The organism is Bacteriovorax sp. Seq25_V (assembly GCF_000447795.1).
Taxonomy (GTDB): domain Bacteria; phylum Bdellovibrionota; class Bacteriovoracia; order Bacteriovoracales; family Bacteriovoracaceae; genus Halobacteriovorax_A.
In genome coordinates this window covers 1-115,343 of the sequence record NZ_AUNI01000014.1, presented here as the reverse complement: position 1 = coordinate 115,343, position 115,343 = coordinate 1, and the positions used below count along the sequence as shown (strand labels likewise).

The following is a 115,343-nucleotide window of genomic DNA, read 5'->3' as shown; positions in this document are numbered from 1 at the left end:
CATGACTGAAGAAGCATGGAGTGGTGTCGAAGTTCAGTTGAAAAGGCGTTATGATCTTATTCCAATGCTTATTGAGACAGTCAAATCATACGCCTCGCATGAGGATAAGCTCTTTTCGAAAGTTCTAAGTTCACGTGAAAATTGTTTGAATTCTCAAGGCTCTCCTAGTGAGTTACTTGAGAAGGAAAAAGATTTTACTACAAACTTAAGGTCTATCTTTGCATTAGCGGAGAACTATCCTGACCTAAAAGCTAATGAAAACTTTAAAGAATTTCAAAAGCAAATTTCTAAACTTGAGGATGAAATTCAAATCTCAAGACGTTATTTTAATGGAACAGTCAGAGAGCTAAATATTTCGGTACAAACATTCCCTGGTAATATTATAGCAAACCTCTTTCATTTCAAAAAACAAGACTTCTTTGATGTTGATGAAAGTGAAACAGTAATACCGGAGATTAAATTTTGATTTTAGCTAAGAAATTAGCACTCGTTCTTTTTATATTATTTTCTTTCAATAATCTAGCGGCAGAAAGAATCTCGGATTTTGATGTCAGTATTATTATCAATGCTGATTCAACTATTACAGTGACCGAAGAAATTGAAGTCGAAAGTGAAGGAAGAAATATTAAGCGTGGGATTTATCGCGATCTTCCTTTGATTCGTGGAAAGGGTAATGGGAATATTGTTTCAAATGCCTTTCGGATTTTAGATTTACGGCGAGATGGTCAAAAAGAAGACTTCCATGTGAAGTCGATGAAAAACTCTATTCGAATCTATTTTGGGCGTAAAGATACCTTCCTCAAAAACGGTATTCATCGTTATCGTTTTAGTTATTTGATGAATCGCCATATTAATTTTCTTGATGATGTTGGTTTAGGAGAGTTATTCTGGAATATTACTGGAGATGGCTGGAAGTTTCCAATTGAGAAAAGTCGCGTTGCTTTTCAACTGAACTCCTCTAATCCGAAATCTCTTAACTTTGAAGTTGCTTACACTGGTAAGTATGGAACTCGTGGGGCGGATTTTAAAATTGTCTCTGGGAACGATATTGTTGAAGTCGAAACAACTCGTACTTTAAACCCTGGTGAAGGTTGGTCAGTTGCGGTTCGATTTCCAATTGATCAAGTGGCCAAACTCTCAGGGCCTTCACTTGTTTGGCAAGATATAGAAGTCACGGGTATTGTTAGTAAGTTCTTTCTGATTATCGCTGTATTCTTTGCGCTTGTTTTTATTTGGTACCAAACTGGAAAAGACCCTACGGATAAAATTGTCATTCCTCGCTTTTATCCGCCTGAAGATATTTCTGCGGCAGGCGCCAACTTAATTTATCTCTACGGTGCTTCCAAAGAGGCGATTTCTGCTTCAATTCTTAGTCTGGCGGTCAAGGGCTTTGTTACAATCAGCGAAGAGGGAAGCTTTTATTTAGAAAAAAATGAGAGTCATCCTGAAGTAAACACTCTTCCTGCGGAAGAAAAGGTCTTATTTGAAACTTTATTTGAAAGCACTGATCGAGTTAAAATCTCTCGCTCAAGTCGTAGCACATTAGTTAAAGTTAAGATTAAGTATGACTTGGCGTTGAAAAGTTTAAAGAAAGATATTTATATTTCTAATTGGTCTTATGGTGTATTAGCCTGCTTTATTATATTTTTCGCTGGTTATGAGGCATTTAAGGGATTTGGAGAAGAAGCAATTGGCGTTTTCGTTGGTCTGATCGAGTATGCGGCAATTGGCTATCTTCTTACAAGTACATTTTTTAAAAAAGGTATAAAGAGTAAACGTCATAAGATATTTGTTATTTTTCCAGTACTCTTTATGGGATTTCATGGTGGTGTTTTTGCAAGTATCTGTATTGGAAATTCATACTTGCTAATTATTATTTTTTTAATGTTGTCATTGTCCCTCGGTATCTACTTGGCCCTTATGGGAAGACCGACAAAGAAAGGTTATCGACTTCATCGTGAAATCGAAGGATTTAAACTTTATCTCTCAATTGCAGAAAAAGATCGTCTTGATAAATTAAACCCACCAAAAATGACAGTGGAAATTTTTGAAAAGTATTTACCTTATGCCTTGGCCCTCGGTGAGGAAGTCCAGTGGAGTACACGTTTTGATAAAGAGGTGACTGAAGCTGTTCGCAATGTTCGTACCGGACATTATTCAAGTTCTTGGTATCGCGGAAGTGGAACAAGTTTTTCTTCTGCTACTTTGATAGCATCTTCACTTGGTTCATCTTTAACAAGTGCGATGGCATCATCTTCGAGTTCTTCTAGCGGTTCATCTTCTGGTGGCGGCGGCGGAGGTGGCGGCGGTGGAGGCTGGTAGTTAGTAGCCTCCTTTAGTCTCCTGTCCTTCCATGATTGCTACACCTGAGCTTGTTCCCAGACGTTTTACGCCCATATCGATATAAATTTTTGCATCTTCAAGAGATCTTACTCCGCCAGATGCTTTTACTAGAGCACGACTACCAACTGTATCAAGCATTAATTTAACGACTTCTAGGTTCGCCCCGGCAGTACTAAATCCCGTAGAAGTTTTTACAAAATGAGCACCTGCTTTAATAGAAAGTTCGCATGCACGCTGAATTTCTTCATTTGAAAGAAGACATGTTTCAAAGATAACTTTTACAGTCTTTCCATTTGCAGCATCGACAACGGCCCTGATATCAGATTGAACCAAAGTATTTGCCTGCTCCGCATTTTCTTTTAGTGCACCAATATTAATAACCATATCAAATTCGTCAGCACCATCTTTGAGTGCTACTTCAGTTTCAAGTGCTTTTGATTGAGTTGACGTCGCTCCTAGTGGAAAACCAATTACAGTACATACAAGAACTCCAGAGTCTTTTAAAAGTTCTTTTGCATAACTTACCCATGATGGATTAAGGCAAACACTTTTGAAGTTGTACTTCTTTGCTTCTTCACAAAGCTTCTCTATCTGCTCACGTGTTGCTTCTGGTTTGAGTAGGGTATGATCGATATACTGATTCATTGTGTCACATCTCCATATAATGCTGCGTTGTTTACTGCTAAAGGGTATCGCTTCTTGATAGTATTCGTCCATGAGAAAAATCAACCTCTTACACCCTGTGGCAATTTTTGTTTTTACACTTATTGCTCTTGGGACTTCGCTATATTTATACATTGATTCTTACTTAAGAGTTAATGATTCTCTACGCGAATTTATTCAGCGAAGTGGACTGCCTGCAGACCAGTTTAAATCTCCAGAAACCTGGATTATGATTGTAACGCTCTCTATCCTTGTTGCCGTGATTCTTCTTGGGATGATTTTAATTTTTGTTTATTATCAGAAGATGATTCAACTCTATCGCATGCAGCAAAACTTTATCAATGGTTTCACCCACGAACTTAAAACTCCTATTGCAAGCTTGAAGATCTTTATTGAGACATTTTTTAAACATGAACTTCCAAGAGAAAAGCAAATACAGTACCTCGATCTCATGAGAAGAGACACTGATCGTTTGCAAGAAAATGTGGAGCAAATTTTAAATCTAGGAAAAATTGAGGATAAGAGTTTTCGACCAGAATTATCAACCGTCAGCATCGCCGATGCTCTAAAAGAATTTATCAGTAAGCAAGACCATTTATTTGAAAGCGCACAGATCAATGTTGGTACATCAGAAGGGATGCCGAAAATTTCTTTTGATAAGAAACTTCTCGATATCGTCTTTATGAATTTATTTACGAATGCTCTTCGCTACAATGAGAGCGATCAAAAAACAATTGATATTTATTTTAAGCTGCAAGGACGAGAGCTTGAGTTGGTTTTTAAAGATAATGGAATAGGTATTAGAAGAGATAAGCAAAAAGATATATTTAAAAAGTTTTACCAGATTGGAAAGTCTGTTAAAGGAAGTGGACTTGGCCTTTATATGGTTTCTCAAGTTATGCGTGTTCATCGTGGGCGTGTTTTTGCCACGAGTGACGGAATCGGAAAGGGAAGCTCTTTCCATATCGTTTTTAGAGTGAGTAAGTAGGGAATGAATAGAGAAAAAAGAATCCTCGTGATTGAGGACGAATTTAATATTGCAAAAGGTATCGAGCTTAATCTTGAGCTTCAGGGACATATCGTCACAGTTATTGACCGAGGAGATAAAGGCCTAGAAGAATTTAAAGAAGGTTGTTATGATCTTCTCGTTCTTGATTTGATGTTACCTGGTCTTTCTGGGGAACAAGTTTTAAAAGAGGTTAGAGCAATTGATGAAAAATTTCCGGTTCTAATTCTCTCGGCCAAAGATGAAGCCCAAAGTAAGATCAATTGTTTCAACCTTGGTACTGATGATTATCTTGCTAAACCATTTCATATTGATGAATTTCTCCTTCGTGTTGAAAGGCTACTCAAGCGATCGAGTTGGGTTCCCAAGTCAATTGAACAAAAATATATTTTTGGAGATTCGTGGATTGACCTGCAAAATATGAAGGCCTACGGTAGTAAGAAAGAGATAAATCTTACAAGACAAGAGTGTGTACTACTTGAACTTTTTATTACAAATGAAGGAAAGGCACTAAAAAGATCAGAAATTTTATTAGAACTTGGATTAAATGAAGAAACATCCACAAGAACCATTGACAATTTCATCGTAAGATTTAGAAAATACTTCGAAAAAAACCCTAAGGACCCAAAGCATTTTATATCGCTTCGTTCTGTGGGATATTTATTTAGTAAGTAATTAAGGAGACTATATGAGTTTATTAGAAGGTAAAAGAGTACTAATTTTAGGACTTGCAAATGACAAGTCTATCGCATGGGGAATTGCGAATGTTATGAAAGAGCAAGGTGCAAGACTCGCATTTTCATTCTTAAATGAAGCGCTTGCGAAGAGAGTTAATCCTCTAAGTGACGAGATCGGTGGTGAGTTTACATTTGAACTAGATGTATGTAATGAAGAGCACCTCGAAAATATGAAAAATATTGTTAAAGAGAAATGGGGACAAGTTGATGTGATCGTACATTCTCTTGCTTTCTCTGATAAAGAAGATCTAAAAAAGAGATTCAGTGAAACAAGCCGTGATGGTTTTAAGCTTGCTCACGATATTTCTGCTTACTCACTTATTTCAACTTGTAATGTATTAAAAGAAGTTATGGCACCAGACTGTTCAGTTATGGCCCTTACATACCATGGTTCAGTTAAAGTTCTTTCTGGTTATAACGTAATGGGTGTCGCTAAAGCATCTCTAGAATCAAGTATGAGATATCTTGCTGACGATCTAGGACCTGAAGGAATCAGAGTAAACTGCATTTCTGCAGGACCAATTAGAACGCTTGCAGCTTCAGGTGTTCCTGGTCTTAAAGGCTTTTTAAAAGACGTAGAGGAAAAAGCACCACTAAGAAGAAATGTAACACAAGAAGACGTTGGTGGAGTCGCTTGCTTCCTAGCCTCGAAACTTGCTAATGGTGTAACAGGTCAAGTTATCTATGTTGATTCGGGAATTTCAATTCTTGGTGCATAATAACTAAAAGTAACCAGAAGTTAGATAGAATTGTTCTTTAAGGCTTGAAATTCGATGTACGGCCCTTTGAACATAAACTCTTTCAGCTTCTGGTGTTTCTTTTGATAGTTTGTTTTTCAGATCAACTACTTCAAAAGATATAGCATCAAGAGTTGCCTCTATTAATTTAACAGCTTCTGGACTTGGCGAAATATCACCAAAAACATACTTTGATGTTAAACAATCGATATTATCAAGTCGTGTATCAATATCCTCGTCTACATTCGCGCTCTCTTTTACTTCACTCCAATACTCATTCCAGCTTCGACATTGGTATACGTTTGCATACTTCGCACATTCTTTTGGAATTTCTGCTTGGACAGCAATTCTTTGACACTTTTCTGGAACTCCGTAGACATCAAACACATTCTCAGTTCCCTGGAGATCATATTTTGCTCTTTTATTATATCCATTTTTACTCCATGAGATTTTATCTGAAACATAGATAAACCCGTGATATTCACCTTCAAAATTTCTTATGGCAATTGCATCACCAGGCTCCATTTCTTCATCAAGTTTCTTTTCTCTGCATAGTGGAGATTTCATCCAGAATTCCATCTCTTCTGGAGTTGAGTAGCGTGGGTGAGGAAGAATTCCTGTTGTTACAAGTGTGCTATTCCAGCAATTTGGACCGTTAAACTTTGGGGTCCTGTCTTGGTATAACTTAACAATTTCCGGTGCAATTTTATCAATATTGATCTTACAAATATTTGTTTCTTCATCACATTTACAATCTGGCTTTGATTCAGAATTCTTACTTTTAAATTTCTTTGCAGACCATTTTTTTATATCGTTGAACTCTTTATTGAGATCCTTACAGTTGTTACCTTTTAGAGTCAGACTATGCTTTGCTTCTCTAATTGTTTTTATACTTGTTTCGTTAGAAATTTTCTCTGCATATGATATTGAGCAAAAAAATAAAAAAATAAAAGTAGCAGCGTTCTTCATTATATCTCTTCTCGATTATTTGATTTTGTAGATAAAACTTTTAAAGTCTGTATAAGGAGACTTGATTGTTACAAATAGTTTGCATGTCTCTTTCACTTTTACATATTTTACTTTACCGATGTGTGTACTAATTTTTTTTACATCACTGAATAACTTACTTTCAAATGATGTAATCTCTGGGCAGCTTGTAAGCTCATAATCAAAAGTAAGGTATTTTGGAGCGTATGACATCGTATGATCGAATGAAGAGTTAGCTAATTTTACTGCAATACCGTCGAATTCATCAGGAAGAACCTCGCTATCGCCAACAAACATTCCCTTCTTTTCGATTGTTGTGTCTTGCCAGCTAATCGCCTCAAGTTCGGAAGCTTGTGAATTGAAATTTGCTAATAGAAAAACTAAAAAAATGATCTTCATTTTATTCCTTGTGAAATTTTAATCTTGTGAGAGACAATCTTCTTTTCTAAGTGTGAAGTTTACCCTTCTATTGTATTTTCTTTGAATAGACTTGAATTCTGCACTTCCAACAAGCTCGTTACCGAACTCTTTCACTTCAAGGCGTACATAGTGGTCTACTTTTGAATACAGTCCTGAACGGCTCATGTAAACATCTGTATCTACTTCATAGAAAAGGTAACCATCTTCTTCAATGAGTTTGTCGGCCTTGTCTTTAAAAAGTACGAATGGGTTATATGAATAATATGGGTCACTGTAACCTTGAAATAGACTCAAAACATAAATATCAAGGTACTGATTTGTATCAGTTGTCTTATAAGTATATGAATCGAACTCTTCAAATAGTGATTGATTGCGCCATGATATTGGACCAGGTGCTGGTCTCGTTCCATTTACATCGATTGTCTTGAAGCAACCTTTTAGATCAGTTACGCTAAGAGCGAAGGACTTTGCTGTATAAACTAAGAATATGAATAAAATAATTTTTCTCATGGCTCCCCCTACAAAGTAAATTATAAAGGTGAACATGACTTTTTTATATTGGGTAAAATTTCCTAAATTACTCAAGTAGTTGAAACTATGAACTGCTCCTGTTAAATGGGGATATTATTTATTAGCCGCTTAATTTTCTCTGGTAATTTGAGTTAGTTTAAAGGGCTATTTTTTAATTACTGATTCCAATGCCACTTCTTATTTAACAAAATATATGGGACGCCCAAATTTAAATTAGTGGTAGAGGTTGATGATAAGTGCTTGTTTGGAAATTTTCCCCATTTAACTGGAGCAGTTTGGAAGAAGCCCCAAGTCGCATAAAGCTAGTTGGGGCTTATAACTTTGATTATCTGTCTAATTCAATAACGAAAGAAAGTGCTAGTTTTGCAAATTTAAGTGCATGGTTAGCATCTCCACCCATTTTTTCTAATGTGTCATTAGCTGTGTGGATATTGTGATTCATGTCGTTCTTCTTTGCTTCGAATGGGATTGAAGCAGGGAAGCCTTGCGATGTCCAAGAAGCGTGATCTGAACAAGCGTATCCACAAGTATCTCTTCCCCAAGTTAGTTCTGGGAGGTACTTGTCGATTAGGTTTCCTAAGAAGTTATTTTGAGCTTCATTTGTAAAGTCAGTTATAAGAGTGATGTCCGTGTTTGAACCATGGTGGTTTGTCATATCTGCTTGAAGAACACCAACTACGTTTACACCCTTTTGCTTGAATGATCTTGCAATGTCTTTTGATCCAAGGAGACCAACTTCTTCTGCTGCATAGGCCATAAACTTGATTGTTTTCTTAGGAGCATATCCTGATTCAGCAAGAACTTTAAGTGTCTCAGTGATTGTCGCAATACCTGAAGCATTATCGTCTGCGCCTGGAGCTCTTGCCTTGTCGCGTGACCACCAACCTGCGATCGAATCGGCGTGTCCACCAACTACGATAACCTCATCAGTTTCACCTTTGATTGTTGCTATAACTGATGGTTGAGACCAACTAGAGTGGTTGAAGAATTCCACAGTGATGTCACTTCTATGCTTTGTGAGATCAGTCCAGTATCCCTTCAACCACTCTTGTGATTCAGTACCTGTTTGGCTTTTATAATATCTATTATGGTAACTAGAAAGTTTTAACATTGTTGAACGGATATTAAACTCTTCCGCTCTTCCAATGTACTCAGTAACTAGATCTTCTTGATTAATTGTGTAGTCAGCAAGAGTTGCTTTTGTTGTGTCATTACTTTTTGTCTCGGCAATGAACTGCTCTGCTTGAGCTTGAGTTTCAAATGCAAAGTAACCCCCACATCTGTGATGATCTTCGTGAGCAATATGAGAGAGAGTTGATTTCTCTTCGTCGGCAACGCGAGCAAGGATCATTCCTTGATCATGCTTAAGTACTTCTAGTGATGAAAGAGACTTTTGTCCTTCCTGTATCATTGAGCTATCTGTAACAATAAATGGGTGAGTTGATGCAGTAACATTTAATCCTAAAAATGTAGCCGCAATAAGACTTAGTTGCTTTGAATTTAACATTTTGTACCATCCTGGACGTTTATTTATATATTTATGATAATCGAAATAAAAAAATAATGAAAACATAACATTCTGTAATTTTCTGTCATGTGGGCATTAGTTATTTTCGTTAACTATAGCTCCACAAATATATTGGCAGAAATAACGGCCATTCTCACTTAAAGATACAGTCGCGTCATTTGATTTGAGTAGGTCGAGTTCGAAGAGTGCACGTGGAATCTGGAAATTATCAGAAGAAACTTCTTTGTTAGCACTAAGGTTTAAAAGTAGCTCCTGTAATCGTGCTTCTTTATTTGATCGAATATGTCCGGTAATCTGACCTTGAATGTCTATCATGTAATGATCAAAGATTTTCGTATTTTGCTTGATGTTTTCTGGAGTTGAACTTATTGCAGAGACCCCGAGGGCGATAACAATATCTTCGCATTCTTTATTAAAGCCCATGATCGTTCTTTCTTGTTTCATGAGTTGATTTTTATCATTCGTAAAATGACCAAAAGATATTGGTGCAAAACCATATTCTGACAATTTTTCGATAAAATTAAATTGTAGCTCATTCTTTTGCGCTATGCTAAATTTTTCGTTGGACCAGGCAGGGTAAAAATCCTTGAACCAAGGGACTTCGGCAAAAGGGTAGAGGGAGATATTGCTAATGAGATCCAACTTTAGAAACTCTTCTAGTTTGGTTAGCGAACTTTCTCCTTGGCGTGGTAGTCCATAGATGAGATCAATGCTTATTTTTTCTAGATTTAACGACTTGAAGTATTTTAAATTTTCTTCAACAGTTAAAAAGTCAGTTCGTCTTCCAATTGATGCCAGGACTGTTTCATCGAAATCTTGAATTCCCATTGAGATAGACTTTAATCCCCTAGACATAAGAGTGTTAATGAAATCAAAGTTCTTGTATCTTGGATCGTACTCACTATGAATTGAGTAATTTCCTGGGAGTGTATCTAGAAGTCTTTCTAATTGAGTACTCGTCAATGAGTTTGGTGTCCCGCCGCCGAAGTAGAGGCTTTTAATTTTGAAGTTGTACCTTTCATAAAGCGCCCATTCATTAGCTAATTTTGAGAGATAATTTTCAATGATGTCATTTTTCGCCGCAACTTTGATGTTACAGCCACAGAAGTGACAAAACCTCTCGCAAAATGGGATATGAATATAGAGGTCAATTTCATTTCCCTGGTATTTTTCGAGAGACTCAAACCAAGTTTTAAGATCGAGGTTATTTTTCCAGCCAGTGATGCGAGGGAAGTAATTATACCTTCCCTCTGGACCGCTAAAAGTCTCGCTTAAATGTTGAAAGTCACTTTTTGAAATCATTAATATTATTAATACTTAAAGTTTCTGTGAATTAATTCAACACTTTTTCTAACATTTTCTTGTGGAATCCACTGAAGGCAACCATGTCCAAGTCCACAGATCCACTTATCAAAATTAACGTTAGCATCTTGCAGGCTCTTGAATAGCTCCATCCACTTGGCCTCTAGAGTTTCCCAAGGAAGACCTAGGTAAGCAGGTTCAAGATTTCCTTGAATGTAGTAGTCTCCGCTAAGTTCATTTAGAACTTCTGGTAAATTATGTCTCCAGTCAACTCCAAGAACATCAATATTTTCATCTTGAATTTCTTTTAAATAATTCATGTGAGTAAATTTTGAATAGTAGATAACTTTCTTATTCGGGAATTCTTTTTTAAATTCTTTGGTAACAGTTCTAAGAACTGGAAGAATAAATTCTTTGTAGTCAGAGAAACAAAGTTCTCCAGCTGCTGTGTCAAATAAGCACATGGCATCTGCTCCACCAAGTGCCTGTTCACGCATTTCTCCAAGAAGTTCAGGAATTAGCATTTCACAAAATGCAGAAAAACGTCCGTCATAAAGGCCAAGCTTAGAGCTGTAAAGTGCTCCAGAGTGTGCACCTTCAACGGCATAGCTATAAAGAGTAAAAGGAGCACCAACAAAACCTAGAAGAGTTTTGTTTTGCGGAAGTCCTGCTCTTAGAAGTGAACATGCATCCTTTTGGAAAGAATAGTAGTCTTTAGAGCTTGCTTTGATTTTTAAGTTTTTTACGTCATTTACAGTTTCTAGTCTTTTTTCAAGAATTGGTCCTGGAGCATATGTAAGGCCAAGACCAAGTTGCTCAAGAGGGAAGAGTAGGTCTGAAAATAGAATGGCGGCATCAAAATCAAACTCGTTGATTGGTCCCATTGTAACTTCGTATGCAAGTTTTGGGTCCTTACACATTGTCATAAAGTCACTATCTTTTTTTATGTTTTGGTAATGAGCATGGTATCTTCCTGCTTGTCTCATAAACCATACAGGTACCGTTGTTTTTCCTGCTTCATTTTTTCTGTCGTTAAATAATCCCATTTGTATCCCTTTTATTTATTCATTTATTACTAATTTATAACCAATTCCACGTATGCTTTGAATCTCCATGATTTTTGAATCATCGGATTCGGTCCACTTTCTTAAATGGACAATATAGTTATCGACAGTACGATGGCTTGGAAATTTATCCTCGCCCCAAACCTCATCGATAATCTGATCTCTCGTTAATGCTTCATTTTTCTTATTCCAAAGAAGACGTAGAATCGCGCATTCTTTTTGAGATAATGGAAGAACTTTCCCTGTGGCATCTGCTACTTCAAATCTCTTAAACCAAATCTTTAACTTTCCAACTGATACCTCGTCATCGGATGAGATATCACTTCTAAATTTTAAAATTCTCTCAAGGCGGATTGTCAGTTCTTTTAGAGCAAAAGGCTTTGTAATATAATCTTCTGCTCCAACTTCAAATCCTTCAACTTTTGTCTCAGGATCATTAAGGGCCGAAAGGAAGATTAAAACAAAGTCTTTACGAAAGTCTCTGAACTGAGCGGCAAGCTCAAGCCCATTTCCATCTGGAAGACCAATATCCATTAGAATAATCTCAGGAGCAAATTTGGAAAAAGTCTCTTTCGCTTCTTTGGCACTCTTGGCCAGGGCACAGTCGTACTCTAGGCCCTGAAGATACTCTTGCAGTGTATCTCCTAAATTATTATCATCTTCAACGATAAGGATCTTAGCGTTTTTCACAGTGATCTCCTGGAACAACTTGTAGTTTTATATTAAAAACTAAACCGCCATCGTGAATAATTTCAATATCACCTTTCATTCTCTTGAGAAATTTCTTCGTGAGATAGAGCCCAATGCCTGAACCTTTAGACGAGTTGAATTTATAAAATAGATTTCCTAATTTATTTACATTGCCTTCAAAGATTCCATTGTCTTTGTATCTAATGAAAGCGTAGTTACAATCTTCTTTTAAAGTTACCGTCACTTCTTTAGACGAGGTGTGGTTTCTTGTATTCTCTAAGAGATTTTTAATGATAATTTCAAGTGCAAACTCATCGGCCAAAACTTCAATTGATTCACTCATTTCTTCAAGTGAGATTGAAAGATCGCCACCATAGAGTTTAACGAGTTTAGAGAAAAGGCTTTTCACATTGACTGCACGAAGATTTAGATTTCCGCCGCGCTCAATTCTTGATAGTTGTAAAATCTTATCCATTTGGGTCTCAAGTCTCTTGGTATCATCAATGAGTCTTGTCGTTAGCTTATCTAGTCTTGTGCTTGATAGTTTTGTTGCCTCATCTTGAATTACTTCAGATTGAAGTCTGATACTTGCAAGAGGGGTTTTTAGTTCATGCGTTAGTCCTGCGAAGAAGGCATGGATCGATTTATTCTTTTTAACGTCTTTATAGAAAAGCACGATGAAGAAAATAAAGATAAGCATGAGGAGAAGGATAAAAGTTGATCCCTCCCACATGATAAGCCTCACCATGTTTGGCCCGTCTGAATTTCCTTCAAGTACTTGAAGGCGATTACTCATCCCAATTAAGAGATAAAGCCACCACGAGGCCATGAGAGTAATGATAAACATTACAAGGCCTGCGAGGACAAAAAGTGGTGAAGATTTTTGTTTTAGTTCAAGCATTAAGACCAAAGCCTCTTTTCAAGATCTGCTAGAACTTCTTCATTATGTGCAAGAGATACAAATCCTACTTCATATGCATTTGGTGCAAGGTAGATTCCCTTCTTTAAAAGAAGTTCAAATAGTGGAGTGAAGTCCACCCCGATATTTCCAGGAATATTATTTGCACACTTAATTTTATCACCAGGAACAATCCAAAATAATGACGAGTGTGTGATCACATTGTAATTTGAAAATCTTCCACCTTCGTACTCTTTCAAAAACTTCTTGAAAATATCTGCAACTTTTAAAGTCGTTGTTTCAAGAGTTTTATATGACTCTTCTGTTAACTTAGAAAGTGTCTCAAGTCCTGCAACCATTGCGAGAGGGTTGGCGCTTAGAGTCCCTGCTTGATAGACAGCACCAACAGGAGCAAGATTTTGCATAATTGCTTTCTTTGCAGCGATGGCACCAACAGGAAGACCTCCTCCGATAATTTTTCCGTAAGTTACGATATCTGGAGTAATTCCTGTTTTTTCGGCCATCCCACCAAAAGCAACTCTGAAACCAGAAATAACTTCATCAAAGATAAGTAGGGCGTCATTCTGGGTTGTAATTTCTCTTAGTCCTTCAAGGAAGCTTTGATCTTGAATTAAAAGACCGTTATTTGCAGGTAGTGGCTCAACGATAATTGCAGCAATTTCTCCTGCGTGATCTTTGAAGCAAGCTTTTACTCCTTCAAGATCACCGAGTTCAAGAATAAGTGTATCTTTAGCAACGCCTTCTGGAACACCACCTGAAGATGCCTCTGCTTCACCCGCTAGTCCTGAACCAGCTTTAATTAACATAGCGTCGACATGTCCATGGTAACAACCATTGAACTTGATAATTTTATTTTTTCCCGTTGCGCCTCTTGCAAGTCTTAGTGCAGTCATCACTGCTTCTGTACCAGAGTTTACAAATCTTAGTTGATCAACAAATGGAAGTTTCTTTAAAAGAAACTCTGCAAGATCAAGTGAATAAGGTTCGCAAGCTCCATAACTCCAACCACGGTTTAAACCTTCAATAAGCTTAGCCTGAACATCTTTGTTCTTGTGGCCAAGAATTAGTGGGCCAAAGCTCATACAGAAATCAATATAGTTTTTACCGTCAACATCTGTGAAGTAAGCACCATCCGCTTCTTTGACGAAACGTGGTGTCGATTCAAGACCTTTGAAACTTCTAACCGGAGAGTGTACTCCACCTGGAACGAGTTCTTTACTTCTTTCAAATAATGCTTCTTGGCTCATTTTTTATTCCTTTATATTCTTAATTATTTTTTTAACCAGTTATTAAATTCTTCCATGCTTCCAAACGGTCTTAAATTCTTTAGACCATAATCTTTGAGGCCTTCAAAAGTTTTTCCAAGCCCTGAGCAATGGAATGCACCTTCTATTTGGGGATACTTTTTTACGTAGCTTTGAAATTGCGTGAAACTCGTCCAGTAGAAGATATTACAACTTAAAAGCTCTTTTTCATCTTCTGCAGATAACTCCACTTCTTCTTTCGAATACACCGCAACAACCTCGCCATACTTTGAGTAGCTCCCGGCATGAGTTAGGGAAATAAGACCACGTGCTTGAGCGTCCTTTCCGCTGTAGAAAGTTTCAAGAAGTTTTGATTCGCGAATCTCTTGTAGGTAATCTTCGCCAAGCGAATCGCTGGATCCGTTTACCCAAAACCCTTCTTTTGCTAATTTCTTCCAAGTCTTATTTCCTGCACAAAATAGTGCGGACTTAGGTGTCGTCTCTTTCAAAGTTTCAAGAGCATAAGTTGAAGTTACAAATAAATCTTTTGTTGTATCAATTTCTGCTTTTACAGATGTCTTTTTTAGAAGTTTACATGGTACGCTTGTGCTATTTGAAAACTTTTGAATAGGAAGTCCAATGAATGCCTTCTTCTTCGTGTTAGCTTCGATACTTGCAAAACTTCCTTCAAGAAGTTTGTAAGATACTTCTTTGTCATCAACTGCTCCACGATGAGTGTGAAGATAGTAATCACCGTGCTTCGTAACATTTATACCAACTGCGAGGTGACAGCCTCCGCCATACGATGCAAATGCCTGTCGTTCGCGGCTAACTTCTTTTACTGTTTTACTATCTTCCATGAGTTTTAGTTTCTCTAAAAGCTCTCCATCATCGTCACGATTTTCAAGGGCTTCAATTGCAAGTGCACCTTGGCTTGCGGCCGCAGGAAAAGCGGAGTGTGGAAGAATCATATAATCAAGATCTTTTATAAGGCCTTCAAGTTCAAGTCTTGAACTCTCAGTCATCGCAAGTCTTTCAATTCCAGGCATTGCAAGAACGATCGCATCGTACTGATCGTCAACGAGCTTTCCAATTCTTGAGTTTACATTTCCACGTAAGACTTTGGTTGAGATTTTTAAGTTTTCACCATTTGGAATATATTCGCTAAGGTGAGCTTCAATATTAACAATTCTTCTTGGAGAGCTTGTTCCGACAACAAGTTCTTCCATATTATGAAGATTTTTAATTGTCGATTTCTTGATAAAGAGAATGTCATGAGCGAAAGACCTCTTTGTTATGGCAGCAAGTTTGATTCCTTCAGGACGGTCACTTCCTAGGTCTTTATATGAATGAACAACCAGATCAATTTGTCCTTCAAGTAATTGAGCATCAAGTTCTTTTGTAAAAAAATCTTTTCCTTCAAGTTGCCAAAGAGGCTTATCGGTAATTTGATCACCTTGGGTTTTAATAATTTTTAATTCAAAATTATCCCCAGTTAATCTTTCTAATTCGTCCTTAACTTGACCACATTGAGTTAGTGCTAGAAGGGAACCACGCGTTCCTATAATATAAGATTTTTTACTCAAAATTGACTCCTTCGATGAGCCTAACATACTAAAATTTTAACGATCTTTTGTCACGAAAATGTAGGACAGGACGTAATTTTGAAGTTAGCATTTACTCATGAAAAACTTACTACTATTACTTATTGCACTATTTTTAGTTTCTTGTTCTTCAACACTTGACTTTAAAGTCCCTGGAAATCGATTCCAGACGGCCGAAACCTCTGGGAAAACCCTTGGTGGTAAAGTTGGAATTGGTGTTGGTCGTGCTCTTCGCTACGAACTTGGGCACCTTTATGCTAGTAATATATTTGGAGAAACAGTTTCTATTGATACTGAACAAGGTGTCTATGACTCGAATGGTCTACATATTGACGCAGCACTTGGAATAATTCCTGAAGTGGACTTCTTTTATACTGACTTTCATGATGCTGCGAGTATCTTTGGTCTCAAATGGCAATTTCTTGGAGATCTCGGTAAAGATCAAGAAGGTCATAAGATGGCAGTCATGGGCGGAATTGGATCAGGAAGTGAAGATAAGAACTCTTTTAATGTAACGACAAGTAATGGCTCGACTGGAAACTTATATGATGCACATCTTGATCTAGATGCTCGAGAAGTTTCTCTTATTTATAGTTATCGCTCAACAAGAAACTTCCTAAGTTATCTTAACTATACTTACTCCGTTTACGATACCACTGCCGAGTTAAATGGGAAGGGTGTCGCTTCACAACATATTAAAGGAAAAGTTGAAACGCATTCTTTTCTTGTAGGTGTTGAACTTTCAACGGGACTTAATGGACTAGGGGTTATTGTTGAAAGTGGTTATGCAAGAGGGAAGTGGAAGGCCAATCACAAGCGCGATGATATCCCTCTTGGGGCTTCAGTATTTTTTACTTTCTAATTTGATATCTTGATGTGCAGAGATTTTTCTTGTGAAGATCTTCTGCTATCACAATTGCGTCTTCTTTTAGGTACCAGCGCTTATTAATTAAATCATCGTTAATTTTTACCTGGTACAGATCATCCTCATCATGTCGGATAAGATGACAAACATCTTTTGTTGGAATAATCTCCGCTGAGCCGCAGCTTGTAAGAGTCATGATAACTATCGCAAGCAGAGATAATTTTTTACAAGTCGAAGTAGTAGTCATCACAGGCCCTATCCCTTCTAAAACGTTCTATTTTTCCACTTCCTGGAATTGATTTATAAAACCAGTAGAAGCATTTATTTTCTTTCAACAACTCTTTGCGGTTCTTCTTTGCTGATTTTATGTCTGGTGGATCTTCTCTTTCTTGAAGCTCATCCTTTACGGCATCATGTACCATATTTTCTTTATTTTCCTGTTCTTCCTCTTCATCACTTGTACTAATGACTGATTCAGATGTTGCTAATCCTATGCCTACTCCTCCAATACCAATGGTTGGTACAACCGCTACACCTGGTCCTCCAAGTGGCATATCTGGAGTACTACTTTGCACTCTAGGTCTTAGTTCTTCTAATTCAGGAAGAAATTCTTCTTTGTTTTCAAGTAACTTTGAGAGTTGGTCTGGCGTCATTTTTCTTATTTCACCATCAACACTTGAAAAGTATTCACCAGGCTCAACCTCAAGAATTTTCTCTCCAATTTGTGCATCGATTTTTCCTTCAAGTAAGGCCACGTCAGTTTTCTCCGCGAGTGCATTAACTAGAAACTCAGTTCCTCTAACGCCTACTGAAACTTTCTTTGTAATGACTTGCACATTATTTTTATCAAGTTGTCCCTTAGTGATTTCGGCCCTAATCTTTCCTGTCAGTAGATTAAAAGCAGCATTCCTTTGTGTTTGATGAACTTGAAAAGTATTGACGACGAATGAAGTGTTTGGCCCTAGTGTGATAATACTCTTATCAGCGAAAAGTATTTTGATCACAGACTTTTCTCCTGTGATAATAGTTTCGTTAATATCGACTTTAGAATTTAATTCAAGGTCGACCTGAGTCGAACTTGAAATCTTGTAGGCTATCCCTTTTTTAAGGGTAACTTCTGCTACCTGCGCTAGAATGTAACTGCTCCATAATAATATGAATGCAATTCTACTAAGCAATTTCATTTGCAGCCTTTTTTAGATTTTATTTAATCGTTTTAAATAATTTGCGGTCTGATCTTCTACAAAAGTATTTCGGTAGTGGCCTTGCACTGGTTCATACTTCCATTGATTTGTTGAATATTTATTCACTGGTTTATCTAAGTTCTGGGCCAGGGTAAGAGAAGCCGTCCTCGTTGTAACTGAGTTTGTCACTGGACTTTTAAGACTGAGTTGTGTGAACGAGAGTGGGGCAGTTTTTATTTCCATTTTGAAGAACCTTTATCACATTGGCGAACTTTCGCTGTTTAAACTTAATTTTTTTACTCTGTTATTATGACTTAACTACTAAGTTTTATTAGGGAAATCCTTAGGATCGGAATAATTTTCAACACTTACATCAAATTCTATTTATTGAGACAATGTTATTTGTTTGGAATTCCGTCCATTTTCTGGGCCACCAGACATTGAGGTGTTGTTATGAAGTTGTTTCTATTTACTATTATTTTTCTCATCAGCGTTGTTGGTGTTAGTCCAGCCATTAAAGCCGATGAAATATACACTGTTATTATTAAGAAGCATGAAGAAAAACAACAGTCGCGCTGGACACTTGCAGACTGGCTTGCAACAAAACAAAGAATCTCTCTTATGGATCAATGGCTTGCCCTGAATACTGAAAGTAATTTATTTGAGTTTGTTTTAAGCTATGACAAATTCAATTTTAAACAAACTCGCGATCTAACATCTTCAAGCTCAACAGAGGGATACTTCTCGGGAAAGGCGTTCTTTACTTTTCTTGGTCTCGAAGGCGGCGTCGGTGATAGTCAAAAACTTTTTGACACTGATTCTTATAATCTCAACCTTCGACTACTAGGAGGTAGTCAACAGTCGACACATTTAAATCTTCAGTACGGTGTTCTTAACGCAAAAGACGAACTTGGAAATAGATTTTCACCAAACTTCTTTGGTGTCGATTTTGAACTTTATCTTTTAAGTTTTTTGGGAGGTAATTTTAAATATTCAAATTCATCCTCTGAGTCGAGTAATTCAATTACATATCATAATCGAAAGCGTGAGTACGGTGTCTTCATCGATATTTGGTTTCTAAGATTTTACTATCAAAAGTCAATTAATAATCATTTTTATAACGGAGAAAAAATAAACCAGAACGGTGAAAAAATCGGGATGGCGCTTTATTTTTAAGGGAGAGGTACAATGGATATGAAAACTAAGTTTTCAGATGATTTAACACTAGAGAGTGAGTTTGAGGATCTACCTCCTGAAGATTTTCTTTATGACCGCCAAGGCCCATGGCCTCAACCATCGCCCAATCATCCATTTGGAGAAGCTCCGGGCGTTCTTCATATCCCATTTGTTGAATTGTTCTACTGGTGGATGATGATTGGTAGTCGTTATGTTTTTACATGGATTTTCATGTGGCCGGTGGCACTCTTTAAAGCAATTATGTGGTGGAAGGTTTCTCCTGTTTCAGATGAGGAGTTTTGTGATTACTACTACAATACCTGTTATAGTAAATTTCTTACAGATACGCTCACACAGAGTGTGAGAGCAACTTTTAAAGATTACCTCGAAGAAGGAAAGAACTATTACGTTTGTGACTTTATCGGCATGAAGCTACTTGTTCCTGTTTCTGGAGTTAAGTGTGAACCAAGTATCGCACTTTTTGAGAAGCATGATAACGGTATTAAACTTATCGCAATCAACCTTCGTGATTATGTGGTTGATCATAGCGATGGTGACCTCTGGATGCTTGCAAAGTATATTTCACTTCAAGGTGCAGCAAATCACGTGATCGTGGCAACTCATCCTCGTTTACATTTTCCTATGGATGCAATTAATGCTATTACGAAAACAGCAGTACCAAAGGATCATATTCTTTTCCAATTAATCTATCCTCATACCGAATTAACTTTAAAGCTTGATTGGCAGGTTCTAAATAGCAAGCTATCTCTCCTGCAAAATAAATGGTGGATGATTTATGCCCCATTTCCAGCTACTGGAGAGTCAATGCGTGATCTTGTTGTACTAGGTTATCATGGAATAAAAGATAATCCCTCGTACCCGAAATACTTTTATCCATTAATGGGGCCTCAGAAAAATGAAACGGCGTATGGAAAGTTTCATGATATTTACTACAAAGTCTACTTTGATTTTGTGTCAAATATTTTGGCGGAAATTCCTCGAGGTGATAAATTTGTTACTCGTTGGGCGAACTATATCAATGCAGAGATGCCCACATTTCCAAATGGCGAAGAAATTTGGAAAGAGGGAATATTAAATCACGCTGTTGCTTCCTATATCTGGGATATCACAATCGGGCACGGTGCAGATCATAAAACCTATGCTGAAATCCCAATGAATAAAAATCCACTACGCGTGAGAGTGGCATCACCTTCATATAAGAATCCTGATTTCAAGTTGGACCTTGGAGATGTGGCAAGCATTATGGATCAAACGCGACTAATATTAGCAAATTGGTTATTCTTTAAGCCGACAAATGTTTCGTTAACAATTGATGCTTTTTATCAATTCAACTTACCGAAGCTTAAAGATGCCGTTATTAAATTTAGAGAAGAACTTTATAAGACTGAAAAGAATCTTCCAATGCCAAACTATATGCCAGTAAAAGATATACCAGCTTCCATACAGTACTAATTCAAATTATTCACTATACTCCAGGTCTTAAACATGCCTGGAGTATTATTAACGAAGGATCATCTTGTATGAGAGTGCAGAGAAAATTGGCAGGGTTAGGAAGATAATAACCTCAATAATAATTGCTAAAATAATTGCTATTTTCCAAGCGGGTTTTCGATATTCAATTACGCTAGTGCTGGCCAAATAATTTTTCAAGTAGAAATATAGAAAAATTCCTTGAATCGTTGCAAAAACACACCAGATGCTTGGAGCATCAAAAACAATTTCAAATGAACCACAGGCCGGAAGAAAGTCTAGCTTTTTGGAAAGTCCAAGAATATAGCAATAGACCGCAGAGAGGATGAAAGAAATATTAAGTGCTGCAAATGGAAAATTTCTAATTTCTTTTGCACCTAAGCGTCCATAGTTTTGAAGATAATATATAAAGTGAATAAGATTCCAATAAAGGAAGAATATCATCCAAAGGGCACCCCAATAAAAATGGTCTTTTCCTCTAACGTAGAAGTGTGCGTTTTCAAAACTCATCTCACGAGTGAAGATATGTATTGCGAGCAAGAAAAGTATCGCAAGCAGTTGCTTCGAGCCCAATTTCTTATCAAAGAAAAATTCACTGGCCCTTAGATTAAAAAACATAGCTGAGATAGAAGATAGTAGTCCGACTTTGTATATAATCGAGCTTCCGTTAAGAATAGCGAAGTATTCTAAAAACTGATGTATCCCTATGGCGAGGTAGCCTAGAAGCATGTTTATAACAACATTTTTCTTCTGCTGACTCTGCAAAGTTGACAATTTTAGTTTGATATAACTTAGAAACGTAGCACTAAAAATTGTTGATCCAGCAATTAGACTTACTTCTTTACTGTAGCAAATAGTATACCTCGATGGTAGAAAAACAATAATTATTAATGATCCATCAATTAAAGATATTTATCAATAAAATAATTAAAATTTTATAGGTTAAACCGATAGTACTATTGGAGACACCATGACAACTAATATAAAAATAAATCGTACTGAAAATAACATTTCATTTGATAGTAATGAAAATATAGAGCTCGTCGCTAAAAAGAGAGAGTTCGAATTAATTAAGAATTTGGAACATCCAAATATTATCTCATCACAAAAAATTAGCCTAGATGTTCAGCAGCACTACAATACATTGGAGGCCAGGGTATCAATTGAAAGTCTTTCTTTTTATGAACTTCTAAAGATGGCAACCGGTTTATTGAACGCTCTTGATTTCTTATGGGCAAAAAATATTGTCTTTAATAATCTTAATCCTCGTTCTGTTGTCGTTGATTTTGAACGTGATATTATTAAGCTGAGTGATTTTAGGCTTTATTCTGAGATTAGTAGTGAGTTAATTGTAAATACTAATCTCAATCGTGTTTTTGGAAACTATCATTTCATCTCTCCTGAACAGACTGGTCGAATGAATCGCAGTATTGATTATCGAAGCGATATTTATTCACTAGGTGCTTTATTTTATTATTCGCTTACAGGAAAATTTCTTTTTGCTGAAGAGAAAGATAATCACAAGATAATCCATGCACATTTAACGAAAAAGCCACAATCTCTGTGTGATTTGGATAATAGAATTAATCCATGTCTTTCAAAAGTAATAGATAAGATGTTGGAAAAAAATTCTGAAGATAGGTATCAATCTGCAAAGGGAATCTTGTCTGATCTTGAATTTTGTGCACTGGTAATTGAAGGGAAGAGAAGCAGCGATGAGTTCATTCTTGGGAAGTATGATAAGCTTGTAACATTTAAAATTGATGAAACTTTGCACGGTCGCGAAAGAGAGACTAGTCTGTTAATGAAGGCTTATGGGGATGTTGTTTTTGGACGCAATCGCCTCGCTTTAGTTAGTGGTTTTTCTGGAATTGGAAAGACTGCTCTCGTGTCTGAGTTAAAAAGACCAATGACAGAGCACAACGGATATTATATTTCAGGAAAATTTGATCAGCTAAAGAAAAATATCCCTTTTTCAGGACTTAATCAGGCAATTACTCAGTTAGTTAATGAGGTTTTAACAGAGTCACAAGATGTTGTTCAATCTTATGTCGACAAAATAAAGAAGACCGTTGGAGATAATATTTCATTGATTTCTGATGTTATACCAGCAGTTAAAAATTTATTTCCCCACACAAAAAAACTGAAGGATGAACTAAGTGCTACAGAGTCTCTCAATTTGTTTTGTAAGACTTTTTCTAGCTTTATTAGTGTCTTTAAAGAAAGTGGTAAGCCAATTGTATTATTTCTTGACGATCTCCAGTGGGCAGATAGTTCGACGATTAGCCTTATTAAGTTTCTTATTACAGATATAAAAGATCACAATATTCTTATTATAGCAGGTTATCGTAATAATGAAGTTGGTCCTAATCATCCTTGGCAGATTTGTATTAATGAATCAATTGCTCTGGGAGGAATTGTTGACAATATTGAGCTTCAAAATTTGGAAGTTTCACATTTAGAAAAGTTGATAAAGAACACGCTCCATCTAAAAGATAAGTCTGAACGACTTCTTGCTCAAGTTATTTTTGAAAAAACAAATGGTAATCCATTTTTTGCTCAGAGTATTTTGAAATCGCTCTATGAACGAGAAATAATATTTTTTGATGAAGTGTTAAATATTTGGAACTTTGATTCTAAGAAAATTGGTGAGATTGAGATATCGAATAACTTAATTGAGTTACTTGTTCAAGGCCTTAATCGAATTGAACCACGGTTTCTAGAAGTCTTACAATGCGCTTCCGCAGTGGGAGCACAATTTGACATTGATATTGTTTCCCATACCCTCGATATTTCTAAAGAAGTTTGTCTCGAAGCATTAATTGTTGGCCTGGAGAAAAAGTATATTAATGCATTGGATATCAATTACCGCTTTGTAAAAGTTCAGGATGCAGAGGAATTGAAAAATTCTGTATTCAAATTTGCTCATGATAAAATTCAACAAGCTTTGTATGAGACAATTGAGCAAAAAAAGTGTCTTGAATTTCACCGGCATATCTCAAACTACTATGAGAGTATTACAACTGATGATAATGATGATCTTGTTTTCGATCTCACTTTTCACGCAAATAAGCTACTTGAACATGGTGGTGAGGTGAATCGTCCTTATACTTCTAAGATTAATAAAGTTGCAGGGCTTAAGGCGTATGAGTCATCTGCGTTTCAAGCAGCAAGAGAATACTTTGAGATATCATATAACTTACTTCCTGATGATCGTTGGGAAAGTAATTATGAAGAAGCCCTCGATGTGGGGACACACTTGTCTGAGTGTTACTATCTTTGTAATGAAACGCATAAGGCTGAAAGTTTATATAATTATATTTTAGAACGTGCAAGGTCTAACAGAGATAAGGCCAAGGTATATGAGATTCTGATGAATTATTATACCTTACAAGGCAGAGCTGATGACGCTGTTACAGTAGGAGCGAAGGCCTTGAAGCTCTATGGTATTTCATTTCCTGCTAAGACTAAGATGTATCATGTCGCGCCGAAGTTATTACAAGTGAAGATAATGTTTTTGTTTAATAGCAATGAGAAAATATTGGAAAATCCTGTTGCGACTAATGAAGATGCCATTGCAGCACTTAAGATTCTATCAAATATGTCACCAAGTTGTTTCATACAAAGTCCAGAGTCAATGTTACTTAATTGTCTCAATTGCCTTGTTTTAACTCTTCGTTATGGTAATAGCGATGTTGGTAGTTATGCAATTTCCTTAATGGGTTTTGTAGAAGCAGTTGCCTTGAAAAACTATAAACGGGCCCATGAACTTGTTAAAGTTGCTGTTAAGCTTAACAAGAAGCTCAATGGGCACCGTTATTACTCAAAGGTCTTATTTGCTTGGAATAACTTTGTTCAGTTTTATCATGCTCCAATACGCGAGAGTATCCCTTGGCTTAGAAAGGGGCACTATGCAGGTGTCGATTGTGGAGACTTTAATTTTGCTAGTTATAGTCTATATTGTCTAACTTCCCGTGAGCTTTATATTGGAAAACCTCTTTCTGAAGTCTACGAAAATGTTCTTGAATATAGCCAGTTTTGTGACAAAGTAGGCGATCAGTACATGTTGCCAATTATGCAGGTTCTTCGTCGTTTTACAACAGCTATCTCAGGACTTGCAGATGTAAAATATTCTAAAATAGATGAAGGCTTTGATGTTGATGAGTTTTTAAAAGTTCAAGGCCTCGTCGATGATAAGCAGACACTTTCCTGGTTTTATATCTTTGAGGCAATTAAGTTGTACTTACTCAACGATATTCAAAAGGCGTTTGAGTATACGCTAGTTGCAGAAAAAATTGGTGAGATTGGAACTCAAAAACAAATTGTTTTATTCGAACATTATTTCTTTTCTGTTTTAATTTGTTCTGCTCTTGTAAGAAAGGGCGATATGTCAAATAGTCGTAAGCTTTCAGCAGTAACGTTGTGTAAGAGTAGTTTACATCATCTGAGTAAAATGAAAGATGTTATGCCTGAGAATTTTCGAGCACGCTTCTATCTTGCCAAAGCTGAGTATATGGACGCATTTACAAATGAGTCGAATATAAAGATCCAAAATTACTATATACAAGCAATTGATGCAGCAGAGGAAGATGGGTTTGTGAATATTGTTGCAATCGCTAGTGAACTTTATTCATTGTTTTTGATCAAGAATAAGCGCTATGTAAATGCACGTGGATATATTCAAAAAAGTATTGAGGCCTATCAGACGTGGGAGTTTCCCGCGAAGGAAGAATATCTTAATAATCTCTCAAGTCAGTTTATGTTAAATAATCATAACTCGAGAATTGCCCATAATGTACTTCTTGAAATTTCAAAGTCAATTGCCAAGCACATAAGTCTTGATTCTCTTATTTCTGAAGTTAAGAAAATTGCAATAGAATATACAAACGCTCAAGACGGGCTGATTGTACAGAAACAAGGTTCAGAATACCATCTTCTTTCTGATTCTCACAGTGGGCATCGTGAGATGAGATTCTGTCGTGCAATTATAGAGTATGTTTACAATACTGGGGAAGTTGTTCGTCTCGATGATGCTTCTGAGTATAATAATTTTTCAAAAGATAGTTATTTCACAAACAATCGCGTGTTTTCTATCTGCGCGCTCCCTCTTCGCTCAAATGATGACATTAAAGCAGTCCTTTTCCTTGTTAATAAGGATCTTAAAGGCGTATTCTCGATTGATAAGACGAAGACGATGGAATTGTTAACAACACAGATTGCTCTTTCGCTTGAAAATGCGTTATTTCTTCAAAGTCTAGAGCAGAAAGTTAAAGAGCGAACTGAACTTCTTGAACTAAAGACTCTAGAGTTAGAAAAGTCCCATGCCGATAAAGATATTCTCGTTCGTGTTCTATGTCACGACCTTGCAAATATTACGATGGTTAACAATCATAGCGTACGTGTATTGAATAATATGTTAAAGGACCACGAAAACGAAGATGTGAAAAAACATCTTACGAAAATGCAAAATGCGATCAAAAATGAAGCCTATATAATCAACAATATTAGAACTCTTGAAATGGCAAAGAATAAACTTCTTAATGTTAATCTCGACATTGTTAATCTCGAAGAGAAGCTCAATGAATCGATAATGACTTTTGAGGAAAGACTTGCGCAAAAAGACATCGTTGTTCGCGTTAACCCTGATCTTGTTGGCCGTACTGTTGTTGCTGATGGTGTTGCACTTGTTGTTAACGTATTTAATAATATATTCTCAAATGCTATCAAATATAGTTATGAACACTCCCATATCGATTGTTATATTGCTACTGAAGATGATGAGACGATTACGCTTGCTATTCAGGACTTTGGTGTCGGTATGACTGAGAATTTTAGAAACAAACTATTTACTTCTGAAGTCCATAGTTCATCATCTGGAACAAGTAATGAGAAAGGTAGTGGTTTTGGACTAAATATTATAAAAGTTTATATTCATAAATTTGGTGGTCATGCCAGAGTCGATTCTGTCCACCAGGACGAAGATTCAGTAAAGCATGGGACAACATTTTATCTCACGCTTTTAAAAAAATAGGGGCACTAGAGCCCCTTTTTCATTATTGGATATTATCTATATTTTGCATTGATTGATTAAATGCATTTTGAATTTTCTTCATTAGGAGAAGCTCTTGTTGAAGTCGAAGAGTTTCCATTTTCTTTTTAAGCATCTCTTCGTTTTGTGCTTCTAATTGTCTTCTATATTCTCTAACTTTGTCTGCTTGAGATAGTTTTGGTTTTGAGTAATGTCCCTCAATATTTATAGCAGAAGTTTCAATATTAGTTTCTTCGTAATTCGCAAACGCTGGCAAAGTACTAAGAGCAAGAAGCATTAAATATTTCATTTTTTTTACTCCAAAAAAGAATTTCTTAAGTGGTATCTTTTTTGTGTTGAAGTTGTCAAACACCCTGTAAGAACTGCTCCCTTTGAGTGGTGTTGGAAGTTCTGCTAAATACTTTGTAGAAAGTGGACGTCTGAAATTGAACGGAACTGTCGCAAATGAAAGATTTTAACTACTTGGATTGCTTAATGATGATGTCAATTTCAACACCACTGGAAGGGGGCAGTTTAAAAGTGAAGTTCTTCCCAAGAGAATGGGTAGTTATGCCCAAGAGTTTGCACTCGTTTATCTACAACCCCTTTAATTGCGCACTTCGCCATGTCGATTTTATTCTGTTTTTCAACATCTAATTTTTCACCATGGCTGAAGACATCAGAAAGTCTGAAGACCCCATCATCGGCCATCAGTGGGGTTTCTATGGCACATGGTGAGCCCAGGTCGATGAAAAGTGACGATGGCTTCTTCCTTGATTTGAAGAAATCGTGGTTGAAGATGACGTAATCGGCACCGATTGTATTAATGATAGTTGTAAATGACTGGTAGCTATCTTTATCCGTCCAGTCAATTGCTTGGATATTTCTTGAGCTAAACTCGTTTTGTATTTCAGAAACTTTTTGCGTGTTACGAGCACTGATGTAGATTTGGTACTTCTTTTCAAGTTGCTTGATCACATCTTTTGCAAGTTGACCCGAGCCAAGGATTAGGACTGAGTCAGTATCGACTTTTGCTTGGATAATTCTACGTGCGATTCCTGCGTATGACTGTTGGCCAATCTTAAGAAGGTACTCTCTTCTAATTTGTTTGGCGTCTTTAAATAATTTCTCAAGGACCCTTAAGATAACACTACTTCTTTGCTGGTTTTCAAGATAGTTTGTGAAAGCTTCCTTGAATTGAGAAACGATTTCGCTCTCTCCGAGTAGTTTACTCTTTAGCCCGCATATTGTTTCAAGTAGAAATTCATAGGCCTCTTTGCCTTCGAAGAAATCGAGATTAACGAGAGCTGGAACTTCTATTGGAGTTGTTTGGACCACGATAGCACGCTGACATGTTTGAAGTACGAACGCAGAGGGATCAACACTTAGGTTGTGTTCTGTGAATTGTCCTTTAATATGTATGAGATTAAGTGCGTGTATCATTTTGGTAAGAATATACAAGTATCTAGATTTATGTGTCACGATAATGTAGAAAAGCGAGAATTATTTTTACGGTAGGTAAGTGCCTGAATTTTCGTTTCGATTCTTCCGATTTCGCTTCACAAAGACACCTATTTTTGCTACAAAACATTTGAAATGAAAACTGAAATAAATAAGCAACCTTCTAAATTACTAAAACCAATCGCTGCCATCAAGGAAGTTTTCTTCGCTTTTGATCGTAAGGTAGACGGGGCGCTAGTTTTTTTCTTTAAGCATTATGGAAAAACTAAGTTCATGGTTGCAATGTCGAAGAAGGTTCAATATCTCGGAATAGAGAAACTTTGGGACAAGGGTCCGAAGGCCTTTATATATTTTTTCCTTTTCTACCTTATAAGAGATACAATTCTGTATATTGTAATACCAATCATTTTTGCGAAGGCCACGACGAGCTAATTAATGGAAACACTCCAACAATTTTTATACTTCATTTCAGGTCTTGCAATTTTCTATTTTGGACAACGAACTCTCTCCCAAGGTTTACAGACTATCGGAGCTTCAAGCGTTAAGCATATCGTGCATAACGAAGGAGTAAGAAATCCTCTCGTGAATTTTTGGCACGGGGCGAGACTTTCTCTTTTAAGTTTTTCTTCGACGATGTCATCTCTCGTGATTACGGGTCTGGTAAATGCCAATCTTTTAAAGAATCGTCGAGTGTTGCCTATGATGATGGGAACAGCTCTTGGGGCCAGTACGATTCTCTTCATACTTTCTTTCTCTGGCCATAACCGTGGACTTAATTTGATCGCTACTGGTCTTTTGTTCGGCCTGATCTTTAGATCATTTAAATATCGTAGTATTGGAAAATTCCTATTGGGACTTGGATTATTATTTCTTGGTCTTGCTGTTATGGAGGAGTCGGTAAAACTTCTTGCTACTCATAGCGAGATTGTGGGTTATCTCGATTTTATTAACCAGATGCCTTTTGTCGTCTCTCTTTTTCTGTCGACTTTTATCGGGCTAAGTCTGGCCGTATCTCTGACTTCTTCGACAATGGTCCTGGCCATCGTTAGCGTTTCTGCTCGACTACAGGTCTTTTCAGTTGCATTTAGCTTTGGTCTTTGTGTTGGTGCGATTATATCGAGTTACTTTATGACTTTTGTCACGGCGAAGAAGTCTGCTCGTGCTTTTGCTGTGAGAAAGGCATTTGCGCCTCTTTTTATTTTCTCACTGGCCACACTAGTCTCATTTATAATGATGGTGTTGCTAGATGATTACTTCATTTTTCCATTTTCTACGCTTGATGCTGTCGTTTATGGTAGTCTTTGTCTTTCGGTGGTAGCTTTTTTCTATTCATTCGCACTTAAACCAATGGTTATAAATCTCGCATTGAAACTTTATCCAGATGATGAGGTGAAGGAACAGTCAAAACTTCAGTTTCTTGGAGAGGGAAGGTTCTTGTCTTCAACGATGGCCTATGTTTTAGTTGAAATGGAGGTCTCCAAGCTCATGGATATCGTTGATCGAATGTTTGAGAAATGTCATGAGTATTTAGGTTCGCAACAAAAGGGTGCAAGGGCACTAGCAAAGATAAAAGACTATGAGCGAATTATTGATAATATTCAAAGAGAAATTGATATTTTCATTCAGAAAGTTATTTCAAATGGCGCCGGTGATGATGATTCTGAAATGTCTCTAGCTTATCTTAAATTATCATCTAGTCTCGAGCAGGTTGCCGATCATCTCGACAAAATGGCGACGACATTAACGAAATTTTATGAGTTTTGGCAACTCGATGATGATGAAAATCAAACCTTGATTAAGTATTTTGAAGAAGTAAGAGAGATGTTTAATCATTCTCAAGATATCTTCAATGAGGTTATTGACTTAAAATCTATTGGTGCGAGTGAGCATAAGGAAAGACTTTCAAGGGCCCTTGAGATGAAGAAAGAGATTTTGAATGCTCGAGAGGAATATGCCAATAGACATCACCAAGAAGATGTTCGAAAGGCGCTCTACTTTTCTGATATGTTAATATCGATAGCTAAGCTTAGGGGCTCGGTAAGAGATATTTACCAAACCCTATTGAAATAATTCTGTAGTATTAGCTTTCTTATTTTTTGGTATGGAAGTTTGATGTTCAAACTCTGGCCATTCTTGATCTAAGTTTTCATCTTCAATTTCAGTATCGCCTAGTTGCTTGTCTTTTTTGCGAGAGAAAAGCTTTTTGATATCATCAAAAATTAGAAGATATGCTGGCAGGATAAGTAATGTTAAGCCTGTTGCAAATAATAATCCCCATCCCATACTCATTGCTAGTGGCTTGGTAAATCCCGAGTCCCCACCAATCCCATAGGCCATAGGGAAAACCCCTCCAAGAGTCGTGATACTTGTTAGTAAGATTGGGCGAAGACGTTTGGCACAATCTGTAAGTAAAGTCTCAAGGTCGATGTATTTCTTCTTTCCTCGAGATGAGTTTACAGTGTCAACGAGTAGGAGTGAGTCATTAACAACAACACCGGCCATCGCGATGACACCGATGAAGGCCATGATATCGAGCTTTAATCCTTGAAAGTAGAAGGCCCATATAATTCCGATAAGACCAAATGGGATTGCACTACAAATTATAAATGGTGTTACGATACTTCTTAAAATTATCGCGAGAATAAAGACAATTAAACCAACTGCAAAGAGGACATTTTTAAACATCGAAGATTTGTTTTTTTGTGCTTGCTCGTCAGCATCCTTTGTCGTGATTGTGAGGTATGAATACTCGGATTCAATACTTTTAATATCATTTTCAAAGTTGTGGATAAGTTTTTCTTTGTCTGCGACATCTTTCTTTAGTGCTACTTTTAGGCGCACAATGCGTTTTAGGTTCTCGTGGCCAATTGATTTTTGGCGACGAATTACTTCCCAAGTTCCAAGGTCCTTCGTTTTTATCTTGAGTCCGTTAGAGAGGATAATGTGCTTGTTTTTTAGTGTTTCAATTGTTTGATTATCGCCTTCTTCTGAGTAAGCATATACTTTTAGTGTCTGCGGGCCAGAGTTATTTTCATAAACTTTTGTCTTGGCAACGAAAGTTCTTACCTGGTTCGCAACGGCCCTAATTGAAAGTCCATGAGAGAGGATCTCAGCTTTATTTGGTTTAAAAGTCCAAGTGTCAATGAAGTCTGAGTTATCAAGGTCAATTGACGTTATTTGATCATATGATGATAGTTTCTTTTTGATTTTAGAAGAAACCTCATTGATATCAAATGGTGCACTTGAAGACAGGTTGATATTGACGATATTGCTTTGGTCATCATCATGGCCATCATATCTTCTTCCGACTTCAATTCTTTCAAAAATTGAATCCTTTGGATCGGCCGTGTATTTTTTTATACGTTCTTTGATTAGATCTTCCACGTACTTCTTATTTGCCTCAATATTGTCATCAAGTTGGGAGAAGCGAACAGTGAATGAACCATATTGAGGCCCATTTTTAGATTTTCCTGATTCCCACACGTATCCAATGGCCATATTGATATAATCGAACTTATCTTTATCAATTTCAGATAACTCTTTCCATAGTGGGGCCAGTTGTTTTTCAGAATCTTCCAAGCTCTCAGAGTGTTTAAGAACAGTGACAACGCGAATTTTCTCACTGCTGATGTTGAGATTAAAGTTCATTGGAATGTTTTTCTGAGCAAAGAAAATTGAAAACCCAAAAAGAGATACTAGTGATACTAGTGCGAGATAGCGAAATCTTAGTACTTGTTTAAGAGTTTTCATGTAAATATCTTTCAGTTTGTGAAAGAAGTTAGATTCATGATGTTTTGGCGCTACTTTAACAAAGTGAGCAAGGTGGTTCGGGAGTATAAAGAATGACTCTAATAAACTTACTCCGAGTGCCGATATGACAACTACCGGAATGGCCATCATGATGTCTGATAAACCATCTCCAGACATGAGAAGCGGTAAGAATGCCACAACAGTAGTTAAAACTGCTCCAGTGATTGGCATCCAAGTTTTTAAAACGGCCTCTAGGGCGGCCTCCTTAGGTTTCATTCCTTTTTCGAGGTTCTGTGTATATTGCTCTGAGATGATAATGGCATCATCCACAATAATTCCAAGCACAAGCAACATTCCAACGATCGAGATGAGGTCAATCTTGAGTCCCATATTTTCAAGAATAAAGAAAGTAAACATATAAGAAAGTGGCAGACCAAAACTTGTCATCAAAGAAGTCTTGAATCCGAGAAAAGACATCAATGTTAAAATAACAAGAATGACACCAAATATTGAGTTTGATTTAAGAGCATTAATTTGTCTTTCAATAAATGCTGGACCATCTCCGGTTAGGAGCATCTCAACTCCTTGTGGTAAATTTGCTCTCTCTTCTTCAATGAATTTTTCTATATTCTCTTTGAGAGAAATTGTGTCCGTGTCCATGTCTTTGAAGATGGTGAAGCTCAGTGAAGGAGACGAGTTTGTGTACTCCTTGTAGGTCTTTTTTGGTAATTTCTTTTCAATAGTTGCAATGTCTCTCAAAAGTAATGTTTTCTTGGATGTTGTTGATCTAAGAATAATATTACCAATATCTTCAACGGTAACTTCATTTGTTTCAAACTCAACAAGGTAGTCCTTGCTTCCTTTGCTGATATTTCCGATAGGGAAGAGTCTAAATGATTCCTGAACAATACTGTAGACGGTGTTGATATCTATTTCGTAGCGTGCAAGGGATTCAAGATTAAACCTGATATGAATTCCATATTCTCGAACATCATCTTGAATTCTTGCAACACCCTGAATGTTTTTTAGACGCTCTTTGAATTTGTAGAACCACCTTTGATGATTTTGGTCTTCTTCGTTGAAATTTAGAAGTGAGTAATTTGAAAACCATGACTCTGTCATTTTCGTTTGTTGAATATTTATCTCATCGAGATCTGATGGGAGAGTACTTCTTATATTGTTAACGGCATCTTTTATTTTTTGTTCAAGCTCAAGGATGTCATCGTATTCATCCTTAACTTCAACTGTGATTGATGTTGAAGCAGTTCTTGAGTTTGAGCGAATTTTATCTATTCCAGGAAGATTCTTGATCGCTTGTTCGATAGGATATGTAACGAATTTCTCCATTTGTGCTGGACCAGCTCCGCTTAGAGATGTCGAGACAGTGATTCGTTTCGCACTCCAACCTGAGATGAGATCACGCTTCATATGAACCAGGGAGATGGCCCCAATAAGTAGCATCATGACGCTTAGTAAGTTCACGATAAAGCTATTATCGATAAAGTATTTAGTAATTTTTCTCATTATTTATCCCTATAAGCCTAGTTTCATATCATTATTATTTAATTGCATGAAAAGTTTGTTGGAATTGAGTAAAATTTTCATCAATTATATCTCTTTAAGCCGTTATAAGTTATTAATCTCTAATGAGAATTAAGTCGCTTGCATCACTATTATTATTTAATATCTGCATCTTCGCGGGAAGTCTGCCTTTTGAAATTCCAAAGCAAAAGAGACTCATTGCTATAGGAGATATCCATGGTGATTTTTCAGTTGTTAAAGCTCTTTTACAAAAGGGTGGGATAGTTGATCATAAGATGAATTGGATTGCTGGTGATACTACTGTCGTCCAAGTTGGCGATCTTCTCGATCGTGGACCTGATGAAATGAAGATCATCAATTTCTTAAAGAAGCTTGAAAAGCAAGCGATCAGGGCCGGAGGTATGCTCTATGTTTTACAAGGAAATCACGAATTAAAAAATGTTGATCTGCGCTTTAGTGATGTCACTGAAGAAGGCTTTGCTCAATTTGAAAAGTATACAATAAATGCGCCTGTGAACGAATTAACTAAGGATGTGAAGAAGGCCCTTGAAGATCTTCCCTATTATCAACATGGCCGGGTGATGGCCTTTCGTCCTGGCGGTGAAATTGCGAAGTATCTTTCAACTCATCATACAATATTAAAAGTTGGAGAAACTATATTTGTCCATGGTGGTGTGGAAGCAAAGTATGCAGAAAAAGGGCTGAACAAAATAAATTCAGATATTAGCGGTTGGATGAATGGAACCGATCGTCGTCGTAAGTATTTCTTTGAAGAAGATTCTCCACTTTACTCACGCCTCTTTGCAAAGACAGAAAATAAATCATGTAAACAACTTGATAAGGCCCTCAAAATCTTAGGGGCCAAGCGTATGGTGATTGCGCACACAGTACAAAAGACAATAAATTCTGATTGCGACGGTAAAGTGTGGAGAATTGATACTGGGATGTCGAGTTTTTATGATGGTGGCGGCGAGTTAGGATTTATTGAGATTATTTATGACGAAAAGGTCAAAATACATCGATTTTTATAGTTAATTTTGTGCACAAGGTCTAAAAACCACAGTTTTACCATGATACCATTTTCTAACACATACAAATTCTTAGGGGAGATAACAAAATGGAACTAATGTTCAAGGCACAGTCTATTTTAGAAAGAGGTAAGGGGTATACATTTGATGATGTGTTACTAATTCCACGTTACAGTGAAATTTACTCACGAAAAATGCCGTCGACTAAGACGAAAGTAACTAAGAATTTTGAAATTGATATTCCAATTGTCACTGCAAATATGGATACAGTTACAGGTGTTGATATGGCCTGTAAAATTGCAAGTCTTGGAGGGATGGGAATCCTTCACCGCTTTATGTCTCCAGAGGAACAAGTTCAAGACGTAAGAAAAATTCAAAAATATTTTAAAGAACATAATATCACTCTTCCTATGGCCGCTTCGATTGGTGTTAAAGAAGAGGGAATGCTTAGAGCAGACCTTCTTGCTAATGAAGGAGTTGAGATCCTAACTATTGATATCGCTCACGGTGATTCAATTATGATGATGGAAGTGCTTGAGTACGTAAAAAAGAAATATCCTAAAGTTGACGTTATCGCAGGTAACGTAGCAACTGCTGAAGGTGTAAAGCGCATGATCGATCGTGGTGCTGATGCCGTTAAAGTTGGTATTGGGCCAGGTTCAATGTGTACAACTCGTATCATTACAGGTCATGGTGTTCCTCAGTTAACCGCAATTGCAATGTGTGTGGCCGAAGCATCAAAACACGGTGTTCCTGTTATTGCAGATGGTGGTTTAAAAAATTCTGGGGATATGGTAAAGGCCCTTTGTGCTGGTGCTGATACTTGTATGGTTGGCTCTCTTGTTTCAGGTGCACTTGAAACTCCAGGTGAAGTAAAAGGTGGAATGAAGCAGTATCGTGGGATGGCGTCGAAGGCCGCTCAGGTTTCATGGCGTGGAGAACTGCCAAAAGGAATGGCCGCAGAAGGCGTTGATACAATGATTCCATGTAAAGGTCCTGTTGAATATATTATCGATGAATTAATTGGTGGTATTAGATCGGGAATGACTTATCTTGGAGTTGATACAATTAAGGCCATGACTGAAGCTGGACTTTTCATGGAGATGACATCTTCTGGAATGAGCGAAAGTAAGCCACACGGAAAAATTAACTAAAGGAATCTTATGCTATCAGATATGCAAAAGACGGTTCTCTCTTATCCAAAACTAAAGGAGAGGATCGAATCAAGTTCTGATCCAATTAAGTCAAAAGAAAAGGCCCTTAAAAATCTTGAAGAAATGAGGGCCGATTTTTCAAAAACATATTTTAAGACGGTTGAAAAGATGTTTGATGCCGCACTTCCTCGTCTCTATGATGGAATTAATTTTAATGATAATGGCCATAACCTTGGTGAGTTAATGAAGAAAAACTCTCTTGTACTTGTGCCTAATCACCAGTCTCACGCCGATTATGTGGCAATTAATTATAAGTTTTATAAAGAATATGAGAGACCACTTTTTGTGGCCGGTGGAGATAATTTAAATATTTTTCCAATCGGTAAAATCTTTAGAAAGTCCGGTTGTTTCTTTATTAGAAGATCATTTCAAAATGATGTTCTCTATAAGTTAACAATGGAAGCCTATCTCTATTACTTGCTTCTTAATCGCGAACCCATTGAATTCTTCTTTGAAGGAGGAAGAACTCGTACTGGGAAGCTACGCCCACCGAAGTATGGCCTTTATCAAATGCTTCTTGAGGCCCATAGTCATCTTCCTGAAGATAAGCACTCTGACCTTCTCTTTGTGCCAGTATCAATTGCTCACGAATACGTTCCTGAGCAGAAGTCACTTGCTAAAGAACTACAAGGTGGAGAGAAAGTTAAGGAGAGTACAGGTCAGCTTTTTAGTCTTGTTAAGCTTATTTCTTATCAGTTTGGTAATGTTCATATTAATGTTGGGAATCCTGTTAAAGCATCGAAGCTTGAAAATGATGAAGACAATAAAAAGAACCTACGCGATATCGCATTCAAGTGTTTTAGACGCGTTGGTGATGAGATGGTTGTTACGCCTACATCTCTTCTTGTTCTTATTCTACTTGATGAAACAACAGGTGCCTTAAAGTGGACAGACATCACGGCTAAAGCGAAAGCGATTATTCAATATTGTATGAAGTTTGATATTCCTTTTACTGATACATTATCTCTTGCAAAGCTTGAGGGAACGCTAGGGCGTGCTGTTGATATTTTAATTGGTAATGGCAAGATTGAAGTAATTGGTCGTCATGATAACTCAACGGTTTTTTACTCAATTAAAAAAATGGCCAGAAGAGAATTACTATTTTTCAAAAATACGATTCTTCACCACTTTATTATTCCTTGGACAATTAACTTGGCATGGATCAATCTCTTTTCTGGGAAAATTCAAAATGTTGACGATCTCAAGAAATTCTTCGTGGAGCAAAGGGATCAGTTAAAGCATGAATTCTACCTTCCAACATTAAAAGAATACTTTGTTCAAACGCTAAGAATCTTATCTGATGCAATTGGAAGAGATATTACCTCTTTGGAAGAGTGTATGAATCTTTCACATAAAGATCTTTATGCGGTAGCTTCAAATCTAGGGATCTTCTCACGAGCATTAAGTTATATTAATGAGTCCTACTTTGTTGCTGCAATGACAATAAAGAGTTTTGATAAAGAGGGGATTACTCTTTTTGAACAGGACGATTTCATTCATCGCCTACAAATAGTTTTCGATACAGAGTTTAAGCATCAACGTGTTATTAGGTTCTTTGAGAGCCATAATGTTGAGCTTGCGAAGAATGCGATTAAATACTTTATTCAAAAAGGTTTCCTTGTCAAAGAAGATGGTGCTCTTAGAATTGGTAATGAAAAAGCACTTAATCTTTACATTGAAAAACTTGAGGATGAGTTGATGGAACAATTAAAGTTTAACTTGAAGGTTATTTAGTCGATGACATTAAATCTTCGAGAAAAACAAATCAAAAAAGTTCTCTATATTACGATGGGATTAAATTTACTTTCGGCATTGATTAAAATCGTTGCTGGAAGTACATTCCATTATCTCTCTCTCTCATCTTCAGGCTTAGAGTCTGTCTTTGATGGCTTTGGAAATGTTGTCGCACTCATTGCGATTACTTATGCAAGTATGCCTGGGGATAAGAATCATAACTACGGTCATTATAAATTTGAAAATCTTGGAAGTTTATTTCTAAGTGTGCTTCTCTTTTCTTCTGCGGTTTCGCTTTTTCTGACTCATAAAGATAATTTGCTAAGTGGGAATCCTGCTCCTCGTGAATTTGGAATTGTTCCGATTGTTTCAATTTTAGTTTCTATGGGAATTAGCTATTTTGTTGCGACTTACGAAAAGAGAGAAGGAGAGAGGCTTAATAGTCGACTACTCACTGCAGATGGTGAACATACTCTCGGGGATTTTATTTTAAGTTTTGGGGTTCTTATTTCAATTATTACTTCAAAATTTGGTATGGTTCTTCCTGATATTATTATCGGTTTTCTAATAATTATTTATCTGATTTATCTCGCTATTAAAATTGCCCGCGGAAATCTTAATGATTTACTTGATCATTCCCCTGACATTGAGAAACAATTTATTGAGGAGATTGAGGGGCTTCCACAAATAATGGATGTTCATAAATTCCGCGCTCGTGGAAATAGCCACTGGATGCACATCGACTTTCACCTGCTTGTCGATCCTAGTCTAAGCCTTATCGAGGCCCATGCCCTTTCTCATCAAGCGGAGGATCTTTTAAGAAAGCGACTGGCCTCGTATTGCCACAATATCGATATCACGATACATGTAGAGCCTTATGAAAAAAATCATATGGATTAATAATGAAAGAAACTAACCGCGAAATATCAAATCTAAGACTACTTTGTTCAAAGGAAAAATTTAAAACTTTTGAAGAGGCATTCAGTTACTCTCAAGTGATTCTTGATAATATTACTAAAGCGCCAAGAACTCAGATTTTTGATTCGGCCATCTATTTTTTTATAACTGAAGGCGAACTTATTCCTGCACGGCCATTTATTGGAAACTCGAGATTTGGTGAAGAGTTTGAGGTCATTGATATGTCACGCTCTCTTGTAAAAAGTCATGAGTTGGCGGTCTCGGCACTATCAAATCTTAACTTTCTTGATTACCAGGACAAAGAAAGGCCTTATCTACTTTTTACGAATACAGAAAGTGGCCCAGAAGTAAGAATTGAGTGGTTTTTGACAAATTAATGGCTTTGCAACAATGATTGGCTAGGTTAAAATCGTATTATTATCTTTTATTTATTTTAAGTTTTTGATATTACAATCAAATTGAATTTTTAGTTAACGAAATCCGGAGGTGATTTATTAGAGACAACAGAAAGGGACCGAGCAAAGATAAGGGACCTCGTATTAATGAAGATATTAGAATATCTGAATGCCGTTTAGTTGGAGAAGAAGAGCAGTATGGTGTTGTATCAATTAGCAGGGCCAGAGAAATTGCTGAAGAGCTAGGATTAGACCTAGTTGAGATCGCTCCGACAGCAAAGCCTCCAGTTGTCAAGGTTATTGATTACGGTAAGTACAAGTACGAACTACAAAAGAAATTAGCTGAAGCGAAAAAGAAGCAAGCAAAGATTGTTTTAAAAGAAATTCAGTTGAGACCAAATATTGAAAAACATGACCTTGATACAAAACTAAAGAGAGCTCAAAAGTTCTTAGAAGATGGTGACAAGGTTAAATTTGTAATGCAGTTTAGAGGTCGTGAAATGGCCTATAAAGATATGGGAAAAGAAAAATTTGACGCTATCATCGCAACTGTTTGTGAGTTTGGTGCGGCAATTGAAAGTCCAGCTAAGCTGATGGGAAATAGAATCATTACGATTCTTGCCCCTACTAAAAAGAAATAGTTTATTGGGCCTAAGCACTGCTTGGGCCTTTTTTTTCTAAGATACTGAATTTTCGTAGTTCCTCTTTCTTATATCAATTATTTATCCTGAAACTTTCCCTTTTTTCTTTGCAAATTTATTAAATTTTGATATCCATACATACTTGTAATATTGTTACACTTATTAATTTTTTATTGTTGAAGTTAAATTTAGGAGTTATTCATGCCAAAAATGAAGACTAGAAAAGCGGCAGCTAAGAGGTACACACCTGTTGGGAACGGAAAGTTCAAAAGAAAAAGAGCTAACTTAAGACACATTCTTGAGAAGAGACCACAGGATGCAAAGAAGAGAAACTCAAAAACAGGTTATGTTCACGCAGCAGAATCTGAAAAAGTGAGAAGAATGCTTCCTTACGCAGCAAAGCTTTCTAAGAAAAAGTAGAAAGTAGTAATTGTATTTTAACCCGATTATTGGGAAAGATTTAACAAGTGCCTTAGGCCCCCAATCGTCAAAAAAAATGGAGTAGATTATGTCTAGAGTTAGAAGAGGTTTTAAAGCAAGACAAAGAAGAAACAAAGTTCTTAAATTAGCGAAAGGTTTTCACTTTTCAAGAAGACAAACTTATTATCAAGCCGCTGAAACTGTAAAAAGAGCAATGGCTTACCAATATGTTGGTAGAAAACTTCTAAAAAGAGATATGAGAAAACTTTGGATTATCAGAATTTCTGCAGCATCTAAAGCATTAGGAACATCATATTCAAAATTTATGGGTAACCTAAAGAAAAATAACATCCAAATTAATAGAAAGATGTTAGCTGAGATTGCAGCAAGAGATATCGACGGATTCAAAGCAATCTACGAAGCAAATAAGTAAGAAAATATTCAACAATAATTACAAAGAAATTGCCTCGCTTTTAGCGGGGCTTTTTTTTAACCTTTGTTCGGGCAAGTTATGATTCGAAAAACAGTGAAGCATGTTCTTTTGGTTACACTTTTACTTGTGTTAGTTGGTGCTGCTTTTATTTATATAACTGCTCCTCAGCTTGAGCAATTGGAAGGTAAGTGTTTTTATCATAATAGTGTCTTCAATGAGATCTCTCGTGGAGAGGCAAGTTTTCTTCGTGTCGAGTCCCATGATATCTGGCGCTATAACGTACAATATTTTACGGCCTTTACGAATGAAACACTTGTTGTTGGTTCAATTCAAAAAGCTAATAGTGGAACGCTCAAGTATAACTTTCATGAAGCGGGTGAGTACACGCGCTTTGAGGTTTGTCCTTCAGTTGGTCGTCCTCTATGGAAGAGAAAGCAGGTCGTTTTTGCATATTGAATATAGTGCCGATATCGACTAAGCTTTTTATATGCTAAATAAAATTTTCTTTCTGATATTCATTTCTAAATTGAGTTTTGCTTTCTCAATAGCATTTACAAATTCCATGCCTCCTTACTATATGGGTAAGGATTATATGGGAATTGAGCTTGAAATCATTAGAGCAGCTTTTAAGGCCTCTAGTATTGAGCTGGATCAGATTCGTAATATCAATTACAAACGCGCTATGACACTTCTTTCAAAAAATGAAATCCATGCGGTTGTCGATAATTATTCAAATGATATTTATAATGGACAGACTGGAGTTTTACAGTCAGAACCAACACTTAATTATTTTGACTGTGCAGTTTCCCTAAAAGAAAAGCGTATCAATATGAGTGATATGAAGAGTTTTTCTAACCATTCCGTATGGGCATTTAAGTCCGCTAGAGATGTCCTCGGTGAGGACTTTAAGACCGCGATTGAGGGGAATGCTCTTTATTCAGAAGATCATGATCAGCTATTACAATCAAAGCTACTGGTCAATAAGCGCGTGGATATTGTAATTAGTGATAAGAATATCTTCATGTACCAGCTGAAAAAGGACTTTCCAGCTTTTGATACAAAGAAGCTTATTTTTCAATCAATGGGAGAGAAGACCCCTCGTAATCTAAAATTTAAAGATACTTACTACCTAAAAAGTTTTAACGAGGGGCTTAAGAAGATCAAGTCAAATGGAGTCTATCAAAAGATTCATGATAACTATAAAAGCTTCTATACAACTGAGTGTTAATGTCCACCAGCAAATGATTTAGAGATTTCAATCCCCAGTCCGTTTGGATCAGTAATATAAAAGCTTTTTGATTTTTCGTAATCTTTGACACCCCATCTTTCATCGATAATTTTTTGTGACATCGCCAGTTCAAGTGCTTCATCAAAATTTTCCACATTGATACCTATATGGGAAAGAGCAGAGTTTGTGATTTCACTGTTGAGTTCTTGGGCCTCATAGAAACATAGCATCAACTTTCCAGGGTTTCCGATGAGAAGAAAATTTATCTCTTCACCTGTCTGACTACTTTGATAGGTGTACTCTTCGATGACTTGCATGCCAAAGTACTCAATATAGAAGTCTTTTGCTTTTTGAATTGATTTTACACTTATATTGATATGGTCGATTGCTTTTGCGCTAATCATATATTCTCCTCTGTTTTGTTGATTAAAATATCGCTATAATAAGACAATATTTCTAATCAAATTAATTGATGCCTCAATAGGAGAAATTGAAGGTGAAAAAAATAGTTATCCATAGTCCAGGGGATCACGATAAATTGAAGCTTGAGCATGGCACGATTGACGATCTTAAGGTCAATGAAGTGCAAGTCGATGTGATGTATAGTGGGGTCAACTATGCGGACGTTTGTGTGCGATGGGGAATTTACGAGTCGGCCAAGAAGTTTATTGGTTGGCCAATAACTCCTGGCTTTGAGTTCTCTGGTGTGATCTCGAAAGTTCATGAAAATTCAAAATTTAAAGTTGGAGATGAAGTCTTTGGAGTGAGTTTTTTTAACGGCTATAGTTCTAAACTCAATCTTCCTGAGCATTTTGTTTTTAAGAAACCTTCAAGTCTAAGTTTTGAAGAGGCCGCATGTTTTCCTGCTGTTTTTTTAACTGCCTATCACGCTCTCTTTCAAAACTTTATCATGAGGCCAAGGAGTAATGTTCTTGTTCATTCTGCTGCTGGAGGAGTGGGCAGTGCTCTGGTGCAGCTCTTAAAGCAGGCCGGTCATAACACGGTTGGAGTTATTGGTTCGTCTGGTAAGAGAGAGTATTTAAGCTCGTTAAACTGTGATCATATAATAGATAAATCAAAAGAAGATCTTTGGAAAAGGGCAGAGGAAATCTGTCCTACAGGTTATGATGTTATCCTTGATGCAAATGGAGTAGAAACTTTGAGGGATAGTTTTAATCATCTTGCGCCGACAGGGAAGTTAATGGTCTATGGATTTCATACCATGCTTCCAAAGTCGGGTAGAATTAATTGGCCTAAGCTTGTTTGGAATTATTTACGTACGCCGAGGTTCTCTCCTCTTGAACTGACATCTGCCAATAAGAGTGTGATGGCATTTAATTTGTCCTTTCTCTTCGAGCGCTTTGATATTCTTCTTGAAGGAATGGAGGCCATGATAAAGATGCTTGAGTCTGGTTCGATTAAGGGTCATCGAGTGACGGTGTTTGATGCTTCTGATGTCGGCCATGCTCATGGTCATATTGAGTCGGGAAAGTCGGTAGGGAAAATCGCGCTCAAGTGGTAAACAGCTATTTTTATTAAGAAATTACAGCGAGAAACTTTTACTGCATTCGTGCGTATAATAGAGTGATGACCAAGATGACAAATGAACAATATTTATTAGCTGCGCAAAAGGGAGATATCAAAAGCTTCGAGCTTTTGTATGAAGAAATTAAGCATGGCCTCTATGCTTATATTTTTAATCTCGTTCGTCACGAGGCCGATGCTATTGAACTTTTCCAAGAAACGATGGAAAAAGTCTATCGCAATATAAAGATGTATCGTAGTGAGTACAAGGCCTCGACTTGGATTTGGACGATTGCTCGCAATAATTGTTATGACTACTTTAGAAAAAATAAGGTGAGTTTCAAGAATATCGATGAGCATTTTGAACAATTCGAAATGCAAGAGGAGAGTGATCACTTTGCAGAAGATCGTGAAAACCTTCGTCTCGCAATTGAGAAGCTCAATCCATCATATCGTGATGTGATTACACTTCGAATTTTTAATGAGTATGACTACGCTGAAATCGCAGAGGTTTTAGGAGTTAGTGTCCCAAGTGTGAAGGGCCTAATTTTTAAAGCAAAGAAAAAATTAAAAGAAATTTTAACGGAAGAGTTTGAGTATGAAAAATGAAATCAAAGAAAGTTTAAACGTGAAAACACCAAAAGCTTTGGATGAAAATTTCTACGCCTTTACTCAGTCATTAAAGACCGAAAAGAGATCTCCATTTCATGGTAAGATTCTTTTAAAAACTATTATGGCATTCAGTTTTGTACTTGTGATTTTTGTTGCACAATTTACACGCACTGGAAATGTTCAGCCAACAACTGAGTTAGTTGAAATTCGCTCGGATATAACAGAGCTGGTGACAAACGCAACTCTTGAAGAATTTGATTACGCTATCGCACAGATTGATTCGATCTAAATCTCTGCTTTTAGTTGGGAGAGAAATTCATAAAAAAACTGTAGCCTTTTTTGTCCTTCCTTCTTTGCTATCTCAGTATTTAGTCGCCCTTCAAGCTTTAAGAGTTTAGTTTCAAAATGGTCTAATGCAAATTGAAAGTCATTTAGCTCTCTTCCCTCGGCCCAGGGATTGTCTTCATCGTAGAATTTTGATTTCATCTTAGCGGATGTCGCGGCCCATCTCATTACGCCGATTGCTCCCATTGCATCAAGCTTGTCGATATCTTGTAAAATCTCAGACTCCAAGCTTGTTGCTGGAAGATTTGCACTATAAGAATGTTCTAGAACAACTTGTGCGATAGATTCAATCTCTTTATCTGTATAATCTGTTTTACCTAGTAACTCTTTTGTTTTATTGGCCGAGAGTAGGCTTGCTTTACTTCTGAGTCTACTACCTTTTGGTATATTGATGATGTCATGAATTAAAATCGCTGGGAGTAAAATACTAAGAGAAGCCCCAAGGTGGGTACCAAAATCTATGCCTTGCTTAAGTAGTCTTTGGATATGAAGCCAGTCATGGGCGGGGTCATCATTAAGATAGAAATTTTTGATGGTTTCAAATGAGTCTTCAGTTAATTTTGAATTACTTATAATATAGTTTTTCATTAAGCTAATATACATACCCGTGCACTAGAAGTACACGGGTACAAAGGGAAGAGACTAACGAGTTTCGAAAATCTCGTTATTTTCAAATCTAACTTTCTTTAAATCTTGGTACTTATCTTCAGCTGCTCTATAACCAAATGCGATTGCTCCAATTGCATTATAGTCTGTTCCTTCAAGACCGAGTAACTTGTCGTAAGCTTGTGGATCAAATCCTTCGAGCGCACAAGTATCAATCTTTTGCAGGGCCGCTGTTAGCATCGCGTGTCCCATTGCAATATATGTTTGTCTTTGCGCCCATTCTCCAATCGCTTGCGAGCGTGGGCCATCAATTAGCGCACCTTTCATCACAGAGTAGTAACCATCAAGAGTTTCTCTTTCAACACCACGTTGCTTAGCAATCGATGTTACAAATTTTTCAATATAAGGCTCATCTATCTTATTTAAGTATGCAAGAACTAAGTAGTGAGATGAATCTGTTACTTGTGATTGTCCCCAAGATACTTCACGCATCTGTGCTCTAAGATCTTCATTTTCAACAAGGATAAATTTCCACGGTTGAAGTCCAAAAGAACTAGCTGCAAGTCTTAAAGATTCAGAAATAACATTCCAATCTTCCGCCGAAATTTTCTTATTTGGATCAAATACCTTAGTTGCATATCTCCAATTTAGGGCACTTAAAATTTCATTATTCATGTTTTCCATTTTTACATTCTCCATTCCACTGTAGGTACAGGTTATCAATTTGTTTTTTTAATTCACTTAACTTTTCAATATCAAGGTCACTCGAACACATCATCTTCGACGGAATCTCAAGCGCCTTCTTCTTTAGTTCAATTCCCTTATCTGTTGCCGCAATATAGACGATTCTCTCATCTGCCTGGCATCGCTTCTTTTCGACAAGCCCTTTCTCAATCAGTCTTTTCACGAGTGGAGTCAGTGTTCCGTTATCAAGTGAAAGCTTGTGGCCAAGCGTCGACATATTCACTTTGTTATCTTCCCAAAGCACTAGCATCACCAAGTACTGTGGGTAGGTGAGTTCAATACTGTCGAGGAAGTCCTTATACTTCGACGTAATAAACTTACTCAGTCGATAGAGACTAAAACAAAGTTGATTATCTATTTTTAAATGTTCTTCATTACTCAAAATCAAGTCCTATGATTTAAATGTTGCTTCAATATCTTTTACCAAACTCAGCGGCTTATCCGTTGGTGCATATCTCTTAACCGGATTTCCTTCGCTATCAATTAAAAACTTCGTAAAGTTCCACTTGATCTTCTTCGTCCCAAGAATTCCTGGGAGAGAATCTTTAAGGTAGTTAAAAAGCGGGTGAGTCTCAGCACCATTAACATCAACCTTTTCAAAAATTGGAAATGACGTGTGGAAAGTGAGATCACAAAAACTTTGAATATCTTCCGCTGTGCCTGGCTCTTGCGCCCCAAACTGGTTGCATGGGAAAGCGAGAACTTCAAGTTTGCCTTCATATCTCTTATACAGCTCTTGTAGTTCGGCGTATTGCGGAGTGAACCCACACTTACTTGCTGTGTTAACGATGAGAAGACTCTTTCCTTTAAATTCTGAAAGTGAGCGTTCCTTTCCCTTAATGTCGTTGGCGTTAAAATCGTAAATACTCATAGCTGCTCCCTTCGGATGGTGTTGGTTTTATGAGAAATCATATTCATTACAAGTAGTTGTATTTATTTAATTTAAACTGTTGTTTTCAGTATTTAATAAGCGCCAGGACCCTTGTGGATTTGGGTAATTCCCAACACCAATGGACTGGATCAGCTTAAAGGTAGCACAAAATTATATTGTGTACAACATAATTTTGTCATATATTTGTTTGATGACTTTTAACTTTTTATTATTTAAGCTTTTTTTATGACAAACTTCAGTTCCAAGGAATTCATTGATCGCGTGACCGCTCTAGATAAAGAGGCCATTTCACTCTTGGTCGATAGCTATACGGATCATCTCTTCAGGGCGGGTCTTGGCTCGGGACTATCAGAGGAGATGGCCTATGATTTGGCCGCTAGTACCTGGACAACATTTCTTGAAGTTGTGCCTCGTTTTGAGGGGCGCAGTCATATCAGAACTTTTCTCTTTGGGATTTTCTACAATAAGCTTGCTGAACTTCGTCGCGCCAACCTTAAATTTCAAAAGACTGATCCTATTGAGGAAATTTTAGAATCAAGTTTTGAAGATGATGGACACTGGAATAAGCAGTTCATGGACCCAAGTTTACTCGCTCAGAACAATGAGATCATGGCAATCATCGAGCAGTGTATGGAGCACTTGCCGATGCTTCAGCGAAGTGCTTTCATGATGAAGCTTGTCGATGGGGAGGAGTCAGATTTCATTTGCGAAACACTCGGTATAACTGATGGAAATCTTCGTCAGTTGATCTTTAGGGCCAAGGCGAAAATTCGTGATTGTATCGAAAAAAATATAAACTGATCCCTTTGAATGGTGTTGGAAATCGATATGGATTTGACTCTGTTAGGTAGTTGGCCACATCTATTCTAACTGTTCAGACAGATTTCAAACTTGAAGTCTCAAGTGCTTTTAATTAAATATGTAATTCATTTTTGCAATGATGTTCAACACCATTGCAAGGGGGCAGTTAAAAAGCGGAGTGAGTATCGATGAGTTCGCCCTCGAGATAGTGGCGACACTTCCCATCGGCACGTAGCTCGATATATCCCTGATAGTACCTCGGTTCCTCATCACTAGATTCACTTGTGATGGCCAAACCACCAGCAGTGATGGCGGAATAAGTTGTATTGTAGAGGGACTGGATTGAGTTTACATCATACGTGTAAGGATTTCGGTGTGTATCTGTATGGCCAATTTCTGGTCTCATCACACTTGGGATTGAGTAGCTTGTTGTATGCTTGAGGCCTATGAGGTGACCTAGTTCGTGTAGAAGAACGGATGGAAGGTCGTATCTTCCGTATGTGCTATCTGTTGAATCAAGAGTGAAATTGAATTCGGCCTCGTTAACGATGATGTCACCTTTAACCATTTCCATGTAGCCCGACACCGGCGTGATGATATAGCTTGTGACAGCAAGTACGCCTGAACCGATGTCGGAAAACCATGAGGCATTTTTGCGATAGATTCCAACGACGTTATCTTTTCCGTAATCTGTGTGGTAGTTGTATTCGAGATTTGCTGCGGAGTAATCAGTTGTTGTGTCAAAGAAAGTTCTGTTTGAATCGGCAAGATTCCACTTGTCCATCATTTGTTGGAAAAGATCCTTTCCTGAAACTAGGGAGTAATTATCAATTTCTGCGTGGTACTCGTCGGCGATATAAACGCGTAGAGGAAGTTTCGAATCAGGCCATTTCATTGGCAAGTTTGAGTACTCAGACGCCGAAGGGCTTCCGATATTGGCGCTGCCTTTTTGCTGAGGTGTACACGAAGTGAAGGCCGCGAGCAAAATGAGTGATGAAATGAATATGGTTTTTCCTCTTAGTAACTTCAAAAATCCCCCAGAAGTCGACCAAAAAGCTTAAGCTTCTAGTCCTTTAATTCTAAGAGAAGAATCGGTATTTCCTGAGTAAAAATTACGAAAAAAAAGGGGGCCTTGTAAGCCCCCAATATTATGAAAAATCTTGTCAATAAATGATCTTGTTATTTGTTCGACTTAGCGTGATCTGCCAAGAATTTTTCAAGTCCGATATCTGTAAGTGGGTGCTTGAAAAGTTGCTTGATTACAGAAAATGGCATAGTTGCAACGTCTGCTCCAATAAGGGCACTTTGCTTTACGTGATCTGCGTGTCTTAAGCTTGCAGCTAGGATTTTAGTTGTGAAACCGTAGTTATCAAAAACTTGTCTGATTTCTGCGATAAGTCCGTTACCGTCAACACCGATATCGTCAAGACGACCTACGAATGGAGAGATATAAGTTGCACCATTTTTTGCTGCAAGAAGAGCTTGGTTAGCGCTGAAACATAGAGTTACGTTTGTCTTGATGTTGTTGTCTGAGAACCATTTACATGCACTGATTCCAGCTTCAGTTAGTGGAAGCTTGATAACAACATTGTCGTGGATTTTTGCAAGCTCAGCACCTTCCTTGATCATTCCTTCTCTGTCTGTTGAGATAACTTCTGCAGAGATTGGACCGTCGATGATTTTAACGATATCTTTGATAACGTCTGCTTGTGATCTACCAGTTTGTGCGATTAGTGATGGGTTAGTTGTAACACCGTCTACGAATCCCCATTCTTTCGCTTGATTGATTTCCTCAATTATTCCTGTATCAATAAAAAATTGCATGATTTTCTCCTTAAAATATTTCTCAAAGCTTATGAAAAAAAGTTGCAAGTGACAAGTTTTTCATGCTGTGGACACGAGCGTTAGACACCCTTAAAATGGTAGTATGAAGTATATTTTATCTTTTCTATTTATGTTTTCTGCACTGTCTAATCAAACTCAGATTATTAGAAAGGACGAGGTATTGAATAAGTCGACATTTCCAACGGAAGAGGACTTTGCTTCTGTTAATTCTCCAGTTGGTCTTGATTCATTCTACGATCCAAATATTGATTACTCAAAGTTCTCAGGGAGAGTCAGTGACAAAGATGCAACGGCGACGATTTTAAAAATTCAAGTTGAGACAGAGAATACAAAATTTTTCAAGGCTTCAGATCCGCTGCAGTTTTGGGTGGCCAGAGATCGTAGTAAAGATCCTTGCCAGGGAAATGTGCGCGCGATTGAAGATGGCTATCTTACAATCTATGTGAAAAACCTCCTGCCATGTTGGGGCGAGGCCTATAGTTTTAGACGTGGAACGATTTTAATTTTTGAATCGGAGAGATTGGCCAGTCGTGTGAAGGATGCTTCGAGATATCGAGTGGCGCTACTTTCAAAGAAGAGAGATTTTCTCACTCAGCTAAATAAAGTGAATAAGTTTGTTTGGGGATTTTCTGCTGAGCAAGTGCAAGTTGCAGCGGCTTATGATCGAAAAATTTTAGAGATTCAAAAAGAAAAAGAGTTAGCGCTTAATTCGCTTATTGCTAAGAAGAAGGATCAGATTAGAATTCAAAAAGAATTAAGCTATCGTCTTGATGAACTTGATAAGGATTTAAAATACTATCTAGTTGAAAAAGACGAGCTTTTTACAGACCGTTGGCACTTAGATCATGAGGAAGGTCTTCCTACTTATAAGAGACCTGCACCCATTAAATCAAGATAACACCTTTCAATAAAGTGACTGCTAAAAACATGTGACTCAAGGTGGTCGCGGTAGAGTTTTAGTGAGTACGAAGGTGAAACTCCAAGCCACTCTTTGATGACTGATTCATTAATATCACTATGAAGCCATGTGAAGATTGCCGATTGTCTTAAAGACTTTGGCGTTACGTCGATCATTAGCTCCTTTCTCCAACCGTCAAAAATCAACTCGATTCCACGAGCCGAGATACCACCATTTAAAATACGGTGAGCATTGGCATTGAAAAAGATATGCGAGAAAGAAAGGTGATGTTCTTTTTTTACGCGCTCTAAAAGTTCAACATATGATTCGTAAATTTTTTGGAAAACATCTGGAAGGGCCACAGAGTATGGATCTCTCTTTGGGTGAATAATCATCACGCGCGGAGATTTTCCAAAACTAAAGTGATCTCTTCTAAGGCCTGCGATATCTGAAACCTTGAGGCCACTTCCATAAATTAGAAGAAAGATAAGTTGGTTTCTTTGAATTTTTAATAATTCGATTTTCGCTTGCTTCGGGCGAGACTGCTCGAGCAGGTGCATCCAAAGTGTCTTCACGTGCGAAAGAGATGTTGGTCTTGGGATATCAAGAAACTTCGGAGAGGTTGGAACCTTTTTCACCGGATTATGATTGAAAATATTTTTTTCAACCATAAAGTCAAAGAAGAGGCGCAGGGCCTGAACTCGACGGCGACGAGAGTTGTCCGACGTGTATTTTTGCTCGAGGTATTTTCCATACTCAAGAATTTGCGGGATACTAAAATGCTCGATATCAAGGGAGCTTTGGGCCTCGATTAGGTACTGGTTAAAACAATCGAGATCTGTCTTGTAGTTTTTAAGGGTGTTAACACTTCTGCCCTTGGCGCGAAGAGAGTCATAGAACTCTGTTTGCCAGTTGATGATCTTGGCCATGGCCGGGTTAGTGCTTGGTCCGCCTTCAGGGGCCTGTGTATATTTCGTATCCATATATTTGTAACCTATTAAAATACTGTCATTTAAATCAAATTTTTTGATCTCAAATATTGTACATAGATGGTTAAAATTACACAACTTAAAATCTTCTCTTGCTTGGAAAGACTATGGGTGTTACAAGAAGGAGACAATTAAATAACGGGTAATTAACGGAGAAGACGACCTTGCAAAGTAGCAATAATACTTTGGATAATCAATTTAGCGCAATGCTGTATGAGAAATCAGTATTGGGAACGCAGTGCGTACGCGAATTGTTTAAGGCGCAGGACTCATTAATTACACTTCAAAAAAATATCAATTACACATTTAAAAATCTCGATCTTTTATTTCAGGCGTTCACGCATCGTTCATTCGTGCATGAGTATACACGCGAAAAATTGCGTAACTACGAAAGGCTCGAGTTCCTTGGGGACTCGGTGCTTGGAAGTTATGTGGCACTAAAACTTTATTCAATCTTTGATGAAGAAAAAGAGGGCGTACTTTCAAAAATTAAAAGCTCACTTGTGAATGAGACAAAGCTTGCTTCGATTGGTAAGGGCCTTGAGTTGCAGTCAATGATTCTTCTTGGAAAGGGAGAGTTAGCGCTTGGTCCTACTGACTCGGTCATTAGTGATGTTTTTGAGGCCGTGATTGGAGCGATTTCATTGGATGCATCAAATGATGTGGCCTTTAAGACCCTTGATTACATTATAGGTGAATTTGAAAAGAAAAATGAAATCACTTTCTTTGATGCAAATAACGCTTCTGTTTTTGATCCAAAGACAACGCTACAAGAAGAAACGATGAGAAGATTCAAAGTTCTTCCTGAGTACTTGTCTTCAAAGAATGGAGAAGAGTTTCTTGTGAGTGTTTCTGTTTGTGGTGTGAAACTGCATGAACTCACAAATATTTCAAAGAAGAGAGCAATGAAAGAATTAGCAAAATACTGTTTAGAAAATAATTTATTGGAACAAATTAAGAATTAATGAGGAGAATGTATGCTTATTGAAAATCAACACCCAGATAATAAGTCAATTGTTGTCGCTGTATTAGGAGCTCCAAACGTAGGAAAGAGTTCTTTAATTAATTACCTCATTGGGATGGATCTTAGTATTGTTACAAGTAAGCCACAAACAACGAGAAATAAGTTTCACTGTATTATGCAAGTAGATAGAACGGAGATCGTATTCGTTGATACTCCAGGTCTTCACAAGTCAAGCCAAGAGCTTAACAAGCGTATTAATCAACAGGCGAGAGAAGGACTAGAGGGGGCAGACCTTAACCTTCTTCTTATTGACCTAACTAAAGATGTTTTAAATCAATTCAAAGAATTCGTTGAAAATATTAATCGTGACCTAGGACCAACTTGGGTTGTGTTTACAAAAGCTGATAGAGTAGAGAATGCTGAAAATCTACCTCTTGATGCGGTTATTGAAAAAGCGAAAGAGCTTATTCCAACAATTGAAAAGCACTTTAGCCTATCCTCAAAAACTGGTGACAATGTCCACCTTTTAACTGGTGCACTTGTTGATGCTGCTATTCCTGGACCACACTTCTATGAAGATGGTTCAATCTCTAATAAGAATCAAAGATTCTTTGCTACTGAATATATTAGAGAGCAGGCATTTGAATTATTAAAAGACGAGCTACCATATGAGTTAGCGGTTGTTATCGAAGAGTATAAAGATATCAAAGGAAAGGATAATTCTTTTACTTCACATATCTCTGCTTCTATTCTTGTTAATCGTCCATCACAAAGAGCGATCGTTGTAGGGACTAAGGGATCGATGATTAAAGAAATCGGTACAGGGGCAAGAAAGAAAATTGAAGCAATGACTGACGGGAAAGTTTTTCTAAATCTACACGTTAAGGTTTCTCCAAAGTGGTTTAAGAATAACTTCGTACTTGAAGAAATTGGACTAAATAGAGCACAAGATTCTGCTCGTGTTTGGAAATCAAAATAATTAAGAGTTAAAAAATAAAAGGATAAGAAATGAAAACTAGAGCAATGGTAATTTCCCTGATTGGAAGACCAAATGTTGGAAAGAGTTCGGTCTTTAATAGATTGATGAAGAAACAACATAAGGCAATTACTTATGATATGCCTGGAGTAACAAGAGACCGTCACTATGGGATCACTGAGTTCACAGATGTGAGTGAAGAAAATCCATTAGAAGCGATCTTAGTTGATACTGGTGGTTTCTACCCAGATAAAATTGATGAGACAGGAAAGAACGTTCAAGAAGAGAACGCAAATAAGTTTTTTAATATTATGACTGAGCATGCTCACCAGGCCATTGATGAATCGGATCTGGTTCTGTTCGTTGTTGATGTTAGAGAAGGTGCACTTCCATTTGATAATACAATTGCAGATTATATTAGAAAGCAAAAGAAGAAGATGTGGCTAGTTGTTAATAAATTTGATTCTGAATCTCAAAGAGGTGATGAAATTGATTTCTATCAATTAGGTGTGAATAGTGACGAGATGTTCACTGTATCAGCAGCTCATAATATTGGAGTTGATCCTCTGAGAGAAGCGATCTATAAAGAGATGGTAGACTTTACTAAATCTGATAAGGCCCTTGTTTCAGCGAAGCTTCAAACAGGTGTTACGCCTAAGGAAGATGTTGTTGCAAGACTTGCAATTATCGGTGCACCAAATGCTGGTAAGTCGACTCTTTTAAATCTTTTAGTTGGAAGTCAAAGAGCACTTGTTTCTGATATCGCGGGAACGACTGTTGATCCAATTGAAGGCTTCTTTGATTTATATTTTGGACATGATGCTAAGAAGCTTGAAGAGAATAAGCTTCGCTACTTCAGTGGTGATAACCAACTTGTTCAACAGTATGAAGAGTTTAGACAAAATAACCCAGACCTTTATACTTCTCTTGTAAGCTCTTACAATCTTGAAGAAGAAGATGAAGACAATATGATCTTTGATAATGCTGAGTTTGACTATGATGATGAAGGATTCTTAGACGAAGATGAGCAGGAGTTTGCTGACGAGGCTGGAGATAGAATTTACTCGCAGGTTTTTGAAGGTGAAGAGGTTGATGAGAACCAAGAATTCGCTGAAGAAGAAGTGATTGCTCAAGAAGAAGTTGTGGCAGAAGAAGTTGACGAAGGAAGCTTCTGGAGAAGTATTCACATCGTTGATACTGCAGGGATTAGAAAACAGAAAAAGATTGATGACTTTGTTGAGTCGCAATCGGTTTATCGTTCACTAAGATGTATTGCTGAATCTGATATTTGTATTTTCATGATTGATGCAGTTAAGGGTGTTTCACATCAAGACAAGCGTCTGATTGATATTGCTGTTGAGAAGGGTTGTTCAGTTATTATGTGTCTGAATAAGATTGACCTACTTGGTGATACGGTAAGAGATCCAGCGAAGAAGAAAGAGTGGTTACTTAATATTAGAGATATGATTCCTTGGTTAAATTACTGTGATATTATGCCAATTTCGGCGAAGCACAGTAGAGGGATTAAGAGTCTTAAAAAGGCACTGATTAAGACTATTCTAATTAGACAACAAAACATCCCAACGGGTGAGTTAAATAGATTCGTTCTTGATCTAATTGATAAGCACCCAATTATTTTAAGAGGATCAAAAGGTAAGCGTTTTAGAGTGAAGTATGCCTCACAAATTAAGACGTCGCCTCCGACATTTTTATTCTTTACGAATAAGTCGCAAGGGGTTCCTGATAATTATAGAACTTATTTGAAAAACGGTTTAAGAAGAGCATTTCCTCTAGATAATACGCCGATTCACTTAATTTTTAGAACAGCAACTGACCTTCTTAATAGAATGGCCAAAGTAAAATCATAAGTTTAAAAAGCCGAGATAATATCTCGGTTTTTTTTTGCTGTAAGCTTTGCCCCGTTCATTTTTCTCGCCCAATTTGTCATAATTGAGTGATGAAGTATATTTTAGCATTTCTATTGTTATCATTAAATATTTTTGCCTTTGAATACCAAGATACTTTTGAACAGTTTAAGACACAAAAGTATATGGTGAGGACCCTTGATCATTTGTATGACTTGAAAGGATTTTATCAAAGTCCTTATCGTGAGTATGAGTTGGTGGATCAGGTTTTTGAAAATGATGACGGGAAAAGGGTCTTTGTAAAAGTGGGGCTGGAGTTTCCACGCGCTTATAATAAAGTTATTAGACCTAAAGATGGCGGTTATCTCTATCATGAGATGATGGAAAAGGTTCCTGTGGCGATGCTTTTTCACAATATCGAAAGGAAAGATATTGATAAGTATGTCATGAGGCTTAGAGCAAAAGTTTCAACGTCAAAATTCACATTTAAAAATCCTTTATTTCAAAATGCTTATGCCTCCACTTGTGGGGTTGAGATTGCGGCGATGTCGAGCGCGCAACTTGCGAGTCTGTCTCAGATTGGTAATAAAGTTGAGACAGAATTCTTGATGGAGAATGCCAAGAGCTGTTTGAGTGAAGCGTTGAGTGGGGCGTGGCAAGCGACTGGGGGACTGGTGGCCAGCGCAGCGTCGGGATTTATGAGTTTTATTAAGAATCCGGTTAAGGCCGCGAATAAGTTTTGGGATAGTGCTGTTTCGACTTTTGAGAAGACAAAAGAATTTGTGATGAATATTAAGTCGTCTTTGAAAGAAGTTGGTGAAGTGATTGCGGGGATGCCAGCGGAGCAGAAGGCGATGATTGTTTGTAATCTGGTGGGATCGATTGGAACGACGGCGTTGGTTGGTATCTTGACAGGTGGGCCAGCTGGACTTGCGAGGGCCCTGACGACGCTTGCGAGTAAGATTTCATTGATAAAAGGTGTGAAGTCGGCGTTGGGTGTACTTTCAAAGCTTAAGATACCAAGAGATGAGATGAATGGATTATTTTCCAAGATTATGAAGAGTGATAATAAGAAGGGCCTTGATGATCTCGAGTTTATGGCGGGGCATGGGATGGAGAAGTTGACGTTGGAGGTTGCGACATGCGCGCTTTAATTTTAATTTCTTTTATTCTATTGACGTCATTTAATATTTTTGCAGCGAAGAAGAAAGGCTGTGGCAATATTGATGAGAAGATTGCACAAGCGCGAAAGCTGCAAGGTGCGTTGTCGCAAAAGGGTGTGAGGGGAGAGCTTCGAAATTTCCTCAATAAGCAAATTGATAGTGGTGTTGATATTGATGAATCTTTTGTTCAGAAGATGGCCTTAAGCCATACAACACAGGCCAAATATTTTAAAAATTATAAAGTTTATGCAGAACACTTTAAAAAACATGGCAAGGAATTTCCTGGTTACTCACAAAAAGACTATCTGAAGCGAGCTCAGGAGATTGCAAGTTCAAGGGCCGAAAATATTTTAACGATTAAAAATAGTAATGGGATATTTAAGTATGTGCCAGAGACTAATGAGCTTTTAATTGTTGAAAAGGGACTTATTGGGACACTTTATAAACCAAGTCTTGAAGTCATTAATAATGAGTTTAAATCAAAAGCACTCCCGCGATTTGGCAGCGTCTTCGAGTGGTTCGTTAAGGCTAAGGCAGCGAAGTGAATATATATTCTTTAATAAAAAAGCCCCGCAATTTGCAGGGCTTCTTTTTTATCTAAATTTACTAATAAAAATTAGAAGTTAGATGGTTTAAACCAACATAGTGGTCTTACACCGTCTGTGTAATCTTCACTTCTGTTACATACACCAGCTTTAGCATCTGTGTTTGAAGTTTCATCAGTGATGTCTTTTGTACAAAGAGCACCGTGGAAGTATGTATCAAGACGACACTGACCAGCTGGGTGCTTGTGGTTTGTTTTAGAGACAACAGACTTGTCTGGAGTTGCGAAATCTACTGGTCTATCACCATTTAAAAGAGTCGCTAGACCTTTAGATGCTTGAGAAACTCTCTTACAAAGAGCGATTTCAGAATCTGTATTCCAGTTAGCCTCACATTTCTTAACTACTTCAGCGTCAATTGTCATGTTAGAAACGATTGCTTCATTGTTATCTGATCCATAAACACTTCTGAAACACTTCATTGATGCCCAGTAATCAGATTGACCTTCGTTAGATGCCCAAGTTGGAATCCACATTCTTGTTGTCTTTGGAGCACCTGCTAGGTGGTGACCTAGTTCGTGACACATAACAAGCGCGAATCCATCTGGAGATACTGATCTATGACGAGCTAGACCACCAAACATATGAACTTGCCAAGTCTTACCAACTTGATTTGCATAAGCGTTAACAGTTCCATCTTCCCACTTTCTAAGTGTTACAAGATTTGCACCTTTAGAAGCAACAACTGAAGAGTAGTAATTTTCAACTCTATCGATAACAGCATTGAAGATCTCTTCAGTCATTCCATTATCAGCTTTTTCAGATACACCAATATACATATCGTTATCTGGTAAAAATCCTGTCTTTCCTTCTACGTCACAAGCAAATGAGTTTGAACTCATAACTAGTAGTGAAGAAATCATTACTGTTTTAATAGTTTTTATCATTTTTCCTCCCTGAAAAAATATATGATTTAATTTTAGACAATCATTAATTTTGACACTTTTTAAAACACATCGACAATATTTTTTTAACGAACCTGTTTGATCAGGTATTAAGCAATGAAACCATAACATTTTGCTAATAATATCCTAACGGCAGAGGGGGTGACTTCTTCTGCTTTACAGCTATTCTAGCGATATAAAAATCTAACCAAAATGGAGTTTAAAATGAGAACCACTTTAGGCCTGAAAGATCATTTAAAAATTGAATTTCTAAGCTTTAGAAGATTGATCATTGATTTAATTTTTAGCTTCTTCGCTTTGAACTTCTTGCTTCTACGCTATTTATGGAGAACTGCTTACGGCTCCAAGCTTGATGCGAGGCCGCGTATTGAAGATCCTGTTGTGGAAGGACATATCTCTGTTAATGAGTTACTTTGGGACTGAAAAATAGAGAGATAAGGTCTATTACTCTATTGTGTTGTAATGTCCGATACTTCCTTAAGCTGCTGGAAATATTTTGAATATTAATAAATTATGTTATTTTATGTGGCAATTTTTTAAGGAATTTTATTTAGAGATCTTAAGGCGTATAATAAACCATGTAAGTGACACAATTCTTAACTTGGTGAGATGTAATGAAGATTTTGCTTGTAGATGATAATGCTGATATTTTGGAACTCTTAAGCATTTTGATCTCTGACAATTACAGAAGTGCAAGTCTCTCTTTTTTTTCAAATAGTAAGGATGCAATTAATGAATTAAGAAGAGATTCTTCCTATAATCTAATAATAAGTGATTATCAAATGCCTGAAGGGAATGGGGATTTACTTTATTACGAGAATTTAAAGTATAGGATTCCCTTTATTTTTCATAGCTCTTCTCTTGATGAGTTACAAAGAGTGTTAAAGCTAGAAGAAGGAGGACAACTCGCTTTCTTAGATAAGCCTTGTGATGTAAGCTCCTTGTTAGAGCTTGTTGGAAAATGCTTGGTGGATAATGGAGCTCTTTCTCCATTTTGCAGGATTAGAAGTATTGATCTTTTAAATCTATATGATCAGTTGGATGAAATTTATATTAAATTAAGTGGAGATCACTTTGTTTTAGTGAGTCGTAAGGAGTTGCCTAATATAGAGCTGTTAAAAGATTATATTTACAAAAAAGGAATTAGAGACTTTTATGTTTCAAAAGAAAGCTTTTCTAAGGTTCTTTCTAATTGTTTTTCGCGGCCGAATGTTAAAGGTGATAGTGTTAATAGAGTGTTAAATCAAATTAGCCTTTGTTTTACATATGCTTCCGATCTTTTTGAAAATAATGAAATTCAAACATATACTGCTCATATTTCAACCATTTTAGACAGTATTTCAACAGATAAAAAGTTGTTCCTAATACTAAATGAGTTTTTAAAAAAAGGTGACTTCCTAGTTTCTCATTCTATGCTTACTTATGTATTGTCTTTGAAATTTTTATCCAGATTTAATGACCGGACAGATCAAAATGTTAAAGACTTCTTTACAGCTTCTATGGTGCATGATTCCGATATTCATACTCCACGATTTAGCTTTGAATCGCATGTGAAGGAAAAAAGTAGACTAAAATCTTATTCTTCATTCGCAAGTACAAATGGTTTTGAAAACATTCCTAAACTCTTAGAAAAGTTACATGTGACAGAGACACATTTTAATAGAGTTGAGAGGAATCAAAAAATATTTATTACTGCTCATGTTCTATCAACATATGGAATATGTCATCAGACGAGTAATTTGAATAATTTTGTAGAAGGGGAGTTTAAGGAGAGCTTTCCTCTCCTATACTCATTCTTAAAAGGGACTAATTACTAAAAAACTTCACTGTGTATTCACTTAATGACATAACAATTTCTATTCCAATTAGGATAATGATAATCCACTCAAGATTTGTCGAATGTTTAAACTGTAATTCATCGGCGAGGATATTTAAAATATCACGAAGTACAGAAAGCTTCTTATTAAGAACAGTCATGCGCTGATGAACTTCAAGATACTCATATGTTTTGTTATAGTATTCATCATACTCTGGGTGATCCCAAAGAAATTCCGGCTTATCAAGAAGGTCATACTTAAGATTAATTCTCGATTCTGTTACAAAAATACGCCCTCTGATTTTGGCCATCTCTTTTCTTGAAAGTTTGAGATCTCCTCTCGTCGCAAGGTCTTGCGGAATATTTGAATGTTCTGAAATTTCATTGATAACAAACTCTTCCATCTCGCCAAGTTTCACTGACTGTGCCATTGCAAAAGAAATCGCGATTCGAAGAAGTGGATCACTTGAATTTAGTTGTAGGTGATCTCTTCTAATTCTAAATTCAGTCGAAGAGTCATCAATGACTGTGACTTTGAAAAAATCAAAGGTTTTTTCTGATTGAGGATTAATAAAGAACTTCTTAATTTGAGAAAAGAAAAGTTCTGGGTTGTAGCCATTGGTTCCCCAGTAAACAACGACACCAAATTCAAAAATATGAAATTCTTGATCTTGGAAATTAACAGAAATTACTTCGCGAAATGAGCGAGCGTGAAAATGAATTTTACAGTGTTCACTCAGCGCTTTAAAGTCAAAACTTTCACTCAGAGAAAATGCTAAACATGTTTCAATCATAAATTTCCTATTGTGAGTGTGGCCGATTACCAGTTCCACACGTAAGAGAGAACAGTTGTATAACCATATCCTGCAAGATTCTCAAACCCCACATTCTTTCCTTCAAGAGGAGTAAACTCCCTTGTTTCCTTATCGTGGAAAGCAACATCGTGAAGTAGGAATTCAAGGTTGAGATAAGACTCTTTAAGTTTAATTGGAAATTCAAGCCCAAATCCTAGGGCCATTCCAATTCCTCCTCCTTTATCATCGGCGATATCATCTTGATCAAGATACTTATTTGTCACATACCAGTACTCAAGTCTTCCGACGATATAAGGGTTAGAGTAAGTAATGGCCGTTCCCAAGTTAGATGTGTCGACATAGTAGCGGTAGCTAAAGAATGTTCGAAGCATCGAGACTTCAATGAAACCTGCGGGAGATTGTCCTTTCCAACCCTCTGTTTCTTCATCAAAGAACATGGAGTGTTTTGAATAAGCAAAACCTACACCCCAAGCAGACTGAAAGTCAGAGAAATAATTGATTGATAAACTAAAAGTAGGTGGATCATTAGCATAGGCCTGCCCGCGATTGCCATCGAAGGCCGTAATTCCTAGACCAATTTGAAAAGTGAAGTAGCGTCCGTACTTGTAAAATCTTTCGTCTTCACTAATTTGTGTATCTTCGAGATCCTCGTTGAAGTCATTGAAAATATCTCCCCCTACCGAGAGATCATCATCTTCGATACCTATCATCCCGCTTCCAAAATCTTGGGCCGGAGTTAGAAGAGTGAGAGAGAGTAGAATTAAAATTTTAAATATATTTTTCATTAAGTAATTTTATCACTATTAAAGGTAAAAGTGAACGGAACCTAAAAGGAAGTGATTCCCCATAGTCTCAACGTTAAACTCCTTTAGTTTATATAATGATACACCAAAATCAATACTGAATCCTAAACTTTCAAGACCTGTGAAAGAAAACTCTGTTCCAAGTCCTAAATCAATTTCAAATCCACTTTTGTCATTATCATCAGAGTACTTCTTATTTAGAAGTCCAAGGAGACCAAAAGTGTAGAATGTAAGTTGTGGCTCGTTAAAAATATTACGATAAAGTTTTAGACCAGCGTTCCAACCACCAGTCTCATCAGTATCAATCCCGAAGAATGCACTATAGGCAAATGACTTTGAACGTTGCAATTTTATAGAAAGAGAAGGAATTTCTGTTTGAAGTTGATTTGTAAAACCAAGTCCTAGTCTTCCTATACGCTCAGTTGCTGACGCATTAAGTGAAGTAAAGAGAAGTATTGATGCGAAAATTATTTTTACTTGAAATTTCATGATGCCTTGTTCCATAAAAAAAGATTATAAATATATTGTAACTACGAGAAGTATTTTTGACAACTTTACTCTTCAAAATATAAAATCCTAGAGAATTATATCCATTTACTAAGGAAGGAAATTAAATGACGACTAAAACTGCTGATTCTCAAAACTTTGAAACAGAGTTAAAAACTACGGAACTAGGAGAGTTCATTATAAAAAATAAGGCGATCATGGTTATTATCATCGTTCTAGTTATTCTTGGAATTCTAGGGGCGGGAGTTTTCCATGCAATGGATCTTAAAAACGAAGCCAAAGCTGCTAATAGCTACCATGCATATGAAGTATCTTCTCTAAAAGATTTTACTGATTCAAAAATTGATGCTGATGCACTAGTTGCTGCATTTGAAACTGTAAGTAAAGAAAACACTGCTCACAATGCAACTTTCACTTCAGCTCTTCTAACTTTTGATGCACTGACTGCGAAAGGTAACGATGCTCAGGCCCTAAAAATTATTAAGGATATTACAGCAAAGAATTCTTTCCAAGCAATCCTACTTAATACAAGACAAGCAGTTGCTCTTGAAAAAAGTGGTGATATTGATGGCGCTATTAAGAAGCTTGAAGCACTTCAAACTCTTGATGTAAAAGTTCAAGAAGGGAAGAATTACATTGATCTTGGACGTCTTTACTTAAAGAAAGGTAATAATGACATGGCCAAGAAAAGTTTTGAATTTGTTAAAACTTTAAATACTGAAAGTGTTTTCAAATCACTTGCTGATCACTACTTACAAACTTTAAAATAACGTTGGTTAAAATGTATAAAATGAAAATTCCATTGTTTCTACTTTCCCTTCTTGTGCTAGGCTCATGTGCTAAGTTTGACGTCTATAAGCCAGAAGGTGTTAGAGAAGCAAAAAATGTTTTTACTCCTGCTTGGATTAAGAACCTCGATCCTGCTTACGAAACTGGAAACCTTCCAATTTCTCTTGGAAGTCCATTAATCCATGACGGTGTTGTTTACGCTGGAAATAATAACGGAACAATGGATGCCTATAGCATTAAGAATGGAAGGCTACTTTGGAGAGAGAAAATTAAAGATGGCTTCCAAAGTGCTCCAATTGTTTATGAAAATCTTCTGATCTATGGGGATGTGAGTGGACGTGTTTATGCAAAAGATATCGTATCTGGAGACTTTAAGTATCAATTCGACCTTGGTTCTTCAGTTGATTCAACTTTGACAGTAAGCAAGGGGAGACTCTTTGTTCACACAAGAAATCATAAGCTATTTGCAATTGATGCACTAACTGGAAAGGTTCTTTGGTCATATAAGAGATCAATCCCGTTCTTTTCGACACTTCAGAGAACTTCAAAACCTCTTGTCGTAGAAAATAGAGTATTCGTAGGATTTGCAGATGGTTTCCTATTGGCCTTCTCTCTTGAGGAAGGGCAAGTGGTATGGGAGAAAAAGATGTCAACGGCAGATAAATTCGTTGATGTTGATATGTCTCCTACTTACTTTAGAGGAAAGCTTATTGTTAGCTCAATCAATGGACAGGCCGAGGTTATTGATCCACAAAGTGGAGCACTTCATAATCGTTTGGCGTTCACAACGAATAGAGATGCTTACTATCTAGGTAGCTCGGTTGTTTTTGGAACGATTGATGGCAAACTTGTTATTGTTGATTCAAGCTTCAATGTAGAAAGGGAAGTGAAAGTTTCAACAAGCGCGATTAGTTCAATGAGTGCTTGGAAGAATGGTTATGTAATTACTACTGTTGGAAAAGAACTGATCTATATCGATCAAAAATTTAATGTGATTTCAAAATATGACCTGGGGTCTGTGCACTCTGCGGTATTTGGAGTTGTGAGTGTTGAGGATGACCATCTCGCGATGATGTCATCCCGCAACCGTCTTTACTTATTTAAGTGATTCTTGTGCCCAAGTCGCTCTTAGTCTTCTAATTGCTTCTTGGGTATAATCTGCTTCTAATTTTCTTGTAGAAGCAATTGTTCTTCCACGTGTTCTAATTTTTTCCTTTGCAGAAATCGAACTTAAGAGTGATTCATTATAAAAGATTGTTGTCTTATAAAGAGCATTTAGTGACTTTTCATCTTTCCCAATAACACCTTTTTTTTGTGCAAGTGTAATGAAGTTCTCATATATATAGTAATTACTACTTACTCCATTTTCACAAAGCTCAGTAAGTTCGGCATGGGTTTGATCCATATACTTTGCCATTGCTTTTGGTAGAACCTTTCTTGAAGGTGCTTGTCCCTCATAATCAAGACTTGAAACGATGCTCTTATCTTCAAAACTAATTTGATCTTTTAGTGAATACTTCACTTCTTTTGGAGACTTCTTCACTAGTTGTTGGTGAAAAGTCGGGCAGTATTTAATTTGTTTCTTATATTGAGGATAAAGATCTGTCATAGCGTGATACTGATCATAGAGAGAAAGAAAGTAAACACTCTTGTTGCTCTCGTTGATTTCTTCACGATCAGCACTTGCTGGATATCTACTGGCCTTGTACTTGTAACCAGAAACTTTGTATTCTGGAACTTTATTAACGCTTTCTTCTTTTGAAGTGTACCTTGCCATCTTTGCTTCGATTGACTCAGGTTTCTTATAGTAGCTTCCACAACTAGCTACTAGCGAAAGAATAGTAATAAGCGATAGATTTCTTTTCATAAAAAAACTCCGATGATGTTAGAGTTGCCTCTTCATTCCTATCGGAGTTTGATCAAGAAAAGTAAGGGAAAATATCCTTGTTAAATACTAGGAATATCGATAAATGATTGAGCAATTGCCTCGGTTAATGACAAGCTTAGCATAAGCTCAGTTGCTCTTAGCGCCCTTTGGTTATTAATCACCCCAGAGCTCTCACTAATATCCTTAAGCGTCTCATATTTATCACTAGTCTCAAGCACTAATCTTCTTAAATCTTGAATACTCAATGTAATTTTAAGCTCTTTAGATCTCTCTAAAATATTTGCTGCCAAAGAAGCTACTTGAGGTGCTGCTTGGCTTGTACCGTTGATTGGAAGAAACAAGTTCTCTGGTACACAACTTGTCACTGCCATGCCTGGCGCAAAGACACTAACTGATTTCTTTCCAAAGTTTGAGAAATAGGCCTTGTCATTAAGATAGAATGCTCCAGTACTAATAGTATTGATTCCTCTAATGCTTGATGGGTAGTGAGGAATTTCATCGTTATTTAATTTCTTATTTCCTGCAGAGAAAATAAAGAGAATATTTTCATGGGACTTTACCACGGCCTTGCCACGAGAAAGAATCGTTGTCATAAAGTTCTTTGTAATCTCTGTGGCCACATCTTCATTAAGCTTACTTTCAAATTGCTTCTTCCATGCTGACTCAACTTCGTCGTATGTACTGGCGAAGCTCTGACCCCATGAAATATTGATAATATTTGAAAACTTTGCAGCATAGCTCGTTGCAATTTCTAATTTTCCAACCATCCAGACAGCATATTTTTCAAAATAAGTTCTAAGATTTTTTATTTTCTCTTCGTCTGTTGCATCTGGAGATAGAGGTTTAAATTCTGCTTTTAAAAAAGCACCTTCTTTTGCATCACCAAGGTAGCGAATAGGTAGTAGCTTCACTCCTTTACTTGTTTGTTCATTATTTATTCCAAGAGCAAGGCACGCCACATGTGTCCCATGGGCATACTTTGTATACTTAGATTTTGTCTTCATGAATTCTTTATTCTTTGCCAGCTCTTTATAGCGAGTAAGCTCATCATCAGAGATCGTTTCTAGAGATTTCTTCGCTCTTAGTTCGTAGTACTCATAAATCTCCGCTGGAAAACTACCATAATCTTTATAGTCAAAAACTTCATTTGAGTTTGCGATAAAGTTCCAGCCATTGATATCATCGATATAGCCATTTCCATCATCATCGATTCCATTAATTACTTCTTCTTGATTAGAAAAAATATTTCCAGAAATTTTAGAGTGAGTGAGATCGATTTGGTTATCAATAACTGTCACTATTGTTTCAGACTTTGCGCTTAGGGCGCATAGGAAAAGTAGTGTAATTAATTTCATTATTACCCCAATTCGTGTTCTGTTGTTTTTGTGCACCAAAGTTTTACCAACCGTGTTAACCAAGGTCAATTGCACCGTGTTAACAGGGGCTAAGTTAGCAGTTTAACGTGAAAACAAGAGGGTAGTGATCGGATGGATTATCCCAAATATCAAAACGAGAACGCGGTAAGAATTTAAGATTATTTAATTCATTCTTATAACGATACACTGTTGCATCACTCACTCTTGTCAGAGTCTTTTTCGAAGTGAAGGCGTAATCAAGTTGTACTGGGACTCTATCACTTCCTTTGAAAAGGTAAAATGTCGCACGTTGCTCCCTTGGAATATCGCGAAAGTCGAGAACATCGATAATGTCATAAGTGTGTATGCCACGAATAAACTCAGGGTCAGTTTGAAAACGTGAGGCATTACCATTGAAGTCTCCCACGATAAAAATTGGGATCTCTGGATATTGCTTTGATACTTCAGCATATCTTTGAAGGCAGTAAGTAAACTCCGCTTTTCTTCTTTTTTCGCCACGAAAGTCACGTCCTGTTTCATCTCGTTGTGATTTTAAGTGTACGTTTAAAAGGATCAGTTCAAGCTTCCCATCTCGTGAGAGATAGAGTTCTTGTAGGTCACGGCTTAATTTGTACTTATTCTTTTCGGTCTCTTCAAATTTAAAATCGATTATTGCACTTGTGTTAGTTTTCATTTCATAACTAAAGTTCAAATCTTTTTTGATGTAGAAGCCAAGTTCGATGCCACGATCCGAATTTCCTTTTAGTAGCAGGGGAGTGTAGCGAGAATCCAGATGCTCTTCGTTAAATATTTCGAGGGAGCGCATACCTCCGACTTCACTAAGAGCGTAAATATCAGCATCGATCTCGCGAAAAGTCTGGGCCATCTCTTTAGTTTTCTTTTCTGACTTTAGTGGTGTCTTGTCTGTGTTAATGAAACTTTCTTGATCCAGGAAAAAATTTTCTAAATTGTAAACGCATACCGTGAGTTCCAACTAGCAACCTCTTCCATATAGGACGTCTTGATACTTCTTGGTTTTCTCATTCCAGATCTTCTTGCACATATAGTACTCGTAGATACTATTTTTATTATCTTCTTTAAAAAGCTTTGAAAGTTCAGAGGAACATTCCGAGTCAATAATTTCAAAATACGGGTAACTTTTAAAATCAATTGAAAGCTTATTTGTCTTGCCCTCGATAAGATAGTTGTAATAAACACCATCTGTATCCATCATCATCACCGCAGTGTCTCCCATAAATATTTGTGGGAGTGTTCGATATGGCGTCATGACACGAATTGGTTTTTGGTCGATTGATGAAAAGGTATAAATATAGTGAGGGATAAAGTTCTCAGGTGTTTTATTCTTTGTAATAAAAATCTCAGAAACAAAAACTCTTCCTTCAGCTTTTCTATGAGAAGGACAGGCCGAATCATAAATCGTAATGTCTTTTTCTGGTTTGTCAGTTAAGGCCCAGCCAGTGATGGGAGCGCCAATATCTTTTAAAAGATTTCTTATGTTAGCGTCCTTTTTTGACTTAATAATTGATTCAAATTGTTTATAGCGTGAAGCCTGCTCTTTTGAACAACTTGAATTTTCGGGACAGCCCTGATTGATATGGAGGGGCTTTATGTCGACTGGCTTCTCAGCGAAGGCCATTATTGTTAGCAGAATTGTAGTGATGATTTTTAGTATATTCACTTCTTAATGATAGCAAATTATAACAAATGGTCAAAAAAAAAGGCCCGATCATCGGGCCCCTATGTGATTATTTAATGATTACTCTTTGTACTGGGCGAGATTTTCCATAGTCCCCAGTTGTCGTTCTTAGGATAAGGTCAACTTCACTTCCTGTATCCATTCTTTCAACATCGCTTAGGTCTTCATCATTTCCTGCGAAGATATCGCGAGTTCTACTCTGTCCTTCATCAAGAGTGTCGTCGATAACAAATTCATCTTCTGAAGGGTCAACATCAATCTCTTTTCCAGTTTTCGTTCTTAATGTTAACTTTGGTGATAAGTCATCAAAGTCATCTTTCTTATTTGAGTTGGCCACACAAGTAATCTCAGAAAATTCTAGAATCTTAATTGCGCGAGAACCATCTTTTTTCATTTTCTTAATATCTTTATCAGATGTTTCAAATAACTCATAAGTTGTAAAGAATGAGTCTGGTATCACAACACCTTGGTTGCTAAGTCTCTTAACTTCTGCACGTCCATTCTTAGTGTCAAGAATGGCCTCTTTAGCGCGCATACCGTCGATCCCATTTTCTTTACCAATATGCTTACATAGTTCTTCCATATCTGTTAGCTTATCAAGCTTATGATGAAGACCTTCAATCTTATCGGCAAAACCAACTCTAGCTGCTAAACGATAAGCAAAGATTGGCTTATTAAACATTTCTTCAAGTTCTCCGCCCGAGAATGTATATTCCTCACGAGACTCTCTAATTTTTTCTTTTTTCTTACGCTCGGCCTTATCTTCTTCGGCCTCTTTATAAGCTACTTTACGCTTACGTGCTTCCTCTTTGGTTCTTTCTTCAAATGCTTTGTACTTATTAGGAAGAAGTTTTTTTCCATCAACACATTTATCATATTTCTCTTTCTCACTCTTAGAAAGGTCGTAGACAGTTTTCTTGCCATCAGCTTCAAAACCATCAATTAGGATAGAGCAAGATAGTGATGAGGCATGACCTTGGAAGGCGTATGCCAAAAGTAGAGTTGAGATGATCATTTTAAATTTCATTTTTATTCCCCTATAAACAAATTTAAAAACTAAGTACTTTTATTAAAGCAAGAGCAGTGCCAAAGTTGTTTGCGTAGATTCAGGGGGTTAGAAAGGTTGAACTGTATAAAGATTTGATAATTTTTACGGCCCTGTCTAACTTTTAGTCATATAAGGGCCATAAGCTTTTTGAATTACTCGCAGTAGCTATGAAGATTCCATCGATATCCACTCATAAATGCACCGTATCCTGCTTGAGTCGTCGCATCGTAATCAAGTACAGAGTCGACAATTGAGTTGTATTCAGTATTTCCAACAACCCCTGGTTGAGTAGGGAAATGACCGAATGCGCCTCCGCTTCTCACTGTACCACTTGAGCAGTGTTGCTTACCGAATGTGCTAATGATTGAATAAACATCATCAGTGTACTTTGGGTAGCCAGTTGCTGAGTCGAAGTCTGTGTCTTCTAGTTTCTCATCTTCACTTAATTCAAATGTACTCTCACTTGATACATATTTATTCAAGTAGAGGTGAAGGTTTGCTCCAGATGGAAGCTTACATGTGTACTGTCCTGACGTTCCATTTAGTGAACCAAAGCCTGAACAACAGCGTGTTGGATCTGCTACAGTAGAACCCAGCTTTGAGCAACATCTAAAGTTGTCCGCAGAGAAAATCTGTGAGTGAGAAATAGGAGAGTTTGAAGTTTTATACTGAAATAGTTTCGTATCAAGCTCTGCAAAAGTTGTTGTTCCAGCTTCGGCCTCATCAAAGATTCCCGGAATAAGATCAAGATCTCCACTTGATGCGCTATCATTACAACTTACTGCTTGGTAATTAATTTGTGGAATACCGATCAATTCAAACTTTGAAAGTCTATCTTCATAGTATTGTTGCGATCCCGGGTTCATTGCTCCAGCAAGAATGTTTGGACTAAACTCAATATCTGCATAACCCCAAAGCCATGAATCGTCAGGAGCAGGAACATACATACTCATATAGGTACGCCCACTTGTTGCTGTTCCATAGCAGATTGAAGGTGTCAAAGGTGCTGCTGTACAGTCATTGAAGATATCTCCTGTGTTATAAGTCGCTACTAGGCCATCTTCGTCATATGTTTTGTATGTGAGATTAACGATCATTGAGCTGTTTAGCATATAAGTTGGAAAGTAGATCGTTACTCTATTTGCATTTGTAGGAACAGAACCTGCGTCTAACGCCGTAGGGTTTCTAAAAATTGTCAGTGTATTTTCGTATGCTGTACCGTCTGCCACCATAATTTGCGGAGGATAGGGAACGCCTTCTTTAACCATTAGACCTGGATCAATAGTTCCATTTCCATCAAAATCACTTCCTGGAGACATTGACAGTAAAACTGTTGCCGGAGGTGTAAATAGTGTTGGTTTTGGAAATGTTAATTGCCCATCAACATCTACGATATTTTCTTGAATACAGCCAATATGATTACCATTCTCATCAACTTGAGGGTACAGGCACAGACTTGTATAATCACTTGTCCAGTTCTTCTTAACAGCAGCGTTAGTTGAAAATGCTTCTTTATATGTTCTCTCTTTGTAGTTAATACATGCAAAGTTTTCAGGAGATAGGCGTAGTCTATTTCTTTGAGTCCAATCATTAGTCCCATCTTCAAACTTTCTGATGAACCCACCGCCACAACAAGTTAATGATCCTGTTTGGTTAATTGTCTTCCATTGTGAATCGTTGTTACTCGGTCCTGATAATGCATTGGCAGGTCCTGGGGACGCCGCGATGACTACTGATGGTGTCGCAGTTCCAGGTGAAATTTCATAGCGAGAATAGCGTCCATTAGACGTTGGATTATATGAACTTGAATTTATATTTAGAGTCGCATTTTGTGCATCATAACCAGGGGCTTTTGTACTGTCAGCACCTGAGTATTGAGTGTACATTGTAAAGTCTTTGGCGATTTCTCGACAGCATCTATTATTTCCCATATCATAGTCTTGATAGCTTGTAAGATCAGCGATACCAAGAATTGGTGAAGGATCTCCTTGACCACAGACTAGTCCTTCTTTCCAGAAATTAAGTTCTGCAAGTGTTCCCCCAAAACTTTCAATTCCAAGAGTTCCTGCTCTTTCTTCATGAAGGTAGCTTGGAGAGCAATCTAGGTCTGTATGGCACACTGAACCAGCTCTTCTAAAACACGCATTTGCAGCAACTGCTGGAGTTGTAATTGTTAGTCCAACTGTATCAAGGGTGCTCTTTTCGATAGAAGAGAATACTGATGTCCCTGAAACAAGACTTTCTCCTCCACACATATTTTGTGCATTAGTTAGTGTTGTATTTGGAGTTGCCGTACGAACAAGGTTGCCATCAGTATCAAACACTGGACATGCTTGAGTTCTCGAAGCGGTCGTTGATGTCGGGTCGCAGCCTCCAATTTGCGAAATATAGTCAGTTCTAAGCTGGCTATCTCTTGAATTATGTTGTGCGAGTAGAGTCGTTCCTTGAGTATTTCTTCCTGGCATACAGACACCATAGTCAGTTGCGGATACTGTTTCTGGAGCATTCTTAATACCTTCAAGAATATTCTCTCTAATTGTACTCGTTAGCGAGTAGTTAGCTTTAATATAGTCCTTTGGTCTCCCAAGAACATTTGCACCTTGACCATAAAGAATATTCGTCGGGTCATTTGGTGAACGTTTGAGTTCTTGATTAAATGCCGCTGCATTTAGACTTGCACAGTAAAAATTTGGTGCACAAGAGAATGCCTTTTGATTATTAGAAGTGAGCGTTGTTGGATTAATTTTACAAATCGACCCGGCCCCTCGATAGACACATCTCTTTGTTTCATTACCACTGAGACCTCCAACGAGAAGGTCTGCAATTGCAACACTATCAAATTGATTATTTGCTTTTTCATTTCCATTAATGTCAAATTTCGGCCATGTGGTTTTTACACTTGTTACATCAGCACAAGCATACTCCCAGCCAAGTTTTGTAACGCAGTCAGAATCTACTTCACATTGGTGCATATACTGACATGAAGCTCCTGGGTTTTGTTTGGAGTCACTTAGTCCAAGCTCAAAGTCCCAGTCAAAATCACTTGCCGTTTGTCCTCCAAGATCTTGAATAACAGAAACATTATAACTTGTTGGCTGTGAAAGATCTGCAAATGGTGCGTTTACGGCAAGAAATAGCTTCGTTGAAGTTGATTGTACTCTTCTACCATTACCAACGGCAAACCACTTAACACCGTCGAAGGAAGCAATAAGTGCACCTTTGTTAAAACCATACCAATCTCTTTGATACCCATTTATAAAAAGAGCTGCTTGCGCATTGAGACGATTTTGGCGTTGTGTTTGTACATTAGTATTCGCCTTGTGAGTGAATGGTATCATTGTTGGAGGAAGCCAGCATGCACGCCCAAAAATATTGTCTTCATAGTTTGCGTTATTTGTATTGTAATTGTAGTCGTATCTCTTTGTTGTATAGTTTTTGAAACCAAGCCCGTGGGAACTTGCAATTTCTGGGTGAGATGAAAATACGTTGTACCAAGAATCTGTCTGACACTTAATACATGGAGTATAGTAACCACTATTACCGATAATAATATAGGTCTGATCAATATCAACATCAATGGCCTTTGCCGGATAGGCATCACTAAGGTCAAGACTCATCTGTCCTAGTACAGCATTCATGTTGAATGACGTGGTTGTTGGTCCAACTTTATTTGTTTCATCTAAATATGAGAATCCTGTTCCTTCTTGTTGCGTAAACTCTGGTACATCTTCAAGATCATCGTAGTTAGTTCCAGCCGCACTAAAGTAACGGTGAGGTGCACTCTTTGTTGAAACATTAATTGTCATGTTTTGAAAAGGTGTTGGCTCAGTTTCAAGTGGTGGAATGAGACAGCTCACTTTAGTAATTGTTCCACTTGTATCTGTTTCAACTTGTAAACTATAGTCTGGACAACGAGGATCAAGAGGGTCGTTTGTGATTGGATCCATCATACAACCACACATCTTCCAAACTTTTTGCTGTACACTTGTAAGGTCTGGATCACATTGTGAAGCATCTCCTTGAAGACAGTTGTAGTCTTTGATCATTTCAGCAAGATCTTGCGCTGCCTGATCGAGTGGATCAGTTTCATCTTCATCAGTATCTGTTGGAGGAGTTGTGTTTTCCTGACAAACAAAATATACCGTCGGCCACTTTTTAAAGTTAGAATAACTTTGTGAAACATCATATAGCGCTTGGTTCAGGAGAGTAGAATCTGGATTCGGTCTTAGCGCGCCATCCTTCACACACTGACCCTCAAGGCAGCAATCACTTCCCTCGGCCTGACAGGCTGAAAGGCTACACGTATTAGTGTCAGATGTTTGATTATTAGAGACATCGATCTTAATCGAAAGAGCTGACAGATTTAATGTCGTCTTACTTATTGGAAGTGCGCTTCCAATGCTTCCGCTTGTTGATTCGAAAATCTTAATACTATCCGAGAGGAAAGTTTTAGTACAGTTTGTACATAACTCACTATATGTGAAAGCCGAATCAGATTCGTTGATATAGCTTACAATATCATTTGATGAATTATATGTAGGAACTAGGTCTCCACCACAAAAATTACTATTATCAGCAGTTCTAGAAACTTCAATTTTCAATGCATACTCAGAACTTGTTAATATTCTAAAAGGATATGCTCTAAGTCTTAGCTGTCTCTTATCAAGTCCAGTTGCACTGTTGAAGTTTGCAACAAGGCAAAATGTCTGTGCCTGTTTATTTTTTTTAATGATGTAATCACTAAGAGCAGCTCCGCGAAGATAAAAGGAGGCAACTGCATTTGAATTTTGTGCAAGAACACCAGTGAAAAGTGTAGAGCTTGAAAACCAAGAAATCTGCTCTGGCCCAACTGAAGTTGTGTCATCCTCTTCAGTCTCTGTCGAAGAGTCGGTTCCTGTATTTGCCGTTTTTCTTGTATTTGGCGACGAAGGGACACAAGCTGTCACCACAAGCATCATCACTAAAAAAATGGCCTTTAAAAAGTTCGTCTTCATTAATTTTCTCTTTCTACTACTACACGTCTTCAACTCTCTTTTCGGTTTGTAAAATCAGTAATTTAATTCTAATTGATGAATGGAATCTTAAGGTCAAGAATTACCTAGCAAAAGAGTTAAGTGTTTGAAATTACTGAGTTTTGGGGACGTTTTTTTAAGGGAATAGCTTATTGATTTTCACACTTGATCCCTATAATTATTGGCAACTGCTAACTTAGTGTGGGGCTGGTTTAGGTCTCAAATAGTAAAAATTAAAATATGCGATAAAGATATCGACATGATTCTGAAGCATGTCGATTCTCTTTGTCGTACACCAGCTTCTTCTAATAAGTCTATTGATTGATGCTCTAAACATTGCAAGAGTATGATTGATCTTAAAAAGTGGATCAAATCTGGCCTTCTTCAATTCTCCCTGTCCGGCAACGCAACCACGTATACTTTTGTACTGCTTGTGAGTTGATTTAGGAAAATATTTTTTTACATATTTAGGGTAGAGTGCATGCTCATCGGTTTCAATTAATGCGTTTGGAGCGACTGATTTTGAAATAGTTTTGAGTAAATTATTAAGTTCTTTTTTATGATTACTTTTCCGATAACCATACTTTTTTCGAGATTTATCTGCCAGTGGACCATTTGCCGGAAGCCTTGAAACCCTTGCTCCTAGGATTCTTCGAGAATCCTTGTCGACAGCAACTGATATTGATAGCGGTTTCATTTTTGTATGCTCGATTGTGACGAGATCGTCAAACTGCAGCGATTTAATTTTTTTCTTTTCTAAACTTTTAAGATACCGCTTTTGCTTTTGTTGTGACTTCTTTGCAAGAAAAATCATTTTTCTTTGTACTGTTTGATAACTTATATTTAAGTCTCTTGATGTCTTTCTCATCGAGTATCGCCCTGTCATGAGCTGAAATATTCTGTAGTTGATTCTTCTTTTTTTCTGATTTTTCTCTAATGAAAAGGTCGAGCGGGAAAACTTCTTTCCGCAATTTTTACAGGCAAAACGCTGGATTTTTCGAGAGTCATCTCTTCGAAAATAGAACCCATCTTTTTTTACAAATTTATTTTTGGTGGATGAATTACAGTTATAATTTGGGCAGTTATATATCATGACCTGTAATATGCAAGATTCGTTTAGGATGAGTCTTAGCAAGTTACTGTAATTACTAGTCTGGTTTTTACTCAAAATCTAAAATTGCAAGTCTGTTGATCAAAAAGTAACCCCAGTCTAGTTTAGCAGTTTAGAATGAGTAACCTGGTGTAAAGCTTCTTGAGTATGGATTAAAAAGGTTTGGATTTGTAAGATCATAGGCTTTGTAAGCCTGTGCTCTATACTGCTTATTCCAAGTGTACATTTGCTTACTATGAAGTGCTGAGTATTGCATTTGAAGTGCTTGACCTCTAAATTGCTGCCACTGAATAAATGGCGCACCAATTTGTGGAATTCTTCTGGCTGCATACATCATGGTATGAGCAACCATTGATTTAATAGGGTGGCGCTTATTTAGCATTGTTCCTGTCTTGGGATCGTACTCGCGGTAGACGTGCATTGGTAGATTTGAAAGTTCTTCTGACATTTTAGCAGCAATTGCTGATTTTCCAAGATTGTAAACGGCTTCACAAGCACTACAAGAAGATTTAAATCCACATTGCTCAGAGCTTGATGATAACTGTCGCCTTGCTTCTCCATATCCTGCACATTGACCTTTTAAGATTGCATTCCATTGACTAGGGTCTTTGAATAGGGATCCGCGATCGTTGATGTCTAGATATCTAAGGTAATTTCTTGTAATTATCTCATCATTAATTTCGTTGTAGTCATCTTTTAAAATATCGATTTGTGTTGTATGTGAATTGATAAATCCCTCAGAGCATGTTCCCTTAATTGCCATGTTTTCAATATCATCTTCATTAGTACACTTCTTGTAATAATCTGTATAAAGAATTGATTTTAAAATCTCGAGATTTTTAAAATCAGTGTCTTGAATAATTCTTTGAACTTGAGCTGATTTAGCACTAATTTGTCTTTGCAGTTCTGTTTCTTTTGCTCCAAGATTTAGAGATGATATTCCTAGTTGGCATTTTCTTATCGTATCCACGTCTTCATCATGTTTGATAAAGTTATTGAGTTTGTCGATACCAAGAAAGACTGCTTTCATCTTTCCACAGTGTTTTAGATTAGGGTCTGAAGTTGTACTTATAACATTATCAAAAGAAGCATTATCAATTTTTGATTTAGTAAATGCACTTTCCAATAAATCGATATATTTTTTGCGAGTATCAGCAACCTCTGGATTGAAAATTGTTTTTCCATCGAGTTGAGGAAGAGAATTCTCTCCTTTGTATGGTGAACCATCTTTGTTAACCATTGTGTTGTAAGGTGCAAAAGCCTTATTGAGACTGATTAGTTCGTCTGTTAGTGTTTTTCGATTTAGGTTTAGATTTGAACTGTCGGTGTCATCACCACAAGATGTCGTCTTTAAAATATCACATTTACTTTTAATATTGATTAATGAGGTTCTGATGAGATCAACACTGTCGCGTAAAGATTTTCTATTCTTATTTAAAGTAGAATCAAGTTGATACTCGATCTTATTTGATGCTGTATCTCTTCCCTCTGAATTGCTGTGAACATTTTCAAAGTATTCAAGAAGGCGATCGATTTTTGCGAGTTCTACTTCGTTGATATCATTTTGGTGTCTATTTAGCCCAAAAATATCAGCACCTCCTAGAAGATCAACATCTCGTAGAGTACTTTTATGCTCTTGAATTGCTTTATAGAACTGATCTTCATTATCGCTTTGAGATTTTCCCTCTGTATTCATTGATATAGTCAATAGCTTACCGTAGTTGTCGATAACTTTCTTTGAGCTTTCAAGAAAAGTAGGGTCTCCGTAACGATTCCCAATATCTCTAAGTTTCGTGAGGTTCTTTTGGAATTGATCGCAGTGAATAGATTTTTTAGCTTTGTCTTTTGCGCAATCTTTCATGTAGTCAAATAAACTTCCCTCACTTAGTCCCAGCGATTTCTTTACTGTCTGTGTGATCCGCCAAGCATCCTTATTCATTTTTTCTGTTTGTTGCAAAAGGATGGATTTATCGTCTGAAGCATTTGTATTTACGATCTGCTCTGGAGAGAGCGTGTTCATCGTATTGATAATAAGATTGTGGTGAGCAACTGATTTAATATGATTACTTAAATCATTAAGAAAAGCGATGGCATTATTTGATAAGAACTCCTGGGCATTAAGTTTTTCCAATGCTGCCCGAGAATCATTGTAATCGTCTTTAATACGCATTAGCGCTAGAAGTCCGACTCTTTCAGCATTGAGCTTATCAATATCAGTGAGTAGTTCATCTAAGTTTTTTGTAGAACCAGGGTTCTTTTTATCTAGGAGTTCTTTTTGACGAGCATCTATCTCTTTTAATTCTTTTTTCTTGTCAGCACATTGATATGCAAGTGAGTTGCTATTAATAACTAAAACAAGCCCCAAGAAAAGTGCGTGAATTTTTTTTGAATTTCGTTTGTTCGTCATCTTCATACTCACTATTTTAATCTCTGAGTATAAATATCGGACACTTCTTTTTTTTCTTTAGTTTCTTATTTATAAATAAGATTTAAATTCAATGACTTAGCATAGAAAATAATATAACTAAGTGAAAATTTGGAGCGCCAAAAATATTTGTCGATTTCTAACCGTGCCCACCGGCCATGAAGGTTTGTGTGTGATCGATTTGTTTTTTCGATTCCCCAAGCTCAGTTAGAAATTCTTTTGTGATTGCCATTGTTTCTTTAATGTCTGCAGCACGGAACATGGCATTTCTAAAGTGAGTTACATTTGGATAACCTGCAACCATCCACACGATATTCTTTCTAAGAGTAATAAGAATTGTTCTCTCTCTGTCGCAGTAGTCTTCAAGGTACTCATGAAACCTTTCAATAACTTCGAGATGATCAGTCGGAGTGAAGTGGAAGTTATCTTCATCTGTTTTGTAACTATCAAGGAAGATAAATGGATCACGAAGTGGGCCACGGCCAAGCATCAATGCTTGACAGTCTGTTTGCTTCATACGTTCTTTAACCATATAAGAAGAGTGAAGATCTCCGTTTCCAATCATCGGCAGTATTTTTAATTTCGCGATATCTTCGAGGAGTTCCCAGCTGGCGAGCCCTGAGTAACCTTGAGTTCTTGTTCTTCCATGGATCGCAACAAACTCAATTCCTTCTTCTTTAGCGATATGAATAACTTCTGGTGCATTGATAGAATCACTATCCCAGCCAGTTCTAATTTTAATTGTCAGAGGGATGTTTAATTCCTTCTTAATAGTTGAAAAGAATTTTCCAAGTTTTACAGGTTCTTTTAAAAGAGCAGAGCCTCCACCTTTACTAACAACTTTTCTAACTGGGCAACCCATATTGATATCCACAAATTTTGTCGGAGTATCTGGATTGCAGTCTTGAGCAAATTTTGCGGCATCGGCCATTGCTTGTGGATCTTCTCCAAAAAGTTGAAGGCCTATATTTTTCTCGAGAGGGTGAATCTCGAGCATTTTTATTGTCTTATCGTTCTTGTAATTAATTCCATGACAAGAAACGAGCTCACTAACCGTTCCGCCTGCCCCAAGTTGCTCCATCAATAAGCGATATGGAGCAGTACAAATACTCGACATAGGAGCGAGTAAAAGTGGCGAGTCAAAGCCTATTGAGCCAAGTTGAATACTCTCGCGACGTGCTTTGAGAGTGTCAATCTTGTGTTGAAGAGATGGTGAAAAAGTGCGATAGTTTGTCATTACCGTTATTTATCAGTGAGCTTAACTTCAGTCAATATGGCGAGGAAGAAATTACTATGACATATATTGAAAATCCAAAAGGCCATATTGTTTTTGACTGTGATGGAACACTAATCTCGTCAATTCATGCTCTTTATGAAGGAGTTCAGTATGTAATGGGCAAGGAGCTTGCTCGTGAAATCACTCTTGATGAGGCTATATCAAAATATAGTTCAGATGTTTATCAGATTGCTCTTAACTTTGGACTTGATCCAAAAGTCGATGAGGTTCTAAAGAATCGTCTTATCAATCTTTGGAAGGAATTTGCTGAAACGAAGGGAAATGGTTTTAGACTCTTTCCACAAATTAAGCAGCTCGTGATGGAGCTTGCTGCGCAAAACTACCAACTCTATGTCTGGACAGCTCGCGATCGCCGCTCAACACTATCAATTTTAAAAGAGCTTGGTGTGGCGAAGTTTTTCTTAGAGTTTCGTTGTCTTGATGATTGTGACCCGAAGCCGAATCCTACGGGACTGCGTGAAATGGTCGGTGATGTTGATAAATCAAAGGTCATTATGATCGGGGATAGCTCGGCAGATATTGTCGGGGCCAAGAACTTCGGCTGTAAATCTATTGCTGCATGTTGGGCGTCGAGTCAGATTGAGGAGTATTTGCTTCCATATGGCCCAGAGGGACTTGCAAAAACGCCTAAGGATTGCGTAAAACTAATAGAAAAATTGCTACAAAATTAAAAAATAGAAGATAAATATGAAGAGGATTAGAAATGTTTGATACGTTGAGTGATAAATTTTCAGAAGCATTCAAAAATATCTCAGGTAAGGGAAAGATCTCTGAGGACAATATTGAAGAAACGCTAAAGCTTGTAAAGACAGCGCTTCTTGAAGCTGATGTTAACTTTAAAGTTGTAAAAAACTTTATTGCAAACGTTAAAGAAAAAGCGATCGGTGAAAAAGTTATCTCTGGAGTTAATCCTGGTGAGCAATTTGTCAAAATCGTTCACGATGAATTATCAGCAGTAATGGGTGATAAGAATTCAGAACTTAATATCGATAAGCCGGCGCCATTTCCAATTCTGATTGTTGGTCTTAACGGACAAGGGAAGACGACTTTCTCTGGAAAGCTTTCACTTCACCTTCGTGGGCAAAAGAAAAATGTTCTTCTCGTTCCTGCTGATACTTTTAGACCAGCGGCGAAGGATCAGTTAATTACTCTGGCAAAGAGTATGGATATGGATTACTTTGATAGTGATCTTGGGAAGCACCCAAAAGATATCGCAGCTGATGCGATGAAATATGCAAAAGAAAACGGTAAGGATATCGTTATCATTGATACTGCTGGACGTCTTCATGTTGATGAAGAACTGATGGGGCAAATTAAAGAGGTGAGACAATCACTAAATAATTATGAACCAGAAGTTCTCCTTGTTGCTGACGCAATGACTGGGCAAGAAGCGGTAAACGTTGCGAAGAGTTTCCACGATACGGTAGAGCTAACAGGTGTTGTTCTCTCTAAAATGGATTCTGATGCTCGTGGTGGGGCAGCCCTATCAATTAAGCACGTAACAGGTGTTCCAATTAAGTTCATCTCAACAGGTGAGAAGATGAAGGATCTTGAACTCTTCCACCCAGATCGTCTTGCTGGACGTATTCTTGATATGGGGGATGTTCTTTCACTTGTTGAAAAAGCTGAAAAAGTTATTGATGAGAAAGATGCTGAATCAATGATGAAGAACCTTGAAAAGGGTAAGTTCACTGTAAATGATTTCATGAAGCAAATGGACATGATGAAAAATCTCGGTTCAATGGCAAGTATCATGAAGATGATTCCTGGTATGGGTGGAGTTCTCAAGCAGGTGGGTGATCTTTCTCCTGCTGAAGATGAAATGAAGAGAATGAGAGTTATCATCAACTCAATGACAAATTCAGAGAGAGATGATTACAAACTAATAAAAGAGTCACGTATTGCTCGTATCTCAAAAGGTTCAGGAACAACTGAAGCTCAGGTGAGAGATTTTATTTCAAAGTTCCGTCAGATGGAAAAAATGATGGGTGGAATGATGCAGATGATGAAAGGTGGAATGCCTGGAATGGGAATGCCAGGTATGCCTGGGATGGGTGGAATGCCTGGACTTCCTGGTATGCAAAAACCAAAAAAGAAAAAGAAGAAAGGTGGCCAGTGGGGTGGTTTCTTCTAGTGAATAAATTTGCTGATTGGGCCAGCTCTAAATGAACTGGCAGATCTGATTATAAATCGCTGCGGGCCTAAAAGGCTTTGTGATAATTCCTTTGAACTCACTGTGATTTTTTAGTTTCTCAACATCAATCGAACCTTCTGACCCTGTTAGGAAAATAATTGGGATATTAAAATCGAGTAGCTCTATAAAAATATCTTCGCCTTTTTCATTTTTTAGATACTGATCAAGAATTATTATATCAGGCTTGAATTGTTTGCATTTTTCAATTGCAGACTTTTTATCTGTCGCTATTTCGACTTCCACACCTTCAGTTTTTTGGATCGATAGTTTGAAAAGCTTCTGCATTTTTGGATCATCTTCAACATAGAGAATTCTCTCTGGCCCATCTTGTTTTGAAGTCAGATGTGATTCGGTGAAAATCTTTTCTAGGGTATTATTTATTGATTCAATCAGATTATCATCCTTACTTATTATATAATCCGGCCTTGAGTGAACAGGAAAGCGTGACTCAATATTTGTTGATGCTGAGATGACGGCAACTGGAATATTTGAATTTATATTACTTGTTGATTTAAGTGCTGATGTTAATGAAACACCGTCAAGAATTTCAAGGTTTAAACTTGTAAAGACGGCATCGTATTTTTCATTTACTAAGCGGTTAAAAGCACTCAGTCCATTCTTTGAGATACTACACTGATAGCCCTTTTCCTCAAGAGTTCTCTTTAAAAGATTTCCCATCGTCGTTGTCGCATCCACTACGAGAATCTTTCCTCCATAGTATTCTTGTTTGGAAGCCTCTAGTTGCTGAATATTAGAAAGTACATTGAGGTAATGATCAAAGTTCTTTGTATCGTTCTTGGAATAATCATTAATAACTAGAGTGAGGATATCTATGAATTTTAAGAGACAGTCTTTCTCGTCTTCAGTAAGGCTTTTAAAATTATTATTAGCGAGGAAGTCTTCGAGTTGGTGAGCGATTGTACTAAGCATGTAAAAGTCGTAAGTTGCTCCACTTCCTTTTATTGAGTGGATAATTCTAAAAATACAACTTTCCTCTTCAGCTGAGATTTTAGACTTTAAAAAAAGTGATTGAAGTTTATCAATATCCTCGTTGATACTGACTAAATAGTCATTTTTAAGTGTTTTTAAGCTCATTATCTTATCCTTTTGAAATCATTTCGGATAAAACAATGGATTTATAAGGTATATTTTTCAGTCTTCCGTACATTTCATCCTGCCTAGGGTATCAGTTATTCAATTTTCTATTATATAGAGGGTTTTTGAAGGAAATGTTAAGAAAAGCTATAAAACTGTTTTTTATTCTAATTAATTTACAAGTTCATGCAGTTTCATGGCAGGAGATATTCAATTTCGACTTCTCTTATCTGGATAAGGTAATCTACGGTATGGATTCCCGAGTTAACGTCTCCGAAATTTCACCTTTTTGGCAGGAACGAGCTGAAAACGTCGGGGCAATGATTAGGGTCAGTAAGATAAATTCAAATGGTGCTCTTGTTTCTCAAAATAATGGTGACACTCACAGCTTATGTCACGATGAAAAGTTTTATAGTGAGCCTGTCGTTTCTGAGTGTAGCGGTTTTTTAATTTCTCCTGATACACTAATTACCGCAGGGCATTGTTATCAAGGGATGGATTATCCCTACTTAAATAATGAAGAAGCCGTATGTAAAGACTTTGTATGGAGCTTTGATTACACAGGCTCAGATGTTGATGTCACGAGACGAGTAAATATTGGTGATATTTATCGTTGTAAAGAAGTCATAAAAATAGATTTTAGTTTCGCCAGTGATTTTGCGGTGGTCAAGCTTGATCGTCCAGTTACTGATCGTAAAGGACTTAAGACTTTGTTGACAGAAAAGCAGCTAACAGGAGAAGAACAACTTACATTAATTAGTCATCCAGGTGGTCTTCCTAAGAAAGTTTCACCTGGTGGAAAAATACTGAAGATGGAAAGTGGCGCTAATATTTTTTATAGTTCACTTAATTCGTTTCACGGTAGTTCGGGGGCGCCAGTATTTAATCAAGCAGGGGTTGTTGTTGGCCTACTGATCTCTGGAAAAGAGGATTACTACTTCGACCGTAAAGAGATGTGTCAGCGTGTAAACACCTGTAGTTTTGACGGGAAGAGTTGCACAGGTGGCCCAGATAACTTTGATGGGGAAGGTATTTTTAAAATAACTAAGGTTTTAGAACTACTAAGTAATTAAAATTACATTTCTTTTACTTTTCTATTGTTTTTTAATTATATAATGTTAAAAATGGGCATGTAGAAATCACTGATGAGGACATATGAGTACAAACGCAAAGGATACAGAAATAACAGATAAAGCGGGAATTATTTTTTCGGCCCTATGTTGTATTCACTGTATGGCGATTCCGTTTCTTATCATGTTTGCTCCTGCAATTGGCCAGTACTTTGAAAATCCTTTAATTCATATGATCGGGATGGGTCTTGTGATTCCTCTTGGTCTTTATACTTTTATTTCAAAATTAAAAGTTCACTCAGACAAGAGACCTCTTTATATCGGTATTGTGGGAATGCTTTTTCTAATTAGCGGCCACCTCTTTCACACATTTCTTGGAAATGAGCTTGCTGAAGTTATTGAGATAGCTTCTTCTATTATCGGTGGTGGATCACTAATCGCTGCACACGTTCTTAATATTAAGCTTTGTCGTTGCCATACTTGTCATCACTAAAATTTAATTGAATTTAATACCTGAGGTTCGTGCGATCATACATCGTGAGGTCTTGGTTCATAAAAAATGTTTCAATAATTTCAAGAGTTGATTGAAGATCTGAAATCTTTTGAAGTTTCTTTGAAAGAGAGTGTCCGAAGTTTAGCCATACATGACCCACACGCACCATAAAGAGGATTCTCTTGATCGCATCTTTATCGCTAAAATGTTTAAAGCAATTCGAAACAAAGATTTTTAAAAATTCACCATAGGCCTTCGCTTGTGCCTCTGGTGAATCAGGCAGTTGTGATTCTTGCCACGAAGACAGTTTGATGCCTTTGGATCTTGCGTATTCGAGAAATAACCAAGGTTTTGCTGTGAAAGCACGGCCAATCATCACAGCATCACATTGAGTTCTTTCAAAAAGACTTTCAATATCATGAAAGCATTGAATATCACCATTACCGATAATTGGAATATCAAAGTTATCTTTTAAAAGTTTAATTTGTTTCCAGTCAGCTTCGCCCTTTCGTTTTTCTTCTGCCGTTCTTGGGTGGAGAGTTAACCAATTTGCGCCATTCTTTATTAGTGCTTCACAAAAGCGTAGTAGAAAAGTTTCATCTTTTTGAAGTCCGGCCCGAAGCTTGACTGAGATTGGTACTGTCGCATATTTACTCGCCAGAAGAACGACCTCACTCGCGTAATCGATATCTCCCATCAAAGAGACGCCATAATTATGTTTTAATGCCTTTCTAACAGGACAACCCATATTGATATCAATCGCCTTGGCGCCCCAGTTTTCTAAAACTGGTATTGAGTCCCTTATTGCGCTCTCTTCATTACAAAGAATTTGCGGCCACAAGTTATGGTCTCTTTCATGCTTTAGAGTTTGTGGTTGAATGCTTAAATCCTGTGAAGGAAGTTTTCGCGAGTTAAGCATTTCCGTCGTCCAAAAAGTTTGAAAATTTTCTGGAATGTATTCTAATAGGGTTTCGCGGAGGGCGACATGGGAGAGGCCTACCATCGGGGCGAGAACGATCGGAAAGTTAATATGATTATTAAGATATGTTGTCATGTGAACAGTTTCGCGAGTTTCTCTAAAGTTAATTTATTTTTAAACAACAGCGTTATTTGGTATAATTTAATTGTTGAATTTATCCTTGTCACTGAAAAAGAGGATGATTGGAGTTTGTTATGATGAGTTTCACCAGGCCTTATAGGATTGTTTTGATTGATGATGACCCGGAGATGCTCAATCTTATGTGGAAACAACTTTCGAGTGTATCGGAAGCTGATATTTCCATCTCTGCTTTTAGCAATCCCGATGAGGCGATGAGTTTTATTCGCTCACATCTTGTTCATATTGTTATCACTGATATTCATCTTGAATTTACAAGTGGTGCTGATGTGATTTCAAATTGTATCAACCTTCAGCGTGGACTCCAAATTATAGGTGTTACTGCTGATACATCGATAATGACTGCAATCGAGTGTTTTAATCGTGGCGCAAAATATTTACTGACTAAGCCATTGCCAAAGGGGCAGCTAATTAAGATCGTTTCTAAGTGCATCTCATTTTTAAATGACTGGCACGAAATACTTGCGGATAGATTACATAGTGATGAAGTAGAAGTTGAGATGGAGAAGAAAGTTTCTTAATTATATCGATTTAAGGAGATTTCATGAAGCTTAAACCTTCACTTAAAATTTTGGTGATTGATGACTGTCCGGATACACGATCACTGATAAAGAATATACTGGAGAGACGTGGCTTTACGAGGGTTCAGGTAGCCCCTGATGCATTTCGTGCGCTCTCGATTATGCAGGATTCTTACCAGCATTTCGATCCGGTTGAGCTTGTTCTTGCCGACTGGCAGATGCCGAGACTTTCAGGAATCGATCTTCTATCCAAAATGAAAATTGATGCGCGCTTTAAGGAAACTATTTTTATTATGGTTTCTTCCGACCGTGACTCTAATCATGTAATGAGTGCAATCAATTCTGGTGTTGATAGCTATGTGATCAAGCCAGTAAACCCGAATACACTTTTTAATAAAATCTCAACTGCGGTCAGACATTCGAGCCGAACAAATTAGAGAAATTTTTTTCGATTTGATCGCAGAGCGTTTGAAGCTCCATATTCAAAAGGCCTGCATACTTCTCGTAAACTGCGCAGATTTTTAAATCCTTGGCATCATCTGTTTCAAAGAAGATCGTCTTGATATCGAGATCAGTTGCAAACTGAGCAATCTTAGAATTGTCTCTCATGAAAGTTGGACCAAGTGAGGCAAAAATATTCTTACCCTTTATTTGTTTAATCTGGATATCATTGCCATTAAAGTCATGTAAAATCCACGCCTGCTTGGGCCTCATTTCACGGTGAAGCTTCAAGATCACATCAAGTCCACGGACATTATGGAGAATTAAGGGCTTCTCTAGCTCCTCGCTAATCCTAATATGCTCTCTCAACGAGTCTTCTTGAAACTCAAGATTTGGCCCTCTCATGCGGTCGATACCGCTTTCTCCGACCATAAGGCATTTATTATCTTGGGCGAGGTTATAAACCTCACTCATCGCCTGTAATTGGGGTATAATCTCGCCAGACAAGCTCCAGGGATGGATGCCGATACTAAATAAGACGCCTTTAGGTAAGTCGTTGATTCCTGGATTGTATGAGAATATGGATTTTTCGCTTGAAAGCCTGTGGCAATGGATGTTAATAAAATTTGCAGGCCTCAATTCTTTACTTGTCATAATAGAAAGATTTTATTACATTTGTCGTCTAAATGTAATAAAAGTAGAATTTTGTTGCTTTTTTTAAGTAATTTTATTAATTTACATTGTTTTTAACGTATTAAAAAGAAAGTTAGCTAGAATTAAAAATTCAAGTGATCAATAAAGTAGGAGTGATAAATGTTAACTATTAGATTACAACGTGGTGGTAGAACACACATGCCAATTTACACAATCGTTGCTGCAGATTCAAGAAAGCCAAGAGACGGACGTTTCTCTGAAAAACTTGGTCAGTACAATCCACACTTATCTGAAGGTGAAGTACTAAACGTAAAAGCAGACAGAATTAAGGAACTATTAGCTACTGGTGCTACTATTTCTGATACTGTTAAATCTCTTCTTAAAAGAAATAAAGTAACTTTAAACTAGTAAAAATTTTTTTAAATTAGCTAAATTAAAGTTGTACTTATTTTAAGAGAGAGTTGAAGATGAGCGAATTAAAAGAATTAATTACATATGTAAGTAAAGCACTTGTTGATATGCCAGACAAAGTTGAAGTTGGTGAGATCGTAGGTGAGCAAACTACTGTTATCGAACTTAAAGTTGATAAGAGTGATTTAGGTAAAGTAATTGGTAAGCAAGGTAAAACTGCTAGAGCATTAAGAACTATTCTTAACGCTGCCTCAACTAAGCTTAAAAAAAGGTCAGTTCTAGAAATTATCGAATAATTTCTAGGTCGACTCAAAAGACTAAAAAATCAATAAAATTAAGACCTTCCGTATGGAAGGTTTTTTTTGTTCAAAATTTCTTTGTTTAAAATGAGCTCTAGGTGATAATAACTCATGGAAAAATTTAAGTTAATCATAGTCGATGATGAAGCAGATCTTCTTGAGCTTTGTACGGATATTTTCGAGATGGAAGGACATGAGGCCATTGGCTTCACTTGCCCATCGGAAGCTCTTGCATTCATAGAAAGTGGCAATAGTTATGACGCTATTGTTTCTGACGCTACAATGCCTAATATCTCAGGACTTGAATTTCTTGAAAAAATTAAGACCCTGCCAAATTACACAGAAAAACCATTTATTCTTTCTACTGGTCGAATTGACTTTGATGAAGCGGAACTTAATAAGTTAGGGGTAACAAAAATTATTATGAAGCCATTTGATATCTCGGCCGTCGTTGGGGATATAGTAGGCCTCATAAAAGCTTATAAGGCCTAGAATCATTTTTTAAGATTTTTTATTCTGATCTTCAATTTTATCTTTTTCTTCTTCGTCTTTAAGACCTTTCTTAAAACTATTTAGTGATTGTCCAAGTGCTTTTCCAAGCTCTGGAAGCTTCTTTCCACCAAAGAAGAGAACGACGATTGCTAAAATAATTAATCCTTCACTCATTCCAAACATGACTAATCCTTTGCTTAGTAGATTTTAGAAAGTTCCATTGAATACTTCCCCGGGGCGTAATCAAAGAATCTCTTATCTTTTAAATCCTTATATTTCTTCTGCTTATTACTACTTTGAGCATAAGGATAAATTGCAATTCCTCCACGTGGAGTAAATTCACCGATAACCTCAAGGTATTTTGGGTTCATTAGGGCCGTGAGATCATCACAGATTTTCTGAACGCAGTCCTCATGGAAGTCCCCATGATTTCTAAAACTAAATAAATAGAGCTTTAGTGATTTAGATTCTACCATATCTTTGTCGGCAATATAATTAATATATATACGCGCGAAATCTGGTTGGTTCGTTTTTGGACACAAAGATGTAAACTCTGTACAGACAAATGTCGTCCATGCATCCTTACCTGGGTTTTTATTCGGAAAGCTCTCTAGGCTCTCTGGGCTATAAGTACTCGGGTATTCTGTATGAGCACTCCCGAGGATGTGAGCGCTAAGTTCTTTTGCGTCACGGCCTTTGTTTATTTTTTTCTGTCCGACTTTTGTCTGAGTCTTTTTTCCCAGTGATTTTGCCACTTTATTAATCCTTATGTTTTCAATTACTTCTTTTCTTGATACTTATTGTATGAATATCTCATTATTATCACTAGGCGGTCAAAATGGCAAAAGGGCATGAATTAGTTACGCTCCCTAAGACAACTAAACCTGTTGTAAAGGTAGTTCTCGTCCAATTAGGCTCTCCAAAAGCTCCAACAAAAAAAGACCTCAAGGTCTTTTTAAAAGAATTCTTAGGTGATCCAAGAGTTGTGGATATTAATCCATTTCTTTGGAAGATTATATTGAATCTCTTTGTTCTGCCCTTTAGACCTAAAAATTCTGCAAAATTATATTCAAGGATTTGGGAAGGAAATGAATTTCCTCTAACGCGTATTACTCGCGAATTTGCTGAAAAAGTAAATGAGCTGACAAGTGAGAATGTTGAAGTTACACATGCTTTTCTTCTTTCCACTCCGCGAGTCGGCGAGGTCTATGCCGCATGGGAAAAAGAGCTGCAAGAGAAGGAAGCTCCTGCAACCAAGCTTGTTGTGATACCTATGTTTCCACAATATTCGGAGAGTACAATTGCTTCGGGTATTGATTTCTTAGGAAAGCTTTTAGAAACAAAAGTAATTATTCCTGATCTAAGGGTAGTGACACAATTTCATCGCTTAAAAGCATTTATTGATAACTCGGTTAAAAATATCGAACAAACGCTCGCTGAAAAAAATCCAGATGACCTTGTCATTTCTTTTCATGGAATTCCAAAGAGGAGAGTACTACAAAAGAAAGATCCATATTATCAACACTGCTTTGAGACTTTTAAGTTAATAAAGGATAGGGTTAAGGGAATTGATCGAGATAGAATTCACATGACTTATCAGTCTCGCTTTGGAAGCGAAGAGTGGCTTGATCCCTATACTGACAAGTATGTTGAAGATCTTGTAAAATCAGGGAGAAAAAAAGTTGCCGTTTATTGTCCATCATTTGTTGCAGATTGCTTAGAGACAATTGACGAAATTGGCAATGAGCTTGGTGATGAAGTAAAAGAATATGGGGGAGAGGTTTTCCACGTACCATGTGTTAATACTGATGAACAGTGGTGTAAGGATTTTGCTGAGTATGTTGAATGCTTGGCCCTCGACGAAGGAAAACTTCCAACTCTCGAACATGAAATTAAAAAAGAGGATTATAACGAAATGCCAGAATTAAAAATGACTACACCTCCAATGTCGGATCAAGCAAAGAAATCACTTAAGATTGTTTTTTTAACGCTGTTTCTTGACCTTGTGGGATTCTCAATTATCTTTCCACTTTTTCCATCTCTTGCAAAACACTATCTGCTTGTTGATGGAGATAATTATTTTTTAAAAGCTATCTTTGGATCGATTACAACTCTCACCGAAACAGGTGGAGTTTCAAACTTTAACTCAATCGTACTTTTTGGTGGAGCTCTGGGAGCAATCTACTCGTTGCTACAGTTTTTTGCCGCACCTTTGTGGGGAGCTCTTTCTGACAGAATTGGGAGAAGACCTGTTCTTTTAGTTTCAGTTTTTGGACTATTTCTTAGTTACGTACTTTGGTTCTTCTCTGGAAGCTTCACAGTTTTAATCCTTGCTCGCTTCATTGGTGGGATTATGGGAGGAAATATTTCTACGGCCACTGCAGTTGTTGCTGATGTTACGACGAAAGAAAATCGCTCAAAAGGAATGGCAACGATCGGTATCGCCTTTGCTCTAGGATTCATTATCGGTCCTGCTCTTGGTGGTATTTCATCAATGCTTGATCTTACAAAAGTTTATCCTGAACTCGTGGCGATTGGTGTAAACCCATTTTCAATGCCAGCTCTTATCGCCGGGCTTTTATCACTCTTTAACTTATTCAATCTCTACAAGAAGTTTGAAGAATCTCTTCCAAAAGATAAGAGACAAGTTCATCACACAGAAAGAACAGCAAATATCTTTAAGCTATTTAAGCCACTCCCATATGCTGGCGTAAACGCGACAAATATTGGTCACTTCTTATTTCTTATGTGCTTCTCTGGAATGGAGTTTACACTAACTTTCCTTGCGGCCGAAAGACTTGGTTACTCGTCAATGGATAATGCGTATATGTTTATCTTCATTGGTTTCGTCATCGCATTTGTTCAAGGTGGAGTAGTAAGAAGAAAGGCTCACTCGGTAGGTGAGAAAAAGATGGCACTAATGGGATTAATTTCAATTATTCCTGGACTTGTGCTTATTGGTCTGGCGGAGTCTAGCTTTCTTATCTATGCAGGTTTATTCTTCTTGGCAATTGGAAGTTCGATGGCAATACCATGTTTAACTTCGCTTGTTTCGATTTACTCACCAGCGGAGCAACAAGGACATAGTATTGGGATTTTTAGATCACTAGGGGCCCTGGCCCGTGTGATTGGTCCAATCGTAGCTTCATTAGTTTATTGGAAGTTTAATTCGGCCACTCCATATTATTTTGGAGCGTTATTTCTAATTATTCCAATCTTGATGGTATCAAGACTGCCAAAAGTAAATCACGATTTTTAATTATAATTTGATCTGAAATAAATCTACTCAAGGGGGTTCCTTGAGTAGACTTTTATTTTGAAATTAATCCATTGAGATTTGTGATTGCATGTAGTTCTCAAGCCCAACCTTATCGATAAGACTTTGTTGAGTTTCTAACCAATCAATATGCTCTTCTTCACTTTCTAAAATTTCTGTGAAAAGTTCTCTCGAAGCAAAATCTTGTAGTTTCTCACAAAGTTCAATTGCTTCTCTAAGGATTGGAAGTGCTTCGTGCTCAACCGCTAGGTCAGCTTCGATAATTTCCTTAACGTTTTGACCAATACGTACGCGATCTAGTTTTTGAACATTTGGAAGTCCTTCAAGGAAAAGGATTCTTTTGATGATTTCATCAGCGTGTTTCATTTCATCGATACTTGCTTTGTATTCAAGTTGACCGATTTTTTCAAGACCCCAGTCTTGAAGCATTCTTGCGTGAAGAAAGTATTGGTTGATGGCAGTAAGCTCTTTAGTTAATACTTTGTTTAAAGCATCAATAACTTGTTGATTACCTTTCATATGAATTCCCTTTGTTTAAAAATATGAAATTATTCTAAGGGGAATTCGAATTAAAGTCTAATTAAGATTTTTTTTCGTTGTTATTTTGTTTGGCCAGATTCTTTTGATTGAGTTTTTCGATAGCATCGATAACACAAATACCACAAGAATTTCCAACCCCTAGACGATTAAGGATTTCTCTTTCGCTGTGGCTTTGCTTGGCCGCAGTTTCCAACATTTCTTCAGTGATTCCGTTACAAATACAGATATACATTCTAAACTCCTGATAACAGTATATACTAAAAGTTTCAGTAGGCAAACAATATTTTTATCGGAAATACGAATGTTTAACTTTAGCTACATAAGTCATTGAATTTATTTAGAAGGCCCTGGAGATAAGATTTTGCAACATTTACATGACTGATCTTTTCAAAGTATTCGAAGCCTGGAACGTTATTAAGTTCGATGAGTAGGTGGTCCCCATGCACATCTTCGAGAATATCAAGGCCGTAAAAATGAGGCCCATGGGGCATGATTTTTTCGATAAGGTGCTTGAATCCAGTTGTGGCCTGAGCGTATTCTAGGTATTCAAGATGGGATTTTTCACAGTTTAATAGTTCGAATGGGTCACTGTGGTTCTTTTTCAATATGCCAAGAACCTCTCCAAATGCAATAAGAACACGATATTCAGCTTTTTTTTCAAGAAGAGGTTGAATGATATAGCGCTGGTCCTTGGTCTGATAATTGATATTTTCCGTCTTGATAATCCCTTTTGTTTGATTGCTTCGCTTTGGTTTAAATAAATAGCCATGCATCGATTCAGGAATATTAGACCTATTAGTAGATGTCCCTAGCTCAAAGCTAGGAATGGTCGGGATGCCATACTTTTGGAAATAGTTAAACTGGAGCCATTTGTCTCTAAATATGCGAGTATGTTCAATATCATTAGATACCAGTGCTCCTCTTATTTTTGAGAGGGTATCGAGATCTGAGTCATCGTATGAAATTCCACTGCAGCGATTCAAAACGATACTCGGTGCGAGACTTGTACTAAGCTCCTTTGGAGTGATAAATTGAGCTGTATGACCATACGCCTCAATCTCTTCGAAAAGCCTTCTAACAGTATAGAATTGGGGGGAATTTGCTATTATAATAATCTTCATAATTATGTGTATTTTCTAATTCGCTCTGTATATAATAGGCCTAATATGAAAAAGTTTATAGCGCTAATTTTAATATTTATTCTTGCTGGGTGTTCAAATATTACACCTATTGAAAATCCTATTACAAAAACTGAAGAGGTAAATGTATCAGTTGAGAAAACAGAGTCTCCTTTAGTAAAACCTATTTTATCTGAAGTAGAAAAAGTAGAGTTTGTAAAAGTTCCAGAAACAAAGGCCGTGTCTGACTTTTGTACTAAGATTGAGTCAAAATTTCACCACTATGGATGGGGAAGAAGTCACTGTGATTCTTTTTCGTGGAATCATGTAAGAAATTCTGTTCTTGGAGACCCTTTAATTTGGGCAGTCTATGGAGATGAGGATGCCCATAAAGAAGAACCACGCAATATGACACTAATCATGTGTGGTGTCCATGGCGATGAAATCACTCCTATTAAATTCTGTTTTGATATTCTTCACCACCTTTATCAGAAAACTCATACTGAACTTGGTAAGCAAAAGCTGAAAGATAACCTAATTGTCGTTGCACCTATTGTCTCACCAGATTCATTTTTTAAAAAGAGACCAACTCGTACGAACGCGAGAGGTGTTGATGTAAATAGAAACTTTCCAACAAAAGATTGGTCTAAAAGCGCAAGAAAACTTTGGGCCTCTCGTTATGGAAAGGATAAGAGGAGAGATCCAGGCAAGACTTCAATGTCAGAGCCAGAAACTTTATTTCAAGTTAATTTAATTAAGAGATATAACCCTACAAAAATTATTTCTGTTCATGCTCCGCTGACAATTCTTGATTATGATGGGCCTACAATGGCACATAAGCATTTTCACGAAATTGGCAGTAATGCAGAAAACCTCCTTGACCAGATGAGCAAGATGGCCAAGGGCTATACTGTAAAGAATTATCCTTTCTTTCCAGGAAGCCTAGGGAACTATGCGGGAAATGAGAGAAATATTCCTACAATAACTCTTGAGTTACCTTCTAGTGACAATAGAAAGCATAAAGAGTACTGGGAGCAATTTAAGCTTTCAATCGACTATGCTATTTTCCACTCAAGCCTTAAGAAATCTAATTTAGTAATGAGTGAAAAAAATAACGAAGAAGAGTCAGGTAAAAAGAACTAATATTCTTTTATTTTAATCGGACTTACTGTATATGTGAGCTGATTTTTTATTATATTTTTTTCTGGTTTCAACCAGTTTTTTGGAGTCGGTATTGAAAAATGATTGGACCGTAGAGGATGCGGATAAGGCCTATAATGTTTCTAAATGGGGAGCAGGTTACTTCGAAATTAATGAAGAAGGGAATCTTTCCGTTCTTCCTCAAAAATCGCGCTCAAAACAAAAGATCGTGATTAGTGATGTTATCGAAGAAATCAAATCTCAAGGCGTTCAGTTTCCTGTGGTTCTTCGTTTTCACGATATTCTTAGAGCTCAAGTTAAGCTTCTAAATAAGACTTTCAGAGATACAATCGAAGATGCAAGTTACGAAGGAAAGTTCTTTGGAGTTTATCCTGTTAAAGTAAACCAGATGCGAGAAGTTGTTGAAGAGATCGTTGATGCTGGAAGTAAGTATAACTTTGGACTCGAAGCTGGTTCAAAAGCAGAGCTGATAGCTGTTCTTGCATACAATACAAATAAAGACTCACTAACTGTTCTTAATGGTTACAAAGATGAGGAGTATCTTAAGCTTGCTCTTCTTGGAAGAAAGCTTAATCGTAAGATGCTTATTGTTGTTGAGAAATTTACTGAACTTACAAAAATTATTCGTCTGGCAAAAGAACTTAATGTTCAACCATTAATTGGTATTAGAGCAAAGATGACTGTTAAGGGTAAAGGAAAGTGGGAGAGTTCTGGTGGAGAGAGGGCCAAATTTGGTCTTTCAATTAGTGAAATTCTTCTCGCTGTAAACCTTCTAAGAGAAAATGATCTTCTTGATTCATTAAAGTTATTCCACTTTCATATTGGTTCTCAAATTACAGATATTAGAGCGATCAAAGATGCCATTGCTGAAGGTTCAAGAATTTACTGTAAGCTTGCTAAGCTTGGGGTTCCTCTTGAGTACTTTGACGTTGGTGGTGGACTTGGTGTCGATTACGACGGAACTGGTTCAACAAATGATTCATCGATTAACTATCAAATTGAAGAGTATGTTGCTGACATCGTTTATGGTTTGAAGCAGGTTTGTGATCTTGAAGACGTTGATCACCCAAATATTATTACAGAATCAGGTCGTGCTATTACTGCTCACCACAGTTGTGTTATTACAAATATTATTGGTGAAATTGATAATACAAATGTTGATTTTGATACGAAGAAAACTACAGGCGAGCATATCCTTGTTTCTAACATGAGAGAGCTTGATGAAGAACTTGATAAGTATAGAAATTGGCAGGAGGCATACAACGATGCTTCTAAACTAAAAGAAGATGCTCTTAATGCATTTTCTCTTGGGATTCTTTCTCTTGAAGAGAGAGCTAAAATTGAAACAATTTATTGGAAAGTCTTAAAGAAAGTTTCAAGTCTTGTTTCTAAAGAAGATTACGTACACGATACAGCTCTTGATCTTGAAGATTATTTAGCTGGTCAGTACCTATGTAACTTCTCTGTATTCCAATCTGCAGCGGATAGTTGGGCCATTGACCAATTACTTCCAGTAGTACCAATCGCAAAACTTGATGAACGTCCAGAGAAGAGAGTTTCTCTCGTTGATATTACTTGTGATAGTGATGGGAAGATCGATAAGTTTATTGATATGGAAACAGGTGTGAAGAAGACAATTCCTCTTCATGACCTTGCTTCTGGTGAGGATTACTATCTTGGAATTTTCCTGACAGGTGCTTACCAAGACGTTATGGGTGATATGCATAACCTTTTTGGACGCCTTACTGAAGTTCACGTTTACGCTCATGAAGATGATCCGAAAGGATTTTATATTGAAGAGATCATTAAAGGAACTTCGGCTGCACAAGTTCTTTCAACAATGCAGTACAATCCACAGTTCATGGCCTTCACTGTAAAAAAGGCAATTGATCACCAGGTTTCTCGCGGGTTAATAAATCCGAGAGAAGGGGTAGGCCTTACTGACTTCTATGAAGATTGTTTAAAAGGTTATACTTACTTAAAAATGTAAAAAAAGGAGTCTTAAGACTCCTTTTTTTTTCAGGTATTTAAAATATTAAGATTCTTTAATGATTATTATCATGTCTCTAAATGGCTACAATTATTTGACAAAAATCCGAACTGGCTTGAGAATTTATAAAATGCTCAGGAGATCATGATGAAAGTCATATTAACTTTATTGACATGTAACATTGTTTATAATTTTCTATATCATCGCGATAATTTTTTTACACTTGGTTTTAGTGTCCTTTTGTTGGCCATTATTGCAGTTATTCAAATTCTTGATTACCGAAAAAGTAAGAAGGTCTCTTCCCATCTTGCAAATCTAAAAATGAAAATTGACTCTCTATCAGGTGTCTCTGATCAAATTTCCTCTACAAGTAGCAACCTTTCTGAAGGGGCGATTGAGCAGGCTGAGCAACTTCATCAAACAGTTTCAGCGATGGATCAGATCAATGCAACACTGAGAGTTAATCGTGACTTCACTGATGAGTCATTGAGAGAGACAACTTCTTGTCTTGAGAAAGTGCGTGCGGGTCAGAAAGTAATGTCTGAACTTGGCGGAGCATTCTCTGTTATTAAAGATGGTAATAATGAATTTGAAGTTTCAATGAGTGAAAATACAAAAGAGTTTGATCAAATTAAAAACGTAATCTCTGAAATTTCTGAAAAAACAAAAATTATTAATGATATCGTTTTTCAAACGAAACTTCTTTCATTCAACGCATCTGTTGAGGCGGCTCGTGCAGGTGAGCACGGTAAAGGTTTTGCTGTTGTTGCTGAAGAGGTCGGAAACCTTGCTAATATGTCAGGGGAAGCGGCGAAAGAGATTTCGGCAATCCTTGAGTCAGGTCTAACGACAGTTAATAGAATTGTTGATGATACAACTAACAAAGTACATACACTTATTGAAATGGCTTCCCGTAATATTGAAGTAGGAAGCCAAAGTGTTGAAGAGAGCATGAGAACTTTCAATGAGATCGCAAGTACTGTGGATATTGTTTCAGCAAAGATTGGAGAAATATCAAGATCAACTTCTGAGCAAGCGATCGGTGTTGAGCAAATTTCAAAAGCCATTTATCTACTAGAGCAAAATAATCAAAGAACAACTCTTGTGGCAAAACAGGCTTATCAAATTGCTTCCTCATTAAATGATGAGTTTAAAGAACTTGATGAGTCTTTTGAATCAACTTATGAAGAAGTCACTTCTGGTCAGAAGGTAACGCAAGTTTTAGCTGACTTTAAGTGGGATGATAAATTCCTTATCGGTATTGATAAAGTTGATGAAGAGCACCAGGAGTTGATTGAAAAGATTAATTACCTTGTTCTCTCTCTTAATGATGACGACAGAAGCGAGACAATGGAAAGGTTTGAATCATTAAAGAACTTTACTGTGTTTCATTTTTCGGAAGAAGAGGAGTTTATGAGAAGTATTAATTACCCAGATTATGCTGCTCATAAGAAGATTCATGAAAATATGCTCGCAAAATTTGGGGAATATGAAGGGCAGTTAAAATCTAATACTCTTGATAAGAAGAAGTTTGTAGCCTTCCTTAAAAACTGGCTCGTAAGTCATATCCTTGGGGTTGACACTCAATACGCTAAACATTCAAAACTACAAAGCGCTTAATATTTGATTGCTAGTCTCCGATAAGTACCTCGGAGACTAGTTATGGATTTAGCAAACTTAGATTTAGATGGTGGTTCATCATCAAGTTCAGAAGAAAATTTACAAGGTGATTTCGGTGGTGATCATCAACCGGAGATGGTTGAAGCGCCTCTTCATAATAAGACGGAAGATCTTCATTTATACTTCGAACAGAGTTTTAAAAATCGTGTTGGGACCACTGGGATTTTTATCCTTGCGACTTTTGCTATCGCTATCGTGATGACGACAGCTCTTCTTATGTTTTCCTATACGGGGCCGGGGCGAGAATTCTTGCAGGGGCTTAAGATCTTAATTTACTAAGCTCTTCAAATTCTTTTTTTGAGATCGGCATAATTGAAAGTCTGTTTCCTTTACGAGTAAGGATGAGATTTTCGAATTTCGGATTTTCCTTAATTTCTTTTAATGTAATGACGTCTGTAAATTTCTCTACAAATTGAACATCTACCATGTACCAAATTGGATTTTCTTGAGTTGCTTTTGGATCGTAATAATCGCTTGTCTTGTCTTGTGCGGTATGGTCTGGGTAGGCTGCTTTCACAACCTTTGCAACTCCTGCTATCCCAGGCACTTTGCAGCTTGAGTGGTGAAAGAGGATGAGGTCACCAACTTTGACCTCGTCTCTCAAAAAATTTCTCGCTTGGTAATTTCTAACACCATTCCAGGGCTCTTTTTGCCCTGGACGTGATTTTAGATCATCAATCGAAAAAGTGTCTGGCTCTGACTTAAAAATCCAGTAGTTCATTTTTTAGAAAAGAGTCTCTGGATTTTGGATCAGACCTTTTAGGTGCTTACGGTGAAATGATGGAATCATGAAAGCACTCGTATGTAGGCCCTTATTGTAGTAGTTAAATTCTAGCTTGCTAGCATCAACTCTTGAAGCGTCAAAATCTTTGATTGGCTCAAGACCTTTTGAAGCAAAAGTAAATGACCAGTAACCACCTGGATAAGATAGGTTAGAGAAGTTATAGATGAAAACTTTTGGAAAGATTCCATTAAGAACTTCAAGCATACTCTTTTGTACATCAGCATTAAAAAATGGTGATTCTCCCTGAGAAACAACAATTCCATTTTCACTTAGACAGCTATAGATATCATTATAAAACTCTGGACCAAATAGTGGAGCCGCAGGACCGATTGGGTCTGTTGAGTCTACGATAATAACGTCAAATTTTTCTGTTGTTTCTTTAGCGTACTTAACTCCGTCTCCAACAATTAGTTCGAGCTTTTCGTGACCTTTGAGAACTTCAGAAGTTTGTGGAATATGCTCGATACATGCATCAATTACACATTTATCAATTTCAACCATGACACATTTTTCAACAGCTGCGTGTCTTAAAACTTCACGTGCTGTACCACCATCTCCACCACCGATAACAAGTACCTTTTTTGGGTTAGGGTGAACAAATAGTGGAACGTGAGTGATCATGTCGTGATAAACAAATTCATCTCTCTCTGTGATCATTACCAGGCCGTCGTTAAGAAGCATTTTACCATGCCCCTTTGTTTCAACAACGTCTACTGTTTGAAATTCACTCTTTTGAGAATAAAGTACTTTTTCAACTTTAAATCTCATTCCGTATATATCTTCAAAAACTTCTTCTACCCATAAATTACTGTGCATAAAATATCCTTCGTTTATAAAATTGTATATGGAGCTAATAGTCCTTCTCTTTTCTTGTAGAAGTGAGAGAAGTACATTGTGTATCCACAAGACAGGTGACTCTGTGCTTGTGTTTTTAATTCATAAAGACCAGGAGTTGTTTTTCCACAACCTGCATTCTCAGGTCTAAATTCGATAAAGTCGTAAGCTCCTGGTTCAAAAGCTTCAATGATTTTATCAATATGATCTTTAAGGTTGATATCAGTTTCAAAACTCACGTAAGAACTTTCTTCCTGTGGAGTAATGTGGATCGTAAAGTACTCTTGATCTTTAATTGCGTTTAATGAATAACCATATGGTTTGAAAACAAAATCATCAATTTGAAATCCTGGAAGAATTTCATCGAGTTTTAAAAATGATCTAATTTCTTCCTTTGTTACATTCTCTTTCATTAAGATATCTCTCGCTTTTGGAGAGATTTCATAAAGTAGTAATTCAAATGTTCTATCGTCTGCATCTGGGCAGTAAGAGTTTCTTAGATGGTAGACGAAGTTATGATGATCATCCATATTTCCCATTCTAAATGCATGACCTTCAAAACTTTCTTCTAAAATTTTGATGTCATCGAAGAATGTTGTAGGTTGAAGATATGAGAAGTATTCATTCTTTCTTTGAAAAATAAGTTGCTTAATATTTAGCTTTCCAAGTTCATTGATGAAGAAGTTGATTGCATCAATGAGAGTTGTCTGTCCACAAGTGATAATGAGTATTCTATCTTGGTAAACAAAGAGACTTGATTCTGAAAGTAGGAATGCTTTTATGTATTCATTCTCAATTGATGAAAGAATTGTTGCGTTTGCTTTAGCAACAAGTTTTGTCCAGAGGGAATTATCAAGTTCAAGAAGGTTTAGTTTCTCTTTATCAATAATAATCTCGGCCTTCTTTTCAGAACCCTCAAAAATCATGGTTTACTCCAATTTAAATGTTAATTTTGTAATATGTATTTAATGCCAAAAACTATGAGTCTTGTCTATGATTTTTCCTTATTTGCTAATATAACCCGTGGAAAGTAGTAAGATTTTCACGTTCAATAGCTTTCATTTATCAGTAACGACTAAAGGAGTGCTGACCTGAGGTTACTGATTGAGTCAAAATTTATCTTTCTGTTATAACCTAAATCCGCTTGTAGGGTTATTCACCTCTGTAAATGAGTCTTATTTCTAAAGAAGGGGACCAGAAATATCTAAATTTACGTCACAGATTTTTCATCAAATGATTTAACCCTATTTCAGGCTAGTTTAATCTTGAGCAGTTCACTCTGTGCCATCAAAAGTTGGCGAGAAGCTAAAGTTTTTAGTTCTGCTGACCGATAAATCTTTTGAAATGAAGCGCTTTGTCGTGAAAGGAGCCAATATGCTTGCAAGTTTTTCAGAATTCAAATTTTATCAGTCGTTCAGAATACCTGTTGAAGAGGCCGATAATTTAAGGTTTCTAGTACAGCAAGAAGATGATTTAGGTAATCTAACATATATAGAAGACGCTAAACTCGTTGACATATCTGTTACAGGTTTTGGATTTTCTACAAAAGATAGAATATCAGTAGGGACTGAGTTATCGATTTCTTTACAATTTAAAAAGTATCACCTTGATCTTTCAGGATCTGTCGTTCGTGCATTTACTAATAGTCTTGATGATGAAGAGATTATTTATGGTGTCGAGATTGAGACAGAAGATAAAATTAAAAAGTTTCTTGAAGCTTACGTGATGTCATTTTCAAATGATCGCCTTAAGGACTGTTTAATCGATTCAGCTCTTAAAGAAAGATATACAAAGGCCAGCGATGGTTTTGAAATGTTCTCTCTACTTTTGTCTCTTTTTAAAGATATTACTCATTTTGGAGATAAAGATGGATTCCTCGATTCAATGCTTGAGGAAGTTGTAAGAATTCTTAATGCTCAAAGAGCAAGTATTTTCCTTATTAATCCAGATACAAATGAACTTGAAGCGATTGCAGCTCTTGGTGTTGATAAGAGTTCACTAAAATTTGATTATCGTTTGGGGATTGCCGGATCTGTTTTTACAACAGGTGTTGCTCTAAATATTGACACAAATAATGATAAGTCGCGTTTTAATAATCAATTTGACGAAGTTCTCGATTTTAAAACGAAGTCGATTGTCTGTCATCCAATTCATAATCGTGAAGATAAAATCATCGGTGTAATTGAGATTATTAATAAGAGAAATCAAGATCGATTTACGATTGAAGATGAAAAAACAATGAAGGTTTTGGCCCTTGTGTTCTCATCTGTATTTCATAACTACAATCCAGTAAGTGATAAGTCACAGATTAGAAGATTTTCTGCTCCATATGATAGAAAGTTTGCTCTAATTGGAAAAACACCTCATGTTGGTTCACTTAGAAATTCAATTTTGAAGCTTAAAGATATTGCAGACCCGACTCTTATTTATGGAGAGAGAGGTGTTGGAAAGAGTCTTTATGCGACAATTCTTCACCATGAAGGACGTCGTGGACTGAATGAGATTAGAACAATTGATTGTGGAACAAAAGATCTTGATACTTTGAGTAAAGAGCTATTTGGTCCAAATGAAGTTGACTGTGTCTTTGCTACTACTCGAGGAGGAACGGTTGTTCTTCATGAAGTTGGAAAACTTGATGTTCAAATGCAAAATAAGTTATTGCATATTTTAAAAAATAAAGGTCTTGATGGAGGCCGAGTTTCTTTTGACTCAAAAATTATCGCGACGACATCTATGGATCTTGGCGAGATGGTTGAAGCAGGAACTTTTAATAAAGAGTTACATGAGTACTTATCAACTTCTTATGTGTCAATTGAGTCACTTAGAAGAAGAGCTGATGATATTGAACATCTTGTAGAATACTTCTTAAAGAGTGAATGTAAGAAACAAGGTTTACTACTTAAGAGCTTTTCTCCAAAAGCTATGGAGAAATTAACTCAGTATGACTGGCCAGGAAATATTGCAGAGCTTAGAAAATGTGTAGAGAAAGCAGTTCTTTACAATCCAAAGGCACATATCATTACTGAAGTTGCATTTGAAAATGATGCGATTCCGCTAATTGATGTTGCTCAGAAGCAGAGAATGTTTGGCGCGATTCCATATGTTTCAGACTTTAGTATTCCTCTAAAAGAAAGATTAGCTCTTGTTGAAAGAGAGATGATTTTAGCGGAAATAAAGCGTAATAATGGAAATAAGTCAAAAGCAGCGAAAGAGATGGGGATTTCTCGAGAGGCCCTAAGAAAGAAACTTCTAATTTCAAATGATGTTCTAGACCAAATCGAAGGTCCAACAGACCAAGATTTAGATTTTGATTCAGATAAAAAAGCAGCATAAAAAAAGGGCCATTAATTTGGCCCTTAAATTTTTGTAATCTCAATATTATGATAATAGTGTTTAATGATATCATCATACTTGTAGTCAAAATACTTTGACATCATATAAGCTCCCCATTGAGACATTCCCACATGGTGACCCCAGCCATAACCTTTAATTGTTACTTCTGTTGGCGTTTCATCTTCAAAGTAGTAGTGATAACCTTTGAAATTCGACCATCCTAGCGCTGCTCTAAAATCACGGAAATAAATCTCTTCTCTATTGTCGCCTTGGATTAGTTCAAAATCACGTGCAGAATCAAAGTTTACATTCGTTGTTAGGATGTTAAATGAAAGTTCACCGTTGATATCAAAGTTTTTAAATCTTTGTGCTGTGTCTGCTCTTTCTTTTAGTTTTTTGATGATCTCTGACTTTTTCCAAACCATTCTCGACTCAACAATCCACTGTGATGATTTAGATAGGTTTTCTCTTAGGTGATCTCTTGTAAAAACCTCTGTTGAAATATCACAATATGGAGCCTCGTTTGAACCAAAGATATTTTTTGCACTATCTGTATATCCACCAGAATAAGAATGAAAGAACGCGACAATGACTTCACCGTTATAAGTGATAACTTCACCGGCAGTATCGTTTACAGCCTTATCTGTTGATGGCTTTCTATGATTAATACCAGTGTAGACTTGGTATCTTGCAGTGTCGTCGACATCCCAGTCCTTATTCGTTTTCGTGTTAAGAAGGTGGTAAAGAGCATAGCTTCTGGCCGCAAGGGCCTGTGCTTTTAGTGATTCAATTGGCCAGCTCGCAGAACTTTCACTTGGAACAACACCTAAGAGATAGTTTTCCATATCAATCGTATTAACGATATAAAGTCCACTTTCGTTAATTCCAACTTTAAACTTTCCATAGTATGAGTTCGATTTTGTCTCGTTACCAAGACGTTCGATAAGAATTGGTCTTTTCGCTGTAAACGTAATAGGTGAGTTGAAGCTAATCTTCTTTTTTCCAACAGTCGCATAAATTGTTTTATTTTTAAAAGTTATTGTTGCATCAGTTATTTTCTGACTAATCTTGTTGTCTGTGATAATAACACTATCAGGTGACTTAATTTTAAAAGTTGTAGCATTATCTGGAACTCCATGGCGCCAGTCATTTTTCAAAGTATGTGGGAAGATTAATACCCTTATATTTTTTAATGCCTGCGTGTCTTCTGGGATTGGAAGTGTTCCTCTCTCAAAATTTGGAGGTATGCTTGAAGATGAGTTTTGTAGGAATACTTCATCATTAGCAAATAGGGTTGAACTTAAAAGGCCTAAGAGTGTCAGTAGTAATAATTTTTTCATAAATATTATTCTACTGGATTACTGGGTTGTGTGAATTGGGCGATTTTTTCTTGATGTTCTAGGTCGGTTAAAATAGGTTTTGAGTCACTAGGCATGATATTTCAGCATTATATAAAGACGCACGTTGTGTCATAATTGACTGAACATACTTAAAAAAGAATAGGTGTATATATATGAATCTCATTACGGTTCTATCTAATCAAATTACTTTCAAGGATTTCATTGATATTTCAATTGTAGCCTTGATGATTTATCAAGTTTTAAAAATCGTTCAAGGAACGAGAGCTGTTCAGATCTTAACGGGGATGGTTTTTCTCTCGATACTATTTGCCATCGGAGTAAGCTATAACCTTTATACTTTGAACTGGATTCTTGATCATTTCTTCGATTACTTCTTTATTATTTTTATTATTCTTTTCCAGGATCAAATTCGAGCAGCTCTTGCCAATGTTGGAACGGGGAGGAAGATGTTTCAATTCTTTGATCGCTCTCCAATTGATTTTGATATCGAAGAGATCATTCGTGTTTGTAGTGTTCTAAGCAAAGAACGCACTGGTGCACTTATTGTTCTCGAAAAGAAAAATGGACTTGAAAATTATGTCGATACAGGAACTCGTCTTGATTCTAAAATCCACAGTGATTTAATCTATGCTATCTTCCAACCGAAATCTCCTCTGCACGATGGTGCGATTATCATTAGAGATAATATGCTTGTTGCTGCGGGATGCTTTCTTCCGCTTTCGAAGAATGTTGACATCGATCGTCACTATGGGACACGTCACCGTGCGGCCCTTGGGATCACTGAATTATCTGATGCTGTTGTTATCACGGTAAGTGAGGAGACAGGAAGAATTAGTACTTGCAGTGAAGGTTTCTTCACTCAGTGTTCAAGTGAGAATGAGCTTAGAAAGAAATTAACACAACTTCTAGGAAACTCAATTTCTAAAGAAAAAATGCAGGTAGTGAGTAAATTATGATTTTTGATAAGAGAAATAAATTTTTAGAGGGACATATCCTCAAAGTACTAAGCTTTATAACTGCATCTTTTTTGTGGTTCTATGTTGTTAACTCAGAACCAATTCAGTTAAAGCGCTCTTTTAAGATTAATATTGTCTCTCCTGTTGGAGTTGGTGTTGATCAGATGTCATCGTCAAAGGTTGAGGTGACTCTAAAAGGCGCACGTGCCTTTTTAAAAGAATTTAGAGAAAATGATAATGAGATCACAATTGATTTATCTAAGAGAAAAGTAAATATCGAGAAGCCTTTAACTTATTCAATTTCAGAGCACGACTTTATCCTTCCTTTCGGTGTCGATATCGTTGAATTTGCCCCAGAGATGATTCAGTTAGGCTTTGATCGCGTGATTAAGAAGAAAATTCCAGTTAAAAGTCAGTTTCAAACAAATCTTGCAGATGAGCTACAGCTTGTTGACAGTACTCTTGCTCCGGCAACAGTGATGGTTGAGGGTCCTCGTAGTATAATGAAAGGTTTTGGAATCACTAAGACTCGTGGCATTGATCTCGCTTCACTTTCAGGTAACGGAGAGTTAGATGTGGAGCTAGTTGAACCACCTGATTTTATCACCTACCTTGAAAAGCCTAATTTTAAGTTCATTTACAATATAAAACCAAAGAGTGCGAATCTAACCCTTAAAAAGATAGAGATTAAGTTTGTGACATCTCATCAAAGATTCAAAGCGTCAAAAACAATGGTTTCCCTCGATGTTCTAGCCCCTGAGGGAAGAGTTCTAACAGCTGGAGATATCAAGGTTTTTGCTGAAATTCCGGATGGTAAAAAAGGGAAATTTGATGTAAGACTAAGGGCCGAGTTACCTGAGGGAATACACTTACTAAATATAAACCCGCCAGTGATATCAGTTAACGTTTTTTAATTCGTTCAAAATTATTAAAGAGGAATATATGTCAGAAAGAAAATTATTTGGAACAGATGGAATTAGAGGGAAAGCAAATATATACCCAATGACTTCTGAAGTTGCAACAGCACTTGGACGTGCCGTTACTTACTATTTTCAAAAGAAAAACCAAAATAACAAAACACCACTTGTTATAGTTGGGAAAGATACAAGACTTAGTTGCTACATGCTTGAACAGGCATTTGCCTCAGGTGTTTGTTCTCAAGGTGGACGTGTTATTTTCACGGGACCGCTTCCAACTCCAGGTGTAGCTTTTGTAACTAAGAGTATGAGAGCTGATGCAGGAGTGATGATTTCTGCTTCTCATAATTCATTTGACGATAATGGAATCAAAATTTTTGATGCTGACGGATTTAAACTTCCTGATGAAGTAGAACTTATTCTTGAAGATCTTATTTTAAATCCGGATAAGATGCCAATCAAAGTTGGTGGAGATATTGGTCGTGCAAAACGTCTTGAAGGTGTTGAGGGACGTTATATCGTTCACGTGAAGACTGCACTAGATGATGAGTATGATCTTGCGGGAATGAGAATTGTTGTCGATTGCGCTAACGGCGCAAGTTACAAAGTCGCTCCAATGGTTCTTTCTGAACTTGGAGCCGAGGTATTCTCTCTTGGAGTTAATCCAAATGGAAAGAATATCAACCTCAATTGTGGAAGCTTACATCCAGATATGGCAAAGAGTGAGGTGTTAAAACTTAGAGCTGATCTTGGTATTTGTCTTGATGGTGATGCTGATAGAGTTCAGATTATTGATAAGAATGGAACTCTCATTGATGGTGATAAGCTGATTGGGATTTTCGCAAAACTTATGCTTGCCTCTGGAGAACTTAAAAAAGGTGACACAGTTGTTGGTACAGTGATGTCAAATATTGGTCTTGAAATTTACCTGAAGTCACTTGGGCTTAAATTTCATCGAACAAGCGTTGGTGATCGTTACATCATGGAATATATGCAAGAAAGTAATGCAAAACTTGGAGGAGAACCTTCAGGTCATATTATCTTCTTTGACTACGCAACGACTGGGGATGGAACTCTTGGCGCACTAAAAGCAGTTGAGGCCATGAAATATTTTGGCAAGTCGATGGAGGAGCTCTCGGAAGAAATCGAACTTTTCCCACAAGTCCTAAAAAATATTACAGTTAAAGATAAGGTTGCTTTTGAAGCAATTGCTCCTTTACAAGATGCACTCAAAGCAGCCGAAGCTAAGCTCAAGGATCGTGGAAGAATTATCATTCGTTACTCAGGAACAGAGCCTTTAGCGAGAGTTATGGTGGAAGGTGACAATATCAAGCTTGTTAATGAAATTTGTAATGAGTTAGTTGCAATTATTAAAAAAGAAATAGGATAGAAAATAATGATAAGTAAATTAGGTGTAAATATTGATCACGTCGCAACTCTAAGACAACAAAGAGATGAGGGATATCCAAGTCTTGTGGACGCTGCTGATGCAACATTAAGAGCTGGGGCGAATCAAATTACCATTCACTTAAGGGAAGATAGAAGACATATTCAAGATACCGATGTTCAGGCCGTACTTCTTGTAACAAGAAAGTTTGGTGTTCCACTCAATCTTGAAATGGGATGTTCTCGTGAGATTGCAGAAATTGCTGTTGCGAGTTCTCCTGAGTGGATCTGTCTTGTTCCAGAAAAAAGAGAAGAGAAAACGACTGAAGGTGGACTCGATCTAAGTGATGCTAATCTTTCGAAGGTAAAAGAAACGATGGAATATTTAAAAGAGAATATTCCGGGTGTAAAGATATCATTATTTGTAGAAGCATCTGAAGAAACAATGAAGCGTTCTCTTGAACTAAAAGCTGATGCAGTTGAGATCCACACAGGTCAATATGCAAAGGCCTTCTTAGAAGGTGAAGATATTGCTGAATACCTTGAGAAGTTTAAGTCGGCTTATGATCTTGTAAAAGATTCTTCTATGCTTTTTCACGCTGGTCATGGCCTAACTCTTGAGAGTGTTGTTCCACTACTAGAGCTTAAAATTTTTAGAGAATACAATATTGGACATTGGATTATTGCTCAATCAATCTTTGAGGGAATTGATTCAGTAACAAAGAAATTCTTAGACCTATTCTCAAAGTATCCAATGTAAAATGTTTAGAAAATTATTTGCCTGCTATGATAAATTTTGTTCTTCGACGAAAATAGAAAAAAGAAATTTTTTAGAGGAGATACAATGAGTCTTGAACTGTCAGATGTTCGCTCTTGGAAAAAAGTTTACGAAAACGATCTTGATAATATTATTATTGAATTAAAAGAAGCCGTTAAAACACCGTCTGTGATTGTACTCGAAGGTGTAGTGGGCGCAGGTAAAACAACTTTTACAAAAAAATTTATTGATCAAAAATCATCTACGACTTCTCCTTCATATTCAATCATTAACGAAGTTGATAATATTGTTCATGCAGATTTTTATCGTCTCGAAAATCGTGATGAAATCATTCATTTAGAAATTCCTCTTTATCTTGAAGGAAAAGATTTTTTTCTTATTGAATGGGGAAGAGAATATTTAAATGATTTGGTTCGCGAAGTAGGAGAAGGTTTTAATTTTTATCTCTTAGAAATAACGATGAATGAATTAAAAAGTGCAGAAGAATTTCCATCGCGAAACTTCTTTTTTAAGCAGATTAAAATATAGCGATTCAAGTGAGCAAATTTAGCCGAGTAAAAAACTTTGCTCAAGAATCTTGAAGATATTTTGATACTTATAACCTCTTGTTATTATTCATTTTTAGTGCCCTCAAGGGTCATATCAGGCCTATAAAATTTATTTTTTTATTATTTGATTAAATCATGTTGACTTACACCGTTTAACCTTGTCATACTATTATTCGAAGAAGGTTGATAACTGATTGTTAGCCTTCACTGGACTGGGTGAGCAAGGAACGCGAAACCCAAGAAGCACACACTTGCTTAAAATTGTTTGAATCAGAAAACTTTACATTTGGATTTATGGAGGAAGGCCAATGAGACTTACATCTAAAGGACGTTACGCAGTTAGAGCAATGCTCGATCTTACAACTCACTCAAACGGAAACCCAGTTCGTTTACAGGAAATTTCTGAAAGACAGAACATTTCACTACATTACTTAGAGCAACTTTTTAGAAAGCTAAGAAATGGTCAAGCAGTTAAATCTGTAAGAGGACCAGGTGGTGGTTATGTTTTATCTAGAAACATGGATGAAATCACTGTAAAAGACATTCTTGATTGTGTTGGAGAAAACATTAATCCTGCAAAGGATATTGTTGGAACAGAAGCTGAAGCTGCAAACACAGTTGAATTTCACCTATCAAAGAATTACTTTCAAAACCTTGGTTTTATCATGAGAGATTATCTTGCGACAACTTCTCTTGGTGACCTAGTTAGAAAATCTTCTGAAGTACAAGGTGATGTTGAAAGAATTAATGCTGAAAAAGCACAACAACAAGCAAACAATGCTGCAACTACTGCTACTACAGATGGTGGAATGAGCGCATTTGCTTCAGGAATTAGAACAAGCATTGGTGAAATTAATCAATAATAGAATCTATCTTGATTATAACGCAACAGCTCCTTTAGCTAAATCAGTCACTGACTGGTTTGCTTCAGGGGCTTTACCTTTTGGTAATCCTAGTTCAATTCATTCGTCTGGAAAATTATCAAAACGTCTTATCAATGAGACGACTGATTATCTTAAAAGAACTTTTAATCTCCCGTACTTTGAAATTTTTTATCACTCTGGTGCAACAGAGGCGATTAACGACGTTATTAAAGGGTTTTGTTTTTATTCTTTAGCAAAGAAAGAAAACTTTCATGTCGTTGCGTTTGCGACTGATCACTCTTGTGTTGTAAACCAGAAAGAGCATATTGAATTGCTTGGTGGAAAATTTCACACAATGAACGTCGATCGTAATGGTATGTACGATCTGAATTCAGTGATTGAGTATATTAAGAAATTAGATGGTGATGTTCTTTTGAATTTCACGCATGTTAATAATGAGACCGGTGTTATTTGGCCAATTGCTGATGCAACAAAAATAAAGAATGAAACAAATTGTTTTGTTCACGTCGATGCCGTTCAACTTATTGGTAAAACAGATTCATCGCTTCACCTTGATAGTGAAATTGATTTCTATACTTTCTCTGGCCATAAGTTTGGTGCGATGAAGGGAGTTGGTTTTTCTTTTGCCAAAGAAAGACTCATCCATTGGTGCGCTCTCATTCGTGGTGGTGGCCAACAGGCCGGAATGAGATCTGGAACAGAAAATGTTCATGGAATTTATTCCTTAAAGCTTGCTTTAGTAGAGCTTCTGGCTAATTTCAAACCACAAGAATTAAAAGATGCGCGAGATTTTGTTGAAAATTCTTTAACTCAGAATTTTAAAGAACGAATTACAATAACGGCCGCAGATGCAGATTTTAGAAATCTCAATACTATTTACCTCGTCGTTCATGGTGCTAAGACGGATATTTTAATTACTGCCTTTGATATGGCACAGATTGATCTTTCATCTGGTTCTGCTTGTTCTTCTGGTGCAGTTAAGCCAAGTCGAGTTCTTTTGGCCATGGGTTACTCTGAAGAAGAAGCAAAGTCTTCAATTAGAATTTCTTTTCCTTATAGTTTTTCAATGGAAGAGGCGCAAACCCTTTCTCCCAAATTAAATTCGATTCTTTCTCGTTTTCTCAAATAAACTGCTTTAGTTAAATGGGGATAGAAAGCTCGAAAACTCAATAATTACTTAGCAGTAAATCCTATTTTTTTGTGCAGTTGAAATATTTAGCGGCTAAAGATCTATTATAACGAAGGTAAGTCCCAATGTTATCCCCATTTATCTGGAGCAGTTTGTTCTCGGTACAATTTAGCCAAAAATGAATCAATGACGCAATGCGTGGTGCTGACAGATAACGTTAATTCTCTTTTGTCCCCAATCTTAGATGTCACATTGGCCCTATTTGTTACTTTTCTAGTCAAGTTTTTTGGCACGCCTCTTGCTTATATATAAGTAACAACAGGTTGGTCCTGGCCTTGATGAAAATTGCAAATGTCTTCATCCCACCTTTAACCAACCCCTATAAAGGTATCAGAATTGGTGCTTTCAAAATCCTCAATTTCACATCTTCATTACAGTTTTTTTAACATCAAGGCCCAATTTTTATTTTAAAATTGAGATGATCTCATCAAACTTATAGAGATAGGCGTAATCAATCGCTTTCATCTTCTTTTTATTTTGTACGCTCTTGTCTGCATTGTTTTCAATAAGTATTCGAACAACTTCTGTGTGTCCCTCTCTGCTTGCGTAGAGAAGTGCTGTCATGCCTGTGTTGTCGATATCGTTGACTCGAGCACCTTTTGCGAGAAGTAGTCTGATGAGTTCTGTGTTGCCTTCCATGGCCGCGTCCATGAGAAGTGTGAATTTTGCTCTGTTAAATTCCACATTCGGATCGGCACCTTTATTGAGAAGATTTTTCACAAAGTTTATGTCGCCTCCCGAGCTTGCAAGAACGAGTGCGGTTGCTCCAAAATTATTTTTATATTCGAGATCTTTGAAGTGATCGAGGTATTTTTCAAAAAGGTCATCTCGATTCGCTTCAATCGCAAGCATGAGAATATTCATCCCTTCTTTTGGCGAGATGTAGTCGATGCCTGAGCGCTTGATGAGTTCGTCGAGATATTCACTGTCACTATCTACATTTTTATTTTCTTGGTTTGTTTTGAAGTCATATGAGAGAGGACGATTTTCTATTGGAAGCATTTTAGATTTAATTCTCTCAATATTCTCTGGTGAGATAGAAAGTATTTTTTTATTTTTTGGTTTGAGGTAGAAATTTTGAAAGCTGTAAATTGCAAATGCGATAGTAATGATAAGAAATAATATTTTTAATAGGGAGAGTTTTTTCATCTCCCTATTATACTAAATTATTTCAGTGGAGCGCTAGCCGGAAAGAAGAATTCTTTTTTGTATTCAAACTTCTTTGGTCCACCATAGTTGTCTAGGAGTTCACTGACCATCATGTTTTGTACAATTTTGGCATTTCCTTTCCAGCCTGCCATTTGATGGAACATACCAAAGAAGAGATCACCTTGTTCCGCACTAACTTTTCCAAGAAGAGTGGAAGTGTGTTTGAGCGTTCCTGTTTTGGCAACAATTGATCGTGCTAGTCTTGGTGTATTTAAACGTGTTTTAAACGTTCCACCATCAACTCCAGGGACTGCTACAACTTCCTGCATTTCTCTTGTAATTGAATCGAGCTTCTCATCAAGAACTTTCATCAGCTCAACCATAATGGCACATGTGGCATAGTTATCAACTCGCTGGCCATTTCTCGTTGTATTCAGGCCCGAGCCTGTATAGAAAGCGAAGTTATCTTCTTTCTTATCAAACTCTTCTCTGAGTGATTTATAATCACCAAACTTATCGGCCACCAATTTTTCGATATATTTTTTATACTCTTTTTCTCCACCGATTTTATCAAACACCTGATCAGCGATGTAGTTGTTGGAGTCGATATTCATGATCTTCAAATACTTTGCAATTATTGGAGAAATCATTTCATAAGTTTTAAGATTCTCTTCTTTCAAAGGATTCTTATCAACGTGAGAAATTGAATCTACGCTCAGTTGAATGTCTTCGAGTGAAGTTCTTATTTGCAGTTCATCGATGACCTCTTGTGGTGTTTCTGTGATGAACTTTTCATAGGCCGTTTTTAAGAGGTTCCACTCACTAACAGTGAAGTAGTCTTTTAAAGATTTTGTCGTTAATTCGATACTTGGTCTTTTCTCGGAGTGAGCAATATCTTCAACCATTGAAAAGACCTTGAATTCTTTATCAAATGTAAGATTCTTAATCTTCGTGATCCCAAGGTTATTTAATTGCGAGATGAGAAAGAATAATTTTCTCTTACTCATAACAGGATCGTTATCACCTTTGATGTGTAGGTTTTCACCGTCATAATAGAAGCTTGTTGTATATTCGTAATCAAGGCCTAGTTTCTCAATGGCCATTAAAGTCGTAATTAATTTTGAAGTCGAGGCAAGCCTTACTCGGCGGTGGGGATTTGGGCCTAGAATGTCTCCATTTGGGGCCGAATAGCAAAACCCATGGTACTTAGGAGTCATATTAAACTCCGCCATCTTGGTATTCCATGCTTTGGTTACAGCATCGGTTTCAATAGCATAACTACTTGATAATATTGCAAGTGCCACTGTCGATTTCAATAAGCAATTTTTCATATACGTCCCTCGAACTCTCGAATTTGAGGGGTTGTATCACATGAAAGTACCGTTGTCGACGCGGTGTGTAAAAATTATGAATTAAGCAATGGAATCATTTTCTTGAGGCCACCAACCATCATTTCTACACTCATGGCAAGAAGGATAAGACCCATGATTCGAGTCATGACGTTAACGCCGAGATCGCCAAGTCTTTCTCTGATTTTATCAGCATTGATAAGAACAAAGTAGACACATGTGGAGAGTACGGCCATCAGGGCAATGCCTGCAATCCATTCAAAAGTCGAGTGGAAGTTCTTTGAGTAGATAATGGAAGTTGAAATAGTTCCTGGGCCTGATAGGAGAGGGATCGCGAGGGGAACGATACCAATTTCGCGAAGTGAGCTCTCTGTGATCTCTTGAGTGTTCATCTTGGCCTCAACGTTTTTGGCCTGGATCATACTTAGGGCCATAGTGAAGAGAAGAACGCCACCGCCAACGGTAAATGATGGGATGGAGATACCAAAGAATTTTAAGATATCACTTCCTAGGAGTAGGGATACAGTAATGGTAATGAAGACTGCAATGGAGCAGGCCCGTGTCATACTCTTTCGTTGAGGACGAGAGAGGTCTTCGGTCATGGAGATATAAACTGGTATGGCACCAATTGGGTTAAGAATTGAAAGCATTGCTATAAAGAATTGTCCGACTATTCCGTAATCGATGTCCATTATTTATCCTATTTTTATATACTTATCCTATTTTAACATGAATTCTTTTTCTGACAAAGACAAACATGTGTTTGACACAATCCTAATACAACGAGAACCTAAAAAGATGAAAATATTTATGTTGCTATTAGTTTTTACCTTATCGGCTAAGGCCAATATTTGTTTGGATGTTAAAGTTCCAGATAGTGAGTTCTACACATTTCAAAATGACATTAAAATCAAAACTCATGATGGTTTCGTCCTAAGCGCAAATCTTTTGGTGCCAAAGGTTAATGCTAAAGAGAAGAATGGAAATAAGTTTCCAACAATTATTTTTGGGAATAGCTGGCTGCTTGATGAGCATGAGTATTTACGACAGGCGACGCGTTTAGCGAAGGAAGGTTACCAGGTTTTAAGTTACTCTCTTCGTGGTTGGGGATGTTCTGAAGGTGAGATTGATATTATTGGTCCAAGTGACACGTCAGACTTTAAGTTGGTTGTTGATTGGTTAAGAGATCATACTTCGGTTGATATGAAGAGAATTGGGCTATCTGGAATTTCTTATGGTGGGGGGTTGTCTTTAATGATGGCCGCAAAAGAGCCGAGGATTAAAACAGTGGTGGCCATGAGCGCGTGGGGGTCATTACTTGATGCTCTTTATGCCAATGAAACACCTCGAAAGTTTTGGGGAGATTTCTTAATTATCTCTGGTAAGTATTTGGGGAACGCTCCTCAGTATGTGAAAGAATATTTTGACAAGCTTAGTGAGACTTCTGATGAGAAAGAGATCGCGCATATTATAAAATGGGCGAAGGAGAGAAGTCCTGTTGAATTTATTGACGAGGTCAATAAGAGAAAAGTTCCCGTGATGATTGCTAATAATTTTGGCGATAATCTTTTTACTCCAAATAATGTTCTTTCGTATTTTAAAAAACTAAAAGGCCCTAAGAAATTAATTCTTGCTCAAGGAACTCATGCGACGACAGAGCTTGGTGGGTTATTCTTTGAGAAGAATATTCATTTTAATTTTGCCAAGATTTGGTTTGATTATTGGCTCAAAGGAATTGATCATCCTTTTATTCATGATAAGGATATGTTTATAGAATCTGACTTGAAAAAGGAACGCAACATTGTTTCTTCTAAGAGGTTTGATCGCTTTAAGAAACCACTTTATCTTAATGAGAGGGGAGTGCTTGGAGCAGGTAAATTACTTGGGACTTATCCGGTATTAAAAGAAAGTGATGAGTACTTTTCTTATTTTGATTCCTTTGCGGGCAGTGGGATTCCATTTATTTCTGATCTTATTGATGGGAATTTTAGTGTTCCAAAATTTGAGTATATCCCGCGATTATTTCGTCGTCATGCTCTTGTGTTTGAGGGAAAGAGGCTTTCTGAAACTTTGTTGGTGCAAGGAAATGTTGAAGTTAGTTTGAAGGTTAAATCAACTGATGAGAATATTCATCTTATTGGTTATCTCTATGATGTCGGGCCACGAAATATTGCGAAGCTAATTACACACGGGGTAGTAACAAAAAGGTCAGTTATTCCTTTTCAAAATTATATTTTAAAATTTGATCTGAATACAACTTCTTACAAGGTCGATCGAGATCACAGTCTGGTCTTTGTCATTGATTCTTCAGATATCCTTTATAATAGCTATCAGTCTCCACTTTCAAAAATTATTGTAGAATATGGTAAAGAGACTTCCTTAAAGGTTCCTTGGGTGAGAGCGCTTTATTAATTCGATTAAGAAAACTTAATTAAGTCAGCTACTGACCTATTCCGATAAATTCCTTAATCCTATTGATTCAGTCGAGCATTTAAAGCTTTGCAAATATTCCCAAAGGGATAAGTTCATGAATAAATTTTTATTACTATTGATATTTTCAATTTCAACTTTTGCAAAAACAAATATCCCTCTCAACAATGATGGAGCCTCGATGTATTTTTCTAAAAACGAGATGGAGGACGGTTCCAGATGGGTGCTTTCCCTTTCTTACCTCGATGGTAATGGCGTTCTTAATATCCCCTCGATTAAATTTTATGAACAGAAAGATTTAAAGGGTAAAGTCATTGGAGAAATTAAGAATGGTGAATATTTTATCAATGGAGTGAAGAAGTGCTATGTGGCAGAAATATTTAAAGGCTTCTCGGTCTTGGTGGATTTTAAGAATCTCGGAGATAAGGATACTGGAGAAACGAGTTTGGCGACAAATGCTAAGATTTGTGATTCATTTCCGATCTTGCGTGATCCTGTGGGAGGGGCAGATGCCCATTATTTAGAAATGAGAATAAATGTAGAAGGAGACATTGGAAGTTTTAGATATAAGAAACAAAGACTCTTTTTTGATGTTAAGCCATTTTTATCTCAAGCAGGAAAAATAGAAAAAGACACTGAAACAATTTTAAAAGAGAATTTATCAGATGAAGAGATGATAGCTCTGAATAAATTCTTAGTTGAATTTAGAGATTTTTTAAAGACGGCAACGCTTGAGCAGTTGTATGAAAAAGTTCTGCGTGGGCGTGATAGAAAAGACTCACTTCTTCATACGTTGTTGTTTACATTTAAAACAAAAGAACTGTTTATGAAAGGAATAAAAAATAAGGAAAAGTTTGTTCGAGATGTTTTGAAAAGAAGTTATATCGGTTATATGTCTATGGAAATGCAACGGATTGATGTGTCGAGGTATGGAAGATTTTTTACGGTAGAGTCGAGTAAGGTTGCTCTGAGTTTTGAGTATTTTTCTGGTCAGTGGCATCTTAGTCAATTAATTGCTCTATCTTACTTACGATAGGTGGCATCTTCTTTTTTGGGGAGGAGAATTAAGCAAGATTGATTTCTCTTTTTGTTAATGGGATAGATTATGAATAAATTTTTGTTACTACTGATGTTTTCAATTTCGATTTTTGCGAAGACGGATATCCCACTTAATAATGATGGGGCCTCGAAGTATTTTTCTAAAGATGAGATGGAGGATGGCTCAAGATGGGTGCTCTCCTTTGCTCATCTTGAAGGAGATGGTGCACTTAGTATCCCCTCGATTAAATTTTATG

At 37.0% G+C, this 115,343-nt stretch carries 114 protein-coding genes (1 of these 114 running past the window's edge); 60 read left to right on the top strand and 54 right to left on the bottom strand.

Features of this window, described 5'->3' with window-relative positions:
- Both M900_RS06770 and M900_RS06765 read left to right on the top strand, forming a co-directional pair.
- Positions 1 to 466, top strand: the 3' portion of a protein-coding gene (locus tag M900_RS06770) for a LemA family protein (RefSeq protein ID WP_021274180.1). 92 nt of this gene lie to the left of the window's left edge; only the last 466 of its 558 coding nucleotides appear in the window; its start codon lies off the left edge, out of view; its stop codon occupies positions 464 to 466.
- The gene (locus M900_RS06765) at positions 463 to 2,322 is read left to right on the top strand and encodes a DUF2207 domain-containing protein (RefSeq protein ID WP_021274080.1); all 1,860 of its coding nucleotides are present in this window, start codon (positions 463 to 465) and stop codon (positions 2,320 to 2,322) included. The genes M900_RS06770 and M900_RS06765 overlap by 4 nt, the downstream gene beginning before the upstream one ends.
- Here the strand turns inward: M900_RS06765 and deoC are convergent, their stop codons facing one another.
- The gene (deoC, locus tag M900_RS06760) at positions 2,323 to 2,988 is read right to left on the bottom strand and encodes a deoxyribose-phosphate aldolase (protein ID WP_021274094.1); all 666 of its coding nucleotides are present in this window, start codon (positions 2,986 to 2,988) and stop codon (positions 2,323 to 2,325) included.
- A 70-nt stretch (positions 2,989 to 3,058) separates the two neighbouring features.
- Between deoC and M900_RS06755 the strand changes: the two genes are divergently transcribed.
- Genes M900_RS06755 through M900_RS06745 form a run of 3 tightly spaced genes read left to right on the top strand, consistent with a single transcriptional unit; the run spans position 3,059 to position 5,468 of the window.
- A complete protein-coding gene (locus tag M900_RS06755) occupies positions 3,059 to 3,994 on the top strand; it encodes a sensor histidine kinase KdpD (RefSeq protein ID WP_021274175.1) in 936 nt (311 codons plus the stop codon).
- Between the two features lie 3 nt (positions 3,995 to 3,997).
- Positions 3,998 to 4,687, top strand: coding sequence for a response regulator transcription factor (locus M900_RS06750; protein ID WP_021274115.1), 690 nt, complete (start codon positions 3,998 to 4,000; stop codon positions 4,685 to 4,687).
- A gap of 13 nt (positions 4,688 to 4,700) precedes the next feature.
- Complete coding sequence (locus tag M900_RS06745) at positions 4,701 to 5,468, top strand: enoyl-ACP reductase (protein ID WP_021274174.1); 768 nt, start codon at positions 4,701 to 4,703, stop codon at positions 5,466 to 5,468.
- Between the two features lie 3 nt (positions 5,469 to 5,471).
- Here the strand turns inward: M900_RS06745 and M900_RS06740 are convergent, their stop codons facing one another.
- The 10 genes from M900_RS06740 to hemC all read right to left on the bottom strand — a co-directional run bounded on the left by M900_RS06740 (position 5,472) and on the right by hemC (position 15,757).
- Positions 5,472 to 6,455: a hypothetical protein gene (locus M900_RS06740; RefSeq protein ID WP_021274240.1), complete on the bottom strand. Its 984-nt coding sequence runs from the start codon at positions 6,453 to 6,455 to the stop codon at positions 5,472 to 5,474.
- A 15-nt stretch (positions 6,456 to 6,470) separates the two neighbouring features.
- Positions 6,471 to 6,872, bottom strand: a complete 402-nt coding sequence (locus tag M900_RS06735; RefSeq protein WP_021274153.1) for a hypothetical protein — start codon at positions 6,870 to 6,872, stop codon at positions 6,471 to 6,473.
- 18 nt (positions 6,873 to 6,890) lie between these two features.
- Entirely contained in the window at positions 6,891 to 7,403 is a 513-nt protein-coding gene (locus M900_RS06730; RefSeq protein ID WP_021274246.1) for a hypothetical protein, read from the bottom strand.
- A gap of 346 nt (positions 7,404 to 7,749) precedes the next feature.
- Positions 7,750 to 8,931 (bottom strand): M20/M25/M40 family metallo-hydrolase, encoded by a 1,182-nt coding sequence (locus M900_RS06725; protein WP_021274189.1) that lies wholly within the window; start codon positions 8,929 to 8,931, stop codon positions 7,750 to 7,752.
- Positions 8,932 to 9,027: 96 nt separating this feature from the next.
- Positions 9,028 to 10,254, bottom strand: a complete 1,227-nt coding sequence (locus M900_RS06720; RefSeq protein WP_021274136.1) for a radical SAM protein — start codon at positions 10,252 to 10,254, stop codon at positions 9,028 to 9,030.
- A gap of 8 nt (positions 10,255 to 10,262) precedes the next feature.
- The gene (locus M900_RS06715; protein WP_021274230.1) at positions 10,263 to 11,300 is read right to left on the bottom strand and encodes a uroporphyrinogen decarboxylase family protein; all 1,038 of its coding nucleotides are present in this window, start codon (positions 11,298 to 11,300) and stop codon (positions 10,263 to 10,265) included.
- A gap of 15 nt (positions 11,301 to 11,315) precedes the next feature.
- Complete coding sequence (locus M900_RS06710) at positions 11,316 to 12,008, bottom strand: response regulator transcription factor (RefSeq protein WP_021274276.1); 693 nt, start codon at positions 12,006 to 12,008, stop codon at positions 11,316 to 11,318.
- Positions 11,995 to 12,909, bottom strand: coding sequence for a sensor histidine kinase KdpD (locus tag M900_RS06705; RefSeq protein ID WP_021274055.1), 915 nt, complete (start codon positions 12,907 to 12,909; stop codon positions 11,995 to 11,997). Before M900_RS06705 ends, M900_RS06710 begins: the two co-directional genes overlap by 14 nt.
- Complete coding sequence (locus M900_RS06700; RefSeq protein WP_021274048.1) at positions 12,909 to 14,174, bottom strand: glutamate-1-semialdehyde 2,1-aminomutase; 1,266 nt, start codon at positions 14,172 to 14,174, stop codon at positions 12,909 to 12,911. Before M900_RS06700 ends, M900_RS06705 begins: the two co-directional genes overlap by 1 nt.
- Positions 14,175 to 14,197: 23 nt before the next feature.
- Positions 14,198 to 15,757 carry a hydroxymethylbilane synthase gene (gene hemC, locus M900_RS06695; protein ID WP_021274188.1) on the bottom strand — a complete coding sequence of 520 codons (1,560 nt, stop codon included), beginning with the start codon at positions 15,755 to 15,757 and terminating at the stop codon, positions 14,198 to 14,200.
- Between the two features lie 97 nt (positions 15,758 to 15,854).
- On the opposite strand from hemC, the gene M900_RS06690 reads away from it, so the two are divergent.
- Complete coding sequence (locus tag M900_RS06690) at positions 15,855 to 16,637, top strand: hypothetical protein (protein WP_021274039.1); 783 nt, start codon at positions 15,855 to 15,857, stop codon at positions 16,635 to 16,637.
- On the opposite strand, the gene M900_RS06685 is transcribed toward M900_RS06690, so the two are convergent.
- The 3 genes from M900_RS06685 to M900_RS17685 are packed head-to-tail and all read right to left on the bottom strand — an operon-like array spanning position 16,627 to position 18,067.
- The gene (locus M900_RS06685) at positions 16,627 to 16,890 is read right to left on the bottom strand and encodes a hypothetical protein (protein ID WP_157680572.1); all 264 of its coding nucleotides are present in this window, start codon (positions 16,888 to 16,890) and stop codon (positions 16,627 to 16,629) included. The two genes, M900_RS06690 and M900_RS06685, sit on opposite strands and share 11 nt — an antisense overlap.
- A complete protein-coding gene (locus M900_RS06680; protein ID WP_034731781.1) occupies positions 16,865 to 17,824 on the bottom strand; it encodes a FecR domain-containing protein in 960 nt (319 codons plus the stop codon). The genes M900_RS06685 and M900_RS06680 overlap by 26 nt, the downstream gene beginning before the upstream one ends.
- 12 nt (positions 17,825 to 17,836) lie before the next feature.
- A complete protein-coding gene (locus M900_RS17685; protein WP_021274254.1) occupies positions 17,837 to 18,067 on the bottom strand; it encodes a hypothetical protein in 231 nt (76 codons plus the stop codon).
- A 210-nt stretch (positions 18,068 to 18,277) separates the two neighbouring features.
- Here M900_RS17685 and M900_RS06675 point away from each other — a divergent pair, with 210 nt between their 5' ends.
- On the top strand, positions 18,278 to 19,000 hold the full coding sequence (locus tag M900_RS06675) for a hypothetical protein (protein ID WP_021274173.1): 723 nt from the start codon (positions 18,278 to 18,280) through the stop codon (positions 18,998 to 19,000).
- A gap of 12 nt (positions 19,001 to 19,012) precedes the next feature.
- Positions 19,013 to 20,473 (top strand): hypothetical protein, encoded by a 1,461-nt coding sequence (locus M900_RS06670; RefSeq protein WP_021274280.1) that lies wholly within the window; start codon positions 19,013 to 19,015, stop codon positions 20,471 to 20,473.
- A gap of 48 nt (positions 20,474 to 20,521) precedes the next feature.
- Here M900_RS06670 and M900_RS06665 read toward each other — a convergent pair whose 3' ends face one another.
- A complete protein-coding gene (locus tag M900_RS06665) occupies positions 20,522 to 21,220 on the bottom strand; it encodes a hypothetical protein (protein WP_021274253.1) in 699 nt (232 codons plus the stop codon).
- A 241-nt stretch (positions 21,221 to 21,461) separates the two neighbouring features.
- Between M900_RS06665 and M900_RS06660 the strand changes: the two genes are divergently transcribed.
- A complete protein-coding gene (locus tag M900_RS06660) occupies positions 21,462 to 26,522 on the top strand; it encodes an AAA family ATPase (protein ID WP_021274151.1) in 5,061 nt (1,686 codons plus the stop codon).
- 22 nt (positions 26,523 to 26,544) lie between these two features.
- Here M900_RS06660 and M900_RS06655 read toward each other — a convergent pair whose 3' ends face one another.
- Entirely contained in the window at positions 26,545 to 26,829 is a 285-nt protein-coding gene (locus tag M900_RS06655) for a hypothetical protein (protein WP_021274289.1), read from the bottom strand.
- 224 nt (positions 26,830 to 27,053) lie between these two features.
- Positions 27,054 to 27,962, bottom strand: coding sequence for a glutamyl-tRNAGlu reductase (locus M900_RS06650; RefSeq protein WP_021274053.1), 909 nt, complete (start codon positions 27,960 to 27,962; stop codon positions 27,054 to 27,056).
- A 153-nt stretch (positions 27,963 to 28,115) separates the two neighbouring features.
- On the opposite strand from M900_RS06650, the gene M900_RS06645 reads away from it, so the two are divergent.
- Both M900_RS06645 and M900_RS06640 read left to right on the top strand, forming a co-directional pair.
- Positions 28,116 to 28,412, top strand: a complete 297-nt coding sequence (locus M900_RS06645) for a hypothetical protein (protein WP_021274027.1) — start codon at positions 28,116 to 28,118, stop codon at positions 28,410 to 28,412.
- A gap of 3 nt (positions 28,413 to 28,415) precedes the next feature.
- Complete coding sequence (locus tag M900_RS06640) at positions 28,416 to 30,050, top strand: PhoU domain-containing protein (protein ID WP_021274303.1); 1,635 nt, start codon at positions 28,416 to 28,418, stop codon at positions 30,048 to 30,050.
- Here the strand turns inward: M900_RS06640 and M900_RS06635 are convergent.
- Positions 30,039 to 33,254 (bottom strand): efflux RND transporter permease subunit, encoded by a 3,216-nt coding sequence (locus M900_RS06635; RefSeq protein ID WP_021274231.1) that lies wholly within the window; start codon positions 33,252 to 33,254, stop codon positions 30,039 to 30,041. The genes M900_RS06640 and M900_RS06635 overlap by 12 nt on opposite strands.
- Positions 33,255 to 33,376: 122 nt before the next feature.
- On the opposite strand from M900_RS06635, the gene M900_RS06630 reads away from it, so the two are divergent.
- From M900_RS06630 to M900_RS06585, 10 genes are all read left to right on the top strand, one after another.
- Positions 33,377 to 34,303, top strand: coding sequence for a metallophosphoesterase (locus M900_RS06630; protein ID WP_021274020.1), 927 nt, complete (start codon positions 33,377 to 33,379; stop codon positions 34,301 to 34,303).
- Between the two features lie 86 nt (positions 34,304 to 34,389).
- Complete coding sequence (locus M900_RS06625; protein WP_021274138.1) at positions 34,390 to 35,454, top strand: IMP dehydrogenase; 1,065 nt, start codon at positions 34,390 to 34,392, stop codon at positions 35,452 to 35,454.
- A gap of 21 nt (positions 35,455 to 35,475) precedes the next feature.
- Positions 35,476 to 37,248 carry a 1-acyl-sn-glycerol-3-phosphate acyltransferase gene (locus M900_RS06620; protein ID WP_198295960.1) on the top strand — a complete coding sequence of 591 codons (1,773 nt, stop codon included), beginning with the start codon at positions 35,476 to 35,478 and terminating at the stop codon, positions 37,246 to 37,248.
- A gap of 3 nt (positions 37,249 to 37,251) precedes the next feature.
- A complete protein-coding gene (locus M900_RS06615) occupies positions 37,252 to 38,148 on the top strand; it encodes a cation diffusion facilitator family transporter (RefSeq protein WP_021274239.1) in 897 nt (298 codons plus the stop codon).
- A 2-nt stretch (positions 38,149 to 38,150) separates the two neighbouring features.
- Entirely contained in the window at positions 38,151 to 38,543 is a 393-nt protein-coding gene (locus M900_RS06610) for a hypothetical protein (RefSeq protein WP_021274271.1), read from the top strand.
- A gap of 116 nt (positions 38,544 to 38,659) precedes the next feature.
- A complete protein-coding gene (infC, locus tag M900_RS06605) occupies positions 38,660 to 39,202 on the top strand; it encodes a translation initiation factor IF-3 (protein ID WP_034731776.1) in 543 nt (180 codons plus the stop codon).
- Positions 39,203 to 39,403: 201 nt separating this feature from the next.
- A complete protein-coding gene (gene rpmI / locus M900_RS06600; RefSeq protein WP_021274238.1) occupies positions 39,404 to 39,622 on the top strand; it encodes a 50S ribosomal protein L35 in 219 nt (72 codons plus the stop codon).
- Positions 39,623 to 39,710: 88 nt separating this feature from the next.
- Positions 39,711 to 40,055: a 50S ribosomal protein L20 gene (gene rplT / locus M900_RS06595; protein ID WP_021274205.1), complete on the top strand. Its 345-nt coding sequence runs from the start codon at positions 39,711 to 39,713 to the stop codon at positions 40,053 to 40,055.
- A gap of 78 nt (positions 40,056 to 40,133) precedes the next feature.
- Positions 40,134 to 40,511, top strand: a complete 378-nt coding sequence (locus M900_RS06590) for a hypothetical protein (protein ID WP_021274095.1) — start codon at positions 40,134 to 40,136, stop codon at positions 40,509 to 40,511.
- A gap of 31 nt (positions 40,512 to 40,542) precedes the next feature.
- Positions 40,543 to 41,283 (top strand): ABC transporter substrate-binding protein, encoded by a 741-nt coding sequence (locus M900_RS06585; protein WP_084703513.1) that lies wholly within the window; start codon positions 40,543 to 40,545, stop codon positions 41,281 to 41,283.
- Here M900_RS06585 and M900_RS06580 read toward each other — a convergent pair.
- Positions 41,280 to 41,687, bottom strand: a complete 408-nt coding sequence (locus M900_RS06580; protein ID WP_021274074.1) for a VOC family protein — start codon at positions 41,685 to 41,687, stop codon at positions 41,280 to 41,282. The two genes, M900_RS06585 and M900_RS06580, sit on opposite strands and share 4 nt — an antisense overlap.
- Positions 41,688 to 41,779: 92 nt before the next feature.
- Between M900_RS06580 and M900_RS06575 the strand changes: the two genes are divergently transcribed.
- The 3 genes from M900_RS06575 (at position 41,780) to M900_RS06565 (ending at position 43,708) form a co-directional block, all read left to right on the top strand.
- Entirely contained in the window at positions 41,780 to 42,805 is a 1,026-nt protein-coding gene (locus M900_RS06575) for a medium chain dehydrogenase/reductase family protein (RefSeq protein WP_021274277.1), read from the top strand.
- 65 nt (positions 42,806 to 42,870) lie between these two features.
- Complete coding sequence (locus M900_RS06570) at positions 42,871 to 43,416, top strand: RNA polymerase sigma factor (RefSeq protein ID WP_084703511.1); 546 nt, start codon at positions 42,871 to 42,873, stop codon at positions 43,414 to 43,416.
- A complete protein-coding gene (locus M900_RS06565; protein ID WP_021274103.1) occupies positions 43,406 to 43,708 on the top strand; it encodes a hypothetical protein in 303 nt (100 codons plus the stop codon). The genes M900_RS06570 and M900_RS06565 overlap by 11 nt, the downstream gene beginning before the upstream one ends.
- On the opposite strand, the gene M900_RS06560 is transcribed toward M900_RS06565, so the two are convergent.
- From M900_RS06560 to M900_RS06545, 4 genes are read right to left on the bottom strand one after another with little or no spacing between them, the layout of a single operon-like run.
- The gene (locus tag M900_RS06560) at positions 43,705 to 44,352 is read right to left on the bottom strand and encodes an HD domain-containing protein (protein ID WP_021274286.1); all 648 of its coding nucleotides are present in this window, start codon (positions 44,350 to 44,352) and stop codon (positions 43,705 to 43,707) included. The two genes, M900_RS06565 and M900_RS06560, sit on opposite strands and share 4 nt — an antisense overlap.
- A 54-nt stretch (positions 44,353 to 44,406) precedes the next feature.
- Positions 44,407 to 45,054, bottom strand: coding sequence for an NAD(P)H-dependent oxidoreductase (locus tag M900_RS06555; protein ID WP_021274035.1), 648 nt, complete (start codon positions 45,052 to 45,054; stop codon positions 44,407 to 44,409).
- Positions 45,038 to 45,496: a MarR family winged helix-turn-helix transcriptional regulator gene (locus tag M900_RS06550; RefSeq protein WP_021274269.1), complete on the bottom strand. Its 459-nt coding sequence runs from the start codon at positions 45,494 to 45,496 to the stop codon at positions 45,038 to 45,040. Before M900_RS06550 ends, M900_RS06555 begins: the two co-directional genes overlap by 17 nt.
- Before the next feature lie 9 nt (positions 45,497 to 45,505).
- Positions 45,506 to 45,985, bottom strand: a complete 480-nt coding sequence (locus tag M900_RS06545) for a glutathione peroxidase (RefSeq protein WP_021274176.1) — start codon at positions 45,983 to 45,985, stop codon at positions 45,506 to 45,508.
- Between the two features lie 246 nt (positions 45,986 to 46,231).
- On the opposite strand from M900_RS06545, the gene M900_RS06540 reads away from it, so the two are divergent.
- Entirely contained in the window at positions 46,232 to 46,807 is a 576-nt protein-coding gene (locus M900_RS06540; protein ID WP_084703509.1) for a sigma-70 family RNA polymerase sigma factor, read from the top strand.
- A gap of 166 nt (positions 46,808 to 46,973) precedes the next feature.
- Here the strand turns inward: M900_RS06540 and M900_RS06535 are convergent, their stop codons facing one another.
- On the bottom strand, positions 46,974 to 47,837 hold the full coding sequence (locus tag M900_RS06535; RefSeq protein ID WP_034731766.1) for a matrixin family metalloprotease: 864 nt from the start codon (positions 47,835 to 47,837) through the stop codon (positions 46,974 to 46,976).
- A 149-nt stretch (positions 47,838 to 47,986) separates the two neighbouring features.
- Positions 47,987 to 48,631: a fructose-6-phosphate aldolase gene (fsa, locus tag M900_RS06530; protein WP_021274216.1), complete on the bottom strand. Its 645-nt coding sequence runs from the start codon at positions 48,629 to 48,631 to the stop codon at positions 47,987 to 47,989.
- A gap of 103 nt (positions 48,632 to 48,734) precedes the next feature.
- Between fsa and M900_RS06525 the strand changes: the two genes are divergently transcribed.
- Positions 48,735 to 49,550 carry a hypothetical protein gene (locus M900_RS06525; RefSeq protein WP_021274040.1) on the top strand — a complete coding sequence of 272 codons (816 nt, stop codon included), beginning with the start codon at positions 48,735 to 48,737 and terminating at the stop codon, positions 49,548 to 49,550.
- On the opposite strand, the gene M900_RS06520 is transcribed toward M900_RS06525, so the two are convergent.
- Positions 49,517 to 50,533, bottom strand: coding sequence for a site-specific integrase (locus tag M900_RS06520; protein WP_021274111.1), 1,017 nt, complete (start codon positions 50,531 to 50,533; stop codon positions 49,517 to 49,519). The two genes, M900_RS06525 and M900_RS06520, sit on opposite strands and share 34 nt — an antisense overlap.
- A gap of 191 nt (positions 50,534 to 50,724) precedes the next feature.
- Between M900_RS06520 and M900_RS06515 the strand changes: the two genes are divergently transcribed.
- From M900_RS06515 to M900_RS06495, 5 genes are all read left to right on the top strand, one after another.
- A complete protein-coding gene (locus tag M900_RS06515) occupies positions 50,725 to 51,504 on the top strand; it encodes a ribonuclease III family protein (RefSeq protein WP_084703507.1) in 780 nt (259 codons plus the stop codon).
- Positions 51,505 to 51,516: 12 nt separating this feature from the next.
- Positions 51,517 to 52,482 (top strand): GTPase Era, encoded by a 966-nt coding sequence (era, locus tag M900_RS06510; protein ID WP_021274137.1) that lies wholly within the window; start codon positions 51,517 to 51,519, stop codon positions 52,480 to 52,482.
- A 29-nt stretch (positions 52,483 to 52,511) separates the two neighbouring features.
- Entirely contained in the window at positions 52,512 to 54,347 is a 1,836-nt protein-coding gene (locus tag M900_RS17065; protein ID WP_021274054.1) for a GTPase, read from the top strand.
- 89 nt (positions 54,348 to 54,436) lie between these two features.
- Entirely contained in the window at positions 54,437 to 55,498 is a 1,062-nt protein-coding gene (locus M900_RS06500) for a hypothetical protein (RefSeq protein WP_021274091.1), read from the top strand.
- Positions 55,486 to 56,052 carry a hypothetical protein gene (locus M900_RS06495; protein ID WP_034731763.1) on the top strand — a complete coding sequence of 189 codons (567 nt, stop codon included), beginning with the start codon at positions 55,486 to 55,488 and terminating at the stop codon, positions 56,050 to 56,052. The genes M900_RS06500 and M900_RS06495 overlap by 13 nt, the downstream gene beginning before the upstream one ends.
- 71 nt (positions 56,053 to 56,123) lie before the next feature.
- Here the strand turns inward: M900_RS06495 and M900_RS06490 are convergent, their stop codons facing one another.
- Positions 56,124 to 56,996, bottom strand: a complete 873-nt coding sequence (locus M900_RS06490; RefSeq protein WP_021274263.1) for a M48 family metalloprotease — start codon at positions 56,994 to 56,996, stop codon at positions 56,124 to 56,126.
- A 222-nt stretch (positions 56,997 to 57,218) separates the two neighbouring features.
- Here M900_RS06490 and M900_RS06485 point away from each other — a divergent pair, with 222 nt between their 5' ends.
- Positions 57,219 to 57,437, top strand: coding sequence for a hypothetical protein (locus M900_RS06485; protein ID WP_021274019.1), 219 nt, complete (start codon positions 57,219 to 57,221; stop codon positions 57,435 to 57,437).
- A 191-nt stretch (positions 57,438 to 57,628) separates the two neighbouring features.
- The gene (locus M900_RS06480; RefSeq protein ID WP_021274185.1) at positions 57,629 to 58,831 is read left to right on the top strand and encodes a response regulator; all 1,203 of its coding nucleotides are present in this window, start codon (positions 57,629 to 57,631) and stop codon (positions 58,829 to 58,831) included.
- Here the strand turns inward: M900_RS06480 and M900_RS06475 are convergent.
- From M900_RS06475 to M900_RS17060, 3 genes are read right to left on the bottom strand one after another with little or no spacing between them, the layout of a single operon-like run.
- Positions 58,821 to 59,624, bottom strand: coding sequence for an RMD1 family protein (locus M900_RS06475; protein WP_021274282.1), 804 nt, complete (start codon positions 59,622 to 59,624; stop codon positions 58,821 to 58,823). The genes M900_RS06480 and M900_RS06475 overlap by 11 nt on opposite strands.
- A gap of 26 nt (positions 59,625 to 59,650) precedes the next feature.
- Positions 59,651 to 60,430 carry a hypothetical protein gene (locus tag M900_RS06470; RefSeq protein ID WP_021274045.1) on the bottom strand — a complete coding sequence of 260 codons (780 nt, stop codon included), beginning with the start codon at positions 60,428 to 60,430 and terminating at the stop codon, positions 59,651 to 59,653.
- Positions 60,431 to 60,448: 18 nt separating this feature from the next.
- Positions 60,449 to 60,937, bottom strand: coding sequence for a hypothetical protein (locus M900_RS17060; protein WP_021274116.1), 489 nt, complete (start codon positions 60,935 to 60,937; stop codon positions 60,449 to 60,451).
- A gap of 125 nt (positions 60,938 to 61,062) precedes the next feature.
- On the opposite strand from M900_RS17060, the gene M900_RS06460 reads away from it, so the two are divergent.
- Both M900_RS06460 and M900_RS06455 read left to right on the top strand, forming a co-directional pair.
- Positions 61,063 to 61,725 (top strand): tetratricopeptide repeat protein, encoded by a 663-nt coding sequence (locus M900_RS06460; RefSeq protein WP_021274140.1) that lies wholly within the window; start codon positions 61,063 to 61,065, stop codon positions 61,723 to 61,725.
- A 20-nt stretch (positions 61,726 to 61,745) separates the two neighbouring features.
- The gene (locus M900_RS06455; RefSeq protein WP_021274183.1) at positions 61,746 to 62,852 is read left to right on the top strand and encodes a PQQ-binding-like beta-propeller repeat protein; all 1,107 of its coding nucleotides are present in this window, start codon (positions 61,746 to 61,748) and stop codon (positions 62,850 to 62,852) included.
- On the opposite strand, the gene M900_RS06450 is transcribed toward M900_RS06455, so the two are convergent.
- The 9 genes from M900_RS06450 to M900_RS06410 form a co-directional block, all read right to left on the bottom strand.
- Positions 62,841 to 63,611, bottom strand: coding sequence for a hypothetical protein (locus M900_RS06450; protein ID WP_021274261.1), 771 nt, complete (start codon positions 63,609 to 63,611; stop codon positions 62,841 to 62,843). The genes M900_RS06455 and M900_RS06450 overlap by 12 nt on opposite strands.
- A gap of 80 nt (positions 63,612 to 63,691) precedes the next feature.
- Positions 63,692 to 64,987, bottom strand: coding sequence for a S8 family serine peptidase (locus M900_RS06445; protein WP_021274123.1), 1,296 nt, complete (start codon positions 64,985 to 64,987; stop codon positions 63,692 to 63,694).
- A gap of 94 nt (positions 64,988 to 65,081) precedes the next feature.
- The gene (locus tag M900_RS06440; protein ID WP_021274005.1) at positions 65,082 to 65,981 is read right to left on the bottom strand and encodes an endonuclease/exonuclease/phosphatase; all 900 of its coding nucleotides are present in this window, start codon (positions 65,979 to 65,981) and stop codon (positions 65,082 to 65,084) included.
- The gene (locus M900_RS06435) at positions 65,982 to 66,686 is read right to left on the bottom strand and encodes a hypothetical protein (RefSeq protein WP_157680568.1); all 705 of its coding nucleotides are present in this window, start codon (positions 66,684 to 66,686) and stop codon (positions 65,982 to 65,984) included.
- Positions 66,687 to 66,753: 67 nt separating this feature from the next.
- Entirely contained in the window at positions 66,754 to 67,731 is a 978-nt protein-coding gene (locus tag M900_RS06430; protein ID WP_021274241.1) for a hypothetical protein, read from the bottom strand.
- 173 nt (positions 67,732 to 67,904) lie between these two features.
- On the bottom strand, positions 67,905 to 72,746 hold the full coding sequence (locus M900_RS06425) for a hypothetical protein (RefSeq protein WP_021274200.1): 4,842 nt from the start codon (positions 72,744 to 72,746) through the stop codon (positions 67,905 to 67,907).
- 214 nt (positions 72,747 to 72,960) lie between these two features.
- Positions 72,961 to 73,632, bottom strand: a complete 672-nt coding sequence (locus tag M900_RS06420) for a hypothetical protein (RefSeq protein ID WP_021274213.1) — start codon at positions 73,630 to 73,632, stop codon at positions 72,961 to 72,963.
- Between the two features lie 355 nt (positions 73,633 to 73,987).
- Complete coding sequence (locus tag M900_RS06415) at positions 73,988 to 76,288, bottom strand: hypothetical protein (protein ID WP_034731755.1); 2,301 nt, start codon at positions 76,286 to 76,288, stop codon at positions 73,988 to 73,990.
- Positions 76,289 to 76,439: 151 nt separating this feature from the next.
- Positions 76,440 to 77,537 (bottom strand): tRNA-dihydrouridine synthase, encoded by a 1,098-nt coding sequence (locus M900_RS06410; RefSeq protein ID WP_021274130.1) that lies wholly within the window; start codon positions 77,535 to 77,537, stop codon positions 76,440 to 76,442.
- 56 nt (positions 77,538 to 77,593) lie between these two features.
- Between M900_RS06410 and M900_RS06405 the strand changes: the two genes are divergently transcribed.
- Entirely contained in the window at positions 77,594 to 78,268 is a 675-nt protein-coding gene (locus tag M900_RS06405; protein WP_021274090.1) for an HAD family hydrolase, read from the top strand.
- Positions 78,269 to 78,300: 32 nt separating this feature from the next.
- On the top strand, positions 78,301 to 79,731 hold the full coding sequence (gene ffh / locus M900_RS06400; RefSeq protein WP_021274010.1) for a signal recognition particle protein: 1,431 nt from the start codon (positions 78,301 to 78,303) through the stop codon (positions 79,729 to 79,731).
- Between the two features lie 27 nt (positions 79,732 to 79,758).
- Here ffh and M900_RS17055 read toward each other — a convergent pair whose 3' ends face one another.
- The gene (locus M900_RS17055; protein WP_021274235.1) at positions 79,759 to 80,886 is read right to left on the bottom strand and encodes a response regulator; all 1,128 of its coding nucleotides are present in this window, start codon (positions 80,884 to 80,886) and stop codon (positions 79,759 to 79,761) included.
- Positions 80,887 to 81,020: 134 nt separating this feature from the next.
- On the opposite strand from M900_RS17055, the gene M900_RS06390 reads away from it, so the two are divergent.
- Positions 81,021 to 81,959: a serine protease gene (locus tag M900_RS06390; protein ID WP_021274159.1), complete on the top strand. Its 939-nt coding sequence runs from the start codon at positions 81,021 to 81,023 to the stop codon at positions 81,957 to 81,959.
- A gap of 82 nt (positions 81,960 to 82,041) precedes the next feature.
- The gene (locus tag M900_RS06385) at positions 82,042 to 82,449 is read left to right on the top strand and encodes a MerC domain-containing protein (RefSeq protein WP_021274121.1); all 408 of its coding nucleotides are present in this window, start codon (positions 82,042 to 82,044) and stop codon (positions 82,447 to 82,449) included.
- A gap of 13 nt (positions 82,450 to 82,462) precedes the next feature.
- On the opposite strand, the gene M900_RS06380 is transcribed toward M900_RS06385, so the two are convergent.
- Positions 82,463 to 83,503 (bottom strand): tRNA-dihydrouridine synthase family protein, encoded by a 1,041-nt coding sequence (locus M900_RS06380; RefSeq protein WP_021274038.1) that lies wholly within the window; start codon positions 83,501 to 83,503, stop codon positions 82,463 to 82,465.
- Positions 83,504 to 83,622: 119 nt separating this feature from the next.
- Between M900_RS06380 and M900_RS06375 the strand changes: the two genes are divergently transcribed.
- A complete protein-coding gene (locus tag M900_RS06375; RefSeq protein ID WP_021274278.1) occupies positions 83,623 to 84,087 on the top strand; it encodes a response regulator in 465 nt (154 codons plus the stop codon).
- Positions 84,088 to 84,110: 23 nt separating this feature from the next.
- On the top strand, positions 84,111 to 84,524 hold the full coding sequence (locus M900_RS06370; RefSeq protein ID WP_021274105.1) for a response regulator: 414 nt from the start codon (positions 84,111 to 84,113) through the stop codon (positions 84,522 to 84,524).
- Here M900_RS06370 and M900_RS06365 read toward each other — a convergent pair.
- A complete protein-coding gene (locus M900_RS06365) occupies positions 84,499 to 85,182 on the bottom strand; it encodes a TatD family hydrolase (protein ID WP_084703503.1) in 684 nt (227 codons plus the stop codon). The two genes, M900_RS06370 and M900_RS06365, sit on opposite strands and share 26 nt — an antisense overlap.
- Before the next feature lie 159 nt (positions 85,183 to 85,341).
- On the opposite strand from M900_RS06365, the gene rpsP reads away from it, so the two are divergent.
- From rpsP to M900_RS06350, 3 genes are all read left to right on the top strand, one after another.
- Complete coding sequence (gene rpsP, locus M900_RS06360) at positions 85,342 to 85,590, top strand: 30S ribosomal protein S16 (protein WP_021274009.1); 249 nt, start codon at positions 85,342 to 85,344, stop codon at positions 85,588 to 85,590.
- A 59-nt stretch (positions 85,591 to 85,649) separates the two neighbouring features.
- Positions 85,650 to 85,889: a KH domain-containing protein gene (locus M900_RS06355; RefSeq protein WP_021274063.1), complete on the top strand. Its 240-nt coding sequence runs from the start codon at positions 85,650 to 85,652 to the stop codon at positions 85,887 to 85,889.
- 114 nt (positions 85,890 to 86,003) lie between these two features.
- Positions 86,004 to 86,384 carry a response regulator gene (locus M900_RS06350; protein WP_021274179.1) on the top strand — a complete coding sequence of 127 codons (381 nt, stop codon included), beginning with the start codon at positions 86,004 to 86,006 and terminating at the stop codon, positions 86,382 to 86,384.
- Positions 86,385 to 86,393: 9 nt separating this feature from the next.
- Here M900_RS06350 and M900_RS17555 read toward each other — a convergent pair whose 3' ends face one another.
- Together M900_RS17555 and queF are read right to left on the bottom strand one after the other, a co-directional pair.
- Complete coding sequence (locus tag M900_RS17555; RefSeq protein ID WP_021274049.1) at positions 86,394 to 86,567, bottom strand: twin-arginine translocase TatA/TatE family subunit; 174 nt, start codon at positions 86,565 to 86,567, stop codon at positions 86,394 to 86,396.
- Positions 86,568 to 86,581: 14 nt separating this feature from the next.
- A complete protein-coding gene (queF, locus tag M900_RS17965) occupies positions 86,582 to 87,088 on the bottom strand; it encodes a preQ(1) synthase (protein ID WP_034731870.1) in 507 nt (168 codons plus the stop codon).
- Positions 87,089 to 87,222: 134 nt separating this feature from the next.
- Here queF and hemH point away from each other — a divergent pair, with 134 nt between their 5' ends.
- Positions 87,223 to 89,643 (top strand): ferrochelatase, encoded by a 2,421-nt coding sequence (gene hemH, locus M900_RS17550; protein WP_021274304.1) that lies wholly within the window; start codon positions 87,223 to 87,225, stop codon positions 89,641 to 89,643.
- 63 nt (positions 89,644 to 89,706) lie between these two features.
- On the opposite strand, the gene bfr is transcribed toward hemH, so the two are convergent.
- The 3 genes from bfr to M900_RS06320 form a co-directional block, all read right to left on the bottom strand.
- A complete protein-coding gene (gene bfr, locus M900_RS06330) occupies positions 89,707 to 90,180 on the bottom strand; it encodes a bacterioferritin (RefSeq protein WP_021274093.1) in 474 nt (157 codons plus the stop codon).
- Positions 90,181 to 90,241: 61 nt separating this feature from the next.
- On the bottom strand, positions 90,242 to 90,433 hold the full coding sequence (locus M900_RS06325) for a (2Fe-2S)-binding protein (RefSeq protein WP_021274264.1): 192 nt from the start codon (positions 90,431 to 90,433) through the stop codon (positions 90,242 to 90,244).
- A gap of 79 nt (positions 90,434 to 90,512) precedes the next feature.
- Entirely contained in the window at positions 90,513 to 91,322 is an 810-nt protein-coding gene (locus M900_RS06320; RefSeq protein ID WP_021274244.1) for a RimK family alpha-L-glutamate ligase, read from the bottom strand.
- A 45-nt stretch (positions 91,323 to 91,367) separates the two neighbouring features.
- Here M900_RS06320 and M900_RS17045 point away from each other — a divergent pair, with 45 nt between their 5' ends.
- The 4 genes from M900_RS17045 to M900_RS06300 all read left to right on the top strand — a co-directional run bounded on the left by M900_RS17045 (position 91,368) and on the right by M900_RS06300 (position 96,429).
- Complete coding sequence (locus M900_RS17045) at positions 91,368 to 92,462, top strand: M14 family murein peptide amidase A (protein WP_021274267.1); 1,095 nt, start codon at positions 91,368 to 91,370, stop codon at positions 92,460 to 92,462.
- Between the two features lie 91 nt (positions 92,463 to 92,553).
- Positions 92,554 to 94,470 carry a biosynthetic arginine decarboxylase gene (gene speA / locus M900_RS06310; RefSeq protein ID WP_021274229.1) on the top strand — a complete coding sequence of 639 codons (1,917 nt, stop codon included), beginning with the start codon at positions 92,554 to 92,556 and terminating at the stop codon, positions 94,468 to 94,470.
- Positions 94,471 to 94,617: 147 nt separating this feature from the next.
- Complete coding sequence (locus M900_RS06305; RefSeq protein ID WP_034731743.1) at positions 94,618 to 96,090, top strand: bacteriohemerythrin; 1,473 nt, start codon at positions 94,618 to 94,620, stop codon at positions 96,088 to 96,090.
- Positions 96,091 to 96,132: 42 nt separating this feature from the next.
- Positions 96,133 to 96,429, top strand: a complete 297-nt coding sequence (locus M900_RS06300) for a hypothetical protein (protein WP_021274061.1) — start codon at positions 96,133 to 96,135, stop codon at positions 96,427 to 96,429.
- Here the strand turns inward: M900_RS06300 and M900_RS06295 are convergent.
- Genes M900_RS06295 through M900_RS06285 form a run of 3 tightly spaced genes read right to left on the bottom strand, consistent with a single transcriptional unit; the run spans position 96,410 to position 98,694 of the window.
- Positions 96,410 to 96,871 (bottom strand): EVE domain-containing protein, encoded by a 462-nt coding sequence (locus tag M900_RS06295; protein ID WP_021274102.1) that lies wholly within the window; start codon positions 96,869 to 96,871, stop codon positions 96,410 to 96,412. The two genes, M900_RS06300 and M900_RS06295, sit on opposite strands and share 20 nt — an antisense overlap.
- 3 nt (positions 96,872 to 96,874) lie before the next feature.
- The gene (speE, locus tag M900_RS06290; protein ID WP_021274258.1) at positions 96,875 to 97,750 is read right to left on the bottom strand and encodes a polyamine aminopropyltransferase; all 876 of its coding nucleotides are present in this window, start codon (positions 97,748 to 97,750) and stop codon (positions 96,875 to 96,877) included.
- Positions 97,751 to 97,764: 14 nt separating this feature from the next.
- Positions 97,765 to 98,694: an adenosylmethionine decarboxylase gene (locus M900_RS06285; protein ID WP_021274204.1), complete on the bottom strand. Its 930-nt coding sequence runs from the start codon at positions 98,692 to 98,694 to the stop codon at positions 97,765 to 97,767.
- A 448-nt stretch (positions 98,695 to 99,142) separates the two neighbouring features.
- Here M900_RS06285 and M900_RS06280 point away from each other — a divergent pair, with 448 nt between their 5' ends.
- Positions 99,143 to 101,101, top strand: coding sequence for a sigma 54-interacting transcriptional regulator (locus M900_RS06280; RefSeq protein WP_198295958.1), 1,959 nt, complete (start codon positions 99,143 to 99,145; stop codon positions 101,099 to 101,101).
- A 23-nt stretch (positions 101,102 to 101,124) separates the two neighbouring features.
- Here M900_RS06280 and M900_RS06275 read toward each other — a convergent pair whose 3' ends face one another.
- Positions 101,125 to 102,441 (bottom strand): SpoIID/LytB domain-containing protein, encoded by a 1,317-nt coding sequence (locus M900_RS06275; RefSeq protein ID WP_021274266.1) that lies wholly within the window; start codon positions 102,439 to 102,441, stop codon positions 101,125 to 101,127.
- A gap of 173 nt (positions 102,442 to 102,614) precedes the next feature.
- Here M900_RS06275 and cdaA point away from each other — a divergent pair, with 173 nt between their 5' ends.
- The 7 genes from cdaA to M900_RS06240 all read left to right on the top strand — a co-directional run bounded on the left by cdaA (position 102,615) and on the right by M900_RS06240 (position 109,060).
- Positions 102,615 to 103,418 carry a diadenylate cyclase CdaA gene (gene cdaA / locus M900_RS06270; protein ID WP_021274157.1) on the top strand — a complete coding sequence of 268 codons (804 nt, stop codon included), beginning with the start codon at positions 102,615 to 102,617 and terminating at the stop codon, positions 103,416 to 103,418.
- Positions 103,415 to 104,332, top strand: a complete 918-nt coding sequence (locus M900_RS06265) for a YbbR-like domain-containing protein (RefSeq protein ID WP_021274223.1) — start codon at positions 103,415 to 103,417, stop codon at positions 104,330 to 104,332. The genes cdaA and M900_RS06265 overlap by 4 nt, the downstream gene beginning before the upstream one ends.
- A gap of 28 nt (positions 104,333 to 104,360) precedes the next feature.
- Positions 104,361 to 105,725 carry a phosphoglucosamine mutase gene (gene glmM / locus M900_RS06260; protein WP_021274141.1) on the top strand — a complete coding sequence of 455 codons (1,365 nt, stop codon included), beginning with the start codon at positions 104,361 to 104,363 and terminating at the stop codon, positions 105,723 to 105,725.
- 6 nt (positions 105,726 to 105,731) lie between these two features.
- Positions 105,732 to 106,481, top strand: coding sequence for a pyridoxine 5'-phosphate synthase (locus M900_RS06255; protein ID WP_021274056.1), 750 nt, complete (start codon positions 105,732 to 105,734; stop codon positions 106,479 to 106,481).
- 84 nt (positions 106,482 to 106,565) lie between these two features.
- Positions 106,566 to 107,027, top strand: a complete 462-nt coding sequence (gene tsaE / locus M900_RS17040) for a tRNA (adenosine(37)-N6)-threonylcarbamoyltransferase complex ATPase subunit type 1 TsaE (protein ID WP_021274066.1) — start codon at positions 106,566 to 106,568, stop codon at positions 107,025 to 107,027.
- A gap of 328 nt (positions 107,028 to 107,355) precedes the next feature.
- Positions 107,356 to 107,910: an Rrf2 family transcriptional regulator gene (locus M900_RS06245; RefSeq protein WP_021274219.1), complete on the top strand. Its 555-nt coding sequence runs from the start codon at positions 107,356 to 107,358 to the stop codon at positions 107,908 to 107,910.
- Complete coding sequence (locus tag M900_RS06240; RefSeq protein WP_021274296.1) at positions 107,894 to 109,060, top strand: cysteine desulfurase family protein; 1,167 nt, start codon at positions 107,894 to 107,896, stop codon at positions 109,058 to 109,060. The genes M900_RS06245 and M900_RS06240 overlap by 17 nt, the downstream gene beginning before the upstream one ends.
- Positions 109,061 to 109,522: 462 nt before the next feature.
- Here the strand turns inward: M900_RS06240 and M900_RS17035 are convergent, their stop codons facing one another.
- The 3 genes from M900_RS17035 to M900_RS06225 form a co-directional block, all read right to left on the bottom strand.
- Positions 109,523 to 110,269: an ankyrin repeat domain-containing protein gene (locus tag M900_RS17035; protein ID WP_021274043.1), complete on the bottom strand. Its 747-nt coding sequence runs from the start codon at positions 110,267 to 110,269 to the stop codon at positions 109,523 to 109,525.
- A gap of 17 nt (positions 110,270 to 110,286) precedes the next feature.
- Entirely contained in the window at positions 110,287 to 111,600 is a 1,314-nt protein-coding gene (locus M900_RS06230) for a D-alanyl-D-alanine carboxypeptidase (protein ID WP_034731739.1), read from the bottom strand.
- A 74-nt stretch (positions 111,601 to 111,674) separates the two neighbouring features.
- Positions 111,675 to 112,310 (bottom strand): MarC family protein, encoded by a 636-nt coding sequence (locus tag M900_RS06225; protein WP_021274100.1) that lies wholly within the window; start codon positions 112,308 to 112,310, stop codon positions 111,675 to 111,677.
- Positions 112,311 to 112,428: 118 nt separating this feature from the next.
- On the opposite strand from M900_RS06225, the gene M900_RS06220 reads away from it, so the two are divergent.
- The 3 genes from M900_RS06220 to M900_RS17680 all read left to right on the top strand — a co-directional run.
- Complete coding sequence (locus tag M900_RS06220) at positions 112,429 to 114,030, top strand: alpha/beta fold hydrolase (RefSeq protein ID WP_052600785.1); 1,602 nt, start codon at positions 112,429 to 112,431, stop codon at positions 114,028 to 114,030.
- Positions 114,031 to 114,145: 115 nt separating this feature from the next.
- Positions 114,146 to 115,084, top strand: a complete 939-nt coding sequence (locus tag M900_RS06215) for a hypothetical protein (protein WP_021274217.1) — start codon at positions 114,146 to 114,148, stop codon at positions 115,082 to 115,084.
- A 69-nt stretch (positions 115,085 to 115,153) separates the two neighbouring features.
- On the top strand, positions 115,154 to 115,343 hold a 190-nt coding region (locus M900_RS17680; RefSeq protein ID WP_021274133.1), incomplete at its 3' end, for a hypothetical protein.

Coding starts and splice junctions, on each gene's coding strand:
- M900_RS06385 (WP_021274121.1), top strand. CDS start 82,042: ATGAGTACAAACGCAAAGGATACAGAAATAACAGATAAAGCGGGAATT.
- M900_RS06265 (WP_021274223.1), top strand. CDS start 103,415: ATGATTTTTGATAAGAGAAATAAATTTTTAGAGGGACATATCCTCAAA.
- rplT (WP_021274205.1), top strand. CDS start 39,711: ATGTCTAGAGTTAGAAGAGGTTTTAAAGCAAGACAAAGAAGAAACAAA.
- M900_RS06705 (WP_021274055.1), bottom strand. CDS start 12,909: ATGCTTGAACTAAAACAAAAATCTTCACCACTTTTTGTCCTCGCAGGC.
- M900_RS06305 (WP_034731743.1), top strand. CDS start 94,618: ATGAAAGTCATATTAACTTTATTGACATGTAACATTGTTTATAATTTT.
- M900_RS06655 (WP_021274289.1), bottom strand. CDS start 26,829: ATGAAATATTTAATGCTTCTTGCTCTTAGTACTTTGCCAGCGTTTGCG.
- M900_RS06470 (WP_021274045.1), bottom strand. CDS start 60,430: ATGAAAAATATATTTAAAATTTTAATTCTACTCTCTCTCACTCTTCTA.
- M900_RS06750 (WP_021274115.1), top strand. CDS start 3,998: ATGAATAGAGAAAAAAGAATCCTCGTGATTGAGGACGAATTTAATATT.
- M900_RS06225 (WP_021274100.1), bottom strand. CDS start 112,310: ATGGACATCGATTACGGAATAGTCGGACAATTCTTTATAGCAATGCTT.
- M900_RS06295 (WP_021274102.1), bottom strand. CDS start 96,871: ATGAACTACTGGATTTTTAAGTCAGAGCCAGACACTTTTTCGATTGAT.
- M900_RS17045 (WP_021274267.1), top strand. CDS start 91,368: ATGAAAAAGTTTATAGCGCTAATTTTAATATTTATTCTTGCTGGGTGT.
- M900_RS06700 (WP_021274048.1), bottom strand. CDS start 14,174: ATGAGCCAAGAAGCATTATTTGAAAGAAGTAAAGAACTCGTTCCAGGT.
- M900_RS06665 (WP_021274253.1), bottom strand. CDS start 21,220: ATGCTTCTAGGCTACCTCGCCATAGGGATACATCAGTTTTTAGAATAC.
- M900_RS06640 (WP_021274303.1), top strand. CDS start 28,416: ATGGAAACACTCCAACAATTTTTATACTTCATTTCAGGTCTTGCAATT.
- M900_RS06375 (WP_021274278.1), top strand. CDS start 83,623: ATGATGAGTTTCACCAGGCCTTATAGGATTGTTTTGATTGATGATGAC.
- M900_RS06690 (WP_021274039.1), top strand. CDS start 15,855: ATGAAAAACTTACTACTATTACTTATTGCACTATTTTTAGTTTCTTGT.
- M900_RS06610 (WP_021274271.1), top strand. CDS start 38,151: ATGAAAGAAACTAACCGCGAAATATCAAATCTAAGACTACTTTGTTCA.
- M900_RS06745 (WP_021274174.1), top strand. CDS start 4,701: ATGAGTTTATTAGAAGGTAAAAGAGTACTAATTTTAGGACTTGCAAAT.
- M900_RS06485 (WP_021274019.1), top strand. CDS start 57,219: ATGAGAACCACTTTAGGCCTGAAAGATCATTTAAAAATTGAATTTCTA.
- M900_RS06350 (WP_021274179.1), top strand. CDS start 86,004: ATGGAAAAATTTAAGTTAATCATAGTCGATGATGAAGCAGATCTTCTT.
- glmM (WP_021274141.1), top strand. CDS start 104,361: ATGTCAGAAAGAAAATTATTTGGAACAGATGGAATTAGAGGGAAAGCA.
- M900_RS06670 (WP_021274280.1), top strand. CDS start 19,013: ATGGATATGAAAACTAAGTTTTCAGATGATTTAACACTAGAGAGTGAG.
- M900_RS06380 (WP_021274038.1), bottom strand. CDS start 83,503: ATGACAACATATCTTAATAATCATATTAACTTTCCGATCGTTCTCGCC.
- M900_RS17060 (WP_021274116.1), bottom strand. CDS start 60,937: ATGAAATTTCAAGTAAAAATAATTTTCGCATCAATACTTCTCTTTACT.
- era (WP_021274137.1), top strand. CDS start 51,517: ATGCTTATTGAAAATCAACACCCAGATAATAAGTCAATTGTTGTCGCT.
- M900_RS06635 (WP_021274231.1), bottom strand. CDS start 33,254: ATGAGAAAAATTACTAAATACTTTATCGATAATAGCTTTATCGTGAAC.
- M900_RS06445 (WP_021274123.1), bottom strand. CDS start 64,987: ATGAAATTAATTACACTACTTTTCCTATGCGCCCTAAGCGCAAAGTCT.
- M900_RS06410 (WP_021274130.1), bottom strand. CDS start 77,537: ATGACAAACTATCGCACTTTTTCACCATCTCTTCAACACAAGATTGAC.
- M900_RS06675 (WP_021274173.1), top strand. CDS start 18,278: ATGAAGTTGTTTCTATTTACTATTATTTTTCTCATCAGCGTTGTTGGT.
- M900_RS06255 (WP_021274056.1), top strand. CDS start 105,732: ATGATAAGTAAATTAGGTGTAAATATTGATCACGTCGCAACTCTAAGA.
- M900_RS06475 (WP_021274282.1), bottom strand. CDS start 59,624: ATGATTGAAACATGTTTAGCATTTTCTCTGAGTGAAAGTTTTGACTTT.
- M900_RS06450 (WP_021274261.1), bottom strand. CDS start 63,611: ATGAAAAGAAATCTATCGCTTATTACTATTCTTTCGCTAGTAGCTAGT.
- M900_RS06490 (WP_021274263.1), bottom strand. CDS start 56,996: ATGATAAAAACTATTAAAACAGTAATGATTTCTTCACTACTAGTTATG.
- M900_RS06565 (WP_021274103.1), top strand. CDS start 43,406: ATGAAAAATGAAATCAAAGAAAGTTTAAACGTGAAAACACCAAAAGCT.
- M900_RS06735 (WP_021274153.1), bottom strand. CDS start 6,872: ATGAAGATCATTTTTTTAGTTTTTCTATTAGCAAATTTCAATTCACAA.
- M900_RS17555 (WP_021274049.1), bottom strand. CDS start 86,567: ATGTTTGGAATGAGTGAAGGATTAATTATTTTAGCAATCGTCGTTCTC.
- M900_RS06615 (WP_021274239.1), top strand. CDS start 37,252: ATGACATTAAATCTTCGAGAAAAACAAATCAAAAAAGTTCTCTATATT.
- M900_RS17035 (WP_021274043.1), bottom strand. CDS start 110,269: ATGAAAAAACTCTCCCTATTAAAAATATTATTTCTTATCATTACTATC.
- M900_RS06325 (WP_021274264.1), bottom strand. CDS start 90,433: ATGTATATCTGTATTTGTAACGGAATCACTGAAGAAATGTTGGAAACT.
- M900_RS17065 (WP_021274054.1), top strand. CDS start 52,512: ATGAAAACTAGAGCAATGGTAATTTCCCTGATTGGAAGACCAAATGTT.
- M900_RS06580 (WP_021274074.1), bottom strand. CDS start 41,687: ATGATTAGCGCAAAAGCAATCGACCATATCAATATAAGTGTAAAATCA.
- M900_RS06630 (WP_021274020.1), top strand. CDS start 33,377: ATGAGAATTAAGTCGCTTGCATCACTATTATTATTTAATATCTGCATC.
- M900_RS06645 (WP_021274027.1), top strand. CDS start 28,116: ATGAAAACTGAAATAAATAAGCAACCTTCTAAATTACTAAAACCAATC.
- hemH (WP_021274304.1), top strand. CDS start 87,223: ATGGCAAAAGGGCATGAATTAGTTACGCTCCCTAAGACAACTAAACCT.
- M900_RS06275 (WP_021274266.1), bottom strand. CDS start 102,441: ATGAAAAAATTATTACTACTGACACTCTTAGGCCTTTTAAGTTCAACC.
- M900_RS06715 (WP_021274230.1), bottom strand. CDS start 11,300: ATGGGATTATTTAACGACAGAAAAAATGAAGCAGGAAAAACAACGGTA.
- rpsP (WP_021274009.1), top strand. CDS start 85,342: ATGTTAACTATTAGATTACAACGTGGTGGTAGAACACACATGCCAATT.
- deoC (WP_021274094.1), bottom strand. CDS start 2,988: ATGAATCAGTATATCGATCATACCCTACTCAAACCAGAAGCAACACGT.
- M900_RS06590 (WP_021274095.1), top strand. CDS start 40,134: ATGATTCGAAAAACAGTGAAGCATGTTCTTTTGGTTACACTTTTACTT.
- M900_RS06405 (WP_021274090.1), top strand. CDS start 77,594: ATGACATATATTGAAAATCCAAAAGGCCATATTGTTTTTGACTGTGAT.
- M900_RS06230 (WP_034731739.1), bottom strand. CDS start 111,600: ATGAAAAATTGCTTATTGAAATCGACAGTGGCACTTGCAATATTATCA.
- speE (WP_021274258.1), bottom strand. CDS start 97,750: ATGCACAGTAATTTATGGGTAGAAGAAGTTTTTGAAGATATATACGGA.
- M900_RS06570 (WP_084703511.1), top strand. CDS start 42,871: ATGACCAAGATGACAAATGAACAATATTTATTAGCTGCGCAAAAGGGA.
- M900_RS06740 (WP_021274240.1), bottom strand. CDS start 6,455: ATGAAGAACGCTGCTACTTTTATTTTTTTATTTTTTTGCTCAATATCA.
- bfr (WP_021274093.1), bottom strand. CDS start 90,180: ATGAAAGGTAATCAACAAGTTATTGATGCTTTAAACAAAGTATTAACT.
- M900_RS06420 (WP_021274213.1), bottom strand. CDS start 73,632: ATGAGAAAGACATCAAGAGACTTAAATATAAGTTATCAAACAGTACAA.
- M900_RS06660 (WP_021274151.1), top strand. CDS start 21,462: ATGACAACTAATATAAAAATAAATCGTACTGAAAATAACATTTCATTT.
- M900_RS06650 (WP_021274053.1), bottom strand. CDS start 27,962: ATGATACACGCACTTAATCTCATACATATTAAAGGACAATTCACAGAA.
- M900_RS06560 (WP_021274286.1), bottom strand. CDS start 44,352: ATGAAAAACTATATTATAAGTAATTCAAAATTAACTGAAGACTCATTT.
- M900_RS17685 (WP_021274254.1), bottom strand. CDS start 18,067: ATGGAAATAAAAACTGCCCCACTCTCGTTCACACAACTCAGTCTTAAA.
- rpmI (WP_021274238.1), top strand. CDS start 39,404: ATGCCAAAAATGAAGACTAGAAAAGCGGCAGCTAAGAGGTACACACCT.
- M900_RS06365 (WP_084703503.1), bottom strand. CDS start 85,182: ATGACAAGTAAAGAATTGAGGCCTGCAAATTTTATTAACATCCATTGC.
- M900_RS06425 (WP_021274200.1), bottom strand. CDS start 72,746: ATGAAGACGAACTTTTTAAAGGCCATTTTTTTAGTGATGATGCTTGTG.
- M900_RS06480 (WP_021274185.1), top strand. CDS start 57,629: ATGAAGATTTTGCTTGTAGATGATAATGCTGATATTTTGGAACTCTTA.
- M900_RS06220 (WP_052600785.1), top strand. CDS start 112,429: ATGTTGCTATTAGTTTTTACCTTATCGGCTAAGGCCAATATTTGTTTG.
- M900_RS06540 (WP_084703509.1), top strand. CDS start 46,232: ATGACAAACTTCAGTTCCAAGGAATTCATTGATCGCGTGACCGCTCTA.
- M900_RS06285 (WP_021274204.1), bottom strand. CDS start 98,694: ATGATTTTTGAGGGTTCTGAAAAGAAGGCCGAGATTATTATTGATAAA.
- M900_RS06680 (WP_034731781.1), bottom strand. CDS start 17,824: ATGAAATTGCTTAGTAGAATTGCATTCATATTATTATGGAGCAGTTAC.
- M900_RS06625 (WP_021274138.1), top strand. CDS start 34,390: ATGGAACTAATGTTCAAGGCACAGTCTATTTTAGAAAGAGGTAAGGGG.
- M900_RS06320 (WP_021274244.1), bottom strand. CDS start 91,322: ATGAAGATTATTATAATAGCAAATTCCCCCCAATTCTATACTGTTAGA.
- M900_RS06370 (WP_021274105.1), top strand. CDS start 84,111: ATGAAGCTTAAACCTTCACTTAAAATTTTGGTGATTGATGACTGTCCG.
- M900_RS06390 (WP_021274159.1), top strand. CDS start 81,021: ATGTTAAGAAAAGCTATAAAACTGTTTTTTATTCTAATTAATTTACAA.
- M900_RS06545 (WP_021274176.1), bottom strand. CDS start 45,985: ATGAGTATTTACGATTTTAACGCCAACGACATTAAGGGAAAGGAACGC.
- M900_RS06300 (WP_021274061.1), top strand. CDS start 96,133: ATGGATTTAGCAAACTTAGATTTAGATGGTGGTTCATCATCAAGTTCA.
- cdaA (WP_021274157.1), top strand. CDS start 102,615: ATGAATCTCATTACGGTTCTATCTAATCAAATTACTTTCAAGGATTTC.
- fsa (WP_021274216.1), bottom strand. CDS start 48,631: ATGCAATTTTTTATTGATACAGGAATAATTGAGGAAATCAATCAAGCG.
- M900_RS06415 (WP_034731755.1), bottom strand. CDS start 76,288: ATGAAGATGACGAACAAACGAAATTCAAAAAAAATTCACGCACTTTTC.
- M900_RS06495 (WP_034731763.1), top strand. CDS start 55,486: ATGCGCGCTTTAATTTTAATTTCTTTTATTCTATTGACGTCATTTAAT.
- M900_RS06280 (WP_198295958.1), top strand. CDS start 99,143: ATGCTTGCAAGTTTTTCAGAATTCAAATTTTATCAGTCGTTCAGAATA.
- M900_RS06430 (WP_021274241.1), bottom strand. CDS start 67,731: ATGAAATTTAAAATGATCATCTCAACTCTACTTTTGGCATACGCCTTC.
- M900_RS06720 (WP_021274136.1), bottom strand. CDS start 10,254: ATGATTTCAAAAAGTGACTTTCAACATTTAAGCGAGACTTTTAGCGGT.
- M900_RS06585 (WP_084703513.1), top strand. CDS start 40,543: ATGCTAAATAAAATTTTCTTTCTGATATTCATTTCTAAATTGAGTTTT.
- M900_RS06455 (WP_021274183.1), top strand. CDS start 61,746: ATGAAAATTCCATTGTTTCTACTTTCCCTTCTTGTGCTAGGCTCATGT.
- M900_RS06755 (WP_021274175.1), top strand. CDS start 3,059: ATGAGAAAAATCAACCTCTTACACCCTGTGGCAATTTTTGTTTTTACA.
- M900_RS06620 (WP_198295960.1), top strand. CDS start 35,476: ATGCAAAAGACGGTTCTCTCTTATCCAAAACTAAAGGAGAGGATCGAA.
- M900_RS06500 (WP_021274091.1), top strand. CDS start 54,437: ATGAAGTATATTTTAGCATTTCTATTGTTATCATTAAATATTTTTGCC.
- tsaE (WP_021274066.1), top strand. CDS start 106,566: ATGAGTCTTGAACTGTCAGATGTTCGCTCTTGGAAAAAAGTTTACGAA.
- M900_RS06525 (WP_021274040.1), top strand. CDS start 48,735: ATGAAGTATATTTTATCTTTTCTATTTATGTTTTCTGCACTGTCTAAT.
- M900_RS06460 (WP_021274140.1), top strand. CDS start 61,063: ATGACGACTAAAACTGCTGATTCTCAAAACTTTGAAACAGAGTTAAAA.
- M900_RS06520 (WP_021274111.1), bottom strand. CDS start 50,533: ATGGATACGAAATATACACAGGCCCCTGAAGGCGGACCAAGCACTAAC.
- ffh (WP_021274010.1), top strand. CDS start 78,301: ATGTTTGATACGTTGAGTGATAAATTTTCAGAAGCATTCAAAAATATC.
- M900_RS06555 (WP_021274035.1), bottom strand. CDS start 45,054: ATGGAAAACATGAATAATGAAATTTTAAGTGCCCTAAATTGGAGATAT.
- M900_RS06725 (WP_021274189.1), bottom strand. CDS start 8,931: ATGTTAAATTCAAAGCAACTAAGTCTTATTGCGGCTACATTTTTAGGA.
- M900_RS06355 (WP_021274063.1), top strand. CDS start 85,650: ATGAGCGAATTAAAAGAATTAATTACATATGTAAGTAAAGCACTTGTT.
- M900_RS06245 (WP_021274219.1), top strand. CDS start 107,356: ATGAGACTTACATCTAAAGGACGTTACGCAGTTAGAGCAATGCTCGAT.
- M900_RS06730 (WP_021274246.1), bottom strand. CDS start 7,403: ATGAGAAAAATTATTTTATTCATATTCTTAGTTTATACAGCAAAGTCC.
- M900_RS17055 (WP_021274235.1), bottom strand. CDS start 80,886: ATGAGCTTAAAAACACTTAAAAATGACTATTTAGTCAGTATCAACGAG.
- M900_RS06215 (WP_021274217.1), top strand. CDS start 114,146: ATGAATAAATTTTTATTACTATTGATATTTTCAATTTCAACTTTTGCA.